We start from the raw sequence: 115,343 nt of genomic DNA, 5'->3' as shown, positions 1-115,343 counted from the left end.
GAGCCAAACGTAATGATCATGGCGATATCTTTAGGGGTGAATCCGAATTTATGATCCACGAACAGGCCGAACACCGTTTCATAATTGGCAAGACCGAACGACAGAACAAATACGATGATCAGACTAAGGAAATACGGCTCCCTGAACGAACGGACCAGCTGGACTGCCAGGCTCTCCTGTTTCCGTCCCAGCACGGTAGGGGCTTCTTGCTTGGCGGATGATTCCGGAAGCAGCAGCAGCGTCACCAGAGCGGCAATGCCCCCGGCTACGGCTGCGGCGTAGAAAGGAACACGAATGCCAAACTCGGCGATGAAACCCCCGATGCCGGGTCCGATAATGAAGCCTGTCGTAATCGCTGCATTAATGAATCCCATCCCCCGGGCACGTTCCTCATTGGAAGTGACGTCTGCCGTATAGGCCATGACGGCGGGCATGATGAGGGCGGCGCCGATGCCGCCCAGCATTCTTGCCGCGAACAGCAGCGTCGGCGTGCTGGCCGCTCCGAATAACCATTCCGATATGGCGAATACAATCATGCCGGAGATGATGATTTTTTTGCGGCCCATGATATCGGACAATCTTCCCGCAAGCGGCGAGAATAGCAGCTGCGTTAATGAAAAGGCGGCAACCAGCATGCCCACGGTGCTTCCGCTGATATGCAGCTCCGTCATATAGGTAGGCATAATGGGGATGACAAGCCCGATGCCGGTGAAAACTAAGAATATATTGAACATGAGGAGCAGAATGGCTCCATTGTTTCGCAATAGTAATGACATGATGATTCCTCCAAAGATCAAAAACGATTAATGATGCTGTACGGTTTTCTTTATATACTGAACGTTCGGTTTATAATAGAGCATAAAAAAGAGAACGGGTCGTTTACGATTTCTTTTCGATGCCGTGCAGAAATACTTGAATGGCCGTATGATAAAGGGCAAGCGGATTTTTTACCTTCGTGATGCGGGACATCTGGCTTAAGCCTACGATGAGGCTTTCAAAAATGAGGGAGAGCTGCTCCACGTTATGATTCTCAAACTCCCCTTGATCAATCCCTTGCTGCAGCAACTTCTGATTGAATTCCAGGTGGCTTCGGATAATCCGGACGATTCGCTGCTCTACTTCCTCGGATACGTCTCCATTGTTGTTCATGAATTCGTCCAGAGCTTTGGAGAAGGGGTGGTTCAGATCATCAAACACCAGTTGGTCGGCAATTCCGTACAATTTCTCAACGGTTGTGGTGTATTGCTGCTCCTTGCTGCTCCATTTCTGTTCCCACTCGAGGTCCCATTCCTCGATCAAATACAGAAACAGCCCTTCCTTGCTTTTAAAGTGATAATAGATATTCCCTTTGCTGCTGCCGGTGGCTTCGACGATTTCCTCGATCGACGTTGATTTGTATCCCTTCTGCATAAATAGCGCCTTGGCGGCTTCGGCAATGCGTCGCTTGGTATCTTCGGTTTGCTGTTGTTTTTTGTTCACGCATGCACCCCCTTATCCCCTAGGCTATCGTCAAAATTGTATATACTGAACGTTCGTTCTGTATCTTAACAAATGGGTTTAAAATATTCAAGAGAAAATTCTATCCGGCGCTCCGGGATCGAAGCCTGTCCTAAAAAAATAACCGTTACCTCCAAAAGGCAGCGGTCATTGTCTTACATGCGAACGGCTTATTAATGGTTGACTTCGATGAACTTGCGTGATTTCTCATGGTAGGACATCAGCTCGGATACGGTAACAAATGAATAACCTCTTTTTTGCAGCTCCGGCAAAATCACCTTGAGGGCTTCAACCGTCTGCGTACTGCTGGGTACAAAATCGTGCATAAGTACGATGTCGCCGTTACGGGCGTTATCCAGAACCTTTCGGACGATGCGGTTGACGCCGGGCTTTCGCCAGTCGAGGGTATCCTGGTGCCATGACCACAATACGGTCAGCATGCCCAAATCCTTGCTCGTACTCACAATGGCTTCATTATAGCTGCCCCCGGGCGGGCGGAACAGTACGGTCTTTATGCCGGTGGCTTGATAGACTGCATCCTGCGTTTGATTCAGTTCACTTGATAACTTCGTGACGTTAATATTGTGAAAGGGCGGATGCGTATAGGAGTGGTTGCCGATTTCATGTCCTTCCTGCAGTTCCCGCGCGACGATGTCGGGGTGTTTCTCCACCCGGCTGCCTACAACGAAGAAGGTGGCTTTAGCGTCATACCGCTTTAACAGATCCAGAATTTGAACGGTATTATGCTCGTCCGGGCCGTCGTCAAAAGTGAGGGCGATCACCTTGTTCTGCGTGGGCACTTCCCACACGATCTCGCCGCGCTCCTCATAATAATCTCTGCCTTTGGAGGCGGAAGGCACGTGCTCCGCATGCACATGGCCGGGATAACCAAGAATCAGCGCAAGGGCAAGCAATGAGAAGGCTGAGCATGTTCGTTTTTTCATGTCGATGGGTTTCCTTTTCTTCTGTTGTTCTAGTCTCCGCATGTAAGCACGCGAGCTTCATTTAGGATGCACGGTAACCGAGAAATTATTCTGTAGGAAGCTCCAGCGGGGAATGCAAGCGCGCCGATTGCGAAGGAGGCCTTTGATTTGCTGTCGGTACCTACAAGCAGAGCGATGGCGCTAGTTCATCGAGATGAATGCTTGGCCCGGGGTGATGCGAAAAATTATGAGTTTCATATATTGACATCATATGGTTGTACATGGTATTATCGATTTTGTCGCTAAGACGAAATGTGCACACCTAGATTTCGGGATGATCTCGCAAAATATTGCGAATTCCACGCGTACCTTCGGGCTTTTCAAGTGAACGTGAACGACGCTAGGAACATGCGCGGATACAATATGCCGGGGTGGCGGAATTGGCAGACGCACAGGACTTAAAATCCTGCGGTAGGTGACTACCGTACGGGTTCGACCCCCGTCCTCGGCATTATAACAGCGTCTGGTATGATGCAAAATAAGTCGGCCCCCGTATGGGTGCCGGCTTATTTTTTAAATCGACGCAAATTCATCAGCGGGCGTTGTTCCTGCGGACCGAAGCGGAAGATGCCGCGTCCCGATTAAAGTGATCGCATTTCTTTTTTGATTCCATGCTGACCTGCGTGAGGAGGAGGGAGAGGAGACATGCGGATGTTTAACAATGATTGGGACCTTATCCTGCAGGGAGAAGTGGATAAGCCTTATTTTCAAGCTTTGATGGAACGGGTGGATGAAGAGTACCGGCGCAGTACGGTGTATCCTCCCAAGGAAGATATATTTCGGGCTCTGCAGCAAACATCGTACCAATCGACGAAGGTCGTTATTTTGGGACAAGACCCTTATCACGGTCGCCGGCAGGCGCAGGGACTGAGTTTCTCCGTCTCGCCCGGGGTTGCGATTCCTCCGTCTTTACGCAATATACATAAGGAGCTTTCATCGGATCTGGGGATTTCCGCTCCGAATCATGGGTCCTTGCAATCATGGGCGGACCAGGGAGTTCTGCTGCTCAATGCCGTGCTGACGGTTCGCGAGGGCGAGCCGAACTCGCATAAAGGCATCGGGTGGGAGACCTTCACCGATAAGGTCATCGCGAAACTGAATGAACGTGAAAGGCCCATGGTGTTTATATTATGGGGCAGTTATGCACAGAAGAAAGGTTCCTTCATAGACCGAAGCCGTCACAAGGTGCTTGAGTCCAGTCATCCGAGCCCGTTTGCAGCGCACAAAGGATTCTTCGGCAGCCGTCCATTTTCAGCATCGAATGCTTTTTTAATGCAAGAGGGTATGGATCCGGTGAATTGGGACATCCCGAACACGCCGGACGATGGAGATGAATAATCCGCGAGAGGTGACCTTCATGAAGCATTGGATCGGTCGTCATGTTGTCATTCAGCGTCTAGACGGGGCGAAAAGCACGGTTGAAGGTGTGCTGAAAGGGTGGGATCCCGTTCAGGAGAAAGTGATTCTAGGCCCGGGCGAGCTTATCATTCCGTTTCGAGCCATTCATAGAATTATGCCGAGGAACTCCTACCCGGCCCTGAACTCCATCGGTTATGTCGTGAGTCATACCATTCAATTCGATAATGCCGTTTATTTTGGATCCTGCGTCATGGTATGGAGGGGCAACCAGCTGGTGTCTTCCCAGGCCATCCTGACATCTCACGATGAGGATACCGTCACACTGTCGAATGGCACGATATTGCGTAAGGACGAGCATGATTTCGTGGTTCGATCCCTGCGCGGCAATGCGTGATTCTTTTAAAATAAAGGATGTCCCACCAGCCAGCGCAAAGTTGGCGGGGACATCCTTTTTTGCTGTGAGGCGCCATCATGCGTCCTCTACTTTTTCGGCGAGGAACAGCTCGTAAATTCGCACCGCGATAATTTTGATGATCATGTAGGCCGGAATGGCCAGCAGGATGCCGAGCAGTCCGAAGAAGTCGCCGCCTACAAGAATAAGGACAACCGTGGTCAGCGGGTGAATATCCAGCTGTTTCCCGTAGATGACGGGCGTCAGGATATTATCTTGAATCTGCTGGGCGATGACAATGACCACGACGGACCATATCGCGATGGAGGGCGATTCGATAAATCCGATGATGACGACAGGAACGGTCGCCAGCAGCGCACCGATGTACGGGATGAAATTCAAGAAGAAGGAGATCACCGTCAAGAGCAGGGAATAGGGCAGTCCGATAATCAAAAATCCGATATAGATCATGACGCTAAGTATAAGATTCAGGATCACTTTGCCGATAATAAAATTGCTGAGTGCCGTATCGATCTCGCCCAGCACCTCCTGGCCGTCGCGGCGGTATCGTCTGGGCAGGACGCTGAGCAGTCTTGGCGGGAGCTTGCTGCCTTCCTTCAGCATGTAATACAAAATGATTGGAATCGTAGCGATAATGACAACGACGCCGGATACAACGGAAATCAGGTTATTGATGGAATTGCTGATCCAGGTGATGATCCGGTTCATGTATTCCGTTAGGGAGGTAGACAATTCGGATTCCGTTGGTACATAGCGGGACCAGAATTGATTCTGTTGAAGCTGGTCGATCTGCTCCTCCACGCCCTCAACCAGGAAGGGGGCGTTGCTGATGAAGTTTTCGATCTGTTCACGGAGCGTCGGCCATACGACGATGCCAAAGATCGCGCAGAGACCGGCAAACACGAAATACAGCATCAGGACGCCGATGGATCGTTTGATTTTGCGTCGCTCCAGGTAGTCCACGATCGGCCTAAGCAGATAATAGAAGAAGCCGGCCATGGCCACCGGAACGATCAGCATGTTGAACATGGAGACGATGGGGCGAAACAAAAAGCTGATTTCGGCTCCTAGGTAGATGATTAAGAGCAGTGCGATTATGCCAAAGCATGTCCTGAAATATTTGCTCTGCATCATGGGCAATCCCTCCATAACTACGAATAGGTAAAATACACGGGTACCATGTAACATTTGTATTTAACCAATTTGGAGGGAGTTGAAATCACCAGTTTATGTTATTAGTTTCGTATGGTGACCCTGGTATGGATGGGCACGAGGGAAGCAAGCTCCACCACGTCCTCGTTATACATCCGAATGCAGCCATGGGAAACGGAGCGGCCGATGGATGAAGGGTCATTCGTGCCATGGATGCCGTAGTGGGGTTTGGACAACCCTAACCAGTAAGCCCCGAAAGGACCGCCGGGATTCGGTTGTTTGTTGACGATGGTATAATTGCCGGGCGGCGATTGCGTAGCCATTTTGCCGATGGCAACCGGGAACGTGCGTACCACGATGTTGCCGTCGAGCAGGTGCAGCTGAAAGTCGGACAAATCGACAATAATGCGGTATTGAGGCATGATCATCCATCTCCTTCAAGATTCATGCTATGAAACAGGGGGGAGATCGGCCCCAAAATGGTCTAAAATAGGCAAATTACACCTTCATAACTTGGTAGAAATTTCATCCGTTGAGGACGGTTGGCCGATGTTATATTTAATATGTTAAGCAGTTACAACGTTTACACCAGGAAGGGGAAGCCGATGTCTCCCGCAAGGCTATATCTAAAATATATTAAAAATAATATGTTTACCAAAATGCTGCTGTTAATCGCCCTGATTGCGGTAGTTACCATCGTCACCTTATCGTTTCTTATGTATTACTTCTTGTTTCAATCGGCCGTCCGCAGCGAGCTGGACATCCAGCGGAGCGCGGTGGAGCGGGTGGAACGGCACCTGAATCAAAAATACGAGAATGCCCAGTCCTATGTGAACGACTTATACCGCAACAGTTCTTTGGGCATTGACACCTCCTATTTCCTCATGAACTCGTTCAACGAGTATATGGCCAAGCGAATGAATCGGATCGCGGGCGGGGGGCAGTCCAATTCGGACAGCGTAGTCGCTTATTTCAAACAGAGGCTTGACGATGATCCGGATATAGAGAACATCATGCTGTACAGCGCGGAGAAGCAGTATGTCTACGTGTACAAGCAGGGCAGCATGACAAGGCTGTATCAGGCGAATGCCACGCATTCCTACATTCCCGACGTGATGGCGCTCGAAAGCCAGAGCGTCACATTGCCGAATCTATGGATACGCAAGCTGGCCGGAGACGTGACATTGCCGTTGTTCTCGATCCGAAGCCCGATTAATGATATGACCACTTACAAAAATCTGGGACAGCTGCTTATTTTGTATCGAGCGGAAGCGCTGGATGCCGTGCTGAACAACAGCGACGATTCCCTGAAGGGCTCCGTTCTGGTGTTGTCGGGCGACGGCCGCGTGATGTTTGACTCCTCCGGCAAATATTACGGCGAGAAGTATCCGTATGCCGACCAGCTGCTGAATTCCAAGGAAACCGTGACCCTCGATGAGGAATCCTATATTACAACGGCAGCCCATAATCAGGCAGGCTATACGGTGGTGGGCATCACGCCCAAGCGAGAAATCGCGGAATCGTTCCATGGCTTGCAGAGCACCATTATCATTGCGGCCCTGCTATGCATCGTGATTGCGGTGTCCATCCCTTCCCTGATGATCGTCAATTACTCCAGACGGACCGATAACATTATTCGGTTTATGCGCAAGGTCGAGAAGGGAGAGTTCGTGGCCCGGATGCAGGATACCAAGGACGATCAGCTGGGGCAAATCGCAGGCAGCTTCAATGAAATGCTGGATGAGCTTTCCCGTTACATCGATAAGGTGTATAAAGCGGAGATTAACCAGAAGAATGCGGAGCTGTCTGCGCTGCAGGCTAGAATCAACCCGCATTTTTTATACAACACGCTCGAAGTGATTCGAATGAGGGCTCTCTCGCAGGGGGCGCAGGACGTCGGCGATATGATCTACAGCTTGTCGATGCTCTTCAAGAATATCGTTCAGCATAAGTCCCACTACACGCTGAAGGATGAGCTGGAGGCGTGCAGGCTTTATCTGGAGCTGTTTCGCATTCGCTATAAGGACAAGTATATTTACAAAATGCACTGCGACGATCAAATCAAGCATGTGCCGATGATCAAAATGTCGCTGCAGCCGCTGATTGAGAATTATATCGTTCATGGCCTTCGCAGCGATCAGGACGATAACTGGCTGACCGTCAACGCGACGCAGGAGGATGACGAGGTCCATATCGAGATCAAGGACAACGGAAAAGGGATCCCGCCGCAGCGGCTCGAGGAAATCAAATCCCGGCTGGATGTGGCCGAGTCGAGCGGAGAATCGTTTGGTCTGCGTAGCGTGAATGAGCGATTAAAGCTGACATATGGAAGTTCGTACGGAATGGACATCCAGAGCGAGCCGGGTAACGGAACGACGGTGACAGTGAAATTTCCGGTGACAGAGAGGAAGCTGAATAACGATGTATAAGGTATTTATCGTGGACGATGAGCCGTTCATTATAGAGGGATTGGTTGATGTCGTGGATTGGTCGAAGTATGGCATCGAGGTGGTCGGTCATGCGGAGAACGGCCGTCAGGCACTGGAGAAGATGGCGGTCGTTCCGGTCGACATTCTTATAACGGATATATCGATGCCCGTGATGACGGGGCTTGAACTGATCGAGGGCGCACGCAAATTAAACCGTAATCTGAAGGTGATTATCCTAAGCGGTTTCGACGACTTTGCCTATTTGAAGGAAGGCATGCGGCTCGGGATCGAGAATTATCTGCTCAAGCCGATCAACCTCAAGGAACTGGAAGAAACGATTGCAAGCACAACGGATAAAATGAACAAATCCAGAAGGGAAATGAGACTGGACGAGTATGACATCAATATTTTGCGGAGCAACATCCTGTATCGCTGGATCACCGACCGGATCGAGCCGGAGGAGCTGGAGGAGCGGGCGACCCTTCTGGGGTTGAATCTCAATTTGCCCTATGTTATGGCATCTATCCTGAGAGCGGACTTCACGCCGCTGGAGAACTGCCTGTATCAATTAATGGACCAGGAGCCGGGCGTTCTGTATTTCCGGGACAACGACGGCGATCATGTGGTCATCTTCATGATGAAAGACCCGGATACGGAAAAAGCGAGGGCAATCCGCCTGCTGCAGCAGGTGCGGGAGCAGTGCTATGAAGAAGAGCTGAGCATTTCGCTCGGCAGCGTGGAGAGCCTCGGGGGGAATTACAAGGACAGTTATCTCCATGCCAAGGAAGCCCAGGAATACTATCTGGTTCTGGAGCAGCCCTCCTACGTGGATTATGTGGATGTTCAGGCCAAAAAGGGAGAAGCGGCGGAATCCTATTCGGTACAGTGGCCCGATTATGCCAAAGGCATCGCCGGAAGGGACAAGCAGGTGCTGTTCGATCTGATCGACAGCGATTTTGACCGGCTTCGCCACACCCAGGGAATGAACCCGACGACCTTGAAGAGCATCGCGGTCGAAATGGTCATTCGCCTGAAACTGGAGCTGAACGATATCCAGTATACGGCCGCCCCTGATTTCGTGAAAAACACCATTACCGATATTATGGATTCCGTATCGATCGACGATCTCATCAAAGCGGTGAAGGATGGGGTCGGCGGGCTGGTCGATTCGCTCAACAATGACGTGAAGAGCCCTGTCATCCAACAGATTCTGAATCATATCCAGCACCATTACAACGAGGATTTGTCGCTGAAGGTGCTGGGAGCTAACTATCATATCCATCCGGTCTATCTGGGTCATCTATTCCATAAAGAGACGGGAGAAAACTTCACGGAGTACATTAACCGGTACCGGATTGAGCGGGCCAAGGAGCTGCTTCGGAACTCTTCGACAAAAGTGCAGGATATCGCAAAAAATGTCGGTTATTGGGAAACCGGTTATTTCTATAAACAGTTCAAAAAATTCGTCGGCGTATCGCCGAGGGATTTTAGAGGAATGCTCTGATTGATAGAATCAGAGTTTTTTTCTTTATTTTCACCATAATACCTTTAATTTTTCGCCTATGTGAAACTGCTTTCATGGGATAACCTTATATGTGTAGAGACACAAGGATTCAAAAGGGAGGATAAACATGAGTAAATCGAAAAAGAAATGGCTCCTGCCGCTAACGCTTTTATTGTCCGCGTCCATGCTGTTGTCTGCATGCGGAGGCAATAAAGAAGAGAGTGCAGGAAACGGCGGGGGAACTGCCGAGAAACCGGTTGAGCTGATCTGGTACACCATCGGAACACCTCAAAAGGATGTTGACAAGGTTGAGGCAGAAATCAATAAATACACTGCTGAGAAGATTGGTGTAACCGTTGACATGAAAATGATCGACTTCGGGGATTACAACCAGAAGATGCAGGTTATGGCAGCTTCCGGCGAACCGATGGATATCCTGTTCACGAGCTCATGGGCGTTCGATTATGTGCAGAACGCACGTAAAGGCGCATTCATGGAATTGGACGAGCTGATCGAAAGCCATGGAAAAGGCATTAAAGAAGCAATCGATCCGGCGTTCCTGGAAGGTTCCAAGGTTGACGGACACAACTATGCGATTCCGGCCAACAAAGAACTTCCTGCTCAAGAAGCATGGCGCTTTAACAAAACATTGCTCGATAAATACAATCTCGATATTTCGAACGTAAAATCGATGGAAAGCTTGGAGCCGCTGCTTAAAACGATCAAGGAAAACGAACCGAACGTCGTTCCTTTGGCCATCAGCAAAGACTTCGGACCATTGCTTCCATTTGACTACATCATCGAAAAAATGCCAATGGCCGTATACCTGGACGACAAGGAAGAACTGAAAGTCGTGAACTTCCTCGAAATGCCGGAAACGATGGACATGCTTAAGTTGATGAACAAGTACTACAAAGCGGGATACATCTCCCCAGAAGCTGCAACAACAACTTCGACGCAAGATCTGATGACATCCGGCAACTGGTTCACGGACCGTGCGGCTACACAGCCATTCGCGGACAACCTGTGGAGCCAAAGCTACGGCTATCCTGTCGTATCTACTCCTGCCGGTGATGCAAACATCTTTAACTGGTCGGTTATGGGTTCGATGCAAGCGATTTCCGCAAACTCGAAATACCCTGAGAAAGCAATGGAGTTCCTGAACCTGCTGAACACCGACGTATATCTTCGTAACTTGGTTGACTCCGGTATCGAAGGCGTGCACTACAAGAAGCTTAGCGAGAACGTAATGGAAAACTTGCCAGAATCGAAAAACTACGACATGCCTACTTTTGCGCTTGGCAATGTCATGCTGACTTACTTGAATCCTGAAGATCCTGAGAACAAATGGGAAGAGTTCAAGAAGTTTAACGAGTCCGGCCAGCCTGCTCCGCTTCTCGGTTTCAACTTCGATCCAACCAAAGTATCCACAGAACTCGCTGCTGTCAACAACGTAAAAGAAGAGTTCTGGGCGCCGCTGATGACAGGTACCGTCAATCCTGAAGAGTTCCTGCCAAAAGCGAATGAAAAGCTGAAAGCTGCTGGTCTGGATAAGATCATCGCTGAAGCACAAAGCCAAATTGATGCTTGGAAAGCAAGCAAGTAATAACAATGCATGAAGCGGCCTGCCTGCCTTAAGGGGCAGCAGATGCCGCTGCAGCATGAACAAGGACGGGGCGGCGGATGTTCACCGCCCTTCTTTTGTTCATTTCATGCACATCACGAGGAGGGGTAAGCGTGAGAGCAATCGGACAGTTTTTCAAAAATATTATGACGAATAAGGCCATGCTGTTCATGGTTTTGCCGGGGACCCTGTGGTTTCTCTTATTCTCATATTTGCCCATGTTCGGGACCATTATTGCATTTAAGGAATACCGCTTTAGCCGAGACGGGTTCTGGGCAAGTATCGTTAATAGTGAATGGGTAGGATTCCAGAACTTTAAATTCCTGTTCAGTACCAACGATGCTTACATCATTACGCGCAACACCGTTCTTTATAATTTCGTGTTCATCATATTAGGTCTCATTCTATCCGTAGCGCTGGCTATCGTATTGTCTGAAATCGTGAACAAGAAATTGGCGAAAGTCTATCAAACCGGCATGTTTCTGCCGTACTTCCTGTCCTGGGTTATCGTAGGTTACTTCGCATTCAGTTTCCTGAGCATGGACAAAGGGATGCTGAATCAGATTCTGGGCTGGTTCGGCATGGAGCCGGTTCAGTGGTATTCCGAAGCCAAGTATTGGCCGATATTCCTGACGTTGATCAGTTTGTGGAAATCCGTAGGTTATAACAGCGTCGTCTACCTGGCGGCGATCATGGGGATCGACAAATCCTTGTACGAGGCGGCGATGATTGACGGAGCGAACAAATGGCAGCAGATTAAAGCCATCACGCTTCCGATGCTGAAACCGCTGATGACCATTTTGACTCTTCTTGCGATCGGTAAAATCTTCTACGCTGACTTTGGTCTCTTCTATCAAGTGCCAAGGGATTCGGGAACCTTGTATTCCGTAACGAACGTCATTGATACCTATGTATATCGCGGTCTGAAAACAACGGGCGAGATCGGCATGAGTACTGCTGCGGGTCTGTACCAGTCGGTTGTCGGATTTATCCTGGTTATGGTATCCAACTATATCGTTCGTAAATACGACAAGGATAACGCATTGTTCTAATCGATCAATCATCAAGAAGGGGGTATGTGATGTGTTCAAATCGAAAAGCAAGATGAAAGATTTCCATCAGCTTTCATCCGGGTGGAATGTCGTATTCAACCTGATTGCCGGTATTTTCTCGTTCCTGTGTGTATTTCCGTTCCTGTTCGTTATGATCATCTCATTTACAGACGAAGGCTCACTGGCCCGAAACGGATACCAAATCTGGCCGGAGAAATGGAGTCTTGAAGCTTACAAGTACGTATTCCAGACAGGCGACACGCTTCTTCGTTCTTACGGCGTAACGATCTTCGTCACGGTCGTAGGTACGCTGCTCAGTCTGTTTATCATTTCGCTTTATGCTTATGCCATCTCCCGCAAAGGGTTCAGATACCGGAACTTCTTCTCGTTCTTCGCATTTTTCACGATGCTGTTCAACGGGGGCCTGGTGCCGACTTATATCGTAGCAACGCAATTGCTAGGCCTGAAAGATTCCATCTGGGCTTTGATTCTGCCTTTGGCGCTCAATGCCTTCTATATCATGATTCTGCGTACGTTCTACAGCACCAGCGTGCCGGACGCCATCATCGAATCCGGTAAAATCGACGGTGCGAGCGAGTTTAAGATTTTCTACAAGCTGGTATTGCCGCTATCCCTGCCGGGTCTGGCTACCATCGGTTTATTCAGCACACTTGGGTATTGGAACGATTGGTTCAACGCATTGCTCTACATCGACGATCCGAACCTGGTTCCGCTGCAATCCATGCTCATGCGGATCGAAACCAGCATGCAGTTCATCCTGCAGAACTCGCAGAACTCATCCCTTAGCATGGCCGCTCTTCAGAGCATGCCGCAGGATACTTCGCGGATGGCGATGGTCGTTCTGGCAACCGGACCGATTATTCTGGCATATCCGTTCTTCCAGCGCTACTTCATTCAAGGTCTGACCATCGGCGCGGTTAAAGAATAAATTCTTCAAGTACCGGAGGGTATAAGATGACTTATAAAGATCCCCGTAAACCCATTGCGGAAAGAGTGGAACATCTGCTTGGCCTGATGAACCTGGAGGAAAAGGTGGGGCAGTTGATCCAGCCGTTCGGCTGGAAGACCTATGAGGTGAATGAAGGTCAGATTACATTAACGGATTCATTTAAAGAGCAAGTTAAAAATGGCGGCGTCGGATCCCTTTACGGGACCCTTCGCGCCGATCCATGGACCGGTGTAACACTTGAGACCGGTCTTTCTCCGCGTGAAGGAGCGGAAGCCGTCAATCACATCCAGCGGTACGCCGTTGAGCAGTCTCGACTTGGCATTCCGATCCTGATCGGGGAAGAATGCTCGCATGGTCACATGGCCATCGGCGGCACGGTCTTTCCGGTGCCGTTGTCCATCGGGAGCACGTGGAACGTGGATTTATACCGCGACATGTGCCGAGCCGTCGCGCTGGAAACACGCAGCCAGGGCGGCGCGGTCACCTATTCGCCGGTGCTCGACGTCGTGCGCGATCCAAGATGGGGGCGTACCGAGGAATGCTTCGGTGAAGACCCGTACCTGATCAGCGAATATGCGGTCGCATCGGTGGAAGGCCTTCAGGGCGAGTCTCTGGACAGCCCGAGCAGCGTTGCGGCGACCTTGAAGCATTTCGTTGGCTATGGCAGCTCGGAAGGCGGGAGAAATGCCGGACCCGTGCACATGGGCACGCGTGAGCTGATGGAAGTGGACATGCTGCCGTTCAAGAAGGCCGTGGAAGCGGGAGCGGCCTCCATTATGCCCGCCTATAACGAGATTGACGGCGTGCCATGCACCGTCAATACGGAGCTGCTTGACGGCATTCTCCGCAAGGAGTGGGGTTTTGACGGCATGGTAATCACCGACTGCGGCGCCATCGATATGCTGGCCAGCGGCCATGATACCGCCGAAGACGGAATGGATGCCGCTGTGCAGGCCATCCGCGCCGGCATCGATATGGAGATGTCTGGCGAGATGTTCGGCAAGCATCTGCAGAAGGCTGTCGAGTCGAACAAGCTGGAGGTCTCCGTATTGGACGAGGCCGTACGCCGTGTATTGACGTTGAAATTCAAGCTCGGATTGTTCGAGAATCCTTACGTGGATCCCCAGACAGCCGAGAACGTGATCGGCAGCGAGCAGCATGTCGGACTTGCCAGGCAGCTTGCGGCCGAAGGCATCGTTCTCCTTAAGAACGAAGCAAAGGCTCTGCCGTTATCCAAGGAAGGCGGCGTGATTGCCGTCATTGGACCTAATGCCGATCAGGGATACAATCAGCTTGGAGACTACACCTCTCCTCAGCCGCCGGCAGCCGTGACCACCGTGCTTGGCGGAATCCGCGCGAAACTGGGAGAAGATGCGCAGCGCGTATTGTACGCTCCGGGATGCCGCATTAAGGACGACTCCAGGGAGGGCTTTGAATTCGCATTGACTTGTGCGAAACAGGCCGATACCGTGGTTATGGTGCTTGGCGGTTCCAGCGCCCGCGATTTTGGCGAAGGCACGATTGATTTGCGCACAGGGGCCTCGAAGGTCACGGACGATGCTTTAAGCGACATGGATTGCGGCGAAGGCATTGACCGGATGACGCTGCAGCTATCCGGCGTTCAATTGGAATTGGCGCAGGAGATCCATAAGCTTGGCAAGCGGATGATCGTGGTGTACATCAACGGCCGTCCGATCGCGGAGCCGTGGATCGACGAGCATGCCGATGCGATTCTGGAAGCATGGTATCCTGGACAGGAAGGCGGACATGCGGTAGCGGACATTTTGTTCGGGGACGTGAATCCGTCCGGCAAGCTGACCATGTCGATACCGAAGCATGTCGGGCAGCTGCCGGTTTACTATAACGGCAAGCGGTCGCGCGGTAAGCGTTACCTTGAAGAGGATTCCCAGCCGCGTTATCCGTTCGGATACGGGCTTAGCTATACCGAATTCAGTTATTCGGATATTCAAATGACTCCGGAAGTGATCGGAACGGACGGTACGGCGGTTGTTTCCGTGAACGTTACAAATAGCGGTGACTGTGAAGGGTCCGAGGTTGTACAATTATACGTAAGCGATGCCGCCAGCAAATATACGAGACCCGCCCGTGAACTGAAGGGCTTCCAGAAAATTTCCCTGCAGCCCGGAGAGCGGCGCAAGGTGGAATTCACTATCGGTCCGGAACAGCTTCAATATATCGGTCAAGATTACCGGCAGGTGGTTGAACCCGGGCTGTTCCGTGTTATGCTAGGCAGGCATGTGAACGATACGCTTAGTGCAGATCTGACCGTACAGGAGGATTAATCAATGGAACGTATTCGACGCTTTATACGCGAACTGTCGGAGCGGCAGTGGCTCGAATCGACGGAGCTTCGAGATTGGGACATTACCCGGTCCGCTTACATGGTTCCGGGCGTGTACGAAGAGACGGCCCCTTATCCGGAGGGGCAGAACTTCAACAGGTTTCCGAGCACGCAGGGGACAACCTATTTCTTTCGGAGGAATCTTGAGTTACCCCCGCAATGGGCAGATGGAGCGATCGGGCTCGTGTTTCAATCCGGGGGCGAGGGGCTGCTGCGCATTAATGGCGCGTCTTATCAGGGATTGGACCGGAATCATACTTTCGTTACGCTGGATCCGAAGCGGATCGGAATGAACATGGAGTTGGAGATCGAATTGTTCGATCCGATTCCGGAGCCGGTCGACCCGCTGAATCAGCAGGCTGTCATTCAGCCACCGATTACCCGCGTACAAAGTTTGCTTGTCCTCGTAAACGTGCCTGTCCAGAGCCTGATGTACACCGCTACCGTGATCCGGGATTCGCTTATCCTGCTGCCGGATACGGATATGCGGCGCATCCGCATGATGGAGGCGCTGTATCAGGCCATGGATCGCTTCGTAGGCTTGAATGACGCTGCCATTCGGGATGGTGCCGAGGTAACCGCGATTGAGCATGATCTGAAACAGTCGGTCGCAGCCATAGGCGGCCATGCCGAAGGCACCGAGCATATGGTGGGCCAGTCCCATATCGACATCGCCTGGCTGTGGCCCGTTCGGGAAACCGTACGAAAAACAAGCCGCACCTTCTCCACGATGGATGCGCTGATGAACGAATATCCCGAATTCAAGTACGCGCAGAGTCAGCCGCTGCTGTACCAATTCCTGAAGGATCACGATCCCGAGCTGTACGAGAGAGTGAAAGCCAGAATCAAGGAAGGGCGCTGGGAGCTGGTCGGCGGGATGTGGGTCGAACCGGACCTGAACATTCCGAGCGGGGAATCCCTCATGCGTCAAATGCTGTACGGGCAGCGCTTCTATCAAGAAGAGTTCGGCCTGACATCGCAAATCGAATGGCTGCCGGATACGTTCGGATACTGTGCATCCCTGCCTCAAATCTTGAAGCATGGCGGCATTCGTTATTTCATGACAACCAAGCTTGGCTGGAACGATACGAATGTGTTCCCATACGATCTATTCCATTGGGTCGGGATCGATGGAACGCCGATGCTCTCCTATCTGAACCATGGCGTGAACGAGAACACGCTGCCGAAGGACGTTCACGAGCATTGGCAGTCGTACCGTCAAAAGGCCGTTCATCCGGAGCAGATGCTGCTGTATGGACACGGCGACGGCGGCGGAGGCGTAACTCGCGAGATGCTGGAATACATCAACCGGGCCGAGCTGATGGTCGGTCAGCCTGCCAGCAAGTACAGCACGGCTGCCGAGTTTTTTGACGGGATCGACGCGGCTCAGCCGAAACTGCCGAAATGGCGCGGGGATTTATACCTGGAGCTTCATCGCGGCACCTATACGACGCATGCACGAAACAAGCGCCATAACCGGAAAGCGGAAATCCTGTTCCGCGAGGCGGAGCTATGGAACTCGGTGGCTTTCCCGTCGATGGACAACGAGAAGAAGCAGGGCATCGTCAGCGAGCTGCATGACGGCTGGAAGCTGATTTTGCTGAATCAATTCCACGATATTATTCCGGGTTCTGCGATAACGGAATCTTACGTGACCTCCGAGAAGGAATACGCAGAGGTATTCCAAAAAGGAAATCGTAGCCTTGATCTCGGGCTTCAGGTATTGGCGGACCAGGCCGATACAGAAGGGGAAGGCGTTCCGTATGTTATCTTCAACGGACTTGGATGGAGAAGGGACGCCGTCATCTCGCTAGAAGTAGAGCATGGTCTTGCGCCGTACGATTCGGATGGCGCGCCGCTGCCATTCGATGCCTTATCCGGAGAGAACGGCGAAACCTCGCAGCGCTTGAACGTTCATGTTCAAGGCATCCCGGCTTTGGGATACACGACCATCTGGTTGAAGCCTTCGGTAGGAAAAGGAAAGGCAGCGGAGAAGTCTACTACAGTGTTCGCAGATTCTTGGGAAACGGATTTCTATAAGGTCAGCTTTAACGAGCGCGGCGAAATCACGAGCCTGTGGGATAAAGAAGCACATCGGGAAGTAATCAAGCCGGGCGAAGCCGCGAATCGTTTCCACTTCTTCCATGACCGTCCGACGCTGTGGGATGCGTGGGATATCGATACCCGCTACGAGGAGCAATCCGCCGGCGATGCCGAGCTGATCGAGAAGAAGCTGGTGTCTGCGGGCGAAGTCCAGGATGTGCTGCGTTTCCGCTGGCGCATTCATCAGTCGGAGATCACGCAGGATATGATTTTTTATCATCATGACCGACGGATCGACTTCAAGACGTTTGTCAGCTGGAACGAATCGCATAAATTGTTGAAAGTCGGTTTCCCGATCGGCGTCGTTGCCGAGAAGGCCACCTACGAGATTCCGTTCGGAACCATTGAGAGACCGACCCATCGCAATACGAGCTGGGAGCAGGCGCAGTATGAAGTCTGCGGACACCGCTTCGCGGATGTGTCTGAGCATGGATACGGCGTCAGCCTGATCAACGACTGCAAATATGGATATGACGTTCAGGACAGCACGATCCGGCTGTCGCTGCTGCGCGCGCCGAAATGGCCGGATGTCACGGCGGATTTGGGAGAGCATGAGTTCACGTATTCCCTCTATCCGCATAACGGAGACTGGAGAAGCGCCGGAATCGTCCGCAAAGCAGCCGAGCTTAATCATGATCTGCCATGGGTGAGAACAGGTTCGAAGAAGGGTTCGCAGCCTGCCGTGCATTCGTTTATTCCGTTCGAGAGTGATCACGTTATCCTGGATACCGTTAAGCCGGCAGAAGACGGCACGGGGTACGTCCTTCGGATGTATGAGTCCGCGGGCGGCCGGGATGCGGCAACTGTGAGCTGGCCTTATCCTTGCGAAAGGGTCCATCTATCCAACGCCTTGGAAGAAGAACTCGAACAACTGGATATCGCGGAAGGAAGGTTAACCCTTCAATTCCTGCCGTACGAGATCAAAACCATCAAATTGACCACACAACATACTTAGTCAAAGGAGCCAGAACAAATCATGGAACAATTCAGACTCCCCAAAATACCAATGCCGGAGCTAGAGCTGCCGCAATCCATTCAGGCGGTTTTGCAAGAGGCCGAAGAAAAGCTGGCGCACCGTCCCAAGCTGCTTCAGCTGTTCAAGAACACGTTCCCGAACACGCTGGAAACGACTACCAAATTGATGGAGGATGGCACGACGTTTGTGATCACCGGCGATATTCCGGCCATGTGGCTGCGCGATTCGGTAGAGCAAGTGATCCATTACATTCCGTTTGCCAAGAACGATCCGCAGCTTCAGCGGATTTTAAGCGGATTGATCAAACGCCATTTTCAATATATTCATATCGATCCTTATGCCAATGCCTTCAATGAATCGGCCAACGACTGGCACTGGAACACGACCGACGAAACGGACATGTCGCCATGGGTATGGGAGCGCAAATTCGAAATCGATTCGCTGTGCTTCTCCGTTCGCCTAGCCTACCTGTACTGGAAGGAAACCGGCCTGACGGATGTGTTCGACGCCAACTTTAAGTCGGCTATGATCAAAATCATCGAGCTGTTTAAAACCGAACAGCACCATTTCGAGAAATCGCCTTACCGTTTCACGCGGGATAACGGAATTCCAACCGACTCCCTGCGCAACAACGGTCTCGGCATGCCTGTGAATTATACGGGCATGATCTGGTCGGGCTTCCGTTCAAGCGACGATGCCTGTGATTTCCACTACAACATTCCGGGGAACATGTTTGCCGTTGTGGCCCTTCGTCAAATGCAGGAATTCGCGGAATGGGTGTTCCGTGACATGAAGCTGCTGGATGAACTGAAACGACTTGAAGCCGACGTGGATCACGGAATTCAGCTGTACGGCATCTATCGTCATCCGGAGTTCGGTCCGATCTACGCCTATGAAACGGACGGTTACGGAAATTACTGCCTGATGGATGATGCGGGCACTCCAGGATTGATGTCCATTCCTTATCTGGGATATTGCTCAGCAGACGATCCTATCTACCAGAACACCAGACGGTTCGCGCTCAGCAAAGAAAATCCTTTCTACTACGAGGGGACCGTTGCCAAAGGCATCGGCAGTCCGCACACGCCGCCGGATTATATCTGGCATATGGCCTTGTCGATGCAGGGGATTACGGCGCAGACGGCAGAAGAGAAGCTGGAGATGATTGCGCTGCTGGAAGCGACCGATGCCGATACCGGCTTCATGCATGAAGGGTTCCATGCCGACGATCCGAAAGTCTTCACCAGATCGTGGTTTGCCTGGTCCAACAGCCTGTTCTCGCAATTGGTGTATCAGGCGATGAAAGCAGGGATTCTATGAGCGGGCGCTTGATTGTATTCTATGATCCGTCCTTTCCGGCAGCAGAAGCTGCCGGTTTGCCGGCTAGCGCCGCGGCTCTGAATGCATTCGATGCGGTGTGCGGCGCCGAGGACCTCGCTGAAGCGCTGGCATCGTCAGGCGGACAAGGTGCAAGCTTTGTCAATTTGCACGCGCCTTATTTTCCGAAATCCGCCTGGAGAGCGATTCTGGACTTTCTGAGAAACGGCGGCGGCTTGGTCAGCGTTGGCGGCGCACCCTTCAAGCGTCCTGTCCGCAAAGAGGACGGCGCTTGGGTGGTGGAGCACGAACAGACGGCGTATCACCAGCAGCTTCATATTCATGAGGTGCTGCCTGTGGACAGCGGGCGTGTCGATCATTTGATTGCAAGCGACGTTATACCGCTGATGGAGGGCAGCCGGGAACGGTTAACCGTCAGCGATACGTGGAATTTGGTTCCGCATGTCACCAAGAGCAGTGATCTGCCTCATCAAATGGGATCGGCCGGGCCGATGGATACCCGGATTTACCCGCTCCTTAAGGGAAGCACGGCGAACGGGAGAGAGGTCGCCGCTCCGGTTGTTTTATGGGAAAATGTCGGCGGACCTTTCTTGGGCGGACGCTGGCTGTTTGTGAATCAGCCACTCACCGCTTCCTTCTGGGAACAGGATGGAGGAGCAGAGGTGCGCCGCTGGGCGGCATTCTGCGCGAAGGGGATTACCGAGCTGTGGATCAAGCCGAATTATGCGACCTACGAGTCCGGCGAGCGCGCGATTCTGACCCTGCAGGCCCAAAGGCTTGGCCGGAACCTGCCGGTCCATGAGCTGCAGAGCTGGACGTTCCGCATCTCTGTCAAGCGCGACGGGGATGAATCTTCCGAATGGAATCATACCGTTACCGTCGACGTGACCGGGCAATTTCATGTACAGCGCATCCCGGTTGCGCTCGATATCAAGCCGGGAGCTTATCGCGTGGTGTGCGAAGCCGAAGCGCCGGACGGAGAAATCCGCAGGCTGAGACAAGGCTTCTGGGGAGCCGATCCGCAGCTGCTGCAGGCAGGCTCGCCCGTAACCTGCAACCGGGATTACTTCATCAAGGACGGCCGTCCCATGCCGGTTGTCGGCATGACGTACATGACGTCCGATGTCGCGCGTAAATTCCTGTTCCTTCCGAATACGGATGTATGGGATCGTGATATGGCGCAAATGCGGGGTGCCGGCATCAACTGGATCCGCACCGGCATTTGGACCGCTTATCGCAATATTATGCAGGTGGACGGGCATGCATCCGAGGAGGTTATGCGTTCGATTGACGCCTTCCTGTTAACGGCGAAGAAGCATGATCTGCAGGTAACGTTTACCTTCTTCTCCTTCACGCCGGAGACATGGGAAGGCCAGAATCCTTACCTCGATCCGCGAAGCGTGGAAGCGCAGAAGCGGTTCATACGTTCCATCGTGACAAGGCACAAAGACACGAAAAATGTGGACTGGGACCTGATCAATGAGCCTTCCATGTTCGATCCGCCGCAAATTTTCTCGGACGGTCCGCGTTCGGCGAAGGATTCGTTCGAGCGGCAGGCTTATGTCGATTGGCTGAAAAAGCGTCACGGCTCGATTGAGCGTTTACAGGAACGCTGGAACATGACGGCCGATCAGCTGCCGGGTTTTGACTCCGTGGTACCTCCGGAGCCTCAAGCCATAAATTTTGACGTTCAAGACATGCACCAGGGGAAAAAGGGCGGGCAATGGCTCGATTATGTATTGTTCTCCATGGATATGCATAACCGCTGGGCCAAGGAATTATATGAAGATATCAAAGCGGTGTGCCCGGATCATATGGTGACCGTCGGACAAGACGAGGCGCTTGGCGCACAGCGTCCATCCCCGTTCTTTTATGCCGAAGCCGTGGACTATACGACGGTTCACTCCTGGTGGTTCAACGACTATTTGATCTGGGACGGCATCTTTGCCAAAACCCCGGATAAACCGAACCTGATTCAGGAAACGGGCATTATGTACGTGGAAACACCGGACGGCCGGGCGAAGCGGAGCGAAGCCGAGCTTCGGAACCTGCTGGAGCGCAAGTATGCTTACGCTTTCTCTACCGGTGGCGCAGGAGCCATTCATTGGATCTGGAACACGAACTTCTACATGGATAATGCCAATGAATCGCATATCGGAGCTGTCCGCGCCGATGGCACGGAGAAACCGGAAGCGGACGTATCCTATGATTTCGGCGCCTTCATGGAAGGCATCCGGGATTTGTTTGCAGGCCGGAAGCTTGAAGAGACCGCGGTCATCTTCCCTTATTCCAACGATTTCTCCAACCGGAAGCTTGCGTTTGAAGCGACGACGAAGGCGACGCGCGCGCTTGCTTACGAGCTGAACGTGCCGTTCCGTGCCGTTGGGGAGTATGATTTAAGCTCGCTGCGCAGCAATCCGGCGAAATTCATCATTCTGCCGAGCGCCCACAATGTGGATGACCAGGCGTTTGCCGAATTGATAACGATCGTGGAGGAAACGGGAGCCACGCTGCTCCTGACCGGTCCGATCGGTCTGGATGCTTACTGGCATCCGGTTGATCGCATGACCGCAGAGCTGGGCGAGCGCAAGCTGGCAAATGTGCGCCGGGAAGAAAGCTTGCGCCTAGGGGATCGTGCATGGCCCGTTTCATATGGGCACCGCAAGATTGCCGAGCTGAGCAAGGAAATTCCGGCAGGCAGCGTGGCTAAACCGGCAGACGCAGCCGGCGACTCGATCGTGGACGTGAAGCTTGGGGCAGGACGTCTGCTCTGGAGCCCGCTTCCGGTAGAACTGAACGACCGGATCGACGCCATTTCGGCTTTGTACCGGCATGCATTGGAGCTTTCCGCAGCCGACACGGGGCTGATCTGGAATCAAGGCGGAGAACATTCGGGCGTATACGGACGCAAAGTAACGTTTGAAGAAGGAGCGCTCTTCGTCTTCGGCTCAGAGCAATCGTGGGATGCGAACGTCGAGGTGAAGGATCCTTCAACCGGCCTTACCTATTCATTCGTGCTTGAGGCGGATCGCTCGGTCTTGTTCGCAGTGGATGCGAGCGGCGACCTGTTATCGGTGTACCGTCCGGATGAAGTCGAAATCACCGTATCGAAAGGCTAACATAAGGGGGACTAAGTAGAGATGGACCAATCCAGAAAGGCACATATCATTTCTCATACTCACTGGGACCGCGAGTGGTATTTGCCGTACGAAAAGCACCATGTGCGGTTAATCGAGCTGATGGACAGCTTGCTTGAGACGATGGAAAAGGACTCGGAATACCGCAGCTTTTTCCTTGATGGCCAGACGATTATTATCGAAGATTATTTACAGGTAAGACCTGAGAAAAAAGAACAGCTGGAGAAGCTGATCACGGACGGCCGCATCATCATCGGTCCTTGGTACATCCTGCAGGATGCTTACCTGACGAGCAGCGAGGCCAACGTGAGAAATATGCAGATCGGGCACCAGGATGCGAAGCGGTACGGCACGGTTGCCAAAATCGGTTATTTCCCGGATACGTTTGGACTTACGGGCCAAATCCCGCAGCTGATGCTCCAGTCCGGCATCGATAACGCCTTCTTCGGGCGGGGCGTGAAGCCGACGGGCTTTAACAATACCGTCTCCGACAGCGGCTATGAATCTTCGTTCTCCGAGCTGATGTGGGAAGGTCCGGACGGCTCCAAGGTGCTGGGCATCCTGTTTGCCAACTGGTACAGCAACGGCAACGAAGTTCCCGTGGATGAAGCCGAGGCGAAGGCGTTCTGGGACCGCAAGCTGGCGGATGCCGAGAAGTACGCTTCCACGCCTGAGCTGCTGTACATGAACGGTTGCGACCATCAGCCGATTCAGACTGATCTTCCGGAAGGCATTCGTACAGCGACGAAGCTGTATCCGGATACGGAGTTTATCCACTCCAATTTCGACGATTACTTGAAAGCCGTCCGCGAGAAGCTGCCGCAGGATCTTTCCTCCGTCAAAGGAGAGCTCCGCAGCCAGCGCACCGATGGATGGGGAACGCTCGTGAACACCGCTTCGGCGCGCGTATACCTGAAGCAGATGAACCAGCGCGGCCAGACTCTGCTGGAAAAAGTGGCCGAGCCGCTGGCATCCTACGCCAGCCTGCTTGGCAAGGAGTATCCGCATCATCTGTTCACCTATGCGTGGAAGACGCTGATGCAGAATCATCCGCATGACAGCATCTGCGGCTGCAGCGTGGACGAAGTTCACCGCGAGATGGTCACCCGCTTCGAGAAAAGCGCCCACGTGGCGGAAAATATCGTGGACGACAGCGTGCGCGTCATCGCGGATGCGGTGGACACGAGCGGATTCGAGCAATGGGGCACCGATCCGCTGCCGCTGGTCGTATTCAATACGAGCGGATGGGAACGCAGCGGTACGGTCAGCATCGAGCTGGACGCGAAACGCCTCTATTTCCGGGAAGGCTATTCGCTTGAGGAAACCAGCCGCCGGATGAAGGAAGTCGACTTGTCCGGCCGCGTGCTGGTTAACGCTGAAGGTCAGGCCGTGCATTGCACCGTAGAGGACCTCGGACTTCAGTTCGGGTACGATCTGCCGGACGACCGTTTCCGCCAGCCGTATATGTGCCGCCGCGTGAAACTGACTTTCGAGGCAAGCGACATTCCTGCCATGGGCTTGACTGCCTATGCATGGGTGAAGAGCGAAGTGAAGCCTGCCGAGACGGGATCCCTGATCAGCCAGTCGAGCGTGTTGGAAAATGACCTGATCAAGGTCGAAATCCAAGCGGACGGTTCCTTCTCCCTGACGGATAAAAAGAACGGACAAGTATACCGCGATCTGGGCGTTTATGAAAATACCGGAGACATCGGTAACGAATATATGTACAAACAGCCGGACGGCGAAGTTCCATTGACAACCAAAGGACTGACCGCCGAAATTACGGTTCTGGAAGACACGCCTTACCGGGCATCCGTTGAAATCGTTCATAACTGGTCCATACCGGCTATGGCGGACAGCAAGCTGGATGAAGAGCAGCATGAGCTTGTGTATTATCCGAACCGCAAAGCGCAAAGATCAAGCGAGATGGTGCCGATGCGCATACGTACCGTGGTCAGCTTGAACCGCAGCGGCAAAGGCGTGGAGATCGAAGCCACGTTGGATAATCAGGCGAAGGATCATCGGGTGCGTGCTTTGTTCCCGACCGATTTGGAGGCATCTTCCCATTACGTGGATTCCATGTTCGAAGTGGCGAAACGGGACAATGAACCGGCTGCCGAATGGGAGAACCCGAGCTACACGGCTCATCAACAGGCTTTCGTGGACGTTACGGCGGCTGCGGCAGGACTGACGGTGGCCAACCAGGGCTTAAACGAGTACGAAGTCCTGCGGGACGGTCGGAATACGATTGCCGTTACGCTGCTTCGCTCCGTAGGCGAGCTCGGCGATTGGGGTTACTTCCCGACGCCTGAAGCCCAGTGCATCGGCGTTCATACGGTACGTATGGAGGTCATTCCGCATCAGGGCAACGGCATCGCTTCCGGCGCTTATGCTGAGGCTTACCAGTTCCAGATTCCATGGACGGCTGCCCAGACCGGCGTTCATAACGGGCAGGTGGCTTCCACCTCTCAGCCGCTGGCATGGACCCGCGATGAGCTCGCATTCTCTTCCCTGAAAGTGAATCCGAACACAGGGGACTTGATGCTGCGCTGGTTCAATATGGCAGGCACAGATGCTGAGCTTGCGTTGACATCTTCCTTGCCGTCCCAGGGCGTGTATAAGAGCAATATTCTGGAGGAAGAGGGAGCGGTTCAAAGCTTTGACAATCACGGAAGCTTTACGCTGCCGGTGAAACCTTATGAGATCTTGACGCTGGGCGTTAAAGTTTCAGCCGAGTAAGTTTCGATCAAATATACGCCGGGCATGGTGATCCATCCCGGCTAGCAAAAGCCCGATTCCGAAATGACAGGGATCGGGCTTTGCTGTCTTGCAATGTGATAGGCATCATCTCAAAAACAGAATGGAGGTATGGAGATGAAGATTTATTTTGATAACCTGCCGGAGAAGCTGCTTGAAGGGGTTGGCGAGCTCTCGGACATATTGGATATCCGCATTACGGAGGGAGAGGGCCTAAAGATTCGAGTCATTCAGGCTCCAGGACCGATCCAGGCGTCATTAAAGGATGGGCAGGGGATGATCCGATACCAGGAGAAGATTCATTTTTTTCGTGCTTTAGGGGTGTTTCTGGAGCAGGCGAGGGAGCGTGACCGGTTCGAGCTGACCGAGGAGCCCAGGTTTGGCTTCAACGGCACGATGCTTGACGTTTCGCGCAATGGCGTGCTTAAGGTTCAGGTGATCAAGCAGTTTATCCGCTATATGGCTTTGATGGGGCTGAACGGGCTGATGATGTATACCGAGGATACGTACGAGATGAAAGAGCAGCCGTATTTCGGTTATATGCGCGGCCGGTACACGGCTTCGGAAATGAAGGAATGCGACGATTACGCGGACCTGTTCGGCATCGAGATGATCCCCTGCATCCAGACTTTGGGGCATCTGCAGCAAGCGCTGAAATGGGGCTATGCCGCAGATTTGAAGGATCATGCGGATATTTTGCTTGCAGGCGAGCCGAAGACGTATGCTTTCATCGAACAGATGATCACCGCCGCATCCGGGATGTTCCGTTCCAAGCGGATTCACATCGGGATGGACGAGGCGTTTCAGGTCGGCCTTGGCAAGTATTTAAAATTGAACGGCGTCCAGGACCGGTTTCAGATTATGAATGACCATGTCAGCCGGGTGCTTGCCATTACCGAGCGCCTCGGACTCCGGCCGATGATCTGGAGCGACATGTATTTTAATTTGCTGGCCAACGATTATCAAGGTTCGCTGTACAATCTGGATGCGGATTTTTCCGACGATAATATGAGCCGCATTCCCCAAGGCGTCCAATTCGTGTATTGGGATTACGGACGTAGGGATGAACAGGGGTATGAGCGGCTGTATGAGAAGCATATGAAGCTGGGCTCCAAGCCGATTTTTGCCGGCGGCATTCATATGTGGAACAGCATCAGCCCGAACAACGGCAAGACCTGGATGACCAGCCATCCTGCCCTGCGCGCCGCCAAAACGAAAGGGATCCGCGAAGTCATCGCCACCGCCTGGGGGGATAACGGAAACGAAACCAATCACCTGGTCATCCTGGCGGGCCTCCAGCTGTTTGGCGAGCATGGGTACGGAGACGATATCAGCGACGAGCTTCTGGCAAGAAGGCTTGCGGCTTGCACGGGCATCGATTTGTTCGGATCGCTGAACGCGCTGAAATATATGGATGAGGTTCCCGGCGTGTCCGATGGAAATCACTGGATGGCCAATCCTTCGAAGTATTTGTTGTGGCAGGATCCTTTGCTGGGGCTGCTGGACAAGCATGTGGAGGGGGAAGCGGATTCCGTGCTGCCTGGACATTACGCCGAGCTGGAGCAGAGATGGCGGGAATGCAAGGAACAGTACCCGGCACCGTTTAACCGCCTGTTTGATTTTTATGAAAAATTGGCCTCGGTCCTCGTTATCAAGAGCAACCTGGGCCTTACGTTGAAAAGGCTTTACGACACACGAAACAAAGACCGTCTTGCTGAGTTTGCTTCCGCAGCGGATTCCCCGTTAAACGACCTGAAGCGGCGCATCGAGGCATTGCGTTTATCGCACAGGGGACTATGGATGAGCACGTATAAGCCATTTGGCTGGGAGGTGCTGGATCTCCGCTACGGCGGGCTGCTCGCGCGAATCTCCTCTACGCGGGACCGCCTTGCGGATTATGTGGAAGGCGTAGTCGACGAAATCGAGGAGTTGGAAGCCGACCGGATGCTTTTCGATCAGAATGGTCTAACCGACAGACCGCTGGAGGTTAATGTAACCTATCAGGCGGCCGTGACGGCGTCCTGCTTCATCTAATGAAAAAGCTGCTCTGCCAAGGTCACTGTAGACGCTTGGAGGGCAGCCTTTTTTCTAAGGGGCTTGGTTATGGCTTCTCCCCTTGTGTTTGTTCTTTCTCGTAGGCAATCAGCGTGATCTCTTTGCCGGTCAGCTCGGCAATTTTGGTTTCGGCGTCTTCAATTGCCTTCAACGTGCCTTCATTTCCATTGAGCGCAGCGATTTTGTATTCATCCGAATGGATATCCATGGTGAACTCCCCCCTTGGCTGGTTAATTCATGTTATATAATGATAAGGTATCCTTTACAATACAGTTACATACCTGGGGGTGGGATTCATGATTCAATTTGAAGGACTGCACCATGTGAGCTTGGCGGTGCGCGACTTGGAGAAGGCGAAGTTTTTTTACTCGGACGTTCTCAAGTTTCGGGAGCTGCCGCGCCCGCCGTTTGATTCGAAAGGGGTATGGTATGCCGTCGGGGACCAGCAGCTCCATCTGCTGGAGCATCCCGTCAGCGATACGCTGCGGGAGCGGGGCATCGATACAACGGACGGACATTTCTCGGTATGGGTGAAGAGCTACCGGGAAACCAAGGAATGGCTGGACCGGATGAACGTCGAGTATGTAGCCAAACCCGACAGCGTTGCAGGCTTCGCCCAGATATTCGTGCTCGATCCGGACCGCAACATTATTGAATTCGGAGCCGAGTACGGCTCGTAAAACGTTAAACCTAAAAAGCCAAACACTTGTGCAGTGTTTGGCTTTTTCATGGTCGCCCCTTATTTTTGGATGAGGACGGGGGTGTTCATTTTTACCTTGTCGTAGAGCCATCGCACGTCCTTGTTGTGCATCCGGATACAACCCGCGGATACGTACTTTCCGATCGAATTCGCGTTGTTGTTGCCGTGGATGGCATAAGCGTAACTGGTTCGGCCGTTCACTTTCACATTAATTCCGAGCCAGCGGTCCCCAAGCGGGTTGCGGGGGTCTCCTCCCTTGATGCCTTCCTTGTAGTACGGTCTGTTCTTCACTTTTTCGTGGATTTTGAACAGTCCCTCCGGCGTATAGGAGGGTTTTTTGCCGGTGGCCACGGGGAAAGTTTTTATGACCTTGCCTTTTTCGTAATACGTCAGCTTGTTGGTGGATTTGTCAATGACGATAAACTGTGCGTACTTGGTGTACTTACTGTCCAGCTTCTGTCCTCCTGCCGCACCTTGGGTAACGGAGGGGAGAAAGAATACGAGCAGTAAGGCGAAGACCAGTATGCGGCCGATGCCCTTAATGATGTCCGATCACCTCTTTTCGTTCTCCCCCATATATATGCGGGGATTCGCGAATGTTGACGGAAATGTGCAGCTGCCGGAAATAGAACAAGTTGTTTTCAAAGATCAAGCGGCAGGGGCATTATGGGACATTCCATCTAAAAAACGATAGTGTCATGGCTGCGCTCAATTTGTGCTTTTAAGGGACTTTGCTGTAAGGGGTCAGCGTAAATTACTGATGGTGTTTGAAAACGACATGAGTGTCGTTTATAATATGACATGAAAAACGACACCAGTGTCAGTTTAAGGTCGAAGGTGGGGAGGATTATGTGTCCAAGGGTCAGCGACGAATACAAGCAGCAGAAAAAGCTTGAAATCTTGAGGGCAGCCAGGCGCGTCTTTATTAGGAAGGGTTATACCCGCACCGTGATGCAGGACATCATGGAGGAAGCCGGCATGTCCCGCGGCGCCGTGTACGCGTATTTTGGCAATGTGCAGCATGTTTTTCTGGAGGTTCTGCGTTATGACGATCAGGAGGCGCTCCGTTTTTTTGAACCGGATTCGCCACATTCGATATGGAAGCAATTGTTGGACTGGATCAAGAAACAGCAGGAGGACATCTCGCTGATTCATCACTCGCTTGTGCTCGCCAGGGCGGAATACTTCCTGTCTTCCTCTTATGATCATGCGAAGCAAGAAGATCCCTATATTACCGAGCGCTATCAGATTACGGTCGAGGCTCTGTGCGGGGTCATCCGGAATGGGCAGGAGCAGGGGGAGTTTCGGCCGCGTCTGGAACCGGAAGCCATCGCACGGTACATGATCTCGTTTCTCAACGGACTCATGCTGGATACCTTCCAGCTTGGGGCTGGGGTGACTTGCGTGCCGGAGCAGCTGGAGTCTTTCCTCTACTCTCTCGGCGAAATGCTAAATCCGATAACCATAGAATCATGATGACAGAAAGGGGCTTATAGCAATGCTGTTTGATTCTGCTAGATTGTCTTGTCGAAAAATGACCATGGATGACGCGGAGCTGTATCATACCTGGCGCAATGACCTGGACGTGATGCAATCCACCAGTCCCAGCTTGGATACTTACCAAATGGAGGAGACCAAGGACTTCGTTCAGCATGTGATCCTCGGCACTCCGTCCTCGAAGAGCTATCTGATCCAGGCGAAGGAAACAGGCCAACCGATCGGCATCATGTCGTTGGTCGGCATCGATTTCAAGAATCGCAATGCGGAGTGCATCATCGACATCGGCGATAAGAATTATTGGGGCAGGGGATACGGCTCGGAAGCGATGAAGCTGCTGCTGGATTATGCCTTTTTGGAGCTGAATCTGCACCGGGTAAGCCTGCGGGTGTTCTCTTTTAACCATAAAGCGATCAAGCTGTACGAAAAAATCGGCTTCGTCCACGAAGGCAGCTCCAGACAGAGCTTGTACCGGAACGGTGCCTGGCATGACATTGTGCACATGGGGCTTTTGCAGAGCGAGTATACCGCCAACGGTTGATTTTCCCGCACTTCCATAATAAGGTAGGTATGAGATGACAAAAGAGGGAATGGGAGAATCAATCATGTCCGAAAATGAAGTGTTATCGATTGAAGACCTGCGCATGAAATATGATAACCGTTATGTATTGAACGGGATTGATCTGAAGGTCAACCGCGGCGAGATGATAGGATATATCGGTCCGAACGGGGCGGGAAAGAGCACGACGGTTAAAATTATGCTTGGGCTGGTTGAAGGGTATACGGGAACGGTCCGCATATTCGGCCAGGATATTTCCGACGGGAATATCGATTATAAACGGAGAATCGGGTATGTGCCCGAGGTGGCGGAATTATACGATCAGTTAACGGCCGCGGAATATCTGACTTTTATCGGCGAATTGTACGGACTTACATACGATGCTGCGGATTATAAGGCAAAACATTTGATGGACTGCTTTGACATGCAAAAGGCTTACCATGCTCGGATCGCCACGTTTTCAAAAGGAATGCGGCAAAAGGTGCTGCTGATCTCGAGTCTCCTGCATGACCCGGATCTCTTGTTCCTTGATGAGCCCTTAAGCGGGCTGGATGCAAACAGCGTGATGGTGGTCAAGGAGGTACTGGCGCAGTTGTCGGCACAGGGCAAGACGATTTTTTATTCCTCGCATATCATGGACGTCGTCGAGAAAATCAGCAGCCGGATCGTTCTGCTCGCAGACAGCCGGGTGGTGGCGGACGGAACGTTTAAAGAGCTGCAGCAGCATTCCCATGAAGGGTCGCTGGAAGAGGTGTTCAATCAGCTGACGGGCTTCAATGACCATGCCAGCATCGCAGAGCGGTTCGTATCGATCGTTCGGGAGGGAAGCTGATATGGCGGGCCCGGAAGTTTCATTTCGAATGCTGAAGCTGCTGGATCGGTTTCAAGGGGTTATCTCGAGATTGGGTGTCGACTATGAAACGCTGCGGCGGATCCTGCATGTCAAGCTGCTGATGGACTCGAGGCGGGCACCCGTCATATTATCTTCAAACAGCCGGAAGGCTGAAGAGCAGGACAAAAACCTGTTTGTCAGTTCCCTCTGGTTGTATGGCTTAATCGGGCTTGTCCTGACGCCGTTTGTGTTCTGGAGCGATCCGGAATATCTGATGCCGATGAGCATCCTGTCCGCCATCCTCATGTTCCTGATCATGACCTCCATGATTTCGGATTTCTCATCCGTGCTTTTGGATGTGCGCGACCGCAGCATTTTGATGACGAAACCGATCGACGGCCGCACGGTCGGCGTGGCCAGATCGATTCATGCCGGTATTTATTTGCTGCTGCTGACCGGAGCGCTATCGGCCGCTTCACTTGTCGTGGGGCTGTTTAAGCATGGCGTGCTGTTCTTCCTGATCTGCATCCTTGAGCTTATTCTCATGAATATGCTCATACTGGTGAGCACCTCCATGATTTATCTGGTGCTGCTGAAATATTGGGACGGAGAGAAACTGAAGGATCTGATCAATTATGTACAGATTGGGCTTTCCGCTACGCTGGCCATCGGCTATCAGTTCGTGATCCGTTCATTTGATTTGATTGATTTCAATTTGGTATTTACGCCGGCCTGGTGGCAGGTCCTGCTTCCGCCCGTATGGTTTGCGGCCCCATTTGAATGGATGTTCGGCGAGGGGAGCGGGTGGCTGATTGTCCTATCCTTACTGGCCGTGTTCGTTCCGGTTCTGCTCATGGTGGCGTACCTTCGTTATATTCCATCCTTCGAGCAGTATCTGGAAAAGCTGGCGCACAGCGAAGCGGGAAAAGGGCGGGAGCGCGGTCGGTTTGACAGGTTTTTGGCCAAAATCGTATGCCGGTCCCTCACGGAACAGGCATGTTTCCGGTTATCTGCCAGCATGTTGAAGAACGAGAGAGAATTCAAGCTGAAGGTGTATCCTACGCTCGGGTTGTCCGTTCTGCTGCCCTACTTGTTCTTTTTCTCCACGATCCGTAATTCCTCCCTGGCGGAAATCGGCAGGGGATCGTCGTACTATGTGCTGCACGTCATGCTTATCATGATTGTAACCGTCGTGATGATGTTGAAATTCTCCGGCAAACCCAAGGCCTTCTGGCTGTTTGGGGCGGCCCCGCTGCCAAGCATGAGTCCCTTATATCAAGGAGCTTTAAAGGCCTTTGCCATAAAAATGTTCCTGCCGTTGTTCACTGTGAATGCGATCGTATTCCTGATCATATTCGGTATTCGGATCCTACCGGACGTTCTCATCATTCTTCTTACCGGCTTGGTGTTGATTCCTGTGTCGGCCAAGACGATGCTTCGCCATCCGCCGTTCTCCCAAGCGTTTAATATGGCTCAGCAAAAAGACGGCTGGTGGGTGCTGGTGTTCATTATCGTTGTCGGCGGGTTATGCGGCTTGCACTATTTTAGTAGCACGGTTACCTACGGTATATCGGCCTATATCGTCGTGCTGCTGGCTGCCAATGGTTTGGCTTGGACCAGACTGTATAAGTGACTGCTTTACTCATACACAAAAACATTCCGGCTAACAAGGCGCATCCCTTTGAAAGGTTGGGGACGAGAACGGAATAAAAGGGGAGGGGCATCCGGCGGATGCCTCTTCTTGGAATGCAGATTAGTTGATCCTAACTTAATATCTAATTGTGTAAGGTTTATGTCAGAATAAAATAAATTCTGTCGTTCCTTAATGGTTGAACAGGAACGTAGGTTCGTATATAATAGAGTTATATCTAGTTATCTCCTTTTATAAACTCTACACTTCATAGATCCATGATGGATTCCCCCACATATGTATTTAATTACCTGTTGTTATGCCTACATGGCCTTATATAATCGACTTAGATGATGATGTCAGGATGTTACGCATCGTGCGACACGAGTTTATTCTGGCTTAGTCATGTTCATAAGGTCGTGGATTCTTGATCATTGATGCTCGTTTTTTGTTTTGCGGATTGAACGTTGCAGTGGTTTGCTTCGTCTTGGCGTTATAAGTTCCGGGCCGTTGTGCTTGGTAATTGTATACCAGCCGGAGCTATTGACGCCGTTCGATGTTATTGCATTTTTCATCAGAGCTTCCAGACATATAAGAAATGGCAGGCGCCATCGGAATTGACCTCAAGAACATGCATCATTCAGGGACGACTCGATAGAATCTGAAGGCTGAAGATATACGTTTCTTAGAGACGTTATAACCATTCAGCTCAGCCAGGATGAATCGGGAAGTGGCGTTGTACACATTAAACCATTTCTTTACGGTGTAGGGAGGAAATCTTTGAATGGAAGCTATTTGGTTTATGATGTTTTCGACTTTTGAAACACTGGCGATTTATTCACTGATCATGACATTGCTTAGATTTAAAACAACGGAGTACATATGGCAAGCCCTGCTGGTTATGATCCTTGCCAATCTACAGAGTTACATCATGCGGAATGAACTCTCGCTCGATTTTCTTGCCCCGCTTATTACGGTAATGATCTTTGTGTTCTTGTTCTCGGCCATCATTAAAATTCCAGTCATTTGGTCGGCGATTTGCACCATTATAGGCTACATGTTCTATGCGTTGATTCAAACCGCCTATTTGACTACGGTGTTCGGATCGATCAATGCCATTCAGACCGATCCTGCCAAAGGTTACATCCTTCAAGTTCTGTCAGGAGCGACGGGACTGCTGATATCCTGGTTGATGTACAGGTTCGGTATCGGGTTTAAGTACGACCTGGAGAAGCTGCGCATTAAATTTGAACATGTTCTGTTGATCGCTTTAATTATCGTAGTGCTGATATTAATTGCCATTCTGTTTTACCTCAACCGCCTGTGGCTGCATCTTCTCTTCTTTGGAATCACATTTGGAATCTTCTTGTATTATGCCATCAATACAGAGGAGCGGGAGTCTTATGATCATAGAAGGACTGTCAGAGCGGATAGCGGAGAGGATCAAACGTCAGGTTCCTGATCATCCGTCCTCCGTTCCTGTTTTGAAGCACGCGCTCGCCATTCTATTCAACGTGATGTTCATTGTCGTATTCACGCTGCTGATTTCGATCTTCTCGGGTAACGTGAGAGAGGCGGTCATAGCCTTGACGGGCTTCGCAATACTGAGGCAATTCTCGGGAGGGTATCACCTTAAGACGGGGGCCGGCTGTATTGCGTTCACGACAGCACTGTTTACCTTGGTGACTTTCGTTGATATGGGGATTGCAGCTGTGCTCGTTATGAATGCGCTTAGTCTGTTGCTGGTTATGCTGTTTGCTCCCAGCCGAATCGAGAGACAATCCCGGATACCGAGCAAGCATTACTCTAAACTCCGCTTGATTAGCTGCTTCATCGTGATGTTCAATTTTGTCCTTCAGTCCCCAACATTGGCTGTCATATTTTTAATCCAGGCTATTAGTTTATTACGCTGGAAAGGAGGACAAGCTCATGTTATGGATCCATAAGATTCGTCATCGTTTTTTTTCGTTCATCGCATCTGCACTGACGTTGGTAGCCGTATTTGTCGTTAATACTGCAAGTCCCGTATTTGTGTATAGCGGAGAGACGCCGGAAGAACTTTTGAAATAAATCTTGATCCAATTGATACGGGGACTGGGGTACACCAAATTTGTGGTAAGTTCATGGTTGTTGAATGAGATATGGGTCGTAGTAGCCGGTGCCGGTTGGCGCCGGTTTTTATTATGACTAAGGAAGCTACAGCTGAGTCCTTAACGGTCGGTTCCATCGATGCTCCAATGATTGCGAGTTTGTTAGTAATGGATGCCAAGCCGATTAGGGTAAAATTAACATTGATAAAAGAACGAGTGTTCGCATATAATACAAACAAATGTTCTTATCAGAGGTGAGTGCATCATGTTTGAGAAATACCTGGAGCAAACCGTAGAAATCATATACGAAGACCGTAAGGGCAACATTACCCAGCGCAAAATACAGATACACAGCATTAAGGATCAGCGGATTCGGGCAACGTGCCTGGAGACGGGAAAGCCCCGGGTATTCAATGAAAACAACATCCTGTCCTGGAGGCCCCAGAAAGGAAGAGGTTCGCATGCTTCCTGATCTGGAACGAAAACTGCTCCGAATTTTGATCAACTATCCGGCCCATCGCAGCCGTGTCCCGACCTTACGGTTACTTAAGTACCTAACGGGACGTAAACCGAACGAAATTATGGAGGGCATAGCTTCATTGGAGGAACAAGGCTATGTTATGTTTAAGAACAAGCGGGAATTGCAGAGCCTGATTGTGCTGAAAGAAGAGGCACAGCCCGTTCAAAGAGTGGAAAGAGCTGCGGATTACTGGACGACACATTGAGTCGGCAGGAGGTATAGAGATGCCTGTGCTTAGAGATTGCACGGATGAGGGAACACGAGCCGAATTTCATTTTATATCTCGTATCCCTGGAAAGTACGAAGGATGCCAAATCAACTTTAAATTTTATGATTCCAACCGATTCAGCTATGATTTGAATTTCGGTTGGACGAATCTAACGATTCGTAATTATATTACAGTAACTACGGAATTTCCGTTGGACACACTGAATGGATTCAAATTAGATGGATTATATATGTCATTCGAAAAACATCTCTATCAATTAAGCTGGAGAAGAAGCCAATCGGAAGGTATTTATGAGTTGGGCTTTTTTGGGGCTGATCAAGATTTCACGCTTACGGCTGATATAGACTCTGTCAGAAAGTTTGGTTCTCAATTTAAGTTGGAATGGGATCAAGCACCGATATTCGATTGATTTTTTTGCGTCTTAGGTAAGGACAAAAGACGGGGACTTGGCCTCTTTAGTTTCCCCCATCGTCCCCGAGACTCGCTGAATGGTTTTTTTATGAAATGGGCTGTCCCGCAGCCATTTTCATGGCTTTTGGAACAGCTTCTGTTTTCATTAGTTTTTAGATCCAAAAACCTGCTGCCAAAATGATAACGAGAAGAATGTACAGAACCAAGACAAAAGCAGCACTACGGCCATAGCCATACCCGGCATCAGCGCTCATGGTTATTCCTCCTTTGTTTAGAGTCATATTATTAATATGTGGTCACTTATGTATAAGCTTGGGTGATTAACTAAGTGTTTAGCCTAATTTTCAAGCCTATCTCGATTGCTGCTAGGGTGAAGTTTTTAACGTGAGGGAGTTGTTGCAGCCCCTATGTATTTTTTGGATGATGTACATATGAAAATGATTAGCAAAGTGGCATTTCTGTGAATATACATGAGAGTGTAGCCCGCCAACTACAACTCAGGTTTCCTTCTTTAAAAAAAAGAAGCTGTCCCGCAGTCATTTTTATGGCTTTTGTGACAGCTTCCTCTTTTTGTACGGTGTCATATGCTCCATTTTCCGTCCCCATTGACGGGAAGGAGAAAAAATTCGGGTAACACAACCCGTGATATCCATGTGGTCAGCGCCGCATCGGTAAAAAGAACCTCGCTGGCTTAGGCTGGCGTTTTTTTTTGTTAATAAGAATATTGGCCCTAGCATTGCTTGAAATTTTGAATACTTTGTATCGAGATCGTTGAAAGGAGGAGTCCTCATGGGTGAAGTTGGTTACGAAGGTGGATACGGCGGTAAAAACTCAGTCGGAGCAGTTCTTGTTCTCTTTATCTTGTTGGTCATCATTTTAGGTTCTTTCTGGGTATAATACTCCCCCGGATGACAAAGACCCTACGTGATTTGAACAGTTGTATTTATGTGAGAGGATCCCTACCGGCTTAGGCTATCGGGGGTCCTTTTTCTTTGTCTTCTATCGGTGAAGTAGCCGTTATACTGCAGCACGTTGAAATTGACGAATGTAGACGGCAGAGTTCCGGCTAAAGCTGTAATTTTATCCATCTTCTTCGCCTGGATTCGTGTCATAACCGCTTTAAAATCCGAGTTGCCAGTCGCGGGATCAACGCACGCGATTTCTCCGTCCAATACGATGTTATGCGGAAATATAGCGTTGGCTATCTCAGGATATTGGCGAGAACAGTCGTTGTTATGGCGCGCGTATGCGAGTCTGAGAATGGAGCGGGCGCTGTTGCGAGTAACATCGGTTCAATTGACATAGAAATACCTCTTAACCTGAATTATAGCGCTTGGCTATGTAATAAAGAGGCGAGAAGTAATGGTAGATTAATGTCATGTCATCTATTCTAAAAATAGCCCGGACAAATGCGACAATTGACAAAGATAAATCCGGAATAAAAAATACATAATTATACCATTTAATGGTTCTTAAACACTATATACTCCAATAATATCCAAATGATACAATTGATATGGGTTATGTAAATTAACTTTTATAAATATCTGGAGGTGTTAGCGTGGTTAGAATGGGGAAAAAATTTGTAATATTCTCTTCTATCATTGCTGCTTTTATGACTGTAGCAGCGCCAGTATCTGCAAGTCCTATCTCACAGACAGAATCTGAGATAACGCCTCAATATTGTAACCCATGTAAAGTAAAAGCGGGTTATATGTACCCAAAAAGTCAGTATAGCAGAGACTATTTCACGCCATTACATTACATTACAGTTGATGGAGTGGAGTACTTTTTTTGGTACATAGATGATGATAAATCTACAGCAACACATTGGTATACTGTTTGGAAAGAAGAATAACGAAAAATCCTTGGGGTTTAAATAACCTCAAGGTTTTTTTGTATACATAATAAGGCTGTGATGTAACGAAATTGCGTAAATATTTTAACATCACGTTTCGGTTAAAATCGGAGGACACTATGAATCACAACGATACGTAAAAAGCTTGAAGGTAACGGACTTTGGGAATCCAGCCGGATGATGCTTCCTGAACATAAAGAAACTATCATCCGCCGGCAGCTGGAAGAGGGAAGGAAGAATAAACCGGTTCTTTTTATCTTTCTTTATATAAAGAAGGCGTTACCCTTGAACAAATTATTATAATAGTAGAAATGAGGTCAAATAAGACCAAAATGCGGGCTTAGAAGTAGTGTCTAACTCACTATGTCCCCCAATTCGTCCCTGAAATTCAGATAGACAACCATTAGAAGAAAAGAAAAAAGCCCTTGCTGCGCAAGGGCTCCTTGTGATGATCTGTAGTGGGCTCGAACCACTGACCCCTACCCTGTCAAGATAGTGCTCTCCCAGCTGAGCTAACAGATCGTGAAATATTTAAAAAGGTAATTCATATATTACCAGCAGACAAGGCGGCTGTCAATGGTTTTCTCGTTATAAAATACCACGTTCCGGTTCAGACTAAATACAGCATGATTTTGCCAATGAAGGAGCGTGAATGGCATGACAGGTGGGAAATCCCATCGTATCAAGCGAGCAGGACTGGTGTTCTCGTTATTGGCGGTATCTATTGCGGGCGGCGGCTGCAGTGTCCCGGAAAGAACATCGGTGCAATTGGAGCCGCTGCATGCCCCTGCAGCGCCCGTGATGCTGGATGTGTACGGGCGCTCTGTTGATCAGGACGTATATTCCAAGCAGGGAAGCGGGGCGCTGGAGCCGGTATCCCCGATGGATGCGGCGGACACGTTAAGGGATCTCCATCCATAATGAGCTCCAGGAACGGCATTATGCTTAACGCGGGCCAACCATCATGATGATCTCTGATCGAACCGTGAGCAGAACAAACCGCCGGCTGGCAGGCTGGCGGCTTGTTGTAAGACGGCCGATGCTATTCCTCATCCCATTTGCGGGAATAACCTTTTTTGATCGTCCAGAAGGTGGGATAGATGATCAGGGCAGCAATGACCACAGCCCAAAATATCGTGGCTCCCATGCTCATAAAGGCAATGCTCCTTTCGTGAAGACCTTAGCTTCTACTACTATACAGGAAAACGAATATTTTGTATAATATCTCGACCTGCGATATCACGAGGAAATGATTCTACATAAAGAGGTGTTGAAATGGCAGCAGAAATCATCAATGTATCAACGGAAGAGCAGTTGCAGCAGGCGCTGGATATCCGAAAGGATGTGTTTGTCCTAGAACAGAAGGTTCCGATCGATTTGGAGATCGATGATTACGACCGCCTGGAATCGGATGCACACCATGTCTTGATCAAGTCGGAGGGGCAGTACGCCGCAACCGGGCGTATTACCTATTACAATAAGGATTCCGCCAAAATGCAGCGGATCGCGGTGCGGAAGCCGTTCCGTTCCAAAGGGATTGGCCGTGTGCTGATGATGGCGCTGGAAGCGCAGGCTCGCGAACTAAAGCTGCAATATTCCGTGCTCGATGCACAGGTGCAGGCAGAGGCTTTTTACCGCAAGCTCGGGTATGAGACGATTTCGGACGAGCCGTTTGATGATGCAGGCATTCCCCATGTTCGCATGAAAAAGGAATTGTAGGCCTCTAACCAAACCAAATAAGATGCCGGTCATTCCGCATCGTCCCCAAAAAAAGAAAAGACCTCGAGCATCGCCTCGAGGTCTTTTGCGCATGAATTAGAACGTCGGCAAATTGTCCAGGTTGTTGCTTGGATCGCCATCCGCATTGGAACGAAGATGTTCGTCTCCATCACGTCCACGGAATACGTTCAGGTTCTTGATTTCCTTATTCTTGGCCATCTGTTGGGCCGTTTTGTAGTCCACGACGCTGCCGTTATCCAGCTTTAGTTCGATGATGTCGCCATCACCATTTTTACGTACGCCTACTACTTCTTGTTGTTGTTGATCCATATGAATCGCCTCCCGGCCTTATTATTCCCGGGTACCCTCGCAAACTATGCATTGACGCATATTGAACTACAATTCGTATACCCGCTGCTGCTCCACGAATTCCATGTTTCCGGTCTTGCCGATGAAAGCTTCGACCTCATCGCTGTAATGCATCAGATAGGTGCGCTCCTGAATTTCTTGAGGCAGGCTGAGCAGTTCATCGAGTGTCGTGTGCACCTCGCCCGGGCCCTGCAGCTGGCATTCATGCAGAATCACTTCGCAATCCCGTTCATTTACCAATTGCTTCAGCAGGATGGGGTCGAATACCATGTCCGCGCTGTAAAAAATCCGATCGTTCAAATAAAGCGAATAGCTGTCTTTGCCCGGAATATGCTGCGTATGAATCAGCTCCACCGAGATTCCGGATGAAATAGAGGCCTTCACGCCCGGTTTCAAAGGATGCACGTCAAATACATCCTGAAGGGAAGAGATATGTCCCTGCTGGTATAAGCCGCCCTTGAGTGTATGTTCCCATATCGGTTCCACCAGCGCTTCAGCAATATAGAGCGGAAGTTTGCGATTGTATTTCATCTTCATAATAAACGCAAGCTCCTCCAAACCGCCAACATGGTCGGCATGAATATGCGTGATGAGCACGGCGTCCACATCGTTAAACGTCTTGTTCATCTGATGCAGCGCCAACGGAGCGGTGATTCCGCAGTCGATGAGCAGCGTGAAATTTCCGTCATGTATCAGTGCGTTATTGTTATAGTAATTCTTGGCAAACGCACTGCCGGTGCCAAGCATTTGCAATGTCAGTGTCAATGGATGAAACCTCCTGATGAAATGATGTATAGTCCAAGTATGCTTATGTGTATTTTAACGAATTTCTTATGTATTTACACGATGTATATGCTCGAAACGGAGCCGTAATGCTGCAAAAATCGTGATAAGATCAAGCCTTGAACCACGAGAAAAAAATTTTACCACAAAGTGCAAAATTGTCCGCAACTTGTTTTTTGACATGTAGTATACACATATAACAACAAGAAGAGCCAATGGAGGGAACGTATGAAATGAAGTGGAAAAAAGTGATGGCATGTATGCTAGTGCTCTCTTTAATGGGTGGCAGCACCCTTTTGTTTGCGGATTCCGTCAATGAGCGTGTTCGGGTTTGGCTGAACGGACGCGAATTGAAGGATGGCGGATATTTGATTGATGGCAAAACCTATGTGCCGGTCCGGGAATTTGACGGGGCTGTGGACTGGAATTCGGCGAATGGACAAGTCCAGGTCGTCAAGCCGAATGTGCATATTTTTCTCTTTAAAGGAGATACTGTATTCGGCAACGTAAACAAAGGCAAGCTGAAATTCAATGTATTTAGCCAGGTAGACAGCTTAAACAACAATATTCATGCCGTGAAAGTAGCGATTGAGGATCCTTCGGGCAATATCAAGGACATCCAGTCCCAGGAAGTGAAGGACCGCAAGGATAACTTCTGGTTCCGAACCTATGATTTCACATACGATTTCAAAACGGCCGGAAAATACTCGGTAGGCTTTTATGTAAAAGTCAAATCGGATGACGGGTTTGTGAAAGTTGCGGAGAAAGTGATTACCGCCCTAAATTGATGGGTCCATCGCCGCTTGGCAAAAATTGACCTGAAGAAGCTATCCGTGATACGATACGAAAGTATGATAATTTAACCGAAGTGAGGTTTTTTCAATGAGCGAACACAAACATGAACACGGAGATGCTTGCGGCTGCGGTCACGATCATGACCACGACCACGAGCATGAAGAGTTTGTGCTGACATTGACGGATGAAGAAGGAAAAGAAGTAGAGATGGTTCTCGTGGAGACATTTGATGTCGGCGAGAAGCTTTACGCGCTTTTGCTTGAACGCGAGAATCCGGAAGCGGACGGCGTCATTCTACGTATGGAAGAAGAGAACGAGGAAATGGTTCTTTACAATATTGAGGACGAAGACGAATGGAATGAAGTAGAGGCGGTTTACAACGAACTGGTCGCTGCTGCAAACCAGGAGTAACACTCCCTAACGAAAAACCCGATGCGAACCACTCGCACCGGGTTTTTTGTATTTGCTGCCTTAGAATATAGGATCCGTTTCCACGATGACTTTCACGTTCTGAATGCTGCGGTCCTCAGGACCTTTGACAGGCAGGCCGACCTCGACATGGTCGGTAATGTAATCGATGTTTTCCTGGGAAATCACTTCGCCCGGAAGCAAAATCGGAATCCCCGGCGGGTAGACATAGATGAATTCGGCAATAATGCGTCCGGCCGATTCCTTGAACGGCACGACCTCCGTATCCCCATAAAACGCATCGCGGGGAATGAGCGACAGCTGCGGAATTTCCGGCGTTTTCACGACCAGCTCATTTATTTCGTTCACGTGCATGTACTGGTCCGAAAGCTCTCGGAGCGCCGTCAGCAGAATATCGATCGTCTCCCGGTTGTCCCCCGGTGTAATGAGGCACAAAATGTTGTACATATCGCTGAGCTCCACTTCAATATTGTAGTGGTCCCGCAGCCAGTTTTCGGTTTCATATCCCGTAATGCCAAGATGGCGTACATGAACGGTCAACTTGGTCGGATCATAGGAGTACGTTGCTTCTCCGCCCAGTATTTCCTTCCCGAAGCAGTACAGGCCTTCGATTTTGTTGACTTCGTTTCGTGCATATTGCGCCAATTCAATCGTCCTTGCAGCCATTTCCCGTCCATGCAGCGCCAGGCTCCGGCGAGAAGTATCCAGCGATGCCAGCAGGATGTAGGAGGTCGACGTTGTGGTCAGCATACTGATGATGGTCTGCACGCGGTAAGGATTGATGTATCCGTTCTTGGTGTTCACGTTCAGCACGGAGCTTTGGGTCATCGATCCGCCGAGTTTATGAACGCTGGTCGCAGCCATATCGGCACCGGCTTCCATTGCCGACATCGGAAGTTCTTCATGAAAATGGATCAGAACCCCGTGCGCTTCGTCCACAAGCACGGGAACATTGTAACTGTGGGCCAAATCGACGATTTCCTTCAGGTTAGCGCTCACCCCGAAGTACGTCGGATTGATGACCAGTACGGCTTTGACGTCAGGGTGACGCTTTAGCGCTTTCCGTACGGAGCTGATCGTGATCCCGTGATCGATCCCCACATTGGAATCCTGGGCAGGCGATACGAACACAGGCTTGGCACCGGTAAAGATGATGGCGGAAAGCACGGATTTATGAACGTTGCGCGGTACGATGATTTTATCGCCGGGGGAGCATACCGACATGATCATGGTCATGATCGCTCCGCTTGTCCCTTGGACACTGAAGTAAGTGTGGTCGGCACCGAATGCGTCGGCGGCCAGCTTCTGGGCTTCTTCAATGACGCCTGTAGGCTGATGCAAATCATCCAGCGGCGCAATATTGATCAAATCTATAGAAAAGGCGTTATCCCCTATAAATTCCCTGAATTCGGCATCGGTGCCGAGGCCCTTCTTATGTCCCGGAATGTGAAATTGCACGGGGTTTTTGGCCGCGTGTTCTTTAAGCGCGGTGAAGAGCGGTGTACGACTGTGGTCCATGGACGTTGTCACAACCTTTCCTTATGTTTATTTTCTTATGATTTGTCGATTTCTGTTTTTATATAAACAAAATTGAGTATAGCAAAATAGGGGGGGAATGCAAGAAGAATGACCGGCTTTTTTTGCACGGACCGGCAGCGCTTCATACTTTGGACATATTAAGGGGGAGGGATGCGTTCTTCATCGTTCCTTCATTAAAATATCATCCATAAGATAAACGTCAATCGACGTACTTTCTCAGAAGACAGAACGCTGGTTAAAGAAAGTTTTTCTTGCGATTATAGAATTGTTCAGCTTCGCTGAAAATTTATAAATTCTATAATCTAAAAAAAAGAGCTGCATCCGCAGCCCATTTTCGTAAATATCTCACGCCAGTTTAAAACGCCATTTTATAAAGCGGCAGCAGCGTCTCAAACGTCTCCTGCACTTTTTGCACCAGCTCGTCCCCTTCAAGCTTGACGGCTTCCTCGCGCGGAATGCGCAGTCCGCACATGACCTCGGCTTTTTTCACCTGTTTCAGCTTCTCAATGAGGCGAACGAAATCCTCCTCGTTCATATCCTGGTGAGGGGTGCCTGCCGGATTCATATGATCCATGGACCAATAGAAATGTTTAGGCAGCGCCTTCGCTGTTTTCTTGAGCTTGGCTTCCAGGTTGCCGGCAAACACGGTTTTGTTGGGGCTTTCGTAAATAATCGCGAAGATAACAAACAGATGGGTTCCGAACATGCCCACCTCAAAATGAGGCAGCGCTTTGTAGCCCCGTTTGCTGGCCGCCCATGCGACCCAGGTGTCAATCGGGGGATTAACGGTTCGTCTTGCATGCTTGGCCACATGCACAAACATCTCTTCCCCGGCCAGCGCGGACACATAGGGGGCAAGCTCGGCCCCCAGCGTCTCAAGCTTGGGTCTTACCCGTTCAATGAGAACCTCCATACGGGCTTCGAGCCCTGGAACGGAGAATACGTCGAAATCCTGATCTTTAAATCCGGTAACCGTCATGAATGTGATGGCCTCCCTGTTGTTTATAATGAACACTTACTAAACTCGGCTTTTGGATAACCCATTATACCATAAGCCGAGTGGACGTCAGGCATGACCCAGGAAAGTTTCACCGTATTTTCATGCGGGTTAAAAATAGTCAATAAACCAAGTTACCGTTACATAAGATGGAGTATAAGATATAGATAAGACAACATCAAAAGCAGCCATGGGGGAAATCTTCACCGTCGTTTTTCAGATCGGTAGTAAACCGGAGGAGGGAGTGCCGTGAATAAGAGCGAGGAAGTGGAGTATTGCAACCTGGAGCTCCGGTTTGATCGCCGGCATATCCAGGACCTAATCAAGGAATTGATCCAGGAAGGATATTCGCTTTACTGGAGCGAGAATGAAACGCAGTTTGTCATTTCGATCCGAACCGGACGCAAGCTGGTAAAGCTGCGGTTTCAACGGACAGGAAGCGGTTTTAAGCTGGTAGGCGATTATATGATCCGCGATCCCAAGCTTGCGGAATGGATGGAGAAATTGATCGAGAATACCCGTGGCCACGCTGTCGTCAAACGTTTCAAGGACCGGCAGATATTGATCGAGAATATTCTGTTTGGCGAGGTTATAAGGCTGGTGGAAATATCCGGTTACCGGCAGCGTGTGCTGTTTCAGAAGGGGACGCCGATGACGGAGCAGGAAATGGTGCGGTTGTTCGAATCGGATGAGGGGGAACAGCGGCTCCTTCTGTCCAGGCTGGAAACCGATGATGAGCTTGAGAAGCTCCATGCCGCCCTTCAAGAGGGGAATCAGGACAAAATCGCGGCCTGCAAGCAAAGACTCCGCGAGCTTTCCTTAGAGCTGATGAGGCTGGAGTGGTAATTCACTTCATCGAACGATACAAGAGTAAAGCACGAACAACACTCCGAAACCGAAGGGGTGTTTTCGCGCGTGTTCTCATTTTGTGACAGGGGTTCACTTGTCAAATGAAAAACGTTAATATAAGATTATTGCAAATCATCTCGTAGGGATGGGTTGTTTAAAAATATATTGGAGCAAAGGATGGAGAACCAGATGTCAAAACAACAAATCGGTGTGATTGGCCTTGCTGTAATGGGAAAAAACCTGGCCCTGAACATCGAAAGCAAAGGCTTCACCGTTTCCGTATATAACCGCTCTCCGCAAAAAACGGAAGATATGCTGAAGGAAACCGAAGGCAAGCAAGTGAAGGGAACGTTCTCGATCGAAGAATTCGTGGATTCCCTTGAAACTCCTCGCAAAATCCTGATCATGGTACAGGCAGGACAAGCTACGGACGCTACGATTGAACAGCTGATTCCTCATTTGGACCAAGGCGATATCATCATCGACGGCGGTAACGCTTATTTCCCTGATACGCAGCGCCGCAGCAAAGAGTTGGCTGAAAAAGGCTTTAACTTTATCGGTGCAGGCGTTTCCGGCGGCGAAGAAGGCGCATTGAAAGGCCCATCGATCATGCCAGGCGGACAGGAAAGTGCCTATAAGCTGGTTGAGCCTATTCTGACAGCCATTTCCGCGAAGGTTAACGAAGAGCCTTGCTGTACATATATCGGACCGGACGGTGCCGGCCATTATGTAAAAATGGTTCACAACGGTATCGAATATGGCGATATGCAGCTCATTTGCGAAGCGTATCAATTGCTGAAAGACGTACTCGGCCTCGATGCGAAGGATCTTCACGGAATCTTCACGGAGTGGAACCAAGGCGAACTCGACAGCTACCTGATCGAGATCACGGCTGACATTTTCTCCAAATACGACGAAGAAACCGGCAAGCCGATGGTTGACGTCATCCTGGATACGGCGGGTCAAAAAGGAACGGGCAAATGGACAAGCCAAAGCTCCCTGGATCTGGGCGTGCCGCTTTCCATGATCACCGAATCCGTATTCTCCCGTTTCCTCTCCGCGATGAAAGAAGAGCGCGTTGCGGCAAGCAAAATCCTGAATGGTCCAAAAACGGCTGCATTTGACGGCGACAAAGCCGAGTTCATCGAAAATGTGCGCAAAGCGCTGTTTGCGAGCAAGATCGTATCCTACGCTCAAGGCTTCGCACAGCTTCGCGTAGCGTCCGATGAATACGGCTGGAACCTGCAATACGGCAATCTCGCTAAAATCTGGCGCGGCGGCTGCATTATCCGTTCCCGCTTCCTGCAGAACATCACCGATGCGTATGAGAACAATCCGGAGCTTAAGAACCTGCTGCTGGATCCGTTCTTTACCGATATAATCGAATCCTATCAAGATGCATGGCGTAAAGTCGTAGCTTCCGCGGTTTCCTTGGGCATTCCGGTGCCTGGATTCTCCAGCGCGCTTGCATACTACGACAGCTACCGTACGGCGAACCTGCCAGCGAACCTGCTGCAGGCTCAGCGCGACTACTTCGGAGCGCACACCTTTAAACGCGTTGACAAAGAAGGAACCTTCCACTACAACTGGATGGAGTAATCCTGCTCTTTTATCGGCAGCGTGAATTCGACTCTTCCCGGATGGACTAATTCTGCTCTCTTGCAGCAGTATGGATATCGTCCTCAGGGATCGAGGGCATCGATTCAAACGTGCGGGCTTTAGTAGGGGAGATAGCCTCCGCCAGCTCGGGAAGCCCGTGCATGGCTTCTAAGAGACAGGTGCGGATGTCGCCGTTCTTTGTGTGAAAGTGGTTTCCGCTTCCGAGCAAGAGCAGCGCGGCTTCGCAATAACTGTTGAAATTTTTCAGCAACCGTGGCTTTGAAAGATCTTGCAGCGCAGGATCCTTCAGAGCCACTTTTTTTTGGACAAAATGAAGCACCCACATCACGTCCTCGCGGCACAGCGGGTAGGATGGATCGAGCATCCGGCGGATCCGCTTGGCCGAGGAAGAGAGTCCGGTTGGATGAAATGGCACCATGGGTTCATTCCTTTCTTCTAATCTTGCATTCTTGTAACAGTGTATGATGCTTGGGAACAAGATAGACTCCATAAATAGGGGCTTGGCTTGAGGCAATTGGATTACAATTTAGAGAGTCGGGTCCATTGTCGAAAGATTTGGGGCTGTGGTATGATATGAACAACCTTTACAGTGAAGCAGCGAATGGGGTGTGAAATTGGATAAGCTGGGTAGAAACATCATTCTGATCGGGATGATGGGTACGGGCAAGTCAACCGTGGGGCGCCTCGTGGCAGACTCGCTCGGCTACAACTTGATAGATCTGGATGCGGAAATTGAGAGAATGGAAGGCAGAACGATTTCCGAGATGTTTGAAACGGAGGGAGAGCCGTATTTCCGCGAGGCTGAATCCGCTGCATTGCGCAGCGTTTTGCTCCGGGATGGAATCGTCCTGGCATCCGGCGGCGGAGCCGTCCTTCGTTCCGACAATTGCGACGTAATGAAACGCGGGGGCTGGGTCGTTGCCCTCACAGCGGATGCGGCCAGCATCGTGGAACGCGTACGGGGCGATGCCAACCGGCCGCTGCTTGCGGGCGATGTGGAAGAGAGGGTTCGGCGCATCCTCGATGAGCGAAAGGACAAATACCGGTTTGCGGACGTGATGGTGGATACGGTTGGCCGATCCGCGGATGAAGTGGCGGCTGACATTTTAACGCATTACCGCGGCTAAGACGATAAGCGGACCCGGCTTGGCATGGAGATGGATAAGACCTGAGGGTTTAAACAAGGGAGCTTGCGAGCAGGATTCAAGCACAAGCAAAAAAAGGCGGGGATCATGTTCATCCCGCACCTTCTTTACGGCTTGCCTATACTTCATCGTCATGCCACTGCAGCATGCCGCCCTTCATGTTGATCACGTTGTTCAAGCCCTGGTGATTGAGAAATTCGCATACGTGTTGACTGCGTCCGCCGCTCCGGCAGATAAAGACAACCTCTTGGTCGCGCGGAATTTCGTCCAGGCGGTTCGGAATCTCGCCCATCGGGATATGCTTGGCACCGCTGATCATCCCGGCGGCAACCTCTTCATCCTCGCGGACATCAATCATGTACACCTGTTCGCCGTTTTGAAGCCGGCTTCTAAGCTCCGAAGTTTCCATTTGAGGGATCGGTTTCATCATATAGACCTCTTTTCTTAGCATAAATGAGTAAGATCGCAAACGATCTGATTTTCCGGTTCACATGAACTATGATAACCAAGCGGTTCTTTCCCTGTCAATTTATCCTAGGGAGATTGTAATGCTGGTAATCGCAACACTATATACAAGGGAGAGATACATACGATGGATGTTATCGTCAGGCCTACGCCTATATTAAAAGGGGAGATCGGAGCACTGTCCTCCAAAAACTATACCACCCGTTACCTGCTTGTGGCTGCCCTAGCGGAAGGAACGAGCACGATTTATTATCCTGCCCACAGCGAGGATAGCGACGCGATGAGACGCTGTATCCGGGATCTCGGAGCCGTGATCGAGGAGGACGAGGAAAAAGCCGTGATTACGGGCTTTGGCAAATCGCCGCGGGATGTGAAGGAGCTGAACGTTGGCAACGCCGGTGCCGTCCTGCGCTTCTTGATGGGCGTAACGGCATTGTCTAAAGAGGTTACCTTCGTCAATGCGTACCCGGAATCACTGGGCAAGCGTCCTCATGACGATCTCATTGAGACCCTTGGCCAATTGGGCGTGGAAGTGGAGCATAACGATGGCAGGCTGCCCATCACCATTCGCGGCGGCCAACCGAAGGGCGGCAAGCTCACCGTTTCAGGCGAAGTAAGCTCGCAGTATTTAAGCGCCCTGTTGTTCTTGACTCCATTGCTTGCCGAAGACAGCGAGATCACCGTTACCGGAGATCTGAAATCCAAGGTCGTGATCGGTCAGACCCTGGAAGTGCTGGAGCAGGCCGGCATTACGATTCACGCAGCGGACGACTATACGTTCTTCCGGGTTCCCGGAGGGCAATCCTACGAAGCCAAGACCTATACGGTTCAAGGCGATTATCCGGGGTCTGCTGCCGTGCTGGCGGCCGCCGCGGTTACGCAGTCCGATGTAACGATCCGCAATCTGTCGGAGGACAGCAAGCAGGGCGAGCGCGCCATTATCGACGTTCTTCGAATGATGGAGGTTCCGCTCACGCATGAGAACGGAAATGTCCATGTGCAGGGCAACCGCACCCTGAAGGCGCTCCAATTCGACGGAGACGCGGCGACGGACGCGGTGCTCGCGATGGTGGCGGCAGCCGTGTTTGCCGAAGGAACCTCCCGGTTCTACAACGTGGAGAATCTCCGTTACAAGGAATGCGACCGGATTACGGATTATTTGACCGAACTGCGTAAAGCAGGAGCCAACGTGGAGGAGCGCCAGGCCGAGATTATCGTTCATGGCCGTCCGGACGGCGTCGAAGGCGGGGTTGAGATCAATGCCCATTACGATCACCGGGTGATCATGGCCCTCACGGTGGTCGGGCTGCGCGCAGGACAGCCGATCCGGATCAAGGACGCCCACCATGTAGCCAAGTCGTACCCGCAATATTTTGATCACATGAAGGCGCTTGGCGCCGATGTAGAATGGGTAAAATAGAGGAATAGGACAAGATTCTCATCGATAAGGAACGGAAAGGTGGTCATGAACCATGGCATTTGAAAATCCTACGCGCGAAGAAATCGCGGATATTTTACGAAATGCGGGCAATATCGCTGTCGTTGGCCTGTCCGATCGGCCGGACCGCACCTCCCATATGGTTTCTGCCGCGATGCAGCAACGCGGATACCGGATCATCCCGGTAAACCCTGGTGCAACCGAAATCCTCGGCGAGAAAAGTTATCCTTCCCTGAAGGACATTCCCGAGCCGATCCATATCGTCAATGTGTTCCGGCGCAGCGAATACTGCGCCGATGTAGCACGGGAAGCCGCCGAGATCGGTGCGAAGGTGCTCTGGCTGCAGCAGGGAATCATCAGTGAGGAGGCAGCGGCCATCGCCGAAAGCAGCGGCATGATCGCGATTATGGACCGCTGCATCAAGGTCGAGGATTCCATCGCATTGGGCGGCCGTTAAACTTCAAAGCGCATTTCGGAAGAATAGGCAAGTCTTGCGTAGAAAACAGCCGGTGGCAGACTGGACATGGTCCGGTTCTGTCGCCGTTCTGTTTGCAGGGCTTGCTTTTGCTGTGGGCATTTGCCCTTAATTTTTTTTGACAAAAACAGGCGCAGCGCTTACCATCAAGGATAGAAAGGAGGGCTCGCCTTGAATTGGTTGGGATCGTTGCAACAGCTGGGCAGAGCAGTCATGCTCCCTACTATGGCGCTTCCGGCGGCAGCTCTCCTGCTTAGCGTGGGGAGTTTGCCATGGTCGGCTTGGGGCTTCGGAACCTTGGGCGAAATCGCTCAGGCAGCGGGGCACGGGGTGTTTTATTACATGCCGTATTTATTTGCCATTGGCGTCGCATGGGGACTCTCGAATCAGGGAGGTCCCGCCGGACTCGCCGCCCTTGCCGGCATGTTCATCTATGATCAGGTCATATCCCGTCTGGGAGACGGGAGCGTACAGCCCTCGACCTTGATCGGCATTATATTTGGGGTAATGTCCGGTTACGTGTATAACCGGTTCAAACATATTAAGCTTCCCGAAGCCATACAGTTTTTTGGAGGCTCCAGATTTGTACTGCTGTTCATGGGATTGTTCTCAACGATATTCGCTTGGATCATGCTGGGGACAGCACCCCTTGTGCAGCGCGGGTTAGATGCTTTTTATGATCTGACCGTACATATGGGAGCTTTCGGTTTGTTTCTGTACGGAATTTTGTACCGCGTACTCACGGCCTTCGGTCTGCATCATTTGTTAAACAATGTATATTGGTTTCAGCTGGGCTCCTACGAGACGGAGGATGGTACCGTCGTGCAGGGGGATCTGCCCCGGTTCTTCGCAGGGGATCCCACGGCCGGCGACTTCATGGCCGGTTTGTTCCCGATCATGATGTTTGCCCTGCCGGCGATCGCGTTTGCCATTATCCAGGAAGCGCGTGAAGATCTGAAGCCGAAAGTGAAAAAGACGTTTATGCGGTCCGCGCTTGTCTGTTTTTTGACCGGGGTTTCGGAGCAGATCGAGTTCGCGTTTTTATTTGCGTCTCCATATCTGTATGTGCTCCACGCCTTGATGGCCGGTTTCGCGATGGTCCTTACCTATGCATTTGACATCCATCACGGTTTTTCGTACTCGGCCGGATTCATCGATTACGTGCTCAACTTCCATTTATCGCAGAACGCCTGGATCATCATACCGATCGGGGCCGTGTACGGCATCGTCTACTATTTTCTGTTCCGCTGGGCGATACGCACCTTCGAAATCCCCACGCCGGGGCGCGAGGAGGGCTCGGCGCTGGAAGGCCGGGCAGGCGATATTCCCTATCAGGCGCCGCTCATTCTGGAGGCGCTTGGAGGCAAAGACAACATCGTTCAGGTGCAGTCCTGCATGACGCGTCTGCGATTGACCGTGTACAATGATCGTCAGATTGATTCTGACGCACTGAAATTGCTCGGTTCAGCCGGCATTATCAAGCTGGGCGGGGGGAACGTGCAAGTGGTGTTCGGGACGTATTCCGAGCTCATCCGCGAAGAGATAAACAAGCTGATGCAGCAGGATTTGCCGCGCGTTCTGTTCAGCGCGCCCGTACAGGGACGCATGCTTCCGATTGACGAAGTGCCGGATGATATTTTTGCCGCGAAGCTGGTCGGCAACGGCGTCGCCTTCATACCGGAAAAAGGAGAGCTTGTATCACCGGTATACGGCACGGTCATGCACGTGTATCCGACGATGCATGCCATCGGGATTTCAACGCCGGAAGGGCTTGAGGTATTGATTCATATCGGGATCGACACTTCCCAGCTGAAAGGACCGTTTACGGCTGTGGTCAGCGAAGGGGATACCGTTGAACCGGGGCAACTGCTGGTCAAGTTCGATTTGGCGTATTTAAAGACACATGCCGCATCGCTGGCTACGCCAATGGTAATCACCAATCCCGATAAAGTAAGATCCTGGAGCTATGCTCCGTTCAAGACCGTGAAAAGAGGACAGTCATCTGTCATGTCCGTCGTATTAAATGAGAGTAATGCTGGGGGTAGAGAATCATGATACAAGGCATTGGCGCAGCAACAGGCGTAGCTATCGGTAAGGCTTTCGTACTGCCGCATTGGGAGCTGGATCTTCCGGATTCCGAAATGGACGCTGTCGATTTAGCCAAAGAGTTCGAGCGCTTATATGAAGGCATACGAACCTCCAAGAATGAAATTGAATACATCAAGAACGAATTCAAGGAAATGGTGGGGCACGAGGAGTCGCAGATTTTTGACGCGCATCTGGCCATACTGGAGGATCCCGTGTTCATGAACGAAATTCAAGGGATCATCGAGCGCCAGTACAAGGCTGCCGAGGTGGCGGTAAAAGAGGCGATCGATCATTTCGTATCCATGTTCGATCTGCTGGACGACGAGTATATGAAGGAGCGGGCGCTTGATATTAAGGATGTCGGCAATCGGCTGCTGAAGCATCTTCTTGGTGCTCCCGAAGTGAAGCTCCCGGCCGATACGCAGCCTTACATTTTGGTTGCGAAGGAGCTCTCCCCGTCGCAGCTCGTTCACCTGAACCCTTCCCACGTTCTTGGTATCGTGACGATGACCGGCGGCAAGACCTCTCATTCGGCGATCATGGCCCGCGCGCTGGGCATACCGCTTGTTTCGGGGATCGAGAACAAGCTGGATAAACCGATCCAGACCGGACAGCAGTTGGTGGTGGACGGAGATGAGGGGTTGCTCTATTTGGAGCCTGACACGCTCATCGTGGAGCGGTATGAAGGCATCCGGGACCAGCAGCGGAAAAAGAAAGAGCAGCTGCAGCTCCTGGCAGCCGTTGATGCGGTAACCAAGGACGGAACATACTTTAACCTGGCCGCGAACATGAATTCCGTTAAGGAAATGGAGATTGCGCTGAAGAACGGCGCTCAGGGAGTCGGATTGTTCCGAACGGAGTTTTTGTATATGGACCGGCACAACTTCCCGACGGAGGAAGAGCAGTTCGAAGTGTATAAACTGGTTGCGGAGAACGCAGGCCAGGCGTCCGTCGTGATTCGTACGCTGGATATTGGCGGCGATAAGCAGCTGGATTATTTCGCGCTTCCGGAAGAAGAAAACCCCTTCCTCGGGTACCGCGCCATCCGCATCAGCTTGGACCGAACCGAACCGTTCCAGACCCAGCTTACCGCGATTCTGAGAGCCAGCGCATACGGCAACGTCAAAATCATGTATCCGATGATTTCATCGGTAGAAGAAGTCAAGCAGGCCAATGCCGTGCTGCGGCGTGCCATGGCCGATTTGGACCGACGCGGCATCGCCTATGATCCGAACATCAAGGTCGGCATCATGATCGAGGTGCCTGCAGCGGTCACGATCTCGGATTTGCTGGCAGAAGAGGCCGATTTCTTCAGCATCGGGACCAATGACCTGGTTCAGTATGTTCTGGCCGTGGACCGGATGAACGAGCAGATCGCGCATATGTATCATCCGTTTCATCCTGCCATTTTGCGCATGCTCCGGACGACGGTGGAGGCTGCCCATGGGGCAGGGATTCCGGTCAGCGTGTGCGGAGAACTGGCCGGAGACGAAAGAGCGATTCCGCTTTGGCTTGAGCTCGGGGTTAAGGATTTGAGCATGTCTCCGCAATCCCTGCTCCGCGTGAAGCATCGCATTTTGAATACGAATGCGGCAGAAGCGAAAGGAGAGGCGGCGGCTTGCTTCAAGCTGCGTACCAGCTCCGCTGTCGAAGAACGTCTTAGCGCTTTTGCCGAACGGAGCAGTTATCTGAACGGAACCAATGGGACGGACAGCACGGCGTCTTAACCGTCAAGATAGGGATCATCGACTTTTTCCAGGCTTCTTTTTTTAAAGGACAAGCTATATGAGCATAAAAAAACAGCCGCCTATCTCACCAGGGAGCCCTGGTGACAAAGGCGGCTGTTTCTGTACATGGGGGCAAGGAGCAATTATTTGCCTTGCTGCGCCAGCGCATCGCAGAAGGCTTTGCCGTATGGCGGAAGATCCGGAGGCCGGCGTGCGGAAATAATATGTCCGTCGGTCACGACCGCCTCATCCTTCCAGATCGCACCGGCATTTTCCATATCGTCGCGGATTCCCGGCGTGGAAGTAACGGTAACTCCGTCCAGGATTTTGGCGGAGATCAGCACCCATCCTGCATGGCAGATCTGTCCGATCGGCTTCTGGTCCTCATTCATTTCTTTCACCAGTTGCAGCACTTTATCATATCGGCGCAGCTTGTCCGGCGCCCAGCCGCCCGGTACGAGTATTCCGTCATAATCCTTGCTGTTCAGCTCTTCAAACGAATACTCGGCCTGAGCCGGTACGCCATATTTGCCGGTGTAAGTTTTACCCTTTTCCAGCCCGGCGAGATGGACTTCCGCCCCTTCCTCGCGGACCCGGTAAACGGGATACCATAGCTCCAAATCCTCGAATTCTTCATCTACAAGCGCTATAACCTTTTTTCCAGTCAATCGCATAATTGGCCTAGCTCCTTTCTCAAAAATCTTGATAAAACCGTAACGCTGCGCATTCGGTCCTTTAAGACTGTATTCATTGTAACAAATATGGAGAGGAGTTTCATGGAAGCGTCCGAAGAAGGAACATTTGAAAACATTTCTGGTAAATAAAGCATTATCACAAATTTGCAGGATTCTCTGGTATGATAGTCGAATAGAACTAATTCAGGTGACAGATTTGTGACATGGGACTGTTGGTTTTAGATTACGTGATAGGATTTGGGGTGGGCATTTTGTTCAAAACCTGCAACTGCGGACAAAGTATGAAATTGGAATTAAGAAAGCTGATTCATGAAAGAAAAACTCGGATATGTGATGTTCCTGTTTATGCCTGTCAGGCCTGCAGGAAGTATGAGCTTCTGCCACTTATTAAACCGGATTTGCTGCGCTATCTCGCATCGATTAACAATGAGACCGAGCGAATACGCGTTTCGTTCGCAGATGTCAATGAAGCCGCATATGTTCTTCGTGAAGTGTTCCGTACATACGATGATGATTCGTCACCAGAATGGCAGGCGCGCTGCATGGAAGTGTTTGACGAGCGCATTAATATGCTGTTGGATCTATTTCGTTATGCCCAGAGCCTGGCCGACGGCGACTGGATGAGACAAATTGAGGGGCGTCTCGAGCAATTAAGCACCATAAAATCTCTCATTCCTGAAAATTCGAGCAATTATGCAAGATAATTTTCAGAAAATTTTCGTGGTTGTTGGATTTTTCACGCACTTTTTGTTAGGATAGAGGATAGGAACTTCAATACAATGAAGGGAATGTATATCCTATGGCGACGTTGACGAAAATGACTACTATAGAAGAGCTGAGCAGCACGCTGGAATCTTCCGATCGGAAGCACTTGCTTTTGTTCAAACATAGTACCAGATGCCCAATCAGTGCCGGAGCCTACAGGGAAGTGCAAGCTTACCTTGAGGACCAGCCGAACGAGCGGATCGACTATGTGTGGATCGATGTCATTGCGGACCGACCGGTGTCGAGCCAGGCTGCCGAAACTCTGAACATCCAACACGAATCGCCGCAAGTTATACTTGTGAAAGAAGGAGCGCCAGTCTGGCATACATCCCATTCCCATATTACGGCTGAAGCGCTGAAAGCTCAATTGGACGGCATATGATGCCGTGTCGTTGCACAAAGCAGTAATTTGTCGTATCATAAATTCAATTGGTATTGAACGAATGAAAATCTATTGGCAATGGAGAGAAGGAATTTGACGGTAACCATTTACGATGTTGCGCGCGAAGCAGGCGTTTCCATGGCGACGGTATCCCGGGTTGTAAACAATAACCCGAACGTTAAGCCTCAGACCCGGAAAAAAGTATACGAAGCGATTGAACGTTTAGGGTATCGTCCGAATGCGGTAGCCAGAGGCCTGGCCAGCAAGAAGACCACAACCGTCGGCGTTGTGATCCCTGACATTTCAAACTCGATCTTTGCGGAGATTGCCCGTGGTATTGAGGATATTGCTAACATGTATCACTATAATATAATTTTGTGTAATGCCGACAAACGTAAGGAAAAGGAAATCCGCGTAATCAACACCTTGCTCGAGAAGCAAGTGGACGGGCTGTTGTTTATGGGTGGAACGGTGACGGACGAGCATATCCAGGCGTTCCAGACATCGGCTGTGCCGATTGTTCTCTGTGCGACCAGCGATGAGAGAGGTTCTTATCCTTCGGTCGACATCGATCATGAACAGGCTGCGTTTGATGCGGTCAACACGCTGATTCGGCACGGACACCGCGAGATCGCTATGATCAGCGGCACGCTGCAGGATCCGGCAAACGGCTATGCTCGTTTCCAAGGCTACAAAAAAGCGCTGGAAGCGGCAGGCATCGAGTATCAAGAGGATTTGGTGCGGATCGGTAACTATCGTTATGAGTCCGGCGTGGAAGCGATGAAGTACTTCCTGGGCCTCAAGAAGAAACCAACCGCTATATTTGCCGCTACCGACGAGATGGCGATTGGCGCTATTCATAGCATTCAGGATGAAGGCTATAAAGTGCCGGATGACTTCTCGATCATCAGCGTAGACAATATCCGGATGGCTTCGATGGTACGCCCACAGCTGACAACGGTGGCCCAACCGATGTATGATCTGGGAGCCGTAGCGATGCGTTTGCTTACCAAGCTGATGAAGAAGGAAAATGTGGAGAATCCTCGCGTGATTCTGCCGCATGAAACGATTCTTCGCCTCTCGGTCAGCCATGTGAACGAATAGGCTGCTTGAAACCAAGCGTTTAGATGAACAAGATGGATTCGAGAAAAGCTCCTGGTTTTAAGGGGCTTTTTTCTGGTGGGATTTTTTATGCGCTCTTATAATCAGGAGGGATATCGACATGACAACACAGGTGATCGGCCTTATCGGGGCGATGGACGAAGAAGTGGAGCTGCTGCTCGGTCAACTGGAGAATAAAGAAACAACCGTTAAGGCAGGAGTTACCTATGCATCGGGAACGATCCATGGCAAGCAGGTCGTCGTATGCAAGAGCGGGGTGGGCAAGGTCAATGCAGCGGTCACCACGCAGATCTTGATCGACTTCTTCGGCGTTTCCAAAATATTGTTTACCGGCGTAGCGGGCGCGCTGCATCCGGAGCTCAACATTGGCGATATCGTGATCTCCTCCTCATGCATGCAGCATGATATGGACGTGACGCCGTTAGGCTTTGCGCGCGGGGTCATCCCGTACCAGGAGCTGTCCGATTTTCCCGCCGACGCCTCTTTGATCCAACTGGCGGAGGAGGCCTGCAAAGAGCAGGCGGTGAATCATTACATCGTAGGGAAGGTTCTGTCCGGGGACCAGTTCATTGCCAGCCGCGATACGGTGCAGACGCTCTACGAGGAATTGAACGGGGCTTGCGCAGAAATGGAAGGCTCTGCCGTTGCCCAGGTATGTTACATGAACGGCGTGCCTTATGTGGTGATCCGATCCATGTCGGATAAGGCCGACGGTTCTGCGCATGTCAACTTCCCCGAATTTACTGCAAAAGCTTCCAAGCGTTCTCATGAAATCGTGAACTATATGCTGGGCAAACTCTAGCAGCAAATGATAGGAAGCGCTCGTTATGCTTAATCCGGCATGAGCGAAAGATACACAAACTCCCCTGAGCAAAGCCCAGGGGAGTTTGTTTTATTGAGAATCGAATTAATACATAAACCGCTGTCTGAAACGGATCCGGTCGAATTGTTCTTGCGATGAAAGCGGCACGTGCCGTCCGATTCTGACCATGAGGCAGTTGGCGGGATGGGAGCAGATTTCCGGATCGTCGGTTGCGTACCATTCCATATCCACGACTTTCATTAAGCGCTCCATCATTTTGCGATAATCCCACACGTTAAGTCCGCTGCCTTTTAGGTCCCAATGCCAGTAGTATTCGGTTGTAAACACGATGTAGCGCTCCATCTGGCCTTCCTCGAATGCGGTTTTGATCATCCGCTGCCCAAGGCCTAGGGAACGGTAGTCTTTCGCAACCTCGATGGCACCAAGCTCGATCAAATCTTCCATATTGCCCTCAGACCAGCGTTCCTGCTCATCCGGGTGATGAAACGTTACGTATCCTACGATCATATCTCGGTCTCTCGTGATGATGATTCTGCCTTCGGGCAGGCCTGCAATTTCCACCAAAGCCTCATGCTGCTCCGCAGGACGACGAAAAGCCTTGAGATCAGGGTGCATGGTCAGTTCGGATAGCTGCTCGGGAGGTACAGGTCCTTCGATGATCAGGCGGCGGTCTTCAGGGAACAAAACATGAGACTGGTATACCTTGCAGTGTTCCATCCGTTACGCTCCTTTCAATTCCATACCCTACTTATAGCAAAAAAATAAAAAAATGAAAAGCAATGACAGGCAAACAAAAGCTATGATATAATCTTTTCGACATAAAACCTTCACAATTGTATCGTACTTAACGATATGTTTCCTTGCGAATTCCAAGGGTTAATGACTCGATGACTGTGACAACGTGATAACCCGCCGCAATGTGTAAAATGTATGTTTCATTCAATCATTTTGTAAGCGCTGTCCACTATGAGGAGACCGATTTGAGAATGAGGAGGATGTTATCATGAATCAAACGCATAGCGAAATATTGCCAAGTGAAGTATCACATTCCAATATGAAGAGTTACGAGCAGGCACGCTCCGAATTTTCATGGGACGAAATCGAGAGACATTTTACTTGGTATGAGACGGGTAAAGTAAACATGGCGTACGAGGCAATCGACCGTCATGTAGCGGAGGGACGAGGAGACAAGGTAGCACTCTTGTACAGTGACGCCGCCCGCGAGGAGACTCTTACTTTTGCGCAATTGAAAGAGAAATCCGACAAGTTCGGCAATGTGCTGCGCAAATATGGCGTGAACAAAGGCGATCGGGTATTTATCTTTATGCCGCGCGGCCCAGAGCTCTATGCCGGTTTGCTTGGTATTTTGAAGGTTGGTGCCGTGGTAGGCCCATTGTTCGAGGCGTTCATGGAGACGGCGGTAAAGGATCGCTTGGAGGATAGCGGAGCGGTTGCGCTGATTACGACGCCTGCGCTGTTGTCACGGGTGAAACGGGATGAGCTACCCGAACTGAAGCATATTTTTGTCGTTGGCGAAGTGGAAGAAGAGGATCCGCGCCTAGTAAACTACCACAAGGAAATTGAAGCCGCATCCAGCGAGCTGGAGATTGAATGGCTCGAGCGGGAAGACGGATTGATCATGCACTATACATCAGGCTCAACCGGGAAACCGAAGGGCGTGTATCACGTGCAGAACGCGATGGTGCAGCATTATTATACAGGCAAGGTTGTTCTGGATTTAAGGGAAGACGATATATATTGGTGTACGGCGGACCCGGGTTGGGTAACCGGTACGTCATACGGTATTTTTGCGCCATGGTTGAACGGCGTGACCAATGTCATTCGCGGAGGCCGCTTTAGCCCGCAGGACTGGTACAGCACATTGGTAAACAACAAAGTAACGGTATGGTACAGCGCTCCGACTGCCTTCCGGATGTTGATGGGGGCAGGTTCCGATCTCATCGACCAATATGATTTGAGCCATGTACGGCACGTGCTGTCCGTTGGCGAGCCGCTCAACCCCGAGGTAGTGCGTTGGGGACACAAGGCTTACAAGCAGCGTATCCACGATACATGGTGGATGACGGAGACCGGAGGACAGCTGATCTGTAACTATCCGGGGATGGCGATCAAGCCGGGATCCATGGGGCGCCCGTTGCCGGGCATTACGGCGGCGATCCTGGACGATCACGGGAAAGAAGTTGCTCCATACACGATGGGGAACCTGGCCATCAAGACACCTTGGCCGTCCATGATGAGAACCATCTGGAATAACGAAGCGAAGTATCAAGAGTATTTCCGTATTCCGGGCTGGTACATTTCCGGCGACTCGGCCTATATGGACGAGGATGGATACTTCTGGTTCCAGGGCAGAATCGACGATGTGATCAATTCGTCCGGGGAGCGAATCGGGCCATTCGAGGTGGAGAGCAAGCTCGTTGAGCATCCGGCCGTAGCCGAAGCCGGCGTTATCGGTAAGCCTGATGTAACACGCGGCGAGATCATTAAGGCCTTTATCTCCCTGCGTGAGGGCTATACGCCTTCTCAGGAGCTCAAGGATGAAATCTATCGTTTCGTGAAGGAAGGCCTTTCCGCCCATGCCGCCCCGCGTGAAATCGAGTTTAAGGATAAACTTCCGAAGACGCGCTCCGGTAAGATCATGCGGCGCGTATTGAAAGCCTGGGAACTGGATCTGCCGACTGGCGATCTATCCACGATCGAAGATTAATAAGCAGATCATAACAGAGCTGGCATGAAGATGGCTAACCGCCATGTTCATGGCCGGCTCTTTTTTTATTTCAGAGCGTTGTCTCCAGTTAAAAATAAAACCAGCCCATCCACAGAGTAATGTCTGTAGAAGGGCTGGTTTTTACGTAAACGATCTATTTCTTCTCAAAATATACGGCTGGCGAAGCTGCAGATTCACCAATCGGATTGACGGCAGTAATTCTAAAGGTGCCGCCAATCGGGTTGCCCGAGGTATAGTAGAACTCCGTGCTCTTGCTGGAGCCGAGAATCTGGTAGTTCCCGTCACTGTTCGGACTGATATAGATATTGTAGACCATGACCTCTTCTTCCGGAGCGTTTCCGCTCCAATTGGCCTGGAAACCCTCCGGTGTAGCTGTGAGTGTCGGCTGGCCAGGTGCAGACGGTACGGTCGTCGCGCCTTCATTCCCAAGTCCGGGATCGATACCGGGCTCTTCCTCGGCGATGCCGTCATCAGGCTGGTCGATGGTGTCATCCGGGTTCGTTTCGGTGTCGCCCGGTAATGGGAATCCAGATGCTGTGCCGCCCACAATAGCGCTTGGCTCAGACGTCTTGCCGGCTACGTCAACGGCGACGACGTAATAGGTCGTAAATACACCGTCAGCTCCGAGGCCAGAGAAGACTAGGCTCTCGTCGCCAAGAATGACCTGCCCTTGATGTGTGTACGGGCTGCCGTTCACGGACTTAAAGAGCCGGTATCCGACAACATCAGGCGATCCGCTGGCATTAAAGCTGATGGAACCGCTGCCCACCGAATAGTGTACGTTTTTCGGTGGAGTAGGGGCCTTGCCGTCGTCCGTTCTCGGGTCGACCTTGCTTGGCATTCCTTTTTTCGCGTCTTGCGGAAGATAGGATTCCAGCGATTTCTTTTCACCTTTCATAACCTTCAAGGCGTTCTGGAGTTCTACAATCAGCTCGTCAATCGGCTTTTCGCGCTTGATTACGATTTGTTCTCTCAACATATCCAAAGGCGTTGCTTCCTGTGGAATATAATTTACGCCCCGATAGGTAATGTATTTTGCTTTGGCGATGCCGTCATCGCTTTCGGTAGGCACGAACTTCGCGTTGAACAGATCCGTTACGAATTTGTCCGTTAAGGAAGTCGGCAGCTTGCCGCTGTAAGCGGAGACCGTCTTGGACGTTATGCCTTCCGGCTTCTCGAACGATTTGGTTGGGAACAGCTCCGGCTTCACGTCCGTCGCTTCGTTCATGATTCTGGCCCAGATGGCCTGGGCGTGCTTGCGCTGGTCGCCGACAAGCGTATTTTTTTGCTCCTTGTATCCGACCCATACGCCAAGCGTAACATCGGGCGAGTATCCCATGAACCAAACATCCCCGTAGTTCTGGGTGGAGCCGGTTTTACCCACGACGGGAACCTCATTGAATTTCTTGTACGTATCCCGGACCTTGCTGGCGGTTCCGTTCGTAATGACGGTACGCAGCATATCCGTCATGAGGTACGCTGTCTGCTCGGAGAATACCTGCTCCGGCTTTACTTCGTGTTTATAAACAATATTGCCTTTGGAGTCCACGATTTTCTCGATCATGAATGCATCCGTGAATTTGCCTTGATTGCCGATGGAACTGTAGGCGTTCGTCAGCTCTTCCACGGTCACGCCGTAATGCAATCCGCCCAGTACGCCGGTTGAAGCATTATAATCGTCTTCCTCCAAAGTAGTGATGCCCAGCTTCTTGGAAAACTCCCAGGCCTTCTCAATGCCGACCGTGTTGTTAAACAGCTTGAGTGCCACCGTATTGGTCGAATCGTTCAGCGCCTGTCTTGCCGTCATCAATCCTCTGTACCCGGTGTACGAGTTTTTAGGGATATGGAATACTTTGCTGTAGTCCTTTAAGATGATCGGTGAATCGTCCACCACGCTGGCAGGCTGAATCGCCCCCGTATCAAGTGCCGGTAAGTAGGCGGCAATAGGTTTCATGGCAGATCCGGGCTGCCGTTTCATTTGCGTAGCATAATTCATTTGTTCCGTGTTGAAGTCCCTGCCCTCAATCATACCGAGAATGGCGCCGGTTTTGTTGTCGATCATCATCGCGGCGGTTTGCTCCATTCCTTTTTCGGCGCTGTCAGGCAAGTAGTTGCTGTCATCCTCAGCAATGGAACGCATGGTCTTGTAGAGCGTCCGGTCGATGGTGGTGTACACACGGTAACCGCCGGTGCTCAGCTGAGCACGGGAAGCGTCCATCAGATCGGAGTTCGCTTGCGTGCCTTTTGCGTTCTCTTCAGCTTCCTGGCTTAGCTGCATCAGAATGTTCGATGCTTGACGTTCGACTTCCATCATGAGATAAGGATAAGTCACATAGGCTTTCTGCGTCCGAGGAGCCAGCGATTTTTTGATATCGAATGCTTTGGCCTCATCGTATTCGGCTTGCGTTATTTTACCTTCTTCCAGCATGCTTGCCAGCACGCGGTGCTGGCGGTTTATGGCCCGGTTGAACGATTTCTCATCAAATTCTCCTTTGCCGTTGAAGGCCGAGTAGGAGGATGGCAGCTGCGGAAGACCTGCCAAGTATGCAGCTTGGGCCACATTCAGATCATTCAGATTGTTGATGTTGAATATTCCTCTTGCCGCTGCCTTGATCCCGAACAGCTGATATCCGCTCGAGCCGTTGCCGTATGGAACCTTGTTCAAGTAGGCCGTCAAAATCTGGTCTTTACTTAAGAAGCGCTCCATCCGCATGGCCAGCAGCATTTCTTTTACCTTACGGTTATCCGTTTTGTCACGACTTAAAAAAGTAAGCCTGGCCAGCTGCTGCGTCAATGTGCTGCCGCCGGTTTGAACCGGCTCATTCAACACGCGTTCCTTCACGGCGCGAGCGGTACCTTTTATGTCAACACCCTTATGTGTATAAAAACGGTTGTCTTCTATGGATACGACGGCATCTTTAACAAGCTGGGGAATCTCCTTGAACTCCACAGGTCGTCTGTCTTCTTCGGTTCTAAGCTGTCCGATCGGTGAGCCATCCGCGAAGTAGGCAAAGCCCGTTATGGCATTATCGTTCACCGTGTTCTCAATGAGCGCACGCGATCGTACCGGCTCATTCTCGACAATAGAGGTTACATAACCGGCTACGGCTCCTCCGGCGAACAAAACGCCCATCAGACCTACCACAAAGAGCCATCCGATGACGGATCCCAGCACCCGCAGAAAGGACCGTTTTCGCGGTTTTTTCTGTTGTTCAGGCTCTTGTTTTTTCTCCTCAACCATGAATGTATACTCCTCCTTTTAACGCACCTATTATAGCATAAATCGAAGGTTTTGAATCATGTGTACCTATATAGGGTGTCCTTTTTTGAGGAAGAATGACTTTTTGGGAAGGGTGCAATACATATGCCGCCAAGTTCATACGGGAAAAAAGCTTTGAAGGCCCCTGGTTTAAGGCGGAGCCTTTTGATTCGAAGAAAAAGCCGCGCTCGACAAAAAAACCTGAAGGCCGGGGCCTTCAGGTTTTTTGGGTTCCGAATGAATCTTAACGGTTGTAGAATTCGACGATTTGTTTCTCGTCGATGTCTTGGGAAAGCTCGGAACGTTCTGGAAGACGGATGTATTTCCCTTCCATTGCTGCTTCATCAAACTCGAGGTAAGCTGGAAGATGCACGCGGTTAGCCAAAGCTTCCTTGATGGAAGAGAGGCTGCGGCTTCTTTCACGAAGGCCGATTACATCGCCAGTGCTTACAGCGTAAGAAGCGATATCGACTTTCTTGCCGTTCACAGTCACGTGACCGTGAGCTACCAATTGACGAGCGCCCGCACGGGAGTTGCTGAAGCCAAGACGGTAAACCAGGTTGTCCAGACGGCTCTCAAGCAGGAACATGAAGTTCTCACCCGCGATACCTTTCATGCTGGTAGCTTTGTTAAACAGGGTGCGGAATTGCTTCTCGCCCAAGCCGTACATGTGACGCAGCTTTTGCTTTTCTTGAAGCTGCATACCGTAGTTGCTTACTTTTCTCCGTTGGTTAGGACCATGCTGACCTGGAGGGAAAGGGCGTTTTGCCAATTCTTTACCTGTACCGCTCAGGGAGATTCCCAGACGACGGCTTAATTTAAATTTAGGACCGGTGTAACGTGCCATGTTATATAGACTCCTTTTTAATTAAAGTTTCATTAGGGCTCTATTTGCGCCGTATTTGTTTGCTCTATCCGTCATCTTCCGGAAGATCTGCCAGGAAAGTTCAGCCGCTGTCCTGTCAGTAACAAATAACGTGAGGGTGACACAACCCGCCCAAATTCATCGAATGCATTGCATTCTTACTCAACAATAAATATTATATGAAGTAATGATATAAAGTCAAGTTCAACCTGCAACTTACTATAACTTGGTTTTTGTCTAATTTTGTCGATAGGACCATGGACCTAAAATTATTGTGAAAAACGCATAAATTCTGATGCAAAAATGGGTAGAAAAGAGTAATATGATATTGGAATAAGTAGTAGCAATTATCTAGTTACATATCGTAGTGTTTTTTGGTTATTATCATTCCCCAACATGTTGAACAGCCGGGTTGCCGCCATGCGGCAGTCGAATGGATCCTTACATTATGAATCGGAACGCCAGTCTTGGATAGGCCTTTTATAATGGTGCAAAGGAGCGCCCAATATGTCAGAAGAACAACGGAAAGTGTATGAAAGCTCTCCCGGTTCTGCGGTCATGTTCAATGATGCCGGGCCAATTCCTGGAAACGAGCCTCGTCTATGGCTTCAGGGCTTGGATATTACACCTCATGATTTCCCTTATATTCAGCCTCTCATATCAGACAGCTATCTGGAGTGGCTAAGAGAAAGCGCTGGCACGCAGGCGATGCGGAAATTCAGCTGGGCCCTTCTTTCTCATGAGGGAGCTTGGCTGACAGGGGCACCCGAAATAACGGAATACGTTCATGCAAGCGAGGATGAGACGCTGGCGCATACGCTCCGTTCGAAAGAAGCCGCCCAAGGCATGGGCAAGGGTTCGCTTGAGGGAAGGGTGCTGTGCGCTGTCCCGCTGTTCACGCGCGTCCATGGCGATTTTTTTGCGGTGATGGTCAGCGTTGCCTCGGGGAGGATGGAGCCGGAGCAGTCGCTCATGCTGACGGAAACTTACGCATTGCTGTTCCGTTCCTGCTTCTACCGCCAGATGGAGTACATCTTTGCGGATGACCTGGAGAAGGTCCACCGCCAAGCCGAACGTGAAGTGCAGAGGCGTTCCATCTTGTTTCAGTACGTGAAGCGGATGCATGTGCAGATCAATGTGGACAGCGTGCTGGTGGAGGCTATTGATAGCGTCCTGGCCCTGTATCCCAAGGCGAAAGTCGAATTATTTATGTCACAGGACCATGAAAGCGTTCATCCGCTCGTGCGTCCGCTGCTGCTCCATCATTGGCAGGAAGAGGTTTATGTTCGCACCTTTATGGAAGGTTCCCTGACGATTCATGAGCATGAAGAACCCGACACGCTGGTGGAGATCGGGATTCCCATGGGAGGCAAGCAGGGCGTGTATGGGGTGCTTCACGTTGAAGTGGACAAGTCGGAACTGCCCGATATGGATCTGGAGCTGCTGGGGATGATGGCCGATGCCGCAGGCACCGCCTTCGAGAACGCCAAACTGTACGAGCAATCCAACCTGATGATCCATGAGCTTCGCATGATTAATGAGCTGACCCAGCGGCTGAACAAAAGCTTGCATTTGGCGGAGATATTTCAATTCGCCAATCATGAGCTCCTCAAGATCCTTGAGGCGGATTACTGCTGCATTCTGATCCATAACGAGGAGCTTGGCGGTCTAGAGGTGGTATCCTGCAACGCCGAGTGGCTGGCCAAGGAGGTCTTCGAGAAGGACTACGGCCTGGGGGGCCTTGTCTATCATTCAAAGGAGCCGCTCATTCTGTCAGACTATCAGGAAGAGCGTCCGGCAGAATCCAGGCTGATGGAGAGTACGCGGTCCAGCTCGATGATTGCTACTCCGCTTATGGTTAACGGCGAGGTGAGGGGCGTCGTCCTGCTCACCCATGCGAAGCGGCATTATTTTTCGTACGATAGCTATCGGCTGCTTCAAGCGCTGACAAGCCATATCGGCTTGGCGATCGGCAATGCCTTTCTGCATGCGGAAGTGAGAAGAATGGCTAACCGGGATATGCTGACCGAGCTGTACGCGAGACATTATCTCGATGAAATGATCCATGAATGCCAGAACCGTGATTTTTGCGGCTCGCTCATCGTGGTGGACATCGACGAATTCAAGCAGGTCAACGACACATTCGGGCACCAGCGGGGGGATAAGATTCTGAAGCAGGTCAGCAGCATCGTAAAAACAACCATTCGTCACAGCGACATTCCGGCCCGTTGGGGCGGTGAGGAGCTTGCGGTGTATTTGCCGGGACTTGGCATTCAGCAGGCGGTGCAGGTTGCAGAACGGATTCGCTTGCGGGTGGCCGAAGAGACCGATCCGCGCGTAACGGTGTCCTGCGGGATTTCCGAGTGGAACTGGACCAATGACAAGATCAGCGTGGAGTCGCTCTTCTATCGGGCGGATATGGCGCTCTACGAAGCCAAGAACGGCGGTCGCAACCGGATCGTCGTGGAGAGGGCCGAAGCCGAGATCGGAATGGATTAGATACCCTGCAGCTAAGAGAGGCTGCAGGGTTTTTTCTGTGATCTGCATAATGTAAGGGGCCGCGGATAGCCTAATAGCAAGATCAACGAGAGGCTGATGATTATGCGAAACAGAAGGTTACGAAGCGTCATCGCATTGATGGTATTCATTTTTGGCTTAACCGGATGCGCCTGGCAGGATCAGCTGACTGCCGAAGAAGCGTTTAACCGTGCTTTGTCGGGGCTGTCCGGCATCGATAATTTCTCTTTTCGAGGAGAAACGGCGATTCGGAGCGGAGAAACAGGACCGTTTGAGGAAAGCCTGGCGTTTGAAGGGAATCTGCGGCATCATTCCGACCTGACCTTATCTTCAAAAGAGAGAAGCACCGTTATAAAGAATGACAAGATGTCTGCCGAGTCGGCATATAAATCGAATGAACTTACCGTGACGCTCAAGCGAAAGGATGGCAAGTGGAGCACGCTCTCGTCGGAGCATGCCGGGGGAATGTGGATGAACCGGTTAAATCCGCTGGAATTGCTGGAGTACATGGGCAAGTCGGAGAAGACCGTAACCCGGGAACTGGGGGCCGCAAGAGGAACCAAGGTGCTGCGTGTCGAGCTGTCGCCCGAGGCGGCTGCCCATATGGTGCAGGAGTCGCTGGATGATCAGATGAAGGCGTTGGCTGAGCGGATTGAACGCAAAGACGACCCGTTATACAGCGACGATCCGAAGGTTCGCAAGCGGCTGAAGGAGATCTGGGAAAGGGACTACCATGAAATGAAAAACATGCTGAATGAGGCGGATGCCGTTTCGGTCTGTCATGTAACCATTAACAGAAAAAGCCAGCTGCCTACCAAGATGACCATGGAGCGCAGGTTATCCTTTGTGGACGAACAAGGCAAAACACGTACCGAAACACTGCTGTCGGATGTTACGTTTACCGGTTATTGAGCCATTAAAAATATTTTCACGATGAGCGCTGACGCGAGGCTGCCCGGCGTGCTACAATAATATAAATTTACCGCTGTTCAATTTATACAATAGGGAACAGTCATCATAAGGAGGATAAGACATATGCGTGATCCCAGAATTCAAAAATTGGCTCAGAATCTCGTGAACTACTCCGTGGATATGCAGCCAGGGGAAAATGTGCTCATCGAAATGATCGGATCGGAGCGCGATCTGCTGAATGCCATTATCGAGGAGGTCTCGAAGGGAGGCGGCCGCCCGTTCGTGCAATTGACGGATCGTACGGTCCAGCGCGCGATGTTGAAGAACGCAAATAAGGAGCAGCTTGAGCTGTGGGCAGAGCTGGATCTTGAACGCATGAAAAAAATGGATTGTTACATCGGCATCCGCGCAGGCGAGAACGTCAACGATATGGCTGACGTGCCCGAAGAGAACATGAAGCTGTACAATGCCCTTTACTCGCATCCCGTACATAGCGAAGAGCGCGTGAAGCGCACCAAATGGGTTGTTCTCCGTTACCCGAACGCCAGCATGGCGCAGCTTGCCAACACCAGCACGGAGGCCTTTGAGGATTTCTACTTCGATGTGTGCAATCTGGATTACTCCAAAATGGACCGCGCCCAGGATCCTTTGGCCGAGCTGATGAGGAATACCGACAAGGTTCGCATCGTGGGACCGGGAACGGACCTCAGCTTCTCGATCAAAAACATCGGCGCGGAAAAGTGCTCCGGCCAGAAGAACATTCCGGATGGCGAGGTGTACACCGCGCCCGTTCGTGACTCGGTTAACGGGACGATCGCTTACAACACACCGACTCTTTACAATGGAGTCACCTTCGAAAATATTAAATTCCGCTTTGAAAACGGGAAAATCGTCGAAGCAACAGGGAGCGACACGAAGCGGCTGAACGAGATCCTGGATTCGGATGAGGGTGCGCGGTACATCGGCGAATTTGCCATTGGCTTCAACCCGTACATTTTGACACCGATGAAGGATATTCTCTTCGATGAGAAAATTGCAGGAAGCCTGCATTTTACGCCAGGCCAAGCATATGATGTAACAGACAACGGCAACCGATCCTCCATTCACTGGGATCTCGTTTTGATCCAGCGTCCGGAGTACGGCGGCGGGGAAATCTACTTTGATGATCGCCTGATCCGCAAGGATGGCCTATTCGTTATTCCAGAACTGGAAGCATTAAATCCGGAAAATCTTAAATAGATTGGAAAAAATGTTGCATAAGAAAACGGATTCAATGTATCATGAAGGTGCAGTGATGAGCTTTATTCAGATCCTAAAGTTACGGAGGGATTCGTATGTCCAATAACAATCAATCTATCGTAGAAATTTCGCAAACAGCCAGCCAGTTCACATCCTCCATCGTTTTGCAGGCGGAGAACAAGTACATTGATGTTAAGAGCATCCTGGGTCTGTTCACAACGCTTGTCAACAGCCAAAGCTATGAACTGCATGTACATGGTCCTGATGCCGATGAAGCTAAAAAAGCAATGATCGACGTATTCACCAAGCATGGCTTGAACGTATCCGTCGTGGCTGAATAACATTCGCCAAAAACACCCTTTCAATCCATGGAAGGGTGTTTTTTCGTAGAGAAGGGGTCTATTTTGTTCAGGTCCTTGTATTGAGAAACGATTTCGACTAATATTAAAGATAGTAACTGTGCTGTGATTTTTGACATAGGGGGGAAGATCATGACTTCATCTGATTTACAGGAACAGCTGAATCTCAAAGCGATCAGTCTTCTTCATGAAGATGCAGATAAAATCCTAAAGCTTATTGAAGTACAGATGGAGAATCTGGCGACCCGTTATTGCCCTCTCTATGAGGAAGTGCTGGATACCCAAATGTACGGTTTTTCAAAAGAGGTTGATTTCGCGGTGCGGGCCGGGCTTCTTCCGGAAAGTACGGGAAAGCAGCTGATCAGCAAGCTTGAACGCAATCTGGCGGTCCTGTACGAAGCCATGAATCAATCCAAATAGCCTGTACTTGTACAGGCGCATACATAGAGAAACGCATGTCGCGCTCCCGCGACATGCGTTTTTTTCTAGCTTTTCGATTAGATTTGAATCCGTGGCAATCACCGCTTCCAAGGTTTATACGAGGAAGAAGGAGACGCCCAGTATGACGTATACGGCGAGCAGCAGCAGGCCTTCATACCAGTTGGAGGCGCCGTCCTGCGTAATGGACCTGGCTATGAATACGGCGACGCCGATGGCGACCAGCTCCAGCGTGGTGAAGACGAGATCCATCGTATCCCCAAGGAAGAAGCTGATGAACACAAGCACGGGAGCAACGAACAGGGCGATCTGCAGGCTGCTGCCGACGGCAATTTCTACGGCCGCGCCGATTTTGTTCTTCATCGCAAGCATGATGGCAGCACTATGCTCTGCGGCGTTCCCGATAATCGCTACCAGGAAGGCCCCGATGAACAGCTCGCTGAGGCCATATTCGTGACTGATGGGCTCAAGCACCCCGACAAGCCATTCGCTGACAAACGCAACCATCACGGTGGCGATGACAAGGTACAGAATCGAGCGCTTCTTGGACCAAGTGGGACCGTGCTCGTGCGGGAGCGCATCCTGGTCGTGGTCGTCGCTGACATCCGCCAAATAATTTTTATGGGTGATCATCGAGAATCCAAGCCATGCGATGTAGGCCACGATCAGAATTCCCGCCACAATGAGGCTGAGCGTCTTGGTTTCACCCTCCGTAATGGAATGGGTATTCAGAAAGACCGCAGGGATGAACAGGGCGATAATGGCCAGCGTCATCAAGGATCCGTTCAGACCAGCCAGCGTCACATTGTATTTCTGGATTTTAAATTTGAGGCCCCCGGCAAACAGGCTGAGCCCGAGGACGAGCAGCAGGTTGCCGATAATGGAGCCGGTGATGCTGGCTTTCACCATGTCGTACAAACCTTCCTTAATCAGCAGGATGGCGATGATCAGCTCTGCCGCGTTGCCGAAGGTAGCGTTCAGGAATCCCCCGAGCCGTTGGCCGGCGTAATGCGCGACGCTTTCCGTTGCTTTGCCGAGAAAACCGGCGACAAAAATAACCGCGATGGCAGACAGAATGAATTGGAGCGTGAAGTTCCAATTCGCAAAATGTCCCAGCGCACTAAGCAAAAAGGTAAAGATCAGAAGCGCGGGATTGAGCCATTTCTTCATAACCGACACCTACCTTATGGTTTATGTACTGATGAGTACTTGCGAGCGAAAACGACGATTCTCGTATCGCTTTTTACAATATACCCAAATTTTTCGAAAAATTATCGTTCTTTTCAGAAGCGAGCATTTGCTTTTTAGGCCCGTTACCATTTACAATAACGGATAATGAGGTGAAGGAGGAAATGGCATGACGGAACAACTTCAACTGGATAACGGTTTGATTCGAATATCGGATGATGTCGTCTCGAAAATTGCCGGATTGGCTGCCTTGGAAACCCCAGGTATTGCAGCCATGTCCGGTGGATTGTCCGAGGGCTGGGCGAAGCGGCTGAGCGGCAAAAATGTGCAAAAGGGTGTTACGGTAGAAGTAGGGCAGCTGGAGGCAGCGATCGACCTGCGGATTATCGTGCTTTACGAGACGCCTATACATGAAGTGTGCCGCATGCTTCAACAGAATGTCCGCGAAGCTGTCGAGAGCATGACAGGGCTTCGCGTGGTTGAGGTCAACGTGAAGGTCGAAGGTGTAGCTTTCAAAGACGACGAAATCGACGATATTCAGCTTCGAGCCAAATAAGACGAACCTTGGGGGATCAGCCCCCGCTAATGATGAAAAAAATGAACAAAAAAGACTACACGGTTGCCCGGTAGTCTTTTTTAATTACGGATTTAACCTGCTCCTCTTTCATCGGACGGTTGCTGTCCCTGGATATGCTAAGCACGATGCCCATGCTGAGCATCATGACCAGCAGCGAGGAACCGCCGTAACTGATGAACGGGAGGGTAACGCCCGTAATCGGAATGGTATTGGTCACCCCGCCGATGTTGATGAAGGCCTGAATGGCGATAAGTCCCATGATGCCGACGCCGGTCAAGGTTCCGAACGGATCCGAGCAGCGAAGCGACACGATGATCCCCCGCAGGATGAAGTATAAATAGAGCAGCAGGAATATCGCGGTTCCGATAAAACCGAATTCTTCGCCGATGACCGAGAAGATGAAATCGTTGTACGGATTCGGCAGATAATGCAGCTTCTGCACGCTCTCCCCGTAACCCGCTCCGGTAACGCCGCCCTGGCCGATGGCAATCAGCGATTGGACCAGATTGTAGCCCGTGTCCGATTCGTCATGGAACGGGTCCATGAATGCCTCGATTCGTCCCATCTTGTAGTTCTTGGAGGCCTGCTCCTGATCTCCGCCGGAGTTGAAGAGCGATCCGACGCCGAGCGTGAGCACCAGGCCAAGCGCAACAAGCGAGATACAGCCGAGAATATGCTTAAGGCTGGCGCCCCCCGCATAGATCAACAGCCCGCTGGTAGCCACGAGGATGAAGCAGGAGCCCAGGTCGGGCTGAAGCATGATCAGGCCCGCTACGATCCCTACAATAATGAGTACGGGGAAGAAACCGCCCTTCCATTGACGGATTCGTTCCCCTTTTTTGGTGATCAGCGCTGCCAGATAGACGATGGTCGCGATTTTGGCCAGTTCGGTCGGCTGGATGCCGAATTTCCCCAAATTAAACCAGCTTGTGGCGCCGTTGGTTGCGGAACCGATAATCACCACAAGAATCAGCAGCATCAAGGTTAGAAAAAACACCGGTATGAATAGCTTCTTGTATTTCTTATAGTTGATGTTCATGGCCACAAACATGACAAACGTGCCCAGAACCGCAAACGCGGCTTGCCGCTTCGTGAAGTGCAGCGGATCGTTATTGAATTTTTCATTGAAAACGGCCAAGCTGGAGCTGGAACTGAACACCATGATCAGTCCGAATCCCACCAACAGCAAGGTAAGGATCAGCAGTTGGAAATCAGGCGTCCCTCTCTTCGGCTGAGGTTTGGTCGTATTCATCGTGTTCGACCTTACGCTTCCAGAAGAGCTTTGAGCTCTTGAAGCTTCTTGGTGGCCACATTCATGACAGGCTGCGGAGCCATGGATTCATACTCGAGACCGTGCGGGAACGTGGCTTTGCCAAGGTATACCGCTTCGATTTTGAGGATGGTGTCGGGTTTCTCCAGCTTGCCTTCAACAGCGCGGGTGTTAATGCGCAGGAAGTATTCAGCCTGATTTTTTTTATCTTCGATTTTCAAGTCGTATGTAGCGCGGTAGTATTCCCACTGCCAACGAATGAAGCCTACTTTCTCGGCACATTCATCGAGGTAAGCTAAATCGCTGTGCAATCCGTCCAAGCCTGTATTTTCGAAAATCATGTGGTCGTAACCCCCTTAATAGTCCTTGCAAAGTTCTTTAATATGATAGTATGTTTCAAGAACTTGTGCAAGCCTGTACCGCCCGTCACGCTTCAATTGAGACCATTTATCCAGATAAGATTTTGATAACGGCAAGCATTCTTCTTTTCTGTTAAAATAAATGCAAGTGAAAACGCTGTGAAATGTACGCTTTCCATCCCGGTGGTTATATATTCATAGGACTTCAATTCAAGCGAAGGGTGGATACGGCCTATGAACCGCGTCGTTTACCGCACGGAGTATTATGCAGTGGAAGAAAACGGGCAGAAGGAAATCGTCGTGATCGACCAGATTCCGGATTCGGCAGCGGTTGTGGCCGTCCATCAAGGGTGCCTGCTACTGGTATGCCAGCATCGGGAAGCGGTGAATGAGATCACCTGGGAGCTTCCCGGCGGAACGGTGAAGCCCGGCGAGGAACGCGCGCTTGCCGTTAAGCGGGAGCTTGAGGAAGAGGCAGGCGTGCAGTGCAAGGACCTGTCCTACATGGGCAGTGCTTATCCGATGGCTTCTCTGGCCAACCGGAACGTTTATTTTTATTTCACCGACGATTTGAAGGTGTCCGGGAGCCGGGAGTCGAATCAAGAGGAAGACGAAGACGTTAGAGCGGTGTGGGTCCCGCTCAGGGATGTATATCGCAAGATCAAGGAGGGCGGCCGGATGGATGCCATGGTTGGGCACGGACTGCTGCTGAGCAAACTCCACGGCTTTCTTGCGATCGATTGAGCCGCCAATAGCGGGGGAAGGATGATGAACTTGATGAAGGAAGCATTTTGGGATCAATGGTATCCACGGATGGTGGAGTGGCGGCGTCATTTACATATGCACCCGGAGCTTTCGTTCCAGGAGAAGGAAACTTCGGCATTTATAGCAGCCCGGCTGCAGGAACTCGGTCTTGCGGTCAAGACCGGTGTTGGCGGGCACGGAGTTATAGGGACATTAAAAGGGGATAAACCCGGCAGGACGGTTGTGCTGCGGTCCGACATGGATGCGCTGCCGATCGAGGACGGCAAGAGCTGCGAATACAAATCCAGGGTGCAGGGAGTGATGCACGCTTGCGGGCATGACGGGCATGCCTCCATGCTGCTTGGAGCCGCCGCATATTACAGCACGTTCCAGGAAGAAATTCAGGGGGAGATTCGTTTTATGTTCCAGCCGGCGGAGGAAGTATGCCCCGGTGGCGCGGTGGAGATGATCAAGGACGGGGCGCTCGATGGGGCCGACGTCGTCTACGGTCTGCATCTGTGGACGCCGTTACCTGTAGGCACCGCAGCGAGCGCGCCGGGTCCGCTGATGGCGGCGGCGGATGAGTTTTTCATTGACATTACGGGGCGCGGGGGGCATGGCGGCATGCCGCATGTGACGGCCGATGCCCTGGTTGCGGGGGCTGCGCTTGTCATGCAGCTTCAAACCATCGTAAGCCGCACCGTGGATCCGCTGCAGCCTGCCGTCGTTACGGTAGGGACAATGCAGGCCGGAACGGCGCAAAACGTCATAGCCTCCTCCTGCCGGATCACGGGGACGGTTCGCACGTTTGACGAACCTACCCGGGCGTTGATCCGGGAGCGGATCGAGCATATGACGCGGACGGTTTCCGAAACCTACGGCACAAAGGCGGCGGTTCGATATCTCGTCGGCTACCCACCCGTGGTGAACGATGAAGCCGAAACCGCACGATTTTTCCGTACGGCACCCCGAGTGTTCGATGCGGATCAGATCACCGTCTCGCCCAAACTGATGCCGGCGGAGGATTTCGCTTATTACTTGAAGGAAATTCCGGGCTGCTTCATTTTCGTTGGAGCCGGCAACCCCGACAAAGGGGCGATTTATCCGCATCATCATCCGATGTTCGACTTTGATGAAGATGCGATGCGCTACGGGGCGAAGCTGCTGGTCGAGATGGTGTCGAGCTATCAGAACGGGGCATAGACTTTCACAAAATCGCAATCTTCGCGCATGAACGCTCGTTATTTGGAAATCCTATTGATCATAGGGGAAGTTCAGATCCAGGACATGGATGTGGACTTCTTTTTTTTAAGATGACCGAATGTCACGAGGAGGAATAAGGGTGCACAACAAGCCTTGCATCGTCCAGCGCGATCGGACCATACTTCTTGAAACCGCCCATGCGGATGCGGAGGCTGCGCGCGAGCAGCTAGCCCAATATGCCGATTTGATCAAAAGTCCCGCGTCTTTTCATACATATCGCTTGACCCCTTTATCTTTATGGAACGCCGCTGCAGGGGGCATGTCGGCTGAAGCCATTTGCTCGAGCCTTCAGTCGTTGTCGCGTTGGGACGTGCCGGCCGCCCTGCTGGAAGAGGTTCGCCAGCTCGTTGGGCGTTATGGGCAGCTGTCGCTGCTCCCGCATCCAACGCTTGAACGTGCATTGCTGTTATCCAGCAATGAGGAAGCCCTGATGCAGGAGCTGACGTCCCATCGCTCCCTGAGGGAAATCGGCGTCAGGTTGATTTCGCCGAAGGAAGCAGAGGTGCCTTCGGACCGCCGCGGCGTGTTAAAGCAGGAGATGACCCGGCTCGGCTATCCTGTGCTGGACCACGCGGGATATATGGACGGGCAATACCTGAACATTCTTTGGTGGGGAGAAAAATCGGGCAGCGAGCGCTTTGAAGATTCGAACGGCGGATCCAACGATCAGCGGTTCGAGCTTCGCGACTATCAGCAGAAGGCTGCCGAATCCTTCAGGGATATTGGCGGCGAAGGCGGCAACGGTGTGCTGGTCCTGCCATGCGGGGCCGGGAAAACGGTCATTGGCATCGCCGCCATGCGCGAGCTGCAATGCGAGACGCTGATCCTCACTTCCAATACCACGTCGGTAAGGCAGTGGATCGCCGAGCTGATGCAGAAAACGACGCTGTCCGTGGATGAAATCGGCGAATACTCCGGTCAGCGCAAACAAGTCAGGCCGGTGACGGTCGCTACCTACCACATCTTGACCCACCGGCAGGGCAAGGGGGAGGAGCAGCAGCATATGAAGCTGTTTAATGAACGGCGCTGGGGCTTGATCATTTATGACGAGGTTCATCTTCTTCCCGCTCCGGTATTCCGCGCGACGGCCGACATCCAGGCGACCCGCAGGCTTGGCCTGACCGCCACTTTGGTTCGCGAGGATGGAAGGGAGAGCGACGTGTTCTCCCTGATCGGTCCCAAACGATATGAAATGCCGTGGAAAAGGCTGGAGGCGCAAGGGTGGATTGCTTCGGTGACCTGCACGGAGATTAAGGTGCCGCTGCCGGACGAGATCAGAAAAGCCTGCGAAACGGCTGGCAAAAGGGAGCAATATCGGCTGGCTGCCGAGAATCCCTCCAAACTTGATGTGATTCGGCAGCTCGTGGATGTCCACAAGGATGCGCAGACGCTCATCATTGGACAATACCTGGATCAGCTCCATGCCATTTCCAGGGAGCTGCAGGCCCCGCTCATCACGGGACAAATGACCCAGGATCAGCGCAACGAATGGTATAACGCCTTCAGGGAAGGAAACATACGCGTGCTTGTCGTATCAAAAGTGGCAAACTTCGCGGTCGATCTCCCCGATGCTTCCGTAGCGATCGAGGTTTCGGGCAGCTACGGCTCACGGCAGGAGGAAGCGCAGCGGCTTGGACGTTTGCTGCGGCCGAAGTCAGGGGAGAATCGGGCTTATTTTTATGCATTGGTAACGGAGGACAGCCGGGAGGAGATCTTTGCGATCCGGCGACAGCTGTTTCTGATTGAGCAGGGGTACGAATATCACGCGATACATGCAAAGCAGCCGGCGGCTTCCCTGGATCTGATCGCGATGCCAAATCCCCGTTCTTATCCGCATCCCGACGGGAAGGAGGTCTCGTGGAGATGACGAGGCAGCAGGACATGGCGGACACGATGAGCCTGGAACGGCTCCTTCCGAAGGAGCGATCGGTCCTCCACCATATCTGGCGCCGCTTTGCCGGGCAGGGTTTCGATGACGACAAGCTGCGCTCATTGCGATTTCCCCGCTTGAGCGGCGTGGAGGCGCAGCTTGCCTTCATCTCCTTGAGACAACAAGGATGGGTGCGAGCGGTCAAGAGAGGTTGGGGCGAGAGGCTGTATTTCATTCCTTTTGACAAGCTGCAGATCCTCCAAGAAGGCTGTGGTCCTGTGGAGGCGCTTGAAACAGGCTCCATCCCTCCCGCATCCGTGAGGCTTCAGCAGGAGGCAAGAAGCGGCATAGCGATCGATATGTTCAATGTTCTCGTATATATGGCCAAGAACCGCGTATCGTTGACCGCTAAAGGGATTTTGCATAAGAAATGTATTCAGAAACTGGGGGGCGAGATCGCCTTAACGCCATACGATGTCGAAGGGCTCGCCCTTCACTATGATCATGCGGATGCGTACCCTCCACATGTCGCTATGGTGTTGGATCTGTTGTTTACGTTTGAGCTGGTCGTTGCAGAGCAGGGGGAACTGAAGCTGAACCGTCCCGCATTGCGGCGTTGGCTTATGCTCTCCCGGGAAGCGATGGACCGGTCCGTCCTTCTTCACATGATGGAACGCTACATTCCGAACTCGGCCGAGTTTCAGCATTGGACTTGGCGGATATGTCACTCGTCGCTGTCCGGCGGGGTGTGGTACCGCGCCTGGCAGATGCCCGCTGCAGTCTCTGAGCCTATGGAAGGAGGTGCATCCACCGGAAAAGAATTATTGCCGGAGGAAGCCGCTTCATGGCTCCGGTTATTAACCGGCTGCGGTTACACCGATTTGGGCATCGATGACGATGGTCAATTCCTGATCCGCTGGCGTGTGGCCCCCTCCTCCTTGCTGGATGGAAGCGAAGGGGCCGATACCGGATCATCGGGTCTGTTCATTCAGCCGGATTTTGACATTTTGATACCGCCCAATGTGCCGAATTCCGTTAAGTTTCAAGCTGCTTGCTGCACGGAGCGGATTTTGGATGATGTGATGACGGTCTATCGCCTGACCAGAGATTCGGTGATGCAGGCGGCAAAAGCCGGAATGGAGCCGGAGGGAATCGCGGCCTTTTTCTCGAAACATGCAGCCGCTGGAATGCCGGAGAACGTGCAAGCTGCTTTATACCAATGGGGCAAGGAGATGGACAGGGCAGGCCTGAACGAGTCGCTGCGCTATGAAGAGGCTCCTCCGGAAGAGGATACGGAACTTGCGGGTACTGATGGAAATGACCGTTACCCTATGCAGTGGGGGACTCGCAGCCGTCCCTCCTGCGGATTGATCCGCCCGGCACGAAGCGAGCTTGCACTTGAACCTGATGACACCCTGCCGGATCCATCGTCGGTCATTCCCGATTTGAACCGGATTCCTGTCATGTGGACACGGGATTGGCGCTCTTATCACGGCTCGACGGCCAAACAAATGATGGAGCAGGCGCTGGAGCTGTCGGCCAAATTGGAGATTGCCGTCGATGGGAGCCGCATGGAATTCATTCCATTTCAAATCCTGCGTCAGCCGTGGAAAATTTCGGGTGCGTTATACGATCCGGATTCGGATAAGACGGGAGCCATCGTGGAGTTAGGCGAAGGGGAATGGAGGGAAATGCGGCTTGTGATTCCGTAAAAGCGTTTGAATTCCCCCTTCTTAAGATACGAGCGTTATGCTATGATGAAAGAGTCCACGATCAACACGCGGGCCAAATTTAATAGAAAAGCGGGATGAGTTCATGAGCGTATCGGAAATAAACACGGTCGATATGGCCGAGGTGCTCACCTATGCCTACGAAATAGGCGACATGATTAATGCTTCCGTCGAAGTGGCGGATTATCTATATTGGAAGCAGGCAGTTGAGAATGACCCCATGATTCAGGCTTTGGTCAGAAAGCTTGAATCGAAGAAGGAGTTGTTCGAAGAGACGCAGCGGTTCGGCCACTTTCACCCGAATTACCATTCGGCCAAGGATGAAGTAGCCGCGGTGGAAGCGGAACTGGAGGCTTTTGAGCCCGTAGCCCGGTTCAAGCAGGCGGAGAAAAATCTGGACGATCTGCTGCATTCCATGTCGGAAAGGATTGCTTTTTCGGTTTCGGAGAGCATCAAGGTTCCCGGCAATGACCCTCTTCCGAAGAAGGGGTGCGGCAGCGGAGGAGCCTGCTCGTGCGGATAACGGGCATACATTAGAGATAGAGACGAAAGTGAGGCGAGGAGCTTAGGATGTTGGCTGAACGGACGGGTTTTATTATATGGGTCAGCGATGTTAAGGCAGCAAGGAATTTGGAGAAATACGGCAGCGTCCATTATATATCGCGCCGCATGCATTACGTTGTCATGTACGTCAACGCTGACCGTGCCGAAGAGACAATGAAGAACATCCGGAGATTGTCCTACGTTCGTAAGATCGAGCGCTCCTACCGGAACGAGATTAAGACAGAGTACAGCAGCAAGGGGCCGGATAAAGCCAAGTTTTACGGTCCCTAGCAGGATGTGCCTGCTCGAGAATCTGTGCAAATCGCATATCGCGTATCTTGTAAGAATACGAGAAAAGCGTAAAGCGGCCCCTCTGGGGCCGCTTTTTTTAAAGCCTTGGAAAGTATTAGCCTCGCATGTCGCGCACGAACTTCCAAAGATTATTTCGATTTGCGGCGATAGATTGGCATAAATCGGAAGGCCATTTGATAAAATAGTATAAGTAAGGTACAATTTACATTTTAATGGGACCCATCATTCCATCCGGATTTGCACCTTCCGCACCAGGATGCAATTAGAGCTATTTCTAAATTTTCGGTGATTGTTCACAAGAAGCGAGGTTTCAATCTTGTGAATGACAGTGGAATGATGTAATATGTTGGGTATATATACATAGATACAAAGACCCATTTGGTGGAGAGTGATATTCCATGCGCGACAAAGGGACTGAGCGGTGGAGCACCTATGAGCCGTTTTATATTACGTTAAATGATAAAAAGGTAGCCGATATCGTGATTACCAATCATGCAAAGAGCCGTTATACGGACCGGGTGGAAGGCCATGACACCTCCCACGAGGAAATCGGGACTTGGATGTGGGAGTGCTTGAAGCAGGACCGGATCGTGCCGTATTACCGCAACGAACAGGATGTCTATCTGATCGACGACGACCTGGTGGTTGTGGCGGAGTTCTCGGAGCTGGAGCACGAACGCGATCTGATCGGCAACCCACTGCATCGGATGATCATTGTAACATTTTTGGGGCGTATGTCCGAAACCATTGAGCTTCGGGACCTGAAGTCTTATTACTCATGGCTTCGTCATTCGCGCCGCATGACGCTGATCAAGAACAGCCGCAAGCGTAAATAAAGAAATAAAGTCATGAAATGGCATGCGAGCGTAAGCGCGGATGTCTTTTTTTGTATGCGCTGCCGCGATCCGTTACAATATAAAACAAGAGCGGCAGCGAGAGGGGAACCGAAACGATGAATTTTCACCAGCTACATATCTTTTACACGGTGGCCGAGCGCGGAAGTTTTTCCGCTGCTGCGCAAGCGCTTCATATGAGCCAGCCGGCCGTGACGATGCAGGTGCAGGCGCTGGAGGAGTACTTTGGGACAAAGCTGCTCATCCGTTCCACCAAGCGCATGGAGTTATCCGAGGCCGGGAGGACGCTGCTCCCCTTTGCCCGCAGGAGCCTGGAGCTGTCGCAGGCCACGGACGCGGCCATGGCGGCGTTCTCGAACAAACTTCAGGGAAGGCTGCAGCTCGGGGCAAGCCTGACGATCGGGGAGTATGTGCTGCCGCGATTGCTGGGGCCCTTCGGCCGGGAATACCCGGACATATCGATAATGCTCAAAGTGATGAACACTACGCAGATTCTCGAGGAAATCGCAAGCCATCAACTGAACTTCGGACTGATCGAGGCTCCGGTGGAACATCCGGACATGGTGCTGGATGCGGTCATGGAGGATGAGCTGAAACTGATCGTTCCTTCCAGCCATCCTTTAGCGCAAAGGGAGGATGCGATATATTTGAAGGATGTGCTGACGTATCCGTTTGTGCTGCGCGAGAAAGGTTCCGGCACCAGGAAGGTCATGGAGGACGTGCTGCTGGAGCGGGGGCACGATCCCGAGAGCATCCAGACGGTGATGGAGCTGGGGAGCACGGGAGCGGTCAAATCGGCGGTAGAGGAAGGACTCGGCATCACGATGCTGTCAACCTCTACGGTTAAGCACGAGACGGCGCTCGGGTTAGTCAAAATGATCGATATCGCGGATGCGTCATTTAAACGGAATTTCTATTCCATTCATTTGCGGTCGGCGCTCTTGCCGATGTCGGCGATGACGTTTTTGGCCTATTTAAGAGAGCGACGGCGTTAATGCAAGCATACCCGTATATACAACGAAAGGAGATTGAACGCCATGGATAAACTCGCGTCTCGAAAGGGCTGCGATCTTCATTCGCACACCCAGGCTTCGGATGGAATGAATACGCCTTCGGAGAACGTACAGCTTGCCTATGAGCGTGGACTGGGGGCTTTGGCCATTACGGATCATGATACCGTAGCCGGCATCGAGGAAGCGCTGCAAGCGGGAGAGCGCTTGAACATCATCGTGGTCCCCGGCGTAGAAATCAGCACCATGGCAGGCGGGACGGATATTCACGTTCTGGGCTATTACGTCGATCACCGGGACCCCGTGTTTCTGGAGCGGCTGGCAGCGCTGCGCCGCACAAGGGAGAAGCGCAATGAGAAGATCTTGGCTAAGCTTCGCGAGCTTGGCATCGAGCTTACGATGAAGGAAGTCATTGCGGTATTGGGGCGGCCGCTGGAGCCCGATGAGAGCATCGGACGCCCGCATATTGCGGATGCGCTGGTCCATAAAGGACATGCCCTGGATCTGCGGGATGCCTTCGACCGGTATCTCGCCCAGGGTGCTGCTGCCTATGTACCGCAGCCGCGGATCCATCCCAAGGAAGCCTGCGAATGGATCCGTGAAGCCGGCGGCGTGCCGGTGCTTGCGCACCCCGGGCTCTACGGCGATGATGCGTTGGTCAGAACGGTCATTGAAGAGTCAGGGTTCAAGGGGATCGAAGTCTATCATTCGGACCATGGGGTATCGGAGGAGGAACGTTACTTGGCGATGGCCGAGGAGTACGGCTTCATCGTGACGGCCGGATCGGATTACCATGGACAGAGGCAGGGCCAGGTATTCCATGGGGATATCGGCAGCCGCCAGGTATCCACCCAGGTGCTTGACCGGCTTCAACAGGCACGGGCAAGGACCTAAGACGGACGGAACGGTAAGAAAAACGGGTATCCCGGATGGTCATTTTGACCTTGCGGGGTACCCGTTTTTTTTGGCTGAATGAAGATCTATCCGCGTCTTCCGTTCATTTTAATTGCGATTGTTTTTTACCGAATTGGGCATGGCCTTGATCAGCTGCTCGTCCGGCGTCACGAACAGCGTTTTCTGATTGTCGTAGATGACGAAGCCGGGCTTGGCTCCATTCGGCTTGCGGACGTGGCGAATGAGCGTATAGTCGACGGGCACGCTGCTGGATTCTTTGGCCTGACTGTAATAAGCCGCCAGCTGCGCCGCTTCCTGGAGCGTCGCGTCCCCGTACTCGCTGCTGCGGATGACCACATGGGAACCCGGGATATCCTTGGTGTGCAGCCATGTGTCGTTCGAGGAAGCGAGACGGTTGGTCACGTATTCGTTTTGAAGGTTGTTTTTGCCCACATAGAGCTCGACGCCTTCGGATGAAGTATAGACATGCAGCGTCGGCTTGTCGTTTTTCTTCTTTTTCTTCGTTTTGCGGCTGCGGTCTCTTAAATATCCCTGCTGGACCAATTCGTCCCTGATTTCATCGATGTCGTTCAGGGAAGCATGCGACAGCTGCTGCAGAAGATTCTCGATATAGTTGATCTCTTCGCGGGTTTTGATTAACTGTTCGTTGATGACCGCGAGGCTGTTCTTATACTTGTTGTACTTTTTGAAATAACGCTGGGCATTGTCCGATGGGGTCAGGAGCGGATCCAGCGGTATGGTAACGGTCGCCTGCTCTTCATCGTAGAAGTTGATCAGCTGGACTTCGCGGTCGCCCTTCTGAATCTGATGGAGCGAGGCGAAGAGAAGCTCGCCAAAAATCCGGTACCGATCGGCATCGCCGGCTTCCTCCAAATCTTTGTTCAGATTATCCAGCTTCTTGATGTTTTTGGTCCGTTCATTCTGCAGGAATCGGAGGAGATCGCTGACCTTCTGTTTAACCGTGTCCCGCTGTGCCTTATCCCCGTAATAATCCTCCATGCATTGGCTGACCGATTCGTAGGTTCTGGTCTCGTCCGAAAGCAATGTCAGCGGTATGACGGAGAATACCGATTTCCCCTTGGGATTGACACCTGTAACAGGCGTATATTGATGGCTGCGGACTTGTCCCATCACCTCATCGAATGCACGCCACAGGCTGCCGCAATCTTTTTCTTTTTCCCCTTCGTTTCCCCCCGGATGGCCTTCTCCTGCACGGTGGGCTATTTCCTGCGCTGCCAGCGGGCTTAGGCCGCTGAATTCGCCGACCAGCCATGAGACCGCCGACTCCTCGTTCACCAGACAGGACTCCCGGAAAGCTTCCTGCTCGGTTTCGAGCGGATTCCGCTTATGCTGCTCCGGCGGATTCGTGTAGGAAAATCCCGGCATGACCACGCGGTAGCTGCTGATGGCGGGCGTCACATGGTTGATGCCGTCCAGTATGGTATCGCTCGCGGGATCAAGCAGAATGATGTTGCTGTGTCTGCCCATCAGCTCCACGATGATTTTCTTGGAGGAAACATCCCCGAGCTCGTCGCGCTGGCGAATCGTCATATGGATGATCCGCTCCATGCCCACCTGCTGGATGTCCTCGATGATGCCGCTCTCGCAATGCTTGCGCAGAATCATGCAAAACATCGGCGCTTCGGCCGGATTGAGAAACGTTTCCTGCGTCAGATGCACCCTGGGATACGTGGGGTTTGCGGAGAGCAGCAGCTTGGCGTTTCCTTGCTGGGTGCGTATGTGAAACACGATGTCCCGATCGTTCGGTTGATATATTTTATTGATTCGTGCGCCCCGGCAGGCTTGAAGCTCATGCACGATCGCGCGCGTGACAATGCCGTCTAGTGCCATCCTTCATTCTCCTATCTGTCTGTTACCCTTCTAATCGTACTTCTCTATGATGCCATATTTCCCTTAAAAACTTAAGGCCCCTTCTGTGATAATTCAGGACCTGTCCGAATACATTTACGTAGAAAGGGTGGAAAAGCTGTCATCCGCCGGAACTTGCAAAACCAACCGGGAGGGAAAGGAAGCATGGAACAAAAGCAATGGCACCAGATGGACACGGATGAATTGCAGCAAGTACTGCAGATGCATCCGGAGCACGGCCTCACGGAAGAGGAAGCCGGGGAGAGGCGAAAAAAAAGTGGCTACAACGAGCTCTCCGAGGGCGTTAAAATTTCTCCATTTGTTCTGTTCTTGAATCAATTTAAGGATTTCATGATGCTGGTGCTTCTTGGGGCCACCCTGGTATCCGGCCTGCTGGGCGAGTATCTGGATGCCGTCACGATCGTGGCCATCATCCTGATCAACGGGATCCTTGGTTTCATCCAGGAATTCAAGGCGGAGCGGTCGCTTCGGGCCTTGAAGCAGCTGTCCGCGCCGACCTCCAAGGTCATCCGGGACGGCAAGGTGGTGCAGCTAACGGCCAGAGAGCTCGTACCTGGCGATGTCATTCTCGTCGAGAGCGGAGACCGTATCCCGGCCGACGTTCGCTGGCTCGAGATCAACAGCTGCAGCGTCGAGGAGTCCGCCTTGACCGGCGAGTCCCTGCCGGTAAATAAGCATGCCGAGCCGATCCACGATGCGGAAGTTCCGCTGGGCGACCGGAAGAACATCGGGTTCATGGGAACGATGGTGGCCCGCGGCACGGGTAAAGGCGTTGTCATCCGGACCGGAATGGATACGGAGATGGGCAAAATCGCCGATTTGATCCAAAACACGGAATCCCAGGAGACGCCGCTGCAGCATCGCCTGGAGCAGTTGGGCAAAATTCTGATCGCCGTGTCGTTGGGGCTGACGGTCTTGGTCGTAGTCGCAGGCATTCTGCATGGACAGCCTGCAGCAGGGATGTTCTTCGCAGGGGTCAGCCTTGCCGTAGCGGCCATTCCCGAAGGGCTGCCGGCCATCGTCACGATTGCGCTATCCCTCGGCGTGCAGCGCATGATCAAGCGCAAAGCGATCGTGCGCAAGCTGCCATCCGTGGAGACGCTGGGCTGCGCATCGGTGATCTGTTCGGATAAAACGGGGACGCTCACGCAGAATAAAATGACCGTGACCCAGGTTTGGCTGGGAGGACGTACGCTGGAAGTGACCGGGCACGGGTATGACCCGACGGGTCAAATCCTCCACAGAGGCAAGCCTGTCGAGCTGAGATCCGATCAGGGGCTTCGCAGACTGCTGCAAATCAGCGGGCTGTGCAACAATGCGGAGATCTATGAGAATGTGCAGGAGGAAGCCCGGAGCAAGCGCAAGGGCAAGGAGGAGCCGGCGGCAGCTGCTTGGGAGTTAAAAGGGGACCCGACAGAAGGAGCGCTGCTGACGCTGTCGTCCAAAATGGGATTGACGAAGGGCAGCCTGAACTCTATCTACCAAAGAGACAAAGAGTTTCCTTTCGATTCGGAGCGGAAGCTGATGTCCGTCATCGTCAGTCATCAGGGCGGACGCTTGCTCTGCACGAAGGGCGCACCGGACGTCCTGCTGGACGCCTGTGCTTATATCATGTGGGACGGGAACGTCGTGCCGCTGACCTCCACGCTCCGTCAGAAGGTGCTGGCCGCCAATGAAGGCATGGCTTCCAACGCGCTGCGCGTGCTTGGTTTGGCTTACCGGGATTTGCGTTCCTATGATAAGCCGGAAACGGAGAAAGAGGCCGAGAGCCAGCTTATCTTTGTGGGGCTGGCCGGAATGATCGATCCGCCGCGCCGTGAAGTGCGCGACGCGATTGCGACGTGCCGCCGCGCCGGAATCAAGACCGTCATGATCACGGGCGACCATCGGACAACGGCGGAAGCGATCGCGGCCCAGCTCGGGATCCTGCCAAGGAACGGTCTGTCGCTATCGGGACAGGAGTTATCACGAATGGACGACAAGGAGCTGGATGCGAGGGTGGATCAAACCTTCGTTTATGCCCGCGTCTCTCCCGAGCACAAGCTTCGCATCGTGAAATCGCTCCAGCGGAAGGGGCATGTGGTTGCCATGACGGGGGATGGCGTGAACGATGCACCGGCCATCAAAGCCTCGGATATCGGGATTGCCATGGGCATTACCGGTACGGACGTAACGAAGGAAGCGTCGTCGCTGGTGCTAAGTGACGATAATTTCTCCACGATTGTTTCGGCGATTGAGGAGGGGCGGAGCATTTATGAAAATATCCGCAAATTCATCCGCTATTTGCTGGCCTCCAATGTCGGCGAGATCCTGACGATGTTTTTTGCGATGATGATGGGGCTTCCGCTTCCGCTCGTTCCGATCCAGATTCTGTGGGTAAACCTGGTCACCGACGGGCTCCCGGCCATGGCGCTCGGGGTGGACCAGCCGGAGAAGGACCTGATGGAGCACAAGCCGCGGGGGGCCAAGGAAAATATTTTCGCCAGACGCCTAGGCTGGAAAATCATCAGCCGCGGCATCTTGATCGGCTTGTGCACGCTCGGCGCATTTTGGGTCACGCTGCGCATCGCGCCGAATGATCCGGCGCAGCTGGCCAAGGCGCAGTCCGTTGCCTTTGCTACCCTCGTCATGGCCCAGCTGATCCATGTGTTCGACTGCCGCAGCTCGCGCTCGATTTTCCATCGGAACCCGCTTCAGAACAAAGCTTTGGTTCTGGCCGTGCTGTCCTCGGTATTGCTGATGCTCGGCGTCATGTACATCGAGGCGTTCCAGCCGATCTTCAAGACGGTTCCGCTTGGCCTGAAAGAGTGGGCATTGACACTCGTCGCCGCCGGCATTCCTACCTTCCTGATGGGGGCCGGAAGCGTGTGGGGCGGCAGACGGAACCGCAACCGGAACCGCCGCGGCATGATGACGAAGAGTGCAAATATTTCGGCGTAAAATGAATGGATAGCCCATCACCTCTGCGATATGCTAAGCACGAGCGTAGCAATTGCAGAGGAGATGGGTTTTTATGATGGAATTTACGAAAATGCATGGATTGGGCAACGACTTCGTTGTCGTATACGGCGAACGGGAACTTCCATCCGATGCATCCGAATTGGCCGTGAAGCTGTGCAACCGCTTCTTCGGCATCGGTGCTGACGGACTTGTATATATTTTGCCTTCCGCGAAGGCTGATTTCATGATGCGGATTATGAATTCGGACGGTTCCGAAGCGGAGCAGTGCGGCAACGCCATCCGCTGCGTCGCGAAGTATGTGTACGATCACGGCCATATCGACCGCGAGGAGATTACCATAGAAACCATCGGAGCCGGCGTGCAGCAGGTGCGTCTTACGGTGCAGGACGGTCAAGTAAGCAGCGTAAGGGTCGATATGGGCGAACCGGTCCTGAACGGACTTAGCGTGCCGACCTTGGTCGATCTCAATCCGGTGGTGAATCATCCCGTTGAAGTGGACGGCCGGGAATTCCGATTCACTGCCGTTTCCATGGGCAATCCGCACTGCGTCATTTATGTGGACGATGCGGTGAACTTTGATCTCGGAGTATGGGGGCCTAAGCTTGAGGTGCACCCGCTCTTCCCGAGAAAGATCAACGTGGAGTTTGCAACGGTGAATTCACGCGGTCAAGTGGACATGCGGGTATGGGAGCGCGGGGCGGGACCGACCCTGGCCTGCGGCACCGGCGCCTGCGCGACGCTGGTATCCTCCGTGCTGAACGGTGCCACAGACCGCAGCGCGACGATCTCGCTTAAGGGCGGGGATCTGTTCATCGAGTGGGATGAGCTTGACAACCATGTGTACATGACGGGACCGGCCGAGGTTGTATATAAAGGGAAGTTGGCAATTTAGGGCATGCGCTGGCCGCTTCTCTTCCTCCGGCAGTTGAAAAAACAGTAGGTTCATAAGTTTGTCCTGCAGGGACGGACACGGTAGGGAGGCCTTCGAAAGGCCTCCCTTTTGTCTCTTTATCTTTGCAGAGGTTTTATGATACATTAGTTGAAAATAAACGTCGGGTGGAGGAGAAAACGCGATGAAACCGAATCTTCGGCAGGCATGGGAGAATCAGGTACTGGTCGGTGACGGCGCGATGGGTACTTATTTATATCAAAAAGGATTTCCTGTAGGCATTTCATATGAAGAACTGAATTTAACCTCTCCGGAGGTCATCGGGAACGTTCATCGCCAGTATGTTGAGGCTGGTGCACAGGTCATCGAGACCAACACGTTCTCAGCCAATTATGACAAGCTGTCCAAATACGGCTTGGAGGCGAGGGTAGGAGAGATCAACCGCGCAGGCGTGAGAATTGCGCGTGAAGCCGCCGGCGATCAAGGATATGTGGTGGGAGCGGTCGGCTCCATTCGGGCAGGCAAAAGAAGCAATATTTCCACGAGCGAGCTCAAGCGTTACTTCGAAGAGCAGCTGTCCGTACTCATCTCCGAAGGCGTTGACGGCATCCTGCTCGAGACGTTCTACGACGTGGATGAAATGCAATTGGCTTTGGCGCAGGCACGGATGCTGAGCGACCTGCCGGTGATCTGCCAGTTCGCGGTGGAGGATATTGCCCGCACGCTGGACGGCTTCACGATGCCGGATGCATACCGCATATTGAGCCATGAAGGCGCGGACGTGATCGGGTTTAACTGCCGGACGGGGCCGAACGGCATCATGCGCGCGCTGGAAACCCTGAACGGCATCATGAATCTTCCGGCTTCGGTCTACCCGAATGCGGGAATCGCCGATTATGTGGACGGAGAATACCGGTATGGCGCGAGTCCCGAGTATTTCGGGAAAACGGCTCTGGAGTTTGCGGATCGCGGCGCCCGCATTATCGGCGGCTGCTGCGGGACGACGCCGGAGCATATCGCGGAAATTTCCTCGGCGCTATCCGGCTACGTTCCTTCGCCGCTCCCTGCCGTCGAAGAGGCGGAGATCAACCGGATCGTGATTCACGAAACCGCCCAGGAGCAATTCTACGAGCGCAGCGGGGAGCCGACGATTGTCGATATCGTAAAGGAACGGCATACGGTTATCGTGGAGCTGGACCCTCCGAGGGATTTGGATATCACCAAGTTCATGAAAGGCGCGGAAGCTTTGAAAAAAGCGGGAGCCGATGCGCTGACCCTTGCGGATAACTCGCTGGCCGTAACCCGCATGAGCAACATGGCTCTCGGACATCTGGTACAAGCACGCACGGGACTGCGGCCGCTGATCCACATTGCTTGCCGCGACCGGAACCTGATCGGGACGCAGTCGCACATGATGGGCTTCGACGCGCTCGGCATCGACCATGTGCTTGCGGTGACGGGGGATCCGGCCCGTTTTGGGGATTTGCCGGATTCCAGCTCGGTTTACGACATGACCTCGTTTGAAATCATTCGGATGATCAAGCAGCTGAACGACGGCATTGCTTTCTCCGGAAAGCCGCTGAAGCAAAAAGCCAAATTCGTTGTCGGGGCAGCGTTCAATCCGAATGTAAGGCATCTGGACAAAGCGGTTGCCCGCTTGGAGAAGAAGATTGCTTCGGGCGCCGATTACGTCATGACGCAGCCCGTTTACGATCCCGAGTTAATGGTTAGGCTTCGGGAAGCGACGGCGCATCTGGATATTCCGATCTTCATCGGCATCATGCCGCTGGCAAGCGGGCGCAATGCCGAGTATTTGCACAATGAGGTGCCGGGCATTCAGCTGTCGGACGAAGTCCGCAGCCGCATGGCGGGACTTGAAGGCGAAGCGGGTCGGGCGATGGGCGTCAAGATCGGCAAGGAGCTGCTGGATGTTGCGACAGAGCATTTTAACGGCATCTATTTGATGACGCCGTTTATGTTCTATGAAATGAGCGTACAATTAATGGAGTACGTCTGGGAGAAATCGGGCCGCCGATTGACCCCCTTGTTTCATTAATAATTATCAATTACAATAGTGTAATGGATGTGATTCCGATGTCATTGAGCATGACCGGATATGGGCAATCCGTTGTCGATTTTCAAGGCTACAGTATCTCTTTCGAAGTGAAGTCAGTCAATCACCGGTACTGCGAGATCGTCTTTCGCATGCCCCGTGAATGGGCACTCTTCGAGGATTCGCTTCGACGGGCGGTACAGAGCCGGATCGGACGCGGACGGATTGATGTTTATATTAACAAGGAAAACAACGGCGAGTCTCAGGGTGCCGTGCTGAACCGTGCCATGGTTCAAGCGTATTTACAGGCAGCCGAGGATTTGAAGTCATACGGAATCACGGGAGATCTGGCGGTGCGGGATATTTTGACGCTGCCAGATGTTCTTGTTACTCCGAGCGGACTTTCCATGGATGAAGCGCAGCAGGGGTTATGGAATGATGCGCTTCTTCAAGGTCTGGAACAAGCGCTTGAGGGTCTGGTCCAGATGCGCAGCAGGGAAGGCGCTTTTCTCGCGAAGGATATCGGGCAGAGGCTTGACCGCTTGCAGCAGCTGCACCGGGAGATGACCGAGCTTGCTCCGGAGGTTCCGGCCGAATACCGGAAGCGCCTGCGGCAGCGCATTGAATCTCTTGATGACGGATCGCTTGCTGTTGATGAACATATATTCGGAATGGAAGTCGCTCTGTTTGCTGAACGTTCCAATGTGGACGAGGAGTTGATTCGACTTCACAGCCATTTGGAACAATGCAGGGAGTTGCTTCTTCAGAAAAGCCCTGTAGGCCGTAAACTGGATTTTCTGATTCAGGAAATGAACAGAGAAGTCAATACGATTGGATCGAAAGCCAATCATCTGACTCTGGTAAACCGTGTTGTCGAAATGAAAGCGGAACTGGAGAAGATTCGTGAACAAGCCGCCAATGTGGAATAACCGCAGTTTCATCGGCAAGTAAGAGTCAAATGTATAGGGGGAGCAACCGCACTATGGCAATCAAACTTATTAATATTGGCTTCGGAAACATCGTATCGGCCAATCGGATCATCTCAATCGTGAGTCCTGAATCGGCTCCGATCAAGAGGATCATTCAAGAAGCACGGGACCGTCATATGCTGATTGATGCTACATATGGCCGAAGGACGCGGGCTGTTATCATTACCGATAGCGATCACGTGATTTTATCGGCCGTACAGCCGGAAACGGTGGCTCACCGTCTGTCCAGCAAAGATGACGACAACGACGAATAAGATGAGGAGTACTATGTCTAAAGGATTATTGATTGTATTGTCCGGTCCTTCCGGGGTTGGAAAGGGAACCGTCTGTACGGCACTTCGCAGCCGGGTTCCGGAACTGGTGTATTCGGTGTCGGCTACGACGCGTTCGCCGCGGCTCGGCGAGGTAAACGGCGTAAACTATTTTTTCAAAAGTCGGGAACAATTCATGGATATGATTGAGAACGACCAGCTTCTCGAATATGCGGAATACGTCGGGAACTATTATGGAACCCCGCGTGATTTTGTGGAAGAAACATTAGCCACCGGCAAGGATATTATACTGGAGATCGAAGTGCAGGGCGCGCTGAAGGTCAAGGAGAAGTTTCCGGACGGTATCTTTGTGTTTCTGATGCCGCCGTCGCTGGACGAACTGAAAGATCGGATCCAGGGCCGGGGGACAGAAAGTCAGGCCACGATCGACCACCGCATGTCCGTAGCTGTTGACGAAATCAATCTGCTGCAGCATTATGATTATGCCGTAGTGAACGATGAAATCAATCTTGCTTGCGAGAGAATACAATCTATCATTATAGCCGAACATTGTAAGGTGAGAAAGTAAGCTGTTTTTCATAGACGGCGTAAACTTTCAAGTAAATAAAGAAGAGGTGCTTCGACTGTGTTATATCCATCCATTGATGAAATGATGAATAAAGTGGACAGTAAATATTCTCTTGTGGTTGCGGCTTCCCGCCGTGCACGCCAATTGCGTGAAGGAGAAGTCAGCGAGTTGAAACATCCGAAATCCCATAAGTTCGTCGGTGTCGCTCTGGAAGAAATCTATGGCGATTACGTGAAGATCGAGCGTGGAGAGGACTAAGGCTTTTTTTCAACATTCGAATACCATGCGTTAGCGCGCGAAAATGTGACAACCGAAAGGTTGTTATTTTTTTGAGAAGATATGAAAGTACAGCCTTCATACAAATGGAAAGCGGGGGATTGTCATGTTGAACGGAAAAGTCGTCGTACTTGGCGTTACAGGTGGCATTGCCGCGTATAAAGCAGCGACTTTATGCAGCAGGCTTGTCCAGAGGGGAGCGGATGTGCATGTTATCATGACGGAATCCGCCAAGCAGTTCATTCCGGAATTAACGCTGCAGACGCTGACCAAAAACCCGGTTTATAGCGATACTTTTGACGAAAGGGACCCCTCGGTCGTCTCGCATATCCACTTGGCCGACCTGGCCGATCTGGTGCTGATTGCTCCGGCGACGGCCAATATCATCGGCAAGATGGCACATGGCCTGGCGGATGACATGCTGACCACGACGCTGCTTGCGACCACGGCTCCTGTCATGATCTCGCCGGCGATGAACGTGCATATGTACACGCATCCGGCCGTCATGGCCAACATGGAGACGCTGGTTTCCCGCGGGGTGTCCATGATTGAACCCGGAGAGGGACTTCTGGCATGCGGATACGTCGGAAAGGGACGGATGGAGGAGCCCGATACGATCGTGGATGTGGTTGAACGGTTTTTCCAAGGGCGCGCAGCCGAGTCCGCGGCGTCGAATCAGGATGTGGAAAGCACATCGACAGGCATATTGCACGGCAAAAAAGTGGTTGTCACGGCCGGCGGTACGATCGAGCGCATTGATCCGGTCCGTTATATCACGAATGATTCCTCCGGAAAAATGGGGTTTGCGATTGCTAAAGCCGCCAAGCAGCTGGGAGCGGACGTCCACCTCATTGCGGCTCATACCGATGAAGCCCCGCCAGAGGGGATTCCTGCCGAGAGAGTGGAGTCGGCCCAGGATATGTACGAAGCGGTGCAGCGCGTGTTCGATACGAGCGATATCGTGGTTAAGGCGGCAGCGGTCGCCGATTATCGTCCTGCGGAGGCGGCGACGTCAAAGATCAAGAAGCGCGGGGAAACGATGACGCTGGATCTTGTCAAGACCACGGATATCCTGGAAAGCCTGGGACGCCAAAAGACCTCCCAGTTCTTGATCGGATTTGCCGCCGAGACGGATACGGTGGAGCAGTTCGCCAGGGAAAAGCTGAAACGCAAAAATTGCGACCTGATCGTTGCCAATGATGTTACGCAGGAAGGCGCCGGCTTTGGCACGGACACGAACAGCGTTCATATATTCGATGCAGAAGGGCTCGTCCTGCAGCTGCCCGTGATGTCCAAGGAGGAAGTGGCCATGAGGCTGTTAACGCTGGCGGCCGAACGGTTGACCGGGAGGTTATCCTGATGGAAATGGCCCGTGTGATTGTGGACGTGCCGTCCAAGGATACGGACCGTCCGTTTGATTATCTGATTCCGGAGGAGCTCCGGCCATGGGTCGAGGTAGGCAGCCGGGTCGGCGTGCCGTTCGGTCACCGTACGCTTCAGGGATTCGTGGTTTCGCTGCATCCCCGGCCCGAGATGGATACGGCCAAAATGAAGCCCATTCAGGAAGTCCTCGATGTGATGCCTCCGCTCTCGCCTGAGCTGATTGAGCTTGGAGAATGGATGAAAGAGCGGTATGCATGCCGTTATATATCCGCTCTTCAATCGATGCTGCCAACGGCGCTGAAGGGAAAAGCCGAGCGGTATATTTCCCTTGGCGAGCCGGATGCGGGCTTGTCGGATGAAAGCGGCGGATTATTCGCGCTCCTCCCGGAAAGCGAATTGGAGCAGGAGATCATCCGGTTTGTCAGTCAGCGAGGCGAGGTGTCGCTCCAGCAGTTAACGCGAGCGTTTCCGGATGCGGCAGCCACCGTAAAAGCGCTGATCGGCCGGGGGCGGTTAAGCGAATTCCAGCAAATCAAGGACAAACTGCAGAAAAAAACGATGAAAGCGGTAGAGCTTGCCGTTTCGAGCGAGGAAGCGCATGTGGCGCTGGCTTCGTTTCCGGCTAAGGCTCAGCGGCAGAAGGAAGTGCTCCAATATATCGTAGAGATGGAGGACTTCCTGCCGATATCGCAGAAGGATCTGCTGCAGACGCTCGGCGTCACCGCAGGCACCGTGAAGGCGCTGGCCGACAAGGGACTGATTACCCTTGAGGATGTCGAAGTGTTCCGCGACCCGTACCGGGGACGGCACTTTACGCCCAGCGCCCCGCTGGCGCTCACGCCGGAGCAGCAGGCGGTGTACCGGAGCATCGTGCGCAAGCTGGATGAACGCAAGCATGGCGCGTTTCTCCTGCACGGGGTAACGGGCAGCGGCAAGACCGAGATCTACCTGCAGACCATTCAGCGCTGCATGGATCAGGAGCGTCAGGCGATTGTCCTGGTGCCCGAAATATCGCTCACACCCCAAATGGTGGAGCGGTTCAAAGCCCGCTTCGGCGACCGCGTGGCCGTCATGCACAGCCGGCTTTCGGATGGTGAGCGCTACGATGAATGGCGCAAAATTAGGGAAGGCCGGGCTTCGGTTGTCGTGGGAGCACGATCGGCGGTGTTTGCGCCGTTTGACCGACTTGGCCTTATTATTATGGATGAAGAGCATGAAAGTTCATATAAGCAGGAAGAAACGCCGAAGTACCATGCCAGGGACGTGGCGATTCACCGTGCCTCGCTGACAGGCGCAGCCGTCATTCTGGGCTCGGCAACGCCTTCGCTTGAAAGCTACCATGCGGCGAGATCGCAGGCTCAGGATGATTTTGCTCCGCATCTGCTGGAGATGCCGAGCCGTGCGCTGGGCAACCAGCTGCCGGCTGTTCAGGTCGTGGATATGCGGGAGGAGCTCCGGGAAGGGAATCGCTCCATGTTCAGCCGCTCCCTGCATGCCGCGATTTCGGCGCGGCTGGAACGCGGAGAACAGACGGTGCTGCTGCTGAATCGGCGGGGGTATTCCACTTTCGTGATGTGCCGGAGCTGCGGATATGTGGCAGGCTGTCCGGAATGCGATATTTCGCTGACCTACCATCAGAAATCGAACAATCTGCGCTGCCATTATTGCGGTTACGCCGCACAGGCCCCGGAGGTATGCCCGGATTGCGGGAGCGAGCATATACGCTATTTCGGTACGGGCACGCAGCGTGTCGAGGAAGAATTGGCCAAGCTGTTCCCAGGGATTCGCGTCATTCGGATGGACGTGGACACGACGACCGAGAAGGGCTCCCACGAGAAGCTGCTGAAGCAGTTTCGGGATAAAAAGGGCGACGTGCTGCTTGGAACCCAAATGGTCGCCAAAGGCCTGGATTTCCCGGATGTCACCCTGGTCGGCGTCATTACGGCCGATTCGGCGCTGAACCTGCCCGACTTCCGGGCGGCCGAGAAGACGTTTCAGCTGCTGACCCAGGTGGCCGGAAGAGCGGGACGCCATCAGCTGCCGGGTGAAGTGGTCATCCAATCCTACACGCCCGAGCATTATTCGATTATTCATGCAAGCAGCCATGATTATTTATCCTTCGTCAAGGATGAGCTGAAGCACCGCAAAGCGCTCCATTATCCGCCGTACTGCAGGCTGATTCTGGTGACGCTGTCGCATGAACAGCTGCCGCTGCTCGTACGACTGGCAGAGAATTTTGCCGCTGCCATCAAAAGCGAATCCGACCGCCGGGGATGGTTCGGAAGCCTGGACCGGTTCGACGCAAGCGCGCTCGATATCCTGGGTCCGGTGGCTTCCCCCATTCCGCGGTTAAAAAATAGATACAGATTTCAATGTATGATAAAATGGCGGGGAACGATGGATGCTGTCTCGCTGGTGCGTTCGGTTGCCGAGAAGCTTCAGGATTCGGCGCGGGACGGCAAGCTCCAAATCAGTATTGACGTTGATCCGCAAATGTTAATGTAATAGCGCATATAATGATGAAAAGCACAAGGATGGTGTCGTAGACATGGCGATTCGTATTATCGTTAAAGAACCGGATGAGGTTCTTCATAAAAAGGCAAAGGAAGTTACTAAAATTACGCCGAACGTTCAAAAGCTCCTGGACGATATGGCCGATACCATGTACGATGCGGAAGGCGTCGGGCTGGCCGCGCCGCAGGTCGGCATACTGAAGCGCCTGATTGTTATCGATGCGGGCGATGAGCACGGCTTGATCAAGATGATCAATCCGGAGATCGTGGAGAGCGAAGGCGAGCAATTCGGGCCGGAAGGCTGCCTGAGTATTCCAGGCTGGAACGGGGATGTTCGACGTGCGGAGAAAGTAACGGTTAAGGGGCTTGACCGCGAAGGAAATGAGCTTGTCATTACGGGTACAGGGCTGCTTGCGCGAGCATTTCAGCATGAAATCGATCATTTGAACGGGGTGCTGTTTACGGAAATCGCCGACCGGGTGTATGAGTACGTTCCGGAACAGCCGAGAAATGAGTTGGAGAACCGATGAATATCGTATTTATGGGCACCCCCGCCTTTGCAGTACCCAGTCTGGAAATGCTGATTGCCGAAGGATACACGATAGCCGCCGTCGTTACGCAGCCTGACCGTCCGCAGGGGCGCAAAAAAGTGCTGACCCCGACGCCGGTCAAGGAAGCCGCCCTTCGTCACGGCATCCCTGTCCTGCAGCCGCAGCGACTGCGGAATCCGGAAGCCGTGGCCGAATTGGCCGAATATAAACCCGATCTGATCGTCACGGCCGCGTACGGCCAAATCCTGCCGAAATCGGTGCTGGATATGCCGGCGCTTGGCTGCCTGAACGTCCACGGCTCGCTGCTCCCCGCTTATCGGGGAGGAGCGCCGATTCAGCGGAGCATCATCAATGGAGAGTCCGTCACGGGCATCACGCTGATGTATATGGCGGAAGGACTCGACACCGGGGACATGATCGCCCGCACCGAGGTCCCTATTGAAGACGATGATACGGCTGGAACCATGTTCGAGAAGCTGAGCCAAGCCGGCGCGGAGCTGCTTCGGCGGGAGCTGCCGCGGCTCGTGAAGGGCAAGGTGGAGGCCGAGCCTCAGGATGATTCGAAGGCAACGTATGCTCCGAATCTGACCCGGGATGACGAGAAGATCGACTGGAGCCGCACTTCCCGCGAAATCTACGATCAGATTCGCGGCCTGGTTCCTTATTCCGGCGGGTTCACGCTGTGGAACGGCGAAGTGTTTAAAGTATGGGCAGCGGCTAAGCCGGACAGCGCCCAGAAGCCATCTGGCGATGCGCAGCCCGGGACCGTGCTTGAGCTGCATGAGAAAGGGATCGTCGTGAAAACAGGCGACGGTACGCTGACGCTGCTTACGGTTCAGCCTAGCGGCAAGAAGGCAATGGATGCGGCGCAATTCGTCCGCGGGACGAGCCTGACGGCCGGGACGGTGCTGTCGTGAGCGGAAACCGCAGCCCGAAGGGACGCCTGGACTCTCCCCGGGAGCTGGCGATGAATGTATTGACTCAGGTTGAGCAGGAGGGGGCGTACAGCAATCTCCTGCTCAACTCCGCTCTGCAGAAGTCCTCGCTTGCCAAGAGCGACGCGGGACTAGCCACGGAGTTGATCTACGGCACGATCTCGCGGCTGAACACGCTTGATTATTTTTTGGACAAGTTTGTCAACAAAGGGGTGCGGAAGCTTCAGCCTTGGGTAAGGGCGCTGCTTCGCATCAGCCTTTATCAGATCGTGTACCTGGATCGGATCCCGGACCATGCGGTTGTCAGCGAAGCCGTTAATCTGGCGAAGCGCCGCGGGCATCAAGGGATCTCCGGCATGGTGAACGGGGTGCTTCGGAATATTCTGCGTCAGAAGGAAACCCTGGCCATTCCGGAGGATATGACGGACGCCCAGCGCATTTCCCTTCTGCATTCCCATCCGCAGTGGCTGGTGGAGCGCTGGATTTCCCAGTACGGTACGGAGGCAACGGAGGCGATCTGTGCCGCAAACAATGAACCGCCGGCTGTCAGCGTAAGGGTGAACACCACGATGATCAGCCGCGATGACATGCTGAAATTAATGGGCAGCCATGGCCTGGACGCTTCCCCATCGTCAGTTAGTCCCTACGGGATTGTCGTTAAGGGCGCGGGCAATATGGCCTTGACCGATTGGTATCGTGACGGGATGATCTCGATCCAGGACGAAAGCTCGATGCTCGTGGCCGAGGCCGTTCAGCCTGAGCCGGGCATGCGCATCCTCGATTGCTGCGCGGCCCCGGGCGGAAAGAGCGCCCATATGGGCGAGCTGATGAAGGACGAGGGTAGCATCGTCGCCAACGATATTCATGCCCATAAAGGGAAGCTGATATCGGATCAAGCCAGTCGTTTGGGACTGGACAGCATTTCGATCGTGACGGGGGATGCGCTGGATTTGGCAGACCGCTTCGAGCCTGCGTCTTTCGACCGAATTTTGCTGGATGCTCCCTGCTCCGGCCTTGGCGTGATCCGGCGCAAGCCGGATCTGAAGTGGGGCAAGTCCCAGGAGGACATCCATGAGATTGCGGCGCTGCAGCTCAGGCTGCTGGAGTCGGTCTCGACCTTGCTGCGTCCCGGAGGGATCTTGGTATACAGCACGTGCACGATTGAACCGATGGAGAATGAAGGCGTGGTATCTGCTTTTCTAGAAGGCCATTCCGAATTCGCCATTGCTGAAGACGGCCTTGGAGCCTTAAGCCGGCTGGGCGAGAATTCGCTTGCGCGAGGCGGCGGCATTCAAATCCTGCCCCAGCACTATCACAGCGACGGCTTTTACATTGCCAGACTCGGCAGACGTTCCTCTTAAGGGCGCTTGCCGCCATGACTATAGTCGTATCCCGCCTATGCCGGCGGGTTTTCCTCTTTTACCGTCTCTTTTATTTATGTTAGAATAGGAAGAATGAAAAAAGAGATGCATATGAATGAAATAGGGAGCGTTCGGAAGAATGCTGGCCGGACATCCTTTAAACTAGACAGGTGTGGTGAGAATGAAACCTTTTATATATGATTATTCACTGGAAGAGCTTCAAGCCTGGGCTCAAGAGAACGGGGAGCCCGCGTTTCGGGGAACCCAGATTTATGACTGGCTGTACGTGAAGCGGGTGAACGACTTCGCGGAAATGACGAATCTGTCCAAAGAGCTTCGGGCCAAGCTGGAGCAGGAATTCAGCTTCGTGACCCTGACGGAGATCACCAAGCTGGAATCCAAGGACGGAACGGTCAAGTTTCTGTTCGGCCTTCATGATGACCATGCCATCGAGACCGTCATCATGCGGCATAACTACGGCAACAGCATCTGCGTTACGACGCAGGTCGGCTGCCGTATCGGATGTACGTTCTGCGCTTCCACGCTGGGAGGCTTGAAGCGAAACCTGACCTCCGGCGAAATCGTTGCCCAGGTGGTTCAGGCACAGAAGATTCTCGATAAAACGGGAGAACGCGTCAGCAGCATCGTGATCATGGGTTCAGGCGAACCGTTTGAGAACTATGAGGCGACCATGAAATTCCTGCGCACGATGATCCATGAAAAAGGATTGAATATCGGCCAACGCCACATTACCGTATCCACGAGCGGCATTGTGCCTAACATCTATAAATTCACCGAAGAGGATACCCAGATTAATCTGGCCATCTCCATTCATGCGCCGAACGATAAGCTGCGCTCTAAGCTGATGCCCGTGAACCGCCGGTTCCCGTTTGACGACGTGATTGAATCGCTTCGTTATTACCAGGCTAAAACCGGACGCCGCATTACGTTTGAATACGCCTTGATCGGCGGGGTGAATGATCAGGTGGAGCATGCCGAAGAGCTTGCGGACGTCATCAAGGATATGAACTGCTTCGTCAATCTGATTCCGGTTAACCATGTGCCGGAACGGAAATATGTTCGCACATCGCGTAACGATATTTTCAAATTTCAACGTGCGTTAGCAGACAAGGGGGTCAATGTGACCATCCGTCGTGAACAAGGCCATGATATCGCTGCCGCTTGCGGCCAGCTGCGGGCCAAGCATATGGAGTTGAGGTGAGAAGATTTGATCAAGACGGTTCATGTAAGCCATGTGGGACGCGTTCGTCCTGTTAATGAAGATTCGGTATTTGTTAGCACATTGGAGCATGGCTATACCTTGGGTGTGGTTGCCGACGGCATGGGCGGCCACCTTGCGGGCGACACCGCCAGCAGGCTTGCGGTAGATACCGTGGCCGCGGATTTGTCCTCTTTGGAGCAGGACATGTCCATGGACGGCGTTCGGGCTGCGCTTGGCGATGCCATATTGCACGCCAATGCAGTTATCTATCAGGAAGCCTCGGCAGATGAGCGGCTTCACAATATGGGCACGACGATCGTAGCGGTGCTGCTGCGAGGCTCCGAAGGTTATATCGGTCATATCGGGGACAGCCGGGCTTACAAAGTCGTTCCCGGACAAGTCATTCGGCTCACGGATGATCACACATTGGTTAATGAGCTTTTTAAGAGCGGTCAGATTACGGAAGATCAACTGGAAACCCATCCCCGGAAAAACGTATTAAGCCGGGCACTTGGAACGGATGTGGACGTGACGGTTGAGCTTACGCCGGTTACGCTCGGGGAAGGCGAAGTGCTGCTGCTATGCAGTGACGGACTCAGCAACCGGGTCAGCCGCGAGCTGATCGGACAAATTTCCGGTTCACTTGACCTTCCTCTGGAAGAAAGAGCGGATCGCCTGCTTCAACTGGCGCTTCTCGCTGGCGGTGAGGACAACATCACAGTCGCAATGTTTGAACATCAAGAAGAGGTTGTCGGGCAACGTATAAAGGGGTGGGATTCATGATCGGACATGAATTGGCTGGTCGTTATAAGATTATCGAACGCATCGGCGGCGGCGGCATGGCGCTGGTCTACAAGGCTCAGGATATTTTGCTGAACCGGAACGTAGCGATCAAAGTGCTGCGCCAGCAGTTTGTGCACGACGAGGAATTTATTCGCCGTTTCCGGCGTGAGGCACAATCGGCGGCTTCATTGTCGCATTCCAACGTGGTCAGCATCTACGATGTGGGCCAAGAGGAAGATGTGCATTACATCGTCATGGAATATATCGAAGGTCAGAATTTGAATGAAATCATTAAAGAACGGGCGCCGTTGCAGGTCGAAGAAGCCGTGCGGATTGCGACCCAGATCTGCGATGCATTGGGGCATGCCCATCATAACCAGATTATTCACCGCGATATTAAACCGCATAACATTCTGATTGGCCGTAACGGGAGGGTCAAAGTTACCGACTTTGGCATTGCCAGGGCGGTCACGTCGACAACCATTACGCAGACAGGCTCCGTCGTGGGTTCTGTGCATTATTTCTCGCCGGAGCACGCCAAGGGCGTCGTGACGGGCGAGAAATCGGATTTATATTCACTTGGTATCGTATTATATCAAATGCTCACGGCCCGTCTTCCTTTTCTGGGCGAGAGCCCGATCAGTGTTGCACTGAAGCATCTGCAGGAGGAATTTGACGAGCCTAGGGAAGTGAACCCGCTCATTCCTCAAAGCGTGGAGAACATCATCCTGAAGTCCATGCGCAAAAATCCGGAGGAGCGTTACCAGTCCGCGGAAGAAATGATGGACGACCTCGAGACGTGTTTGATGCCGATGCGCCTCAATGAGCCGAAGATGGAGTTCGAGGACGATGCCGATTCTACTCTAGTCATGCCGGCGCTCAAAACGATGCAGCGCAGCAGCCAGCATCATCACGACCAAGATGACGATTCGGACGACGATGAGTTTGAGGAAAAGCCAACCGGCAAGCCGAAGAAAAAGTGGGTCAAGCCGACCATCATTATCGGCTCTGTACTCTTATTCCTCGGCCTTATGTTAGGCGTCGTCATGTATGTGAACAATATGCTGGAGGTGCCGGAGGTTAAGGTGCCGCCAGTGGTAGGCATGACGGAGGAGGAAGCGATCCGCGAGCTAGAGGCCCAAGGTTTGACGGTGAATGAGGAAGTCATTCGCGAATATAAACCGAATGTGGATGAAGGCGTCGTGTTTGCACAGGACAAGGAACCAGAGACCATGCTGAAGAAGGGCTCACCGGTTCAATTGTCGGTCGGGGATGCGAAGCCGCTCCCGGAAATGCCGGACCTTAATGGGATGACGTTTGATGAGGCAGTTGCTGCATTAAAAGAGATTGGAGTCGAGGAAACCTCCATCAAGCGATCGTCTGAAAAAAATGATGAAGTACCTCAGGGCAAGATCTTTAAACAAAGCCCGGAAGCCAGTACAAAAATAGATCCAGAAACTGAAGTAATCAGCGTAACGGTGAGCGAGGGCAAGAATTTGGTCCCTATGCCGGGCGTGGTTGGCTTAGAGCAGGAGAATGCCGTCAATATTTTGGAGTCAAATGGCTTTAAGATTGCAGCAATCAAAGAGAGATCTAGTTTTGAAGTGAAAAAGGGCATCGTAATAGAGCAATGGCCGCATGAGGCCAATCAACAAGTTGCACCAGGCTCCGATATCACGCTGTTCGTCAGCTCCGGCTATCCTTCGGACGCGCTCGAGTATAATTACAGCGTACCGGTGTCGCCGAGCGCCGAAGGACAAGAAAGCAAAATCCGGGTGGTCTTCAGCGACGCGCTGGGAGACAACCAGGAAGCCGTAAACAAGACCATTACGACTTCCGAAATGGTACCCGTTAAGCTGCTGCTTGCTCCCGACAAACACGCGACGGTCATGATATTCCGTGACGGCCGCCAGGTGGATACGTACAGCGTAAGCTACACCGACGTCAAGAACGGAACCGTGCCGCAGCCGACCTTTGAGCAGCCGCCTGAGCAACCTGATGTACCGGTGGACACCAACCCGGATGAGGGAAATGGCGAGGACGGTTCGAATGAGGAAGATGATGCTGCTTATCACTGGGATAACGGCAGCGAAGGAAACGGCAAGGGTAAGGGCAAAGGCAAAGACAACGATTAGAAACAAGTCATGAGAACACTAATTTCAACAAGAAAGGTGAGGGCCTATTATATGCTAGAGGGACTGATCGTGAAGGCACTAAGCGGATATTACTATGTCAAACCACTGCAGGATGGCAACATTATATCCGGGGAGGACCCAGCGGTTCAATGCAGAGCCCGCGGCATTTTCAAAAAGAAAGGCATCTCTCCGCTCGTTGGAGATCGCGTGAAGTATTCATTGACTGAGAATGGGGAGGGGACCGTGGATGAAATACTTCCACGGTCTTCCCAATTAATTCGCCCGCCTGTCGCGAACGTCGACTTGGCGGTGCTGTTGTTTTCGGTCAAGGAACCGGACTTGAGCCTGCATCTGCTGGACAAGTTCTTGGTACATATTGAGCATTCGGGCCTTGAGGCGTTGATCTGCCTGACGAAGCAGGACCTTGCAGACGACTCGGATGATGTATTGGAGCAGGTCAAGCGCCAGTACGAAGAAATCGGGTATGAAGTGCTTATAACCAGCTCCTTGCAAGGCATCGGTACCGAAGAGGTGAAGGACCGCCTGGCCGGTCGAATCAGCGTATTCTCCGGTCAATCCGGCGTCGGCAAGTCGTCCCTGCTCAATGCGTTGATGCCGGGCCTCTCGCTGGAGACCAGCGAAATCAGCCTGCGCCTTGGCCGCGGCCGGCATACGACGCGCCACGTGGAGCTGATTGAGCTTGATAACGGAGGTTATGTTGCCGATACGCCCGGCTTTAGCCAGCTGGATTTTCTGGAGCTTGGTGTCGAGGAGCTGTCGACCTGCTTCAAGGAGTTTGCTCCTTATGCGGCTGAATGCAAATTCAGAGGCTGCAATCACATCCAGGAGCCTGGCTGCCGGGTGATTCAAGCCAAAGAGGATGGAATCATCCTGGCAAGCCGTTATGAGCATTACGTGGAGTTTTATACCGAGATGAAAGACAAGAAGCGGAGGTACTGAATCATGATAAAAATTGCGCCATCCATATTGTCGGCGGACTTTGCAAAGCTGGGGCAGGAAATTAAGGAAGCCGAAGCGAGCGGGGCCGACTGGATTCATGTGGACGTCATGGACGGGCATTTCGTGCCGAATATTACTCTGGGGCCGCCGATCGTCCAAGCGATCAGACCGCATACGGGCCTGTCGCTCGACGTGCATCTGATGATCGAACAGCCGGAGTTGTATATTGCCGACTTCGTCAAGGCAGGAGCAGACTTGATCACGGTTCATGCCGAGACCTGCCCGCATCTTCACCGCGTCATCCATCTCATTAAAGAGCATGGCGTGAAGGCTGGCGTCGCGATTAATCCGGCCACGCCGGCCCATGTCCTTCAGGAAGTGCTTCCTGATGTGGATTTGGTGCTGGTGATGACCGTGAATCCCGGCTTCGGCGGACAGGCATTTATCGAGCGGACCGTAAGCAAGATTGCGCAGCTGCGTGAATGGATTTCAAACTCCGAGAATCCGAATATCCATATCGAAGTGGATGGCGGCATTACGGCGGAGACGGCACCGCTCGTGGTGGAAGCGGGAGCGGATGTCCTGGTTGCGGGCAGCGCGGTCTTCGGCAAGCCGGATCGGGCGGCGGCCATTGCCCAAATCCGAGACAGCGTAACATCTTGACCTCAGAACGTGAGCACGGGATGCATAGGGCGGGGGATTCCCGCATAAATATGGTTACATGAGCTGGGTTCTCATGTAGCCTTTTTTGTCTGTGTTCACATCTAAGGGCTTGGTGCATAACATAATCTAGGAAGGCATGAGAATGATTGGGGAGGGTGAGACATGAAATTCTATACGTTCAAGCTGCCGAAGTTTTTGGGAGGTTTTGTGAAGGCCATCTTAAATACGTTTCACAAGAGCTGACAGCTTGTCCCGGCGTAACAAAACCTCCGCCTGGGACCGACGCCGCCAGCCGGTTTACGGGGGATGAGGCAAGAGAAGAGCACTCCGATAGATCGCATGGAGGACATACCGCATCTTGTATGCGGAGGTTTTTCTTGCGGTATAAGAAAGCCAATGCGCGCATGGCCTCTGCCGCTTTCTTGTATCATAAGAAGAGTGTCTAGCGACGTACTTATCGAAGACAGACCGCGTTCGACCGGAAGTTTTTCTTGCGATATAAGAAAGCGGGAGTTCGGCTCTTTCATTTTTCTTATATCTAAATAAAAAAAGCACCTGTTATCTGCTCAGGGTGCTTTTTGTTTAGGTGAAGAATATGTATCTAAACGCAAGAAAAACTTCCTTGTCCCGGATCGCCCACAAATGGTGCCTGGAGATTTAGAAGTTTTTCTTCATATAACGAGATGATTATACGCGAGTCACTTTACCGGATTTCAAAGCGCGAGTGCTGACGTATACACGTTTTGGCTTGCCATCCACCAAAATGCGAACCTTTTGAACGTTGACACCCCAAGAACGCTTGTTGTGGTTGTTAGCGTGAGAAACATGGTTACCACTGCTTGGTTTCTTGCCTGTTACATAACATTTGCGAGCCATTCATTACACCTCCTTGTTCCTAACCCTGCATGAAACAATACTTAAATATAATATCACAGTAAAAATTGCTCCGTCAACTGTCCTAAAAACATTTATTTCTCTTTCTCATTATAGTACAATGTTGATTAGTCCATAATATTTCCGAAGATCTGTATATTGTGGGCTGGTCGGCATGTTTCGAGGAGGTTTGGAGCTGCCGAATGACGTAGAGGACGAGAGGGCAGCCCATCAAGATGGTATGATCCATTTAATCATGCAAGTCTATTATTTACTGGTTGGGCATTTCGTCAGCTATAAGCTATGAAATAGATATGAAGTTTACGACAAGAAGTGTTATGGGTATCAAGCCAGGAAGGGGAATTCTCATTGAGTAAGCGTTCTTTGAATGGAACAGAATTTACCGCTATGGTCCTTGCCGGAGCGGAGCAGCTGCAGCAGCATGCAGAACACGTCAATTCCCTGAATGTGTTCCCGGTGCCGGACGGCGACACGGGGACCAACATGAATTTGACGATGACGGCAGGCGTAGCAGAACTGAAGAGTAAGTACTCGGAGTCCGTCGGGCATAGTGCCGGTGTGCTGTCCAAGGGGCTTCTGATGGGAGCCAGAGGGAACTCGGGGGTGATCCTGTCCCAGTTGTTCCGTGGTTTCAGCCGGTATGCGGCACCTTATACAGAACTTAATTCTCATCAATTTGCCGCAGCGCTGCAGACAGGCGTGGAAGCTGCGTATAAAGCTGTCGTAAAGCCTGTGGAAGGCACCATCCTGACCGTAGCTAAAGAAGCGGCCAAACATGCCGTTTATTTCTCTCGCCGCAGCAACGATATCGTGGAGCTGATGGAGCAGGTGCTGGCCAAAGCCAAAGAAACGCTGTCCCAGACGCCGGATATGCTTCCCGTGCTGAAGCAGGTTGGCGTTGTGGACTCGGGCGGGCAAGGCCTGGTGTACATCTACGAAGGTTTCTTGCAAGCGTTGAAGAAAGACGGCGCGTCCGGCTCCTTCGCTTCTGCGGAAGGACAAGCAGAACAGAGCAGCGCGGCACCAGCCTATCATGCGGTTCCTGATTTCTCGGCGGTTCAAGCTCCGGCTTCGGCCCAATCCCGACTGTCCACGGAGGACATTGAATTTTTATACGACATGGAATTCTTTATTAATAGGCAGCTTGGAGAGGGAACGAGTGCGGACTTTGATGAAGATAAGTTCCGGAAAGCGCTTGCAGTGAACGGTGATTCCATCATTGTCATTGCCGATGACGAGACGATCAAAGTGCATGTCCATTCCAAGGCGCCGGGCGAAGTGTTGAATTTGGCCCTCATGTATGGAGAGATCACCCAGATTCACATTTTGAATATGCGCGAGCAGCACCGCGACTTGCTGACAACCGGAATGGATATCGCGCCGATGCCCGAGCTGTTTGCGGATATTCCGGCAGAGACCGTGACGCCGGAAGCACCGGCTGTTCCTCCTGCAGACGAGATCGCGCCGTACGGGTTCATTGCGGTTTCGTCAGGGGAAGGCATTTCCGATATATTCAAGAGCCTGGGCGTCGACGTCGTTCTCTCCGGAGGACAGACGATGAACCCGAGCACCGAGGATTTCGTCAATGCGATTTCTTCGATCTCGGCCCAGCAGATTTATATTCTGCCAAACAACTCCAACATCGTGCTTGCTGCCCAGCAGGCCAGAGAGCTTCTCGAAGGCGAGCGCAGCGTAACGGTCATCCCGAGCAAGACGATCCCGCAGGGAATCGCGGCAGCATTTGCTTTCCAGGAAGACGAGAATGCGGATATGAATACCGACAACATGCTGGATGCCATCACTCGCGTGCAATCGGGGCAGGTCACCTATGCCGTGCGGGACACAACAATTGATGATCTCGAGATCAAGGCTGGCCAGTTCATCGGTATCCGCAATTCCAACATCGTGGCAGCAAACGAGGATCTGATCACGACATCCCAGGATTTGCTGGGTAAAATGCTGGAATCCGGCGATGAAATCGTAACGCTGCTTACCGGCGCTGACGCAACCGAGGAATCGACCAGCGCACTCACGGAGTGGCTGGGCGAGCAGTACCCTAACGCGGAGGTTGAAGTACACTACGGCGGACAGCCGATCTATTCCTATCTGTTCTCCGTGGAGTCTTGATATAAGAGATAGGCGGGTTCCTCAAGAGGCTTTCCTTCCCTATCTCGGTAGAAAAACTTACGCTGCATGCGGCCTGTCTTCGGAGAAAGTACGTCGATAGAGTTTTTTTTTCATAACGCTTTGATATTATGCATGGTACATTTTTAGGAGGGGTTCCGGTGAATAAGACCGTTATTGTGACAGACAGCACAGCGGATATTCCGGCAGACCTGGCGAAGCAACACAACATTCATATTGTGCCGCTGAGACTTATGTTCGGGGAAGATACGTTTTTGGACGGAGTGGAAATCACGCCGGGAGAGTTCTACCAAAAGCTGGTGCAATCGCCTCAGCTTCCGACGACCTCCCAGCCTTCGCCCGCAGATTTTGTGGCTGTGTATGAGTCCATTCTGGAACAGCACCCAGGCTGCTCCATTGTGTCCATTCACATCTCATCCGGCCTGAGCGGAACGTATCAGTCCGCACTGCTTGCAACCTCTCTTATTGAAGGAGAAGCGGATATTACCGTATGGGATTCCAAATCGGCCTCCTACGGTTTCGGGTTATTCGTGGTTCATGCAGCGAAGCTCGCGCAAGAAGGGGCCGCTGTTTCGGATATTCTTTCATCGCTTGAGGACCTTCGTTCCAAGCGCCGCCTCTACTTCTTGGTAGACACGCTGGAATATTTGCAGAAGGGCGGACGAATCGGCAAGGCGTCGGCCGTGCTCGGTACGCTGCTTAACATTAAGCCGATTTTGTCCATTGACGGCGAAGGGATTATTTTTCCGGTAGACAAGGTCCGGGGTCGGAAGAAAGCGACAGCCAAAATCATTGAGCTGTTTCAACAGGATCTATCCGGCGTGAAAAATATTAAAGTGGCTGTGGGTCATACAGCTGACCCTGCTCTGGTTGAGGATTTTCTGCAGCAGCTGTCCGCTGTGTTCACGATCGAGGAAACCGTGTTCTCCGAGATCGGTCCGGTTATCGGTACGCACGTCGGACCGGGAACCATTGCAGCATATATATGGCCTGCTTAAGTGAGGTAGATGATATGAGTCTCAAACTCGATCAAATATCCGTCAGACAGATCAACGGCGTGAGCGCCCTGAAAGAGGGGGAGCTTCACGCCTTTGGCGTCTCTACGGTCAAGGATCTTTTGGAGTATTACCCTTTCCGGTACGAGGATTACCGGCTTCGGTCCTTAAGCGAAGTTAAGGACGGGGACAAAATCACCATTCAAGCCAAGATTGCGAGCGTGCCGGTTCTGCAGCGTTACGGGCGCAAATCCCGATTAACCTGCAAAATGCTGGCCGAAAACTGGATGTTCACCGCGACTTGGTTTAACCGGCATTTTCTGAAGGACCAGCTTACGGCTGGGCGGGAGATCGTGCTGACGGGCAAGTGGGACCAGCGCAGAATGCAGCTTACGGTGTCCGAATCCGAATTCCCGGATAAAGGAGCCTTCCGGAGCGGAACGCTGCAGCCGGTGTATTCCATCGGCGGAAAGATTACGCAATCCTGGATCCGAAAAACGATGGGACAGGCATTGGAGCAATACGGGGAGATGATTCCCGAGATTTTGCCGCAATCCCTGCTCCGAAAATATGATCTGATGCCCCGTAAAGCGGCGATTATGACGATCCATCAGCCTGTCGACTCCAGGGAAGGTCAGGAAGGGCGGCGCCGCATGGTGTACGAGGAGCTCTTCCTGTTCCAGTTAAAAATGCAGGCATTCCGGGCACTGAACCGGGGACGGATGGACGGGGTGGTACATACGGCCGACAATGCAACCATCCGGGAGTTCGTGCGCAGCTTCCCGTTTGAGCTTACCGATGCGCAGAAGAAGGTGGAGCTGGAGATTTTGCATGATATGCGATCCCCTTACTGCATGAACCGTTTGCTGCAAGGGGATGTCGGCTCGGGTAAAACGATTGTTGCCGCCATCGCCTTGTTTACGACGGTCCGCTCGGGTTTCCAAGGCGCATTGATGGTGCCGACGGAGATTCTTGCCGAACAGCATATGCGTTCCCTGCAGAGGCTGTTTGAACCCTTCGGCATTACGGTCGGTCTGCTGACAGGCAGCGTAACGGGGAAGAAGCGGAAGGACCTGCTGGCTTCCTTGCAGATGGGGCTGACGGACATCGTCGTGGGTACCCATGCCCTTATCCAGGATGACGTCTACTTCCGGGAGCTGGGGCTCGTCGTGACGGACGAGCAGCACCGCTTCGGCGTGAATCAGCGAAGCGTTCTAAGGCGTAAAGGGTATAATCCGGACGTGCTCACGATGACGGCGACGCCGATCCCGCGGACGCTGGCCATTACCGCCTTCGGAGACATGGACGTATCCACGCTGTCGGAGCGTCCGAAAGGGCGCATTCCCATTACGACCTATTGGGTCAAACATGAACTGATGGACCGCGTGCTCGGATTTATTTCCCGGGAAGTAAGTCAGGGACGCCAGGCATATCTGATCGCCCCGTTGATCGAGGAATCGGATAAGCTGGACGTCCAGAATGCGATTGACCTGCATGTTCAAATGCAGCAGGCGTTCCCCGCATATTCCGTCGGACTTCTGCACGGCCGCATGACGCCGGCCGAGAAGGATGAGGTCATGCGCCAATTCTACAGCAATGAGGTTCAGCTGCTGATCTCCACGACGGTTGTTGAGGTTGGCGTTGACGTGCCGAACGCAACCCTGATGATCATTATGGACGCCGATCGCTTCGGCCTGTCCCAGCTGCACCAGCTTCGGGGCCGGGTAGGCCGTGGACAGCATGCTTCCTATTGTGTCCTGGTGGCTGATCCGAAGTCGGAAGTGGGTCAGGAACGGATGCAGGTCATGACGGAAACCGAAGACGGCTTCGAGGTATCCCGGCGGGATCTGGAGCTTCGGGGACCGGGCGACTTTTTCGGTACGAAGCAGAGCGGGCTGCCGGAGTTCCGGCTGGCCGACATGGTCGCCGATTTCAAGGTAGTCGAAGAGGCCCGGGGCGACGCGGCGGCTCTCGTTAGCGACAGCTCCTTCTGGACGTCGCCGGAATATGAGCCGCTGCGCGACTTTTTGCAGCAGGAGAAGATCTTCCAGGGCGATATCATGGATTAATGGCATGAATCTGTTGGCACAATGGACAGACCTTCGTCATATACTCAAAAAGGGTAGCAGCATTTATGACTGGAGGTGCTTCAACATTGGGTTATCAGCAGTATGGCATTAGTCCGCAGCTGGTGGAGCGTATCAAGCTAAAAATGAAAAACCCGGCCATCAAGGAAAGAATCAAGGGACTGACTCAGGGCTTGACCAAAGCGGATCTTCAAAATAGCGCAAAAGTACATCAATTGATCCGGACGGCCAGCGGCATCTTGAATGAAAAGCTGAGCTCCGCACAGGAGCAGCAAATGGTTCAATTCGTGCTTGCACAGCGCATCGATCCGAACAACACCTTCCATTTGATCAAGCTGTGGGGAATGTTTCGTTAACAACTGGATGACATCAAGGAATGACAAGCATAGAAGAAGCCCCTCTCGGGAGTGTTTTCTCCTAATGAGCAGGGGCTTTTGACATGGCTTGAACAGGGATGAGGCGATCTTAGGCGGATTCCCGTTTAGAGGAGTCCCTCGCTATTGTGGTCTAACCGGCAGCGGTGAAGCCGGTATGCTGTGAAAAAGCGCGACAGTCGAAGAGAAATCCCAACCTTTTCGGAATATCTAGCTGCCCGTAATGGAGCGGATGCAATCTTCCGTGTCGTTCTTGACGGAGTTTACGGTTGTGCTTACCGGCACTGCCTGCATTTCTTCCGCGGGATAGGGTTTCAACAGCTCCTTGAGCGATTGCAGGTGGGAAGGGTGGTTCCCATGGGTATGGGAGGACGGCTGCCGTTCAAGCCATAGCGCTTCGTCAGCGGGTCTTAGAATGACCGGCATCCGGTTATGGATCGGCTCCATGAGCCTGTTGGGCTCGGTCGTAATGACGGTACAGGTGCTCAGCTTCTCGCCCCCTGGGGTGATCCAGGTGTCGTACAGGCCGGCCATGCTGAATATTTCGCCGTTCTTCAATCCAATGCGAAAGGGCTGCTTGCCATTGCCGCTTTTCTGCCATTCGTAAAAACCGTCTGCAGGAATCAGGCATCTTTTCCGATAAAAGGGCATCCTATAGGCAGGCTTGTCTTCCAGCGTTTCACTGCGGGCATTGATCATTTTGGCTCCGCCCGAGGAATCCTTGGCCCAGGAAGGGACAAGCCCCCATTGCAGCTGCCCGATCCGGTTGGTGCTCCCGTCATGGATAATGGCCGTGACCATCTGCGTAGGCGCGATGTTGTACCTGGGAACGTGAAAGGGAGAGACCGATTCGGGATCAATGAGATACCTGGTCATCAGCTCTTCCCAAGTAACGGTGAGCGTAAAACGTCCGCACATCGTTTCAAGGCCTCCTCTCATTCGAGCCGCTTTAGATCAGAACATCGACTTATGCTGGCATTCCCGACGGAATGGCCATATAAGGATGACGGCTCGTTTGTGTTTGAGTATATCAAATATTGCACAACTTACCAAAAGGGTCCGGCGCTCAGCCGGGCCGAGCATCATGAATGGAGGATTTTTCGTGTTTGATTTAAAAGCTAACGGCACCTCGGTCAAGACCGAAGTTGTTGCCGGGACCACGACGTTTTTTACGATGGCTTATGTGACCGTGGTGAATCCGCTGATACTGTCGCAAGCGGGCGTGCCGTTTGAACAAAGCTTCACGGCTACGATTATTGCCGCCGTCATCGGTACGCTGCTCATGGGGCTCGTAGCCCGCTACCCGATTGCCGTGGCGCCGGGGATGGGGCTGAATGCTTATTTTACGTATTCCGTTGTCCAAGGGCATGCCGGACTTGGTTATATTGAAGCCTTTTCCGCCGTTTTTATCGCCGGTATTCTGTTTCTGCTGTTATCGATGACTTCCCTGCGGCGCAGGTTAATTGAGATGATCCCGGCGAACCTGAAGCATGCGATCACGGTCGGGATCGGCCTGTTCATTGCTTTTATCGGTCTGCGGATGAGCGGCATTATCACCGCGCATCCGGATAATCTGGTAGCGCTCGGCGATTTGCACCAGCCATCGGTCGTGCTCGCCTTGGTGGGCTTGGCGGTTACGCTCGTGCTGCTGTCCCGCGATGTGAAGGGCGCCTTGTTCATTGGCATGATCATCACCGGAATTATCGCTTATTTTGCCGATATGCTGTCCTTTACCGGCGGGATTATGTCCGTTCCCACGCTGCCGGAAGGCATTCTGGTATGGAACCCCATTACGGCGGCCTCGGATGTGATCAGGCACGGGCTCTATGCCGTGGTGTTCTCGTTCCTGCTTGTAACGCTGTTCGATACCACGGGCACGGTCGTTGGCGTGGCAGAGCAGGCGGGGCTGATGAAGGATAACAAGCTGCCCCGCGCGGAACGTGCCATGTTCTCCGATTCGGTGGCAACCGTGGCCGGCTCCATGGTCGGCACAAGCCCGACCACGGCGTATATCGAATCCGCAGCCGGTGTCGGCGCAGGCGGCCGCACAGGCTTAACCTCGGTGGTCGTTGCCGGGCTGTTCGTGGTTGCGGCCTTCTTTAGCCCGCTGATCGGCGCGGTTGCCGGATTGTCCGCCATCACGGCACCGTCGCTTATCGTGGTGGGCTGTCTGATGCTGAGCAACGTTCAGCACATCCGGTGGAATGATTTTGATGAAGCGTTCCCTGCGTTTCTCGTGATTTTGACCATGCCGCTTACGTCTAGCATCGCAACTGGGATTGCGCTCGGTTTTATTTCATACCCGCTCATGAAAATCGTGAAGGGCAAGTGGAAGGCGGTTCATCCGCTGATGTATATTTTTGCCGTGCTGTTCGTGCTGCAGCTCGTTTTTGTTCCGCATTGATAAGGAGCGCGGAAATCCCCTGCAAGGTCTTTAGAGCAGACCCGGCAGGGGATTTTTTGGCTTGGCGGACGACCGTATGGCGGGTATATCCCTTGTTGCGGATCAGGCGACGTTATAACGGTTTCCCGGCTGATGCTGCCGCGGCAAGGGGGAACACTGACAGCCGGGGATGGGCGGGGATCAGCGAGTCTGGCTCCATACGTCCGCGTACGTTGTGACAAGGCCGTGGTCGTCAACCCCCAAATCGGCTTGATACGCTCCGTGGTTGCTCTCGTAACGGTAGGCGCATTCGCCCGTCCGCGTGTATCGTTGGGGGAGGGGAGCGACGGTTAGACTCGGGAATTGAATCCATACGGCCGTCATGGTTGCGCTCTCCCCGGGCTCCAGCTGCAGGCGGCGGATCGGGAGCGTGTTGGTGGACGGGGTGATTCCGAGATCGATGTCGGTCATGCCGGCAAAGGCCGTGAGCTCGGTATCGCCGTTCCACCAGCGGCCCTCATCATCCCGTTCCAGGTGAAGGGACTGTTCTTCCGTGCCGCTTGAGAGCGTAATCCGGACTTTCCGGGTCTCCCAGCTGCTTGTGGTTGCGACCTCGTAGGAACAGTGGAGAGTCCGGCCTTCCAGGCTGGCTACGACCGTTCCGGTGAGCGTAAATCCATCGTGATGCCGATAGAGCCGGCCATGCTCCAGCGAAGGAAGATCGTGCCGGTTCCATAGCAGCGATTGCAGAAGCTGGCCGGACTGGCCGGAGCTTGCGTTTTTTTGTCCGATGGACTGCAGGTTTTGTTCAGCGTGCATATTGTTGT

Annotated in this window: 106 protein-coding genes, 2 tRNA genes and 1 pseudogene (2 of these 109 only partly in view); 82 read left to right on the top strand and 27 right to left on the bottom strand. The window is 52.3% G+C overall.

What is annotated here, in order from left to right:
* The 3 genes from RB297_RS17245 to RB297_RS17235 form a co-directional block, all read right to left on the bottom strand.
* On the bottom strand, positions 1-776 hold the 5' portion of the coding sequence (locus RB297_RS17245) for an MFS transporter (protein ID WP_015734266.1). Its footprint begins 430 nt before the window's first position; 776 of the gene's 1,206 nt are visible here — the first part of the coding sequence; the start codon lies at positions 774-776; its stop codon lies off the left edge, out of view.
* A 103-nt stretch (positions 777-879) separates the two neighbouring features.
* A complete protein-coding gene (locus RB297_RS17240; protein ID WP_251493697.1) occupies positions 880-1,479 on the bottom strand; it encodes a TetR/AcrR family transcriptional regulator in 600 nt (199 codons plus the stop codon).
* A 191-nt stretch (positions 1,480-1,670) separates the two neighbouring features.
* Positions 1,671-2,441: a polysaccharide deacetylase family protein gene (locus RB297_RS17235; protein WP_096773095.1), complete on the bottom strand. Its 771-nt coding sequence runs from the start codon at positions 2,439-2,441 to the stop codon at positions 1,671-1,673.
* A 404-nt stretch (positions 2,442-2,845) separates the two neighbouring features.
* Between RB297_RS17235 and RB297_RS17230 the strand changes: the two genes are divergently transcribed.
* The 3 genes from RB297_RS17230 to RB297_RS17220 all read left to right on the top strand — a co-directional run bounded on the left by RB297_RS17230 (position 2,846) and on the right by RB297_RS17220 (position 4,233).
* Positions 2,846-2,931, top strand: a tRNA-Leu gene (locus RB297_RS17230).
* Between the two features lie 200 nt (positions 2,932-3,131).
* Positions 3,132-3,818, top strand: coding sequence for a uracil-DNA glycosylase (locus RB297_RS17225; protein WP_041622130.1), 687 nt, complete (start codon positions 3,132-3,134; stop codon positions 3,816-3,818).
* A gap of 19 nt (positions 3,819-3,837) precedes the next feature.
* Positions 3,838-4,233 carry a hypothetical protein gene (locus tag RB297_RS17220; RefSeq protein ID WP_015734269.1) on the top strand — a complete coding sequence of 132 codons (396 nt, stop codon included), beginning with the start codon at positions 3,838-3,840 and terminating at the stop codon, positions 4,231-4,233.
* 75 nt (positions 4,234-4,308) lie between these two features.
* On the opposite strand, the gene RB297_RS17215 is transcribed toward RB297_RS17220, so the two are convergent.
* Together RB297_RS17215 and RB297_RS17210 are read right to left on the bottom strand one after the other, a co-directional pair.
* Positions 4,309-5,385 carry an AI-2E family transporter gene (locus tag RB297_RS17215; protein ID WP_096773097.1) on the bottom strand — a complete coding sequence of 359 codons (1,077 nt, stop codon included), beginning with the start codon at positions 5,383-5,385 and terminating at the stop codon, positions 4,309-4,311.
* Between the two features lie 101 nt (positions 5,386-5,486).
* On the bottom strand, positions 5,487-5,825 hold the full coding sequence (locus RB297_RS17210; protein WP_036671045.1) for a L,D-transpeptidase: 339 nt from the start codon (positions 5,823-5,825) through the stop codon (positions 5,487-5,489).
* Positions 5,826-6,008: 183 nt separating this feature from the next.
* Between RB297_RS17210 and RB297_RS17205 the strand changes: the two genes are divergently transcribed.
* The 11 genes from RB297_RS17205 (at position 6,009) to RB297_RS17155 (ending at position 27,689) form a co-directional block, all read left to right on the top strand.
* A complete protein-coding gene (locus tag RB297_RS17205; protein ID WP_375121016.1) occupies positions 6,009-7,832 on the top strand; it encodes a sensor histidine kinase in 1,824 nt (607 codons plus the stop codon).
* Positions 7,825-9,336 carry a response regulator transcription factor gene (locus tag RB297_RS17200; RefSeq protein WP_192569196.1) on the top strand — a complete coding sequence of 504 codons (1,512 nt, stop codon included), beginning with the start codon at positions 7,825-7,827 and terminating at the stop codon, positions 9,334-9,336. The genes RB297_RS17205 and RB297_RS17200 overlap by 8 nt, the downstream gene beginning before the upstream one ends.
* A gap of 127 nt (positions 9,337-9,463) precedes the next feature.
* Positions 9,464-10,942: an ABC transporter substrate-binding protein gene (locus RB297_RS17195; protein WP_015734274.1), complete on the top strand. Its 1,479-nt coding sequence runs from the start codon at positions 9,464-9,466 to the stop codon at positions 10,940-10,942.
* Positions 10,943-11,082: 140 nt separating this feature from the next.
* On the top strand, positions 11,083-12,012 hold the full coding sequence (locus RB297_RS17190) for an ABC transporter permease (protein ID WP_175320733.1): 930 nt from the start codon (positions 11,083-11,085) through the stop codon (positions 12,010-12,012).
* Between the two features lie 52 nt (positions 12,013-12,064).
* On the top strand, positions 12,065-12,961 hold the full coding sequence (locus RB297_RS17185; RefSeq protein WP_036666173.1) for a carbohydrate ABC transporter permease: 897 nt from the start codon (positions 12,065-12,067) through the stop codon (positions 12,959-12,961).
* A gap of 26 nt (positions 12,962-12,987) precedes the next feature.
* Positions 12,988-15,285 (top strand): glycoside hydrolase family 3 N-terminal domain-containing protein, encoded by a 2,298-nt coding sequence (locus tag RB297_RS17180; RefSeq protein ID WP_277748401.1) that lies wholly within the window; start codon positions 12,988-12,990, stop codon positions 15,283-15,285.
* A 3-nt stretch (positions 15,286-15,288) separates the two neighbouring features.
* Positions 15,289-18,402 (top strand): alpha-mannosidase, encoded by a 3,114-nt coding sequence (locus RB297_RS17175; RefSeq protein ID WP_375121015.1) that lies wholly within the window; start codon positions 15,289-15,291, stop codon positions 18,400-18,402.
* Positions 18,403-18,423: 21 nt separating this feature from the next.
* Entirely contained in the window at positions 18,424-19,743 is a 1,320-nt protein-coding gene (locus RB297_RS17170) for a glycoside hydrolase family 125 protein (protein ID WP_015734277.1), read from the top strand.
* Positions 19,740-22,880, top strand: a complete 3,141-nt coding sequence (locus tag RB297_RS17165) for a beta-galactosidase (RefSeq protein WP_375121014.1) — start codon at positions 19,740-19,742, stop codon at positions 22,878-22,880. Before RB297_RS17170 ends, RB297_RS17165 begins: the two co-directional genes overlap by 4 nt.
* A gap of 21 nt (positions 22,881-22,901) precedes the next feature.
* On the top strand, positions 22,902-25,637 hold the full coding sequence (locus RB297_RS17160; protein ID WP_375121013.1) for an alpha-mannosidase: 2,736 nt from the start codon (positions 22,902-22,904) through the stop codon (positions 25,635-25,637).
* 135 nt (positions 25,638-25,772) lie between these two features.
* The gene (locus RB297_RS17155) at positions 25,773-27,689 is read left to right on the top strand and encodes a beta-N-acetylhexosaminidase (RefSeq protein ID WP_375121012.1); all 1,917 of its coding nucleotides are present in this window, start codon (positions 25,773-25,775) and stop codon (positions 27,687-27,689) included.
* Positions 27,690-27,756: 67 nt separating this feature from the next.
* On the opposite strand, the gene RB297_RS17150 is transcribed toward RB297_RS17155, so the two are convergent.
* Complete coding sequence (locus tag RB297_RS17150; protein WP_015734281.1) at positions 27,757-27,918, bottom strand: hypothetical protein; 162 nt, start codon at positions 27,916-27,918, stop codon at positions 27,757-27,759.
* A gap of 88 nt (positions 27,919-28,006) precedes the next feature.
* Here RB297_RS17150 and RB297_RS17145 point away from each other — a divergent pair, with 88 nt between their 5' ends.
* Positions 28,007-28,390: a VOC family protein gene (locus RB297_RS17145; protein WP_096773105.1), complete on the top strand. Its 384-nt coding sequence runs from the start codon at positions 28,007-28,009 to the stop codon at positions 28,388-28,390.
* A 59-nt stretch (positions 28,391-28,449) separates the two neighbouring features.
* On the opposite strand, the gene RB297_RS17140 is transcribed toward RB297_RS17145, so the two are convergent.
* Positions 28,450-28,824 (bottom strand): L,D-transpeptidase, encoded by a 375-nt coding sequence (locus RB297_RS17140; RefSeq protein WP_255250458.1) that lies wholly within the window; start codon positions 28,822-28,824, stop codon positions 28,450-28,452.
* A 435-nt stretch (positions 28,825-29,259) separates the two neighbouring features.
* Between RB297_RS17140 and RB297_RS17135 the strand changes: the two genes are divergently transcribed.
* The 10 genes from RB297_RS17135 (at position 29,260) to RB297_RS17090 (ending at position 36,176) form a co-directional block, all read left to right on the top strand.
* Positions 29,260-29,886 (top strand): TetR/AcrR family transcriptional regulator, encoded by a 627-nt coding sequence (locus tag RB297_RS17135; protein WP_375121011.1) that lies wholly within the window; start codon positions 29,260-29,262, stop codon positions 29,884-29,886.
* Positions 29,887-29,908: 22 nt separating this feature from the next.
* The gene (locus tag RB297_RS17130; protein WP_192569188.1) at positions 29,909-30,448 is read left to right on the top strand and encodes a GNAT family N-acetyltransferase; all 540 of its coding nucleotides are present in this window, start codon (positions 29,909-29,911) and stop codon (positions 30,446-30,448) included.
* Between the two features lie 64 nt (positions 30,449-30,512).
* Positions 30,513-31,298, top strand: coding sequence for an ABC transporter ATP-binding protein (locus RB297_RS17125; protein WP_015734287.1), 786 nt, complete (start codon positions 30,513-30,515; stop codon positions 31,296-31,298).
* Between the two features lies 1 nt (position 31,299).
* A complete protein-coding gene (locus RB297_RS17120) occupies positions 31,300-32,931 on the top strand; it encodes a hypothetical protein (RefSeq protein WP_096773110.1) in 1,632 nt (543 codons plus the stop codon).
* A gap of 781 nt (positions 32,932-33,712) precedes the next feature.
* The gene (locus RB297_RS17115) at positions 33,713-34,390 is read left to right on the top strand and encodes a hypothetical protein (protein WP_375121010.1); all 678 of its coding nucleotides are present in this window, start codon (positions 33,713-33,715) and stop codon (positions 34,388-34,390) included.
* On the top strand, positions 34,332-34,874 hold the full coding sequence (locus RB297_RS17110; RefSeq protein WP_051425425.1) for an accessory gene regulator ArgB-like protein: 543 nt from the start codon (positions 34,332-34,334) through the stop codon (positions 34,872-34,874). The genes RB297_RS17115 and RB297_RS17110 overlap by 59 nt, the downstream gene beginning before the upstream one ends.
* Positions 34,858-34,998, top strand: a complete 141-nt coding sequence (locus RB297_RS17105; protein WP_009589655.1) for a cyclic lactone autoinducer peptide — start codon at positions 34,858-34,860, stop codon at positions 34,996-34,998. The genes RB297_RS17110 and RB297_RS17105 overlap by 17 nt, the downstream gene beginning before the upstream one ends.
* A gap of 285 nt (positions 34,999-35,283) precedes the next feature.
* Positions 35,284-35,490 (top strand): hypothetical protein, encoded by a 207-nt coding sequence (locus RB297_RS17100; protein ID WP_009589586.1) that lies wholly within the window; start codon positions 35,284-35,286, stop codon positions 35,488-35,490.
* Positions 35,480-35,743: a hypothetical protein gene (locus RB297_RS17095; RefSeq protein WP_375121009.1), complete on the top strand. Its 264-nt coding sequence runs from the start codon at positions 35,480-35,482 to the stop codon at positions 35,741-35,743. Before RB297_RS17100 ends, RB297_RS17095 begins: the two co-directional genes overlap by 11 nt.
* A gap of 19 nt (positions 35,744-35,762) precedes the next feature.
* Positions 35,763-36,176, top strand: a complete 414-nt coding sequence (locus tag RB297_RS17090; RefSeq protein WP_375121008.1) for a hypothetical protein — start codon at positions 35,763-35,765, stop codon at positions 36,174-36,176.
* A 154-nt stretch (positions 36,177-36,330) separates the two neighbouring features.
* Here RB297_RS17090 and RB297_RS17085 read toward each other — a convergent pair whose 3' ends face one another.
* The gene (locus RB297_RS17085; RefSeq protein ID WP_096773114.1) at positions 36,331-36,432 is read right to left on the bottom strand and encodes a YjcZ family sporulation protein; all 102 of its coding nucleotides are present in this window, start codon (positions 36,430-36,432) and stop codon (positions 36,331-36,333) included.
* Between the two features lie 535 nt (positions 36,433-36,967).
* Here RB297_RS17085 and RB297_RS17080 point away from each other — a divergent pair.
* Entirely contained in the window at positions 36,968-37,075 is a 108-nt protein-coding gene (locus tag RB297_RS17080) for a sporulation protein YjcZ (protein ID WP_192569185.1), read from the top strand.
* Positions 37,076-37,137: 62 nt separating this feature from the next.
* Here RB297_RS17080 and RB297_RS17075 read toward each other — a convergent pair whose 3' ends face one another.
* A complete protein-coding gene (locus RB297_RS17075; RefSeq protein WP_375121114.1) occupies positions 37,138-37,371 on the bottom strand; it encodes an ATP-dependent DNA ligase in 234 nt (77 codons plus the stop codon).
* 368 nt (positions 37,372-37,739) lie between these two features.
* On the opposite strand from RB297_RS17075, the gene RB297_RS17070 reads away from it, so the two are divergent.
* Positions 37,740-38,036 carry a hypothetical protein gene (locus tag RB297_RS17070; RefSeq protein ID WP_041621959.1) on the top strand — a complete coding sequence of 99 codons (297 nt, stop codon included), beginning with the start codon at positions 37,740-37,742 and terminating at the stop codon, positions 38,034-38,036.
* A 132-nt stretch (positions 38,037-38,168) separates the two neighbouring features.
* Positions 38,169-38,288 (top strand): annotated as a pseudogene (locus tag RB297_RS17065) (YolD-like family protein); the annotation flags it as partial.
* A 197-nt stretch (positions 38,289-38,485) separates the two neighbouring features.
* On the opposite strand, the gene RB297_RS17060 reads toward RB297_RS17065, so the two are convergent.
* Positions 38,486-38,558: transfer RNA gene (locus RB297_RS17060), tRNA-Val, on the bottom strand.
* A 135-nt stretch (positions 38,559-38,693) separates the two neighbouring features.
* On the opposite strand from RB297_RS17060, the gene RB297_RS17055 reads away from it, so the two are divergent.
* Both RB297_RS17055 and RB297_RS17050 read left to right on the top strand, forming a co-directional pair.
* On the top strand, positions 38,694-38,957 hold the full coding sequence (locus tag RB297_RS17055) for a hypothetical protein (RefSeq protein ID WP_192569184.1): 264 nt from the start codon (positions 38,694-38,696) through the stop codon (positions 38,955-38,957).
* A 354-nt stretch (positions 38,958-39,311) separates the two neighbouring features.
* Entirely contained in the window at positions 39,312-39,755 is a 444-nt protein-coding gene (locus RB297_RS17050; protein WP_015734297.1) for a GNAT family N-acetyltransferase, read from the top strand.
* 96 nt (positions 39,756-39,851) lie between these two features.
* Here RB297_RS17050 and RB297_RS17045 read toward each other — a convergent pair whose 3' ends face one another.
* Together RB297_RS17045 and RB297_RS17040 are read right to left on the bottom strand one after the other, a co-directional pair.
* Positions 39,852-40,085 carry a DUF3892 domain-containing protein gene (locus RB297_RS17045; protein WP_096773117.1) on the bottom strand — a complete coding sequence of 78 codons (234 nt, stop codon included), beginning with the start codon at positions 40,083-40,085 and terminating at the stop codon, positions 39,852-39,854.
* A 66-nt stretch (positions 40,086-40,151) separates the two neighbouring features.
* On the bottom strand, positions 40,152-40,889 hold the full coding sequence (locus RB297_RS17040) for an MBL fold metallo-hydrolase (RefSeq protein ID WP_096773118.1): 738 nt from the start codon (positions 40,887-40,889) through the stop codon (positions 40,152-40,154).
* A gap of 251 nt (positions 40,890-41,140) precedes the next feature.
* Here RB297_RS17040 and RB297_RS17035 point away from each other — a divergent pair, with 251 nt between their 5' ends.
* Positions 41,141-41,695, top strand: coding sequence for a copper amine oxidase (locus RB297_RS17035; protein ID WP_015734300.1), 555 nt, complete (start codon positions 41,141-41,143; stop codon positions 41,693-41,695).
* 94 nt (positions 41,696-41,789) lie between these two features.
* On the top strand, positions 41,790-42,113 hold the full coding sequence (locus RB297_RS17030) for a DUF1292 domain-containing protein (RefSeq protein WP_009589641.1): 324 nt from the start codon (positions 41,790-41,792) through the stop codon (positions 42,111-42,113).
* Positions 42,114-42,173: 60 nt separating this feature from the next.
* On the opposite strand, the gene RB297_RS17025 is transcribed toward RB297_RS17030, so the two are convergent.
* Both RB297_RS17025 and RB297_RS17020 read right to left on the bottom strand, forming a co-directional pair.
* A complete protein-coding gene (locus RB297_RS17025; RefSeq protein WP_096773119.1) occupies positions 42,174-43,649 on the bottom strand; it encodes an aminotransferase class I/II-fold pyridoxal phosphate-dependent enzyme in 1,476 nt (491 codons plus the stop codon).
* Positions 43,650-44,025: 376 nt separating this feature from the next.
* Positions 44,026-44,649: a DUF1054 domain-containing protein gene (locus RB297_RS17020; RefSeq protein ID WP_375121007.1), complete on the bottom strand. Its 624-nt coding sequence runs from the start codon at positions 44,647-44,649 to the stop codon at positions 44,026-44,028.
* A 267-nt stretch (positions 44,650-44,916) separates the two neighbouring features.
* Here RB297_RS17020 and RB297_RS17015 point away from each other — a divergent pair, with 267 nt between their 5' ends.
* Together RB297_RS17015 and gndA are read left to right on the top strand one after the other, a co-directional pair.
* Positions 44,917-45,513: a hypothetical protein gene (locus tag RB297_RS17015; protein ID WP_015734302.1), complete on the top strand. Its 597-nt coding sequence runs from the start codon at positions 44,917-44,919 to the stop codon at positions 45,511-45,513.
* A 192-nt stretch (positions 45,514-45,705) separates the two neighbouring features.
* On the top strand, positions 45,706-47,115 hold the full coding sequence (gndA, locus tag RB297_RS17010) for an NADP-dependent phosphogluconate dehydrogenase (protein ID WP_175320731.1): 1,410 nt from the start codon (positions 45,706-45,708) through the stop codon (positions 47,113-47,115).
* A gap of 46 nt (positions 47,116-47,161) precedes the next feature.
* Here the strand turns inward: gndA and RB297_RS17005 are convergent, their stop codons facing one another.
* Positions 47,162-47,554 (bottom strand): hypothetical protein, encoded by a 393-nt coding sequence (locus RB297_RS17005; protein WP_096773121.1) that lies wholly within the window; start codon positions 47,552-47,554, stop codon positions 47,162-47,164.
* 190 nt (positions 47,555-47,744) lie between these two features.
* On the opposite strand from RB297_RS17005, the gene RB297_RS17000 reads away from it, so the two are divergent.
* Complete coding sequence (locus tag RB297_RS17000) at positions 47,745-48,263, top strand: shikimate kinase (protein WP_015734304.1); 519 nt, start codon at positions 47,745-47,747, stop codon at positions 48,261-48,263.
* Between the two features lie 136 nt (positions 48,264-48,399).
* Here the strand turns inward: RB297_RS17000 and RB297_RS16995 are convergent, their stop codons facing one another.
* Entirely contained in the window at positions 48,400-48,708 is a 309-nt protein-coding gene (locus RB297_RS16995) for a rhodanese-like domain-containing protein (RefSeq protein ID WP_175320732.1), read from the bottom strand.
* A 165-nt stretch (positions 48,709-48,873) separates the two neighbouring features.
* On the opposite strand from RB297_RS16995, the gene aroA reads away from it, so the two are divergent.
* From aroA to ptsP, 4 genes are all read left to right on the top strand, one after another.
* Positions 48,874-50,166: a 3-phosphoshikimate 1-carboxyvinyltransferase gene (gene aroA / locus RB297_RS16990; protein WP_096773122.1), complete on the top strand. Its 1,293-nt coding sequence runs from the start codon at positions 48,874-48,876 to the stop codon at positions 50,164-50,166.
* A 52-nt stretch (positions 50,167-50,218) separates the two neighbouring features.
* Positions 50,219-50,641: a CoA-binding protein gene (locus RB297_RS16985; protein ID WP_096773123.1), complete on the top strand. Its 423-nt coding sequence runs from the start codon at positions 50,219-50,221 to the stop codon at positions 50,639-50,641.
* Positions 50,642-50,830: 189 nt separating this feature from the next.
* Positions 50,831-52,714, top strand: a complete 1,884-nt coding sequence (locus RB297_RS16980) for a glucose PTS transporter subunit IIA (protein ID WP_036665939.1) — start codon at positions 50,831-50,833, stop codon at positions 52,712-52,714.
* Positions 52,711-54,474 carry a phosphoenolpyruvate--protein phosphotransferase gene (ptsP, locus tag RB297_RS16975; protein WP_192569181.1) on the top strand — a complete coding sequence of 588 codons (1,764 nt, stop codon included), beginning with the start codon at positions 52,711-52,713 and terminating at the stop codon, positions 54,472-54,474. Before RB297_RS16980 ends, ptsP begins: the two co-directional genes overlap by 4 nt.
* Positions 54,475-54,617: 143 nt before the next feature.
* On the opposite strand, the gene RB297_RS16970 is transcribed toward ptsP, so the two are convergent.
* Complete coding sequence (locus tag RB297_RS16970) at positions 54,618-55,148, bottom strand: type 1 glutamine amidotransferase domain-containing protein (RefSeq protein WP_015734308.1); 531 nt, start codon at positions 55,146-55,148, stop codon at positions 54,618-54,620.
* A gap of 224 nt (positions 55,149-55,372) precedes the next feature.
* Here RB297_RS16970 and RB297_RS16965 point away from each other — a divergent pair, with 224 nt between their 5' ends.
* From RB297_RS16965 to RB297_RS16950, 4 genes are all read left to right on the top strand, one after another.
* Positions 55,373-55,873, top strand: coding sequence for a hypothetical protein (locus tag RB297_RS16965; RefSeq protein WP_375121006.1), 501 nt, complete (start codon positions 55,373-55,375; stop codon positions 55,871-55,873).
* A 95-nt stretch (positions 55,874-55,968) separates the two neighbouring features.
* Complete coding sequence (ytxJ, locus tag RB297_RS16960; RefSeq protein WP_375121005.1) at positions 55,969-56,316, top strand: bacillithiol system redox-active protein YtxJ; 348 nt, start codon at positions 55,969-55,971, stop codon at positions 56,314-56,316.
* A 93-nt stretch (positions 56,317-56,409) separates the two neighbouring features.
* Positions 56,410-57,420 carry a catabolite control protein A gene (ccpA, locus tag RB297_RS16955; RefSeq protein WP_015734310.1) on the top strand — a complete coding sequence of 337 codons (1,011 nt, stop codon included), beginning with the start codon at positions 56,410-56,412 and terminating at the stop codon, positions 57,418-57,420.
* Between the two features lie 118 nt (positions 57,421-57,538).
* Positions 57,539-58,240 (top strand): 5'-methylthioadenosine/adenosylhomocysteine nucleosidase, encoded by a 702-nt coding sequence (locus RB297_RS16950; protein ID WP_375121004.1) that lies wholly within the window; start codon positions 57,539-57,541, stop codon positions 58,238-58,240.
* A gap of 105 nt (positions 58,241-58,345) precedes the next feature.
* Here the strand turns inward: RB297_RS16950 and RB297_RS16945 are convergent, their stop codons facing one another.
* Positions 58,346-58,978, bottom strand: a complete 633-nt coding sequence (locus RB297_RS16945; RefSeq protein WP_009589652.1) for a GNAT family N-acetyltransferase — start codon at positions 58,976-58,978, stop codon at positions 58,346-58,348.
* A 286-nt stretch (positions 58,979-59,264) separates the two neighbouring features.
* On the opposite strand from RB297_RS16945, the gene acsA reads away from it, so the two are divergent.
* Positions 59,265-60,989, top strand: a complete 1,725-nt coding sequence (acsA, locus tag RB297_RS16940; RefSeq protein ID WP_375121003.1) for an acetate--CoA ligase — start codon at positions 59,265-59,267, stop codon at positions 60,987-60,989.
* A 154-nt stretch (positions 60,990-61,143) separates the two neighbouring features.
* Here acsA and RB297_RS16935 read toward each other — a convergent pair whose 3' ends face one another.
* On the bottom strand, positions 61,144-64,251 hold the full coding sequence (locus tag RB297_RS16935; RefSeq protein ID WP_375121002.1) for a transglycosylase domain-containing protein: 3,108 nt from the start codon (positions 64,249-64,251) through the stop codon (positions 61,144-61,146).
* 262 nt (positions 64,252-64,513) lie between these two features.
* The gene (rpsD, locus tag RB297_RS16930) at positions 64,514-65,116 is read right to left on the bottom strand and encodes a 30S ribosomal protein S4 (RefSeq protein WP_009589567.1); all 603 of its coding nucleotides are present in this window, start codon (positions 65,114-65,116) and stop codon (positions 64,514-64,516) included.
* Positions 65,117-65,641: 525 nt separating this feature from the next.
* Between rpsD and RB297_RS16925 the strand changes: the two genes are divergently transcribed.
* The 5 genes from RB297_RS16925 (at position 65,642) to RB297_RS16905 (ending at position 70,581) form a co-directional block, all read left to right on the top strand.
* Positions 65,642-67,633 carry a sensor domain-containing diguanylate cyclase gene (locus RB297_RS16925; protein ID WP_375121001.1) on the top strand — a complete coding sequence of 664 codons (1,992 nt, stop codon included), beginning with the start codon at positions 65,642-65,644 and terminating at the stop codon, positions 67,631-67,633.
* A 102-nt stretch (positions 67,634-67,735) separates the two neighbouring features.
* Positions 67,736-68,563, top strand: coding sequence for a hypothetical protein (locus RB297_RS16920; protein ID WP_096773130.1), 828 nt, complete (start codon positions 67,736-67,738; stop codon positions 68,561-68,563).
* Positions 68,564-68,686: 123 nt separating this feature from the next.
* Positions 68,687-69,802, top strand: coding sequence for an aminopeptidase (locus RB297_RS16915; RefSeq protein WP_015734316.1), 1,116 nt, complete (start codon positions 68,687-68,689; stop codon positions 69,800-69,802).
* A gap of 95 nt (positions 69,803-69,897) precedes the next feature.
* Positions 69,898-70,143, top strand: a complete 246-nt coding sequence (locus tag RB297_RS16910) for an HPr family phosphocarrier protein (protein WP_009589671.1) — start codon at positions 69,898-69,900, stop codon at positions 70,141-70,143.
* 150 nt (positions 70,144-70,293) lie between these two features.
* On the top strand, positions 70,294-70,581 hold the full coding sequence (locus RB297_RS16905) for an Fpa/YlaN family protein (RefSeq protein WP_009589686.1): 288 nt from the start codon (positions 70,294-70,296) through the stop codon (positions 70,579-70,581).
* A gap of 114 nt (positions 70,582-70,695) precedes the next feature.
* Here the strand turns inward: RB297_RS16905 and cax are convergent, their stop codons facing one another.
* A complete protein-coding gene (gene cax, locus RB297_RS16900; RefSeq protein ID WP_015734317.1) occupies positions 70,696-71,769 on the bottom strand; it encodes a calcium/proton exchanger in 1,074 nt (357 codons plus the stop codon).
* Positions 71,770-71,956: 187 nt separating this feature from the next.
* Between cax and RB297_RS16895 the strand changes: the two genes are divergently transcribed.
* Positions 71,957-72,343 carry an Asp23/Gls24 family envelope stress response protein gene (locus RB297_RS16895; protein WP_009589611.1) on the top strand — a complete coding sequence of 129 codons (387 nt, stop codon included), beginning with the start codon at positions 71,957-71,959 and terminating at the stop codon, positions 72,341-72,343.
* 55 nt (positions 72,344-72,398) lie between these two features.
* On the opposite strand, the gene ftsW is transcribed toward RB297_RS16895, so the two are convergent.
* Both ftsW and RB297_RS16885 read right to left on the bottom strand, forming a co-directional pair.
* Entirely contained in the window at positions 72,399-73,616 is a 1,218-nt protein-coding gene (gene ftsW / locus RB297_RS16890) for a putative lipid II flippase FtsW (RefSeq protein WP_009589615.1), read from the bottom strand.
* 11 nt (positions 73,617-73,627) lie between these two features.
* On the bottom strand, positions 73,628-73,975 hold the full coding sequence (locus RB297_RS16885; RefSeq protein ID WP_009589628.1) for a YugN family protein: 348 nt from the start codon (positions 73,973-73,975) through the stop codon (positions 73,628-73,630).
* A 252-nt stretch (positions 73,976-74,227) separates the two neighbouring features.
* Here RB297_RS16885 and RB297_RS16880 point away from each other — a divergent pair, with 252 nt between their 5' ends.
* The 9 genes from RB297_RS16880 (at position 74,228) to RB297_RS16840 (ending at position 83,213) form a co-directional block, all read left to right on the top strand.
* A complete protein-coding gene (locus tag RB297_RS16880; protein WP_375120999.1) occupies positions 74,228-74,737 on the top strand; it encodes an NUDIX hydrolase in 510 nt (169 codons plus the stop codon).
* 24 nt (positions 74,738-74,761) lie between these two features.
* Positions 74,762-75,940, top strand: a complete 1,179-nt coding sequence (locus RB297_RS16875; protein ID WP_375121113.1) for a M20 family metallopeptidase — start codon at positions 74,762-74,764, stop codon at positions 75,938-75,940.
* Positions 75,941-76,079: 139 nt separating this feature from the next.
* On the top strand, positions 76,080-77,867 hold the full coding sequence (locus RB297_RS16870; RefSeq protein WP_375120998.1) for a DNA repair helicase XPB: 1,788 nt from the start codon (positions 76,080-76,082) through the stop codon (positions 77,865-77,867).
* Complete coding sequence (locus tag RB297_RS16865; RefSeq protein WP_375120997.1) at positions 77,864-79,582, top strand: helicase-associated domain-containing protein; 1,719 nt, start codon at positions 77,864-77,866, stop codon at positions 79,580-79,582. Before RB297_RS16870 ends, RB297_RS16865 begins: the two co-directional genes overlap by 4 nt.
* Positions 79,583-79,685: 103 nt before the next feature.
* Positions 79,686-80,123 carry a YlbF/YmcA family competence regulator gene (locus RB297_RS16860; protein WP_009589694.1) on the top strand — a complete coding sequence of 146 codons (438 nt, stop codon included), beginning with the start codon at positions 79,686-79,688 and terminating at the stop codon, positions 80,121-80,123.
* A gap of 47 nt (positions 80,124-80,170) precedes the next feature.
* Positions 80,171-80,434 (top strand): YlbG family protein, encoded by a 264-nt coding sequence (locus tag RB297_RS16855; RefSeq protein ID WP_006209210.1) that lies wholly within the window; start codon positions 80,171-80,173, stop codon positions 80,432-80,434.
* Positions 80,435-80,853: 419 nt separating this feature from the next.
* Positions 80,854-81,291, top strand: coding sequence for a hypothetical protein (locus tag RB297_RS16850; RefSeq protein ID WP_009589660.1), 438 nt, complete (start codon positions 80,854-80,856; stop codon positions 81,289-81,291).
* A 116-nt stretch (positions 81,292-81,407) separates the two neighbouring features.
* Positions 81,408-82,304, top strand: a complete 897-nt coding sequence (locus RB297_RS16845) for a selenium metabolism-associated LysR family transcriptional regulator (RefSeq protein WP_015734323.1) — start codon at positions 81,408-81,410, stop codon at positions 82,302-82,304.
* 42 nt (positions 82,305-82,346) lie between these two features.
* Positions 82,347-83,213 (top strand): PHP domain-containing protein, encoded by an 867-nt coding sequence (locus tag RB297_RS16840; RefSeq protein ID WP_096773134.1) that lies wholly within the window; start codon positions 82,347-82,349, stop codon positions 83,211-83,213.
* 108 nt (positions 83,214-83,321) lie between these two features.
* On the opposite strand, the gene RB297_RS16835 is transcribed toward RB297_RS16840, so the two are convergent.
* The gene (locus RB297_RS16835) at positions 83,322-85,085 is read right to left on the bottom strand and encodes an Rqc2 family fibronectin-binding protein (protein ID WP_375120995.1); all 1,764 of its coding nucleotides are present in this window, start codon (positions 85,083-85,085) and stop codon (positions 83,322-83,324) included.
* A gap of 183 nt (positions 85,086-85,268) precedes the next feature.
* Between RB297_RS16835 and RB297_RS16830 the strand changes: the two genes are divergently transcribed.
* The 18 genes from RB297_RS16830 to spoVM all read left to right on the top strand — a co-directional run bounded on the left by RB297_RS16830 (position 85,269) and on the right by spoVM (position 105,881).
* The gene (locus tag RB297_RS16830; protein WP_277748487.1) at positions 85,269-88,064 is read left to right on the top strand and encodes a calcium-translocating P-type ATPase, SERCA-type; all 2,796 of its coding nucleotides are present in this window, start codon (positions 85,269-85,271) and stop codon (positions 88,062-88,064) included.
* Between the two features lie 76 nt (positions 88,065-88,140).
* The gene (gene dapF, locus RB297_RS16825) at positions 88,141-88,977 is read left to right on the top strand and encodes a diaminopimelate epimerase (protein WP_036666168.1); all 837 of its coding nucleotides are present in this window, start codon (positions 88,141-88,143) and stop codon (positions 88,975-88,977) included.
* Between the two features lie 181 nt (positions 88,978-89,158).
* Positions 89,159-91,030, top strand: a complete 1,872-nt coding sequence (locus tag RB297_RS16820) for a bifunctional homocysteine S-methyltransferase/methylenetetrahydrofolate reductase (RefSeq protein ID WP_015734328.1) — start codon at positions 89,159-89,161, stop codon at positions 91,028-91,030.
* Positions 91,031-91,068: 38 nt separating this feature from the next.
* Positions 91,069-91,956: a YicC/YloC family endoribonuclease gene (locus RB297_RS16815; RefSeq protein WP_375120994.1), complete on the top strand. Its 888-nt coding sequence runs from the start codon at positions 91,069-91,071 to the stop codon at positions 91,954-91,956.
* Between the two features lie 53 nt (positions 91,957-92,009).
* The gene (gene remA, locus RB297_RS16810; RefSeq protein WP_006209218.1) at positions 92,010-92,270 is read left to right on the top strand and encodes an extracellular matrix/biofilm regulator RemA; all 261 of its coding nucleotides are present in this window, start codon (positions 92,010-92,012) and stop codon (positions 92,268-92,270) included.
* Between the two features lie 13 nt (positions 92,271-92,283).
* Entirely contained in the window at positions 92,284-92,856 is a 573-nt protein-coding gene (gene gmk, locus RB297_RS16805) for a guanylate kinase (RefSeq protein ID WP_009592584.1), read from the top strand.
* Positions 92,857-92,913: 57 nt separating this feature from the next.
* Positions 92,914-93,114 carry a DNA-directed RNA polymerase subunit omega gene (gene rpoZ, locus RB297_RS16800; RefSeq protein ID WP_009592612.1) on the top strand — a complete coding sequence of 67 codons (201 nt, stop codon included), beginning with the start codon at positions 92,914-92,916 and terminating at the stop codon, positions 93,112-93,114.
* Between the two features lie 124 nt (positions 93,115-93,238).
* On the top strand, positions 93,239-94,492 hold the full coding sequence (coaBC, locus tag RB297_RS16795) for a bifunctional phosphopantothenoylcysteine decarboxylase/phosphopantothenate--cysteine ligase CoaBC (RefSeq protein WP_096773137.1): 1,254 nt from the start codon (positions 93,239-93,241) through the stop codon (positions 94,490-94,492).
* Positions 94,492-97,020: a primosomal protein N' gene (gene priA, locus RB297_RS16790; protein WP_036665915.1), complete on the top strand. Its 2,529-nt coding sequence runs from the start codon at positions 94,492-94,494 to the stop codon at positions 97,018-97,020. The genes coaBC and priA overlap by 1 nt, the downstream gene beginning before the upstream one ends.
* A 43-nt stretch (positions 97,021-97,063) precedes the next feature.
* Positions 97,064-97,558, top strand: coding sequence for a peptide deformylase (gene def / locus RB297_RS16785; protein ID WP_015734332.1), 495 nt, complete (start codon positions 97,064-97,066; stop codon positions 97,556-97,558).
* Positions 97,555-98,496 carry a methionyl-tRNA formyltransferase gene (gene fmt, locus RB297_RS16780; protein ID WP_096773139.1) on the top strand — a complete coding sequence of 314 codons (942 nt, stop codon included), beginning with the start codon at positions 97,555-97,557 and terminating at the stop codon, positions 98,494-98,496. The genes def and fmt overlap by 4 nt, the downstream gene beginning before the upstream one ends.
* Entirely contained in the window at positions 98,493-99,875 is a 1,383-nt protein-coding gene (gene rsmB, locus RB297_RS16775; protein ID WP_213577534.1) for a 16S rRNA (cytosine(967)-C(5))-methyltransferase RsmB, read from the top strand. Before fmt ends, rsmB begins: the two co-directional genes overlap by 4 nt.
* 181 nt (positions 99,876-100,056) lie before the next feature.
* Positions 100,057-101,097 carry a dual-specificity RNA methyltransferase RlmN gene (gene rlmN, locus RB297_RS16770; RefSeq protein ID WP_009592630.1) on the top strand — a complete coding sequence of 347 codons (1,041 nt, stop codon included), beginning with the start codon at positions 100,057-100,059 and terminating at the stop codon, positions 101,095-101,097.
* 6 nt (positions 101,098-101,103) lie between these two features.
* Entirely contained in the window at positions 101,104-101,880 is a 777-nt protein-coding gene (locus RB297_RS16765; protein WP_009592617.1) for a Stp1/IreP family PP2C-type Ser/Thr phosphatase, read from the top strand.
* The gene (gene pknB, locus RB297_RS16760; RefSeq protein WP_375120993.1) at positions 101,877-104,015 is read left to right on the top strand and encodes a Stk1 family PASTA domain-containing Ser/Thr kinase; all 2,139 of its coding nucleotides are present in this window, start codon (positions 101,877-101,879) and stop codon (positions 104,013-104,015) included. The genes RB297_RS16765 and pknB overlap by 4 nt, the downstream gene beginning before the upstream one ends.
* A gap of 51 nt (positions 104,016-104,066) precedes the next feature.
* Complete coding sequence (rsgA, locus tag RB297_RS16755) at positions 104,067-104,975, top strand: ribosome small subunit-dependent GTPase A (RefSeq protein WP_375120992.1); 909 nt, start codon at positions 104,067-104,069, stop codon at positions 104,973-104,975.
* 3 nt (positions 104,976-104,978) lie between these two features.
* The gene (gene rpe / locus RB297_RS16750) at positions 104,979-105,638 is read left to right on the top strand and encodes a ribulose-phosphate 3-epimerase (protein WP_375120991.1); all 660 of its coding nucleotides are present in this window, start codon (positions 104,979-104,981) and stop codon (positions 105,636-105,638) included.
* Positions 105,639-105,800: 162 nt separating this feature from the next.
* The gene (gene spoVM / locus RB297_RS16745; protein ID WP_034273235.1) at positions 105,801-105,881 is read left to right on the top strand and encodes a stage V sporulation protein SpoVM; all 81 of its coding nucleotides are present in this window, start codon (positions 105,801-105,803) and stop codon (positions 105,879-105,881) included.
* A 444-nt stretch (positions 105,882-106,325) separates the two neighbouring features.
* On the opposite strand, the gene rpmB is transcribed toward spoVM, so the two are convergent.
* Positions 106,326-106,514 (bottom strand): 50S ribosomal protein L28, encoded by a 189-nt coding sequence (gene rpmB / locus RB297_RS16740; RefSeq protein ID WP_006209230.1) that lies wholly within the window; start codon positions 106,512-106,514, stop codon positions 106,326-106,328.
* Between the two features lie 366 nt (positions 106,515-106,880).
* Between rpmB and RB297_RS16735 the strand changes: the two genes are divergently transcribed.
* From RB297_RS16735 to RB297_RS16720, 4 genes are all read left to right on the top strand, one after another.
* On the top strand, positions 106,881-108,659 hold the full coding sequence (locus RB297_RS16735) for a DAK2 domain-containing protein (protein WP_036672418.1): 1,779 nt from the start codon (positions 106,881-106,883) through the stop codon (positions 108,657-108,659).
* Between the two features lie 158 nt (positions 108,660-108,817).
* Positions 108,818-109,675 carry a DegV family protein gene (locus RB297_RS16730; protein ID WP_375120990.1) on the top strand — a complete coding sequence of 286 codons (858 nt, stop codon included), beginning with the start codon at positions 108,818-108,820 and terminating at the stop codon, positions 109,673-109,675.
* A 14-nt stretch (positions 109,676-109,689) separates the two neighbouring features.
* Positions 109,690-111,741, top strand: a complete 2,052-nt coding sequence (gene recG / locus RB297_RS16725) for an ATP-dependent DNA helicase RecG (protein ID WP_375120989.1) — start codon at positions 109,690-109,692, stop codon at positions 111,739-111,741.
* Positions 111,742-111,827: 86 nt separating this feature from the next.
* Positions 111,828-112,115, top strand: a complete 288-nt coding sequence (locus tag RB297_RS16720; RefSeq protein ID WP_009592565.1) for a stage VI sporulation protein F — start codon at positions 111,828-111,830, stop codon at positions 112,113-112,115.
* A 228-nt stretch (positions 112,116-112,343) separates the two neighbouring features.
* Here the strand turns inward: RB297_RS16720 and RB297_RS16715 are convergent, their stop codons facing one another.
* Complete coding sequence (locus tag RB297_RS16715; protein WP_090912905.1) at positions 112,344-113,051, bottom strand: SOS response-associated peptidase; 708 nt, start codon at positions 113,049-113,051, stop codon at positions 112,344-112,346.
* A 184-nt stretch (positions 113,052-113,235) separates the two neighbouring features.
* Between RB297_RS16715 and RB297_RS16710 the strand changes: the two genes are divergently transcribed.
* Complete coding sequence (locus RB297_RS16710) at positions 113,236-114,537, top strand: NCS2 family permease (RefSeq protein WP_277748494.1); 1,302 nt, start codon at positions 113,236-113,238, stop codon at positions 114,535-114,537.
* A gap of 180 nt (positions 114,538-114,717) precedes the next feature.
* Here the strand turns inward: RB297_RS16710 and RB297_RS16705 are convergent, their stop codons facing one another.
* Positions 114,718-115,343 carry the 3' portion of a putative glycolipid-binding domain-containing protein gene (locus tag RB297_RS16705; RefSeq protein ID WP_375120988.1) on the bottom strand. It continues 4 nt past the right edge of the window, so only the last 626 of its 630 coding nucleotides appear in the window; its start codon lies off the right edge, out of view — the gene reads right to left on this strand; the stop codon is at positions 114,718-114,720.

It is taken from the genome of Paenibacillus sp. CR_12, from assembly GCF_041953985.1.
GTDB lineage: Bacteria > Bacillota > Bacilli > Paenibacillales > Paenibacillaceae > Paenibacillus_AQ > Paenibacillus_AQ lautus_A.
This window is presented reverse-complemented; position numbering and strand designations above follow the sequence as displayed.

Excerpts from the sequence above, each read along its gene's own strand:
- fmt (WP_096773139.1), top strand. The coding sequence starts at position 97,555 with ATGAATATCGTATTTATGGGCACCCCCGCCTTTGCAGTACCCAGTCTG.
- RB297_RS16875 (WP_375121113.1), top strand. The coding sequence starts at position 74,762 with ATGAACTTGATGAAGGAAGCATTTTGGGATCAATGGTATCCACGGATG.
- RB297_RS16855 (WP_006209210.1), top strand. The coding sequence starts at position 80,171 with ATGTTGGCTGAACGGACGGGTTTTATTATATGGGTCAGCGATGTTAAG.
- RB297_RS16965 (WP_375121006.1), top strand. The coding sequence starts at position 55,373 with ATGGGACTGTTGGTTTTAGATTACGTGATAGGATTTGGGGTGGGCATT.
- RB297_RS17090 (WP_375121008.1), top strand. The coding sequence starts at position 35,763 with ATGCCTGTGCTTAGAGATTGCACGGATGAGGGAACACGAGCCGAATTT.
- RB297_RS17160 (WP_375121013.1), top strand. The coding sequence starts at position 22,902 with ATGGACCAATCCAGAAAGGCACATATCATTTCTCATACTCACTGGGAC.
- RB297_RS17175 (WP_375121015.1), top strand. The coding sequence starts at position 15,289 with ATGGAACGTATTCGACGCTTTATACGCGAACTGTCGGAGCGGCAGTGG.
- aroA (WP_096773122.1), top strand. The coding sequence starts at position 48,874 with ATGGATGTTATCGTCAGGCCTACGCCTATATTAAAAGGGGAGATCGGA.
- RB297_RS17125 (WP_015734287.1), top strand. The coding sequence starts at position 30,513 with ATGTCCGAAAATGAAGTGTTATCGATTGAAGACCTGCGCATGAAATAT.
- rpmB (WP_006209230.1), bottom strand. The coding sequence starts at position 106,514 with ATGGCTCGCAAATGTTATGTAACAGGCAAGAAACCAAGCAGTGGTAAC.
- recG (WP_375120989.1), top strand. The coding sequence starts at position 109,690 with ATGAGTCTCAAACTCGATCAAATATCCGTCAGACAGATCAACGGCGTG.
- RB297_RS17055 (WP_192569184.1), top strand. The coding sequence starts at position 38,694 with ATGACAGGTGGGAAATCCCATCGTATCAAGCGAGCAGGACTGGTGTTC.
- RB297_RS16830 (WP_277748487.1), top strand. The coding sequence starts at position 85,269 with ATGGAACAAAAGCAATGGCACCAGATGGACACGGATGAATTGCAGCAA.
- RB297_RS16715 (WP_090912905.1), bottom strand. The coding sequence starts at position 113,051 with ATGTGCGGACGTTTTACGCTCACCGTTACTTGGGAAGAGCTGATGACC.
- RB297_RS16985 (WP_096773123.1), top strand. The coding sequence starts at position 50,219 with ATGGCATTTGAAAATCCTACGCGCGAAGAAATCGCGGATATTTTACGA.
- RB297_RS16880 (WP_375120999.1), top strand. The coding sequence starts at position 74,228 with ATGAACCGCGTCGTTTACCGCACGGAGTATTATGCAGTGGAAGAAAAC.
- gndA (WP_175320731.1), top strand. The coding sequence starts at position 45,706 with ATGTCAAAACAACAAATCGGTGTGATTGGCCTTGCTGTAATGGGAAAA.
- RB297_RS16850 (WP_009589660.1), top strand. The coding sequence starts at position 80,854 with ATGCGCGACAAAGGGACTGAGCGGTGGAGCACCTATGAGCCGTTTTAT.
- RB297_RS17130 (WP_192569188.1), top strand. The coding sequence starts at position 29,909 with ATGCTGTTTGATTCTGCTAGATTGTCTTGTCGAAAAATGACCATGGAT.
- rpe (WP_375120991.1), top strand. The coding sequence starts at position 104,979 with ATGATAAAAATTGCGCCATCCATATTGTCGGCGGACTTTGCAAAGCTG.
- RB297_RS16815 (WP_375120994.1), top strand. The coding sequence starts at position 91,069 with ATGTCATTGAGCATGACCGGATATGGGCAATCCGTTGTCGATTTTCAA.
- RB297_RS16865 (WP_375120997.1), top strand. The coding sequence starts at position 77,864 with ATGACGAGGCAGCAGGACATGGCGGACACGATGAGCCTGGAACGGCTC.
- RB297_RS16820 (WP_015734328.1), top strand. The coding sequence starts at position 89,159 with ATGAAACCGAATCTTCGGCAGGCATGGGAGAATCAGGTACTGGTCGGT.
- RB297_RS17195 (WP_015734274.1), top strand. The coding sequence starts at position 9,464 with ATGAGTAAATCGAAAAAGAAATGGCTCCTGCCGCTAACGCTTTTATTG.
- def (WP_015734332.1), top strand. The coding sequence starts at position 97,064 with ATGGCGATTCGTATTATCGTTAAAGAACCGGATGAGGTTCTTCATAAA.
- RB297_RS17100 (WP_009589586.1), top strand. The coding sequence starts at position 35,284 with ATGTTTGAGAAATACCTGGAGCAAACCGTAGAAATCATATACGAAGAC.
- coaBC (WP_096773137.1), top strand. The coding sequence starts at position 93,239 with ATGTTGAACGGAAAAGTCGTCGTACTTGGCGTTACAGGTGGCATTGCC.
- cax (WP_015734317.1), bottom strand. The coding sequence starts at position 71,769 with ATGAAGAAATGGCTCAATCCCGCGCTTCTGATCTTTACCTTTTTGCTT.
- RB297_RS17035 (WP_015734300.1), top strand. The coding sequence starts at position 41,141 with ATGAAGTGGAAAAAAGTGATGGCATGTATGCTAGTGCTCTCTTTAATG.
- RB297_RS16950 (WP_375121004.1), top strand. The coding sequence starts at position 57,539 with ATGACAACACAGGTGATCGGCCTTATCGGGGCGATGGACGAAGAAGTG.
- pknB (WP_375120993.1), top strand. The coding sequence starts at position 101,877 with ATGATCGGACATGAATTGGCTGGTCGTTATAAGATTATCGAACGCATC.
- spoVM (WP_034273235.1), top strand. The coding sequence starts at position 105,801 with ATGAAATTCTATACGTTCAAGCTGCCGAAGTTTTTGGGAGGTTTTGTG.
- acsA (WP_375121003.1), top strand. The coding sequence starts at position 59,265 with ATGAATCAAACGCATAGCGAAATATTGCCAAGTGAAGTATCACATTCC.
- RB297_RS16885 (WP_009589628.1), bottom strand. The coding sequence starts at position 73,975 with ATGATTTTCGAAAATACAGGCTTGGACGGATTGCACAGCGATTTAGCT.
- RB297_RS17205 (WP_375121016.1), top strand. The coding sequence starts at position 6,009 with ATGTCTCCCGCAAGGCTATATCTAAAATATATTAAAAATAATATGTTT.
- RB297_RS17215 (WP_096773097.1), bottom strand. The coding sequence starts at position 5,385 with ATGATGCAGAGCAAATATTTCAGGACATGCTTTGGCATAATCGCACTG.
- RB297_RS17025 (WP_096773119.1), bottom strand. The coding sequence starts at position 43,649 with ATGGACCACAGTCGTACACCGCTCTTCACCGCGCTTAAAGAACACGCG.
- rlmN (WP_009592630.1), top strand. The coding sequence starts at position 100,057 with ATGAAACCTTTTATATATGATTATTCACTGGAAGAGCTTCAAGCCTGG.
- RB297_RS17155 (WP_375121012.1), top strand. The coding sequence starts at position 25,773 with ATGAAGATTTATTTTGATAACCTGCCGGAGAAGCTGCTTGAAGGGGTT.
- RB297_RS17020 (WP_375121007.1), bottom strand. The coding sequence starts at position 44,649 with ATGACGGTTACCGGATTTAAAGATCAGGATTTCGACGTATTCTCCGTT.
- RB297_RS16895 (WP_009589611.1), top strand. The coding sequence starts at position 71,957 with ATGACGGAACAACTTCAACTGGATAACGGTTTGATTCGAATATCGGAT.
- RB297_RS16970 (WP_015734308.1), bottom strand. The coding sequence starts at position 55,148 with ATGCGATTGACTGGAAAAAAGGTTATAGCGCTTGTAGATGAAGAATTC.
- RB297_RS16915 (WP_015734316.1), top strand. The coding sequence starts at position 68,687 with ATGCGTGATCCCAGAATTCAAAAATTGGCTCAGAATCTCGTGAACTAC.
- RB297_RS16845 (WP_015734323.1), top strand. The coding sequence starts at position 81,408 with ATGAATTTTCACCAGCTACATATCTTTTACACGGTGGCCGAGCGCGGA.
- RB297_RS17085 (WP_096773114.1), bottom strand. The coding sequence starts at position 36,432 with ATGAGCGCTGATGCCGGGTATGGCTATGGCCGTAGTGCTGCTTTTGTC.
- remA (WP_006209218.1), top strand. The coding sequence starts at position 92,010 with ATGGCAATCAAACTTATTAATATTGGCTTCGGAAACATCGTATCGGCC.
- RB297_RS17115 (WP_375121010.1), top strand. The coding sequence starts at position 33,713 with ATGGAAGCTATTTGGTTTATGATGTTTTCGACTTTTGAAACACTGGCG.
- RB297_RS17095 (WP_375121009.1), top strand. The coding sequence starts at position 35,480 with ATGCTTCCTGATCTGGAACGAAAACTGCTCCGAATTTTGATCAACTAT.
- priA (WP_036665915.1), top strand. The coding sequence starts at position 94,492 with ATGGAAATGGCCCGTGTGATTGTGGACGTGCCGTCCAAGGATACGGAC.
- RB297_RS16905 (WP_009589686.1), top strand. The coding sequence starts at position 70,294 with ATGACTTCATCTGATTTACAGGAACAGCTGAATCTCAAAGCGATCAGT.
- RB297_RS17185 (WP_036666173.1), top strand. The coding sequence starts at position 12,065 with ATGAAAGATTTCCATCAGCTTTCATCCGGGTGGAATGTCGTATTCAAC.
- RB297_RS16920 (WP_096773130.1), top strand. The coding sequence starts at position 67,736 with ATGCGAAACAGAAGGTTACGAAGCGTCATCGCATTGATGGTATTCATT.
- ftsW (WP_009589615.1), bottom strand. The coding sequence starts at position 73,616 with ATGAATACGACCAAACCTCAGCCGAAGAGAGGGACGCCTGATTTCCAA.
- RB297_RS16945 (WP_009589652.1), bottom strand. The coding sequence starts at position 58,978 with ATGGAACACTGCAAGGTATACCAGTCTCATGTTTTGTTCCCTGAAGAC.
- RB297_RS17180 (WP_277748401.1), top strand. The coding sequence starts at position 12,988 with ATGACTTATAAAGATCCCCGTAAACCCATTGCGGAAAGAGTGGAACAT.
- RB297_RS17225 (WP_041622130.1), top strand. The coding sequence starts at position 3,132 with ATGTTTAACAATGATTGGGACCTTATCCTGCAGGGAGAAGTGGATAAG.
- RB297_RS16860 (WP_009589694.1), top strand. The coding sequence starts at position 79,686 with ATGAGCGTATCGGAAATAAACACGGTCGATATGGCCGAGGTGCTCACC.
- rsgA (WP_375120992.1), top strand. The coding sequence starts at position 104,067 with ATGCTAGAGGGACTGATCGTGAAGGCACTAAGCGGATATTACTATGTC.
- RB297_RS16925 (WP_375121001.1), top strand. The coding sequence starts at position 65,642 with ATGTCAGAAGAACAACGGAAAGTGTATGAAAGCTCTCCCGGTTCTGCG.
- RB297_RS16935 (WP_375121002.1), bottom strand. The coding sequence starts at position 64,251 with ATGGTTGAGGAGAAAAAACAAGAGCCTGAACAACAGAAAAAACCGCGA.
- RB297_RS17045 (WP_096773117.1), bottom strand. The coding sequence starts at position 40,085 with ATGGATCAACAACAACAAGAAGTAGTAGGCGTACGTAAAAATGGTGAT.
- RB297_RS17220 (WP_015734269.1), top strand. The coding sequence starts at position 3,838 with ATGAAGCATTGGATCGGTCGTCATGTTGTCATTCAGCGTCTAGACGGG.
- ptsP (WP_192569181.1), top strand. The coding sequence starts at position 52,711 with ATGATACAAGGCATTGGCGCAGCAACAGGCGTAGCTATCGGTAAGGCT.
- rpsD (WP_009589567.1), bottom strand. The coding sequence starts at position 65,116 with ATGGCACGTTACACCGGTCCTAAATTTAAATTAAGCCGTCGTCTGGGA.
- RB297_RS17120 (WP_096773110.1), top strand. The coding sequence starts at position 31,300 with ATGGCGGGCCCGGAAGTTTCATTTCGAATGCTGAAGCTGCTGGATCGG.
- RB297_RS17135 (WP_375121011.1), top strand. The coding sequence starts at position 29,260 with ATGTGTCCAAGGGTCAGCGACGAATACAAGCAGCAGAAAAAGCTTGAA.
- RB297_RS17170 (WP_015734277.1), top strand. The coding sequence starts at position 18,424 with ATGGAACAATTCAGACTCCCCAAAATACCAATGCCGGAGCTAGAGCTG.
- RB297_RS16995 (WP_175320732.1), bottom strand. The coding sequence starts at position 48,708 with ATGAAACCGATCCCTCAAATGGAAACTTCGGAGCTTAGAAGCCGGCTT.
- RB297_RS17105 (WP_009589655.1), top strand. The coding sequence starts at position 34,858 with ATGTTATGGATCCATAAGATTCGTCATCGTTTTTTTTCGTTCATCGCA.
- RB297_RS16840 (WP_096773134.1), top strand. The coding sequence starts at position 82,347 with ATGGATAAACTCGCGTCTCGAAAGGGCTGCGATCTTCATTCGCACACC.
- RB297_RS17110 (WP_051425425.1), top strand. The coding sequence starts at position 34,332 with ATGATCATAGAAGGACTGTCAGAGCGGATAGCGGAGAGGATCAAACGT.
- RB297_RS17030 (WP_009589641.1), top strand. The coding sequence starts at position 41,790 with ATGAGCGAACACAAACATGAACACGGAGATGCTTGCGGCTGCGGTCAC.
- RB297_RS16835 (WP_375120995.1), bottom strand. The coding sequence starts at position 85,085 with ATGGCACTAGACGGCATTGTCACGCGCGCGATCGTGCATGAGCTTCAA.
- ytxJ (WP_375121005.1), top strand. The coding sequence starts at position 55,969 with ATGGCGACGTTGACGAAAATGACTACTATAGAAGAGCTGAGCAGCACG.
- RB297_RS16910 (WP_009589671.1), top strand. The coding sequence starts at position 69,898 with ATGTCCAATAACAATCAATCTATCGTAGAAATTTCGCAAACAGCCAGC.
- RB297_RS17165 (WP_375121014.1), top strand. The coding sequence starts at position 19,740 with ATGAGCGGGCGCTTGATTGTATTCTATGATCCGTCCTTTCCGGCAGCA.
- gmk (WP_009592584.1), top strand. The coding sequence starts at position 92,284 with ATGTCTAAAGGATTATTGATTGTATTGTCCGGTCCTTCCGGGGTTGGA.
- dapF (WP_036666168.1), top strand. The coding sequence starts at position 88,141 with ATGGAATTTACGAAAATGCATGGATTGGGCAACGACTTCGTTGTCGTA.
- RB297_RS17210 (WP_036671045.1), bottom strand. The coding sequence starts at position 5,825 with ATGCCTCAATACCGCATTATTGTCGATTTGTCCGACTTTCAGCTGCAC.
- RB297_RS17080 (WP_192569185.1), top strand. The coding sequence starts at position 36,968 with ATGGGTGAAGTTGGTTACGAAGGTGGATACGGCGGTAAAAACTCAGTC.
- RB297_RS17050 (WP_015734297.1), top strand. The coding sequence starts at position 39,312 with ATGGCAGCAGAAATCATCAATGTATCAACGGAAGAGCAGTTGCAGCAG.
- RB297_RS17235 (WP_096773095.1), bottom strand. The coding sequence starts at position 2,441 with ATGAAAAAACGAACATGCTCAGCCTTCTCATTGCTTGCCCTTGCGCTG.
- RB297_RS17150 (WP_015734281.1), bottom strand. The coding sequence starts at position 27,918 with ATGGATATCCATTCGGATGAATACAAAATCGCTGCGCTCAATGGAAAT.
- RB297_RS17005 (WP_096773121.1), bottom strand. The coding sequence starts at position 47,554 with ATGGTGCCATTTCATCCAACCGGACTCTCTTCCTCGGCCAAGCGGATC.
- RB297_RS17200 (WP_192569196.1), top strand. The coding sequence starts at position 7,825 with ATGTATAAGGTATTTATCGTGGACGATGAGCCGTTCATTATAGAGGGA.
- RB297_RS17145 (WP_096773105.1), top strand. The coding sequence starts at position 28,007 with ATGATTCAATTTGAAGGACTGCACCATGTGAGCTTGGCGGTGCGCGAC.